This window comes from Novosphingobium sp. ERN07, assembly GCF_012641335.1.
Taxonomy (GTDB): Bacteria; Pseudomonadota; Alphaproteobacteria; order Sphingomonadales; family Sphingomonadaceae; genus Novosphingobium.
Window position 1 is genome coordinate 54099 of sequence record NZ_JABAID010000001.1, and the last position, 113907, is coordinate 168005.

General features: G+C 61.8%; 107 protein-coding genes (1 of these 107 cut by a window edge). 58 read left to right on the forward strand and 49 right to left on the reverse strand.

Annotated elements, in window-relative coordinates:
* A protein-coding gene (locus HGI47_RS00330; RefSeq protein ID WP_168850796.1) for an OmpA family protein crosses the window boundary here: on the forward strand, positions 1 to 776 show its 3' portion. 310 nt of this gene lie to the left of the window's left edge; 776 of the gene's 1086 nt are visible here — the last part of the coding sequence; its start codon lies beyond the left edge, outside the window; its stop codon occupies positions 774 to 776.
* A gap of 93 nt (positions 777 to 869) precedes the next feature.
* Positions 870 to 1409 carry a superoxide dismutase family protein gene (locus HGI47_RS00335; protein WP_168850797.1) on the forward strand — a complete coding sequence of 180 codons (540 nt, stop codon included), beginning with the start codon at positions 870 to 872 and terminating at the stop codon, positions 1407 to 1409.
* A gap of 9 nt (positions 1410 to 1418) precedes the next feature.
* Here HGI47_RS00335 and HGI47_RS00340 read toward each other — a convergent pair whose 3' ends face one another.
* From HGI47_RS00340 to HGI47_RS22985, 7 genes are all read right to left on the reverse strand, one after another.
* Entirely contained in the window at positions 1419 to 3014 is a 1596-nt protein-coding gene (locus tag HGI47_RS00340) for an MFS transporter (RefSeq protein WP_168850798.1), read from the reverse strand.
* Complete coding sequence (gene queC, locus HGI47_RS00345; protein WP_168850799.1) at positions 2986 to 3687, reverse strand: 7-cyano-7-deazaguanine synthase QueC; 702 nt, start codon at positions 3685 to 3687, stop codon at positions 2986 to 2988. The genes HGI47_RS00340 and queC overlap by 29 nt, the downstream gene beginning before the upstream one ends.
* A 67-nt stretch (positions 3688 to 3754) precedes the next feature.
* Positions 3755 to 4228 (reverse strand): hypothetical protein, encoded by a 474-nt coding sequence (locus HGI47_RS00350; RefSeq protein ID WP_240949898.1) that lies wholly within the window; start codon positions 4226 to 4228, stop codon positions 3755 to 3757.
* Positions 4229 to 4327: 99 nt separating this feature from the next.
* Positions 4328 to 5188, reverse strand: coding sequence for an Hsp33 family molecular chaperone HslO (locus tag HGI47_RS00355; RefSeq protein WP_168851296.1), 861 nt, complete (start codon positions 5186 to 5188; stop codon positions 4328 to 4330).
* Between the two features lie 57 nt (positions 5189 to 5245).
* Positions 5246 to 6172 carry an ornithine carbamoyltransferase gene (argF, locus tag HGI47_RS00360; protein WP_168850800.1) on the reverse strand — a complete coding sequence of 309 codons (927 nt, stop codon included), beginning with the start codon at positions 6170 to 6172 and terminating at the stop codon, positions 5246 to 5248.
* A complete protein-coding gene (locus tag HGI47_RS00365; RefSeq protein ID WP_168850801.1) occupies positions 6169 to 7362 on the reverse strand; it encodes an aspartate aminotransferase family protein in 1194 nt (397 codons plus the stop codon). The genes argF and HGI47_RS00365 overlap by 4 nt, the downstream gene beginning before the upstream one ends.
* A 178-nt stretch (positions 7363 to 7540) precedes the next feature.
* Positions 7541 to 8338 (reverse strand): cold-shock protein, encoded by a 798-nt coding sequence (locus HGI47_RS22985; protein WP_168850802.1) that lies wholly within the window; start codon positions 8336 to 8338, stop codon positions 7541 to 7543.
* A 340-nt stretch (positions 8339 to 8678) separates the two neighbouring features.
* On the opposite strand from HGI47_RS22985, the gene HGI47_RS00375 reads away from it, so the two are divergent.
* The 4 genes from HGI47_RS00375 (at position 8679) to HGI47_RS00390 (ending at position 11476) form a co-directional block, all read left to right on the forward strand.
* Complete coding sequence (locus tag HGI47_RS00375) at positions 8679 to 9113, forward strand: TIGR01244 family sulfur transferase (protein ID WP_168850803.1); 435 nt, start codon at positions 8679 to 8681, stop codon at positions 9111 to 9113.
* A 14-nt stretch (positions 9114 to 9127) separates the two neighbouring features.
* Positions 9128 to 9571 (forward strand): hypothetical protein, encoded by a 444-nt coding sequence (locus HGI47_RS00380; RefSeq protein ID WP_168850804.1) that lies wholly within the window; start codon positions 9128 to 9130, stop codon positions 9569 to 9571.
* On the forward strand, positions 9568 to 10467 hold the full coding sequence (locus tag HGI47_RS00385; protein WP_168850805.1) for a sterol desaturase family protein: 900 nt from the start codon (positions 9568 to 9570) through the stop codon (positions 10465 to 10467). Before HGI47_RS00380 ends, HGI47_RS00385 begins: the two co-directional genes overlap by 4 nt.
* Before the next feature lie 106 nt (positions 10468 to 10573).
* Entirely contained in the window at positions 10574 to 11476 is a 903-nt protein-coding gene (locus HGI47_RS00390) for an iron-containing redox enzyme family protein (protein ID WP_168850806.1), read from the forward strand.
* Here HGI47_RS00390 and HGI47_RS00395 read toward each other — a convergent pair.
* Complete coding sequence (locus tag HGI47_RS00395; protein ID WP_168851297.1) at positions 11473 to 12087, reverse strand: TetR/AcrR family transcriptional regulator; 615 nt, start codon at positions 12085 to 12087, stop codon at positions 11473 to 11475. The genes HGI47_RS00390 and HGI47_RS00395 overlap by 4 nt on opposite strands.
* Before the next feature lie 178 nt (positions 12088 to 12265).
* Between HGI47_RS00395 and HGI47_RS00400 the strand changes: the two genes are divergently transcribed.
* Positions 12266 to 14599 (forward strand): TonB-dependent receptor, encoded by a 2334-nt coding sequence (locus tag HGI47_RS00400; protein ID WP_168850807.1) that lies wholly within the window; start codon positions 12266 to 12268, stop codon positions 14597 to 14599.
* Positions 14600 to 14751: 152 nt separating this feature from the next.
* On the forward strand, positions 14752 to 15507 hold the full coding sequence (locus HGI47_RS00405; RefSeq protein WP_168850808.1) for a YkgJ family cysteine cluster protein: 756 nt from the start codon (positions 14752 to 14754) through the stop codon (positions 15505 to 15507).
* Positions 15508 to 15540: 33 nt separating this feature from the next.
* Here HGI47_RS00405 and HGI47_RS00410 read toward each other — a convergent pair whose 3' ends face one another.
* The 3 genes from HGI47_RS00410 to HGI47_RS00420 all read right to left on the reverse strand — a co-directional run bounded on the left by HGI47_RS00410 (position 15541) and on the right by HGI47_RS00420 (position 18561).
* A complete protein-coding gene (locus tag HGI47_RS00410) occupies positions 15541 to 16017 on the reverse strand; it encodes a hypothetical protein (RefSeq protein ID WP_168850809.1) in 477 nt (158 codons plus the stop codon).
* Between the two features lie 54 nt (positions 16018 to 16071).
* Complete coding sequence (locus tag HGI47_RS00415) at positions 16072 to 17070, reverse strand: GDP-mannose 4,6-dehydratase (RefSeq protein WP_168850810.1); 999 nt, start codon at positions 17068 to 17070, stop codon at positions 16072 to 16074.
* Positions 17071 to 17235: 165 nt separating this feature from the next.
* A complete protein-coding gene (locus tag HGI47_RS00420) occupies positions 17236 to 18561 on the reverse strand; it encodes a nucleotide sugar dehydrogenase (protein ID WP_370521580.1) in 1326 nt (441 codons plus the stop codon).
* Positions 18562 to 18668: 107 nt separating this feature from the next.
* Here HGI47_RS00420 and wecB point away from each other — a divergent pair, with 107 nt between their 5' ends.
* Positions 18669 to 19790 carry a non-hydrolyzing UDP-N-acetylglucosamine 2-epimerase gene (gene wecB, locus HGI47_RS00425; RefSeq protein ID WP_168850811.1) on the forward strand — a complete coding sequence of 374 codons (1122 nt, stop codon included), beginning with the start codon at positions 18669 to 18671 and terminating at the stop codon, positions 19788 to 19790.
* Entirely contained in the window at positions 19780 to 21081 is a 1302-nt protein-coding gene (gene wecC / locus HGI47_RS00430; protein WP_168850812.1) for a UDP-N-acetyl-D-mannosamine dehydrogenase, read from the forward strand. The genes wecB and wecC overlap by 11 nt, the downstream gene beginning before the upstream one ends.
* 154 nt (positions 21082 to 21235) lie before the next feature.
* Here the strand turns inward: wecC and HGI47_RS00435 are convergent, their stop codons facing one another.
* Entirely contained in the window at positions 21236 to 22231 is a 996-nt protein-coding gene (locus HGI47_RS00435; RefSeq protein WP_168850813.1) for an agmatine deiminase family protein, read from the reverse strand.
* Positions 22232 to 22246: 15 nt separating this feature from the next.
* On the reverse strand, positions 22247 to 23911 hold the full coding sequence (locus tag HGI47_RS00440) for a M28 family metallopeptidase (RefSeq protein ID WP_168850814.1): 1665 nt from the start codon (positions 23909 to 23911) through the stop codon (positions 22247 to 22249).
* Positions 23912 to 24011: 100 nt separating this feature from the next.
* Between HGI47_RS00440 and HGI47_RS00445 the strand changes: the two genes are divergently transcribed.
* The 8 genes from HGI47_RS00445 (at position 24012) to HGI47_RS00480 (ending at position 33061) form a co-directional block, all read left to right on the forward strand.
* Entirely contained in the window at positions 24012 to 26708 is a 2697-nt protein-coding gene (locus tag HGI47_RS00445; protein WP_168850815.1) for a bifunctional [glutamine synthetase] adenylyltransferase/[glutamine synthetase]-adenylyl-L-tyrosine phosphorylase, read from the forward strand.
* The gene (locus HGI47_RS00450; protein ID WP_168850816.1) at positions 26705 to 27178 is read left to right on the forward strand and encodes a peroxiredoxin; all 474 of its coding nucleotides are present in this window, start codon (positions 26705 to 26707) and stop codon (positions 27176 to 27178) included. Before HGI47_RS00445 ends, HGI47_RS00450 begins: the two co-directional genes overlap by 4 nt.
* Positions 27179 to 27222: 44 nt before the next feature.
* Positions 27223 to 28077 (forward strand): ferritin-like domain-containing protein, encoded by an 855-nt coding sequence (locus tag HGI47_RS00455; protein ID WP_168850817.1) that lies wholly within the window; start codon positions 27223 to 27225, stop codon positions 28075 to 28077.
* Positions 28078 to 28210: 133 nt separating this feature from the next.
* On the forward strand, positions 28211 to 28927 hold the full coding sequence (locus HGI47_RS00460) for a M23 family metallopeptidase (protein WP_168850818.1): 717 nt from the start codon (positions 28211 to 28213) through the stop codon (positions 28925 to 28927).
* A gap of 176 nt (positions 28928 to 29103) precedes the next feature.
* Positions 29104 to 30054, forward strand: a complete 951-nt coding sequence (locus HGI47_RS00465) for a hypothetical protein (protein WP_168850819.1) — start codon at positions 29104 to 29106, stop codon at positions 30052 to 30054.
* 9 nt (positions 30055 to 30063) lie between these two features.
* Positions 30064 to 30747, forward strand: coding sequence for a glutathione S-transferase family protein (locus HGI47_RS00470; protein ID WP_168850820.1), 684 nt, complete (start codon positions 30064 to 30066; stop codon positions 30745 to 30747).
* A gap of 113 nt (positions 30748 to 30860) precedes the next feature.
* Complete coding sequence (locus HGI47_RS00475) at positions 30861 to 32081, forward strand: MFS transporter (RefSeq protein ID WP_206065902.1); 1221 nt, start codon at positions 30861 to 30863, stop codon at positions 32079 to 32081.
* Positions 32081 to 33061, forward strand: a complete 981-nt coding sequence (locus HGI47_RS00480) for a sugar phosphate isomerase/epimerase (RefSeq protein WP_168850821.1) — start codon at positions 32081 to 32083, stop codon at positions 33059 to 33061. The genes HGI47_RS00475 and HGI47_RS00480 overlap by 1 nt, the downstream gene beginning before the upstream one ends.
* Positions 33062 to 33274: 213 nt before the next feature.
* On the opposite strand, the gene HGI47_RS00485 is transcribed toward HGI47_RS00480, so the two are convergent.
* The 3 genes from HGI47_RS00485 to sucC all read right to left on the reverse strand — a co-directional run bounded on the left by HGI47_RS00485 (position 33275) and on the right by sucC (position 36341).
* A complete protein-coding gene (locus HGI47_RS00485; protein WP_168850822.1) occupies positions 33275 to 34207 on the reverse strand; it encodes an electron transfer flavoprotein subunit alpha/FixB family protein in 933 nt (310 codons plus the stop codon).
* Positions 34207 to 34959 carry an electron transfer flavoprotein subunit beta/FixA family protein gene (locus tag HGI47_RS00490; protein ID WP_168850823.1) on the reverse strand — a complete coding sequence of 251 codons (753 nt, stop codon included), beginning with the start codon at positions 34957 to 34959 and terminating at the stop codon, positions 34207 to 34209. The genes HGI47_RS00485 and HGI47_RS00490 overlap by 1 nt, the downstream gene beginning before the upstream one ends.
* Positions 34960 to 35141: 182 nt before the next feature.
* Complete coding sequence (sucC, locus tag HGI47_RS00495) at positions 35142 to 36341, reverse strand: ADP-forming succinate--CoA ligase subunit beta (protein WP_168850824.1); 1200 nt, start codon at positions 36339 to 36341, stop codon at positions 35142 to 35144.
* A gap of 224 nt (positions 36342 to 36565) precedes the next feature.
* On the opposite strand from sucC, the gene HGI47_RS00500 reads away from it, so the two are divergent.
* Positions 36566 to 37342, forward strand: coding sequence for a 3'(2'),5'-bisphosphate nucleotidase CysQ (locus HGI47_RS00500; protein ID WP_168850825.1), 777 nt, complete (start codon positions 36566 to 36568; stop codon positions 37340 to 37342).
* Here the strand turns inward: HGI47_RS00500 and HGI47_RS00505 are convergent.
* Positions 37339 to 38331: an aldo/keto reductase gene (locus HGI47_RS00505; RefSeq protein WP_168850826.1), complete on the reverse strand. Its 993-nt coding sequence runs from the start codon at positions 38329 to 38331 to the stop codon at positions 37339 to 37341. The genes HGI47_RS00500 and HGI47_RS00505 overlap by 4 nt on opposite strands.
* Before the next feature lie 126 nt (positions 38332 to 38457).
* Positions 38458 to 39150 carry an OmpA family protein gene (locus HGI47_RS00510; protein WP_168850827.1) on the reverse strand — a complete coding sequence of 231 codons (693 nt, stop codon included), beginning with the start codon at positions 39148 to 39150 and terminating at the stop codon, positions 38458 to 38460.
* Between the two features lie 188 nt (positions 39151 to 39338).
* On the opposite strand from HGI47_RS00510, the gene HGI47_RS00515 reads away from it, so the two are divergent.
* Positions 39339 to 40667 (forward strand): hemolysin family protein, encoded by a 1329-nt coding sequence (locus tag HGI47_RS00515; protein ID WP_168850828.1) that lies wholly within the window; start codon positions 39339 to 39341, stop codon positions 40665 to 40667.
* 65 nt (positions 40668 to 40732) lie between these two features.
* Here the strand turns inward: HGI47_RS00515 and HGI47_RS00520 are convergent, their stop codons facing one another.
* The 4 genes from HGI47_RS00520 to HGI47_RS00535 all read right to left on the reverse strand — a co-directional run bounded on the left by HGI47_RS00520 (position 40733) and on the right by HGI47_RS00535 (position 50148).
* Positions 40733 to 42166: a glutamate synthase subunit beta gene (locus HGI47_RS00520; protein ID WP_168850829.1), complete on the reverse strand. Its 1434-nt coding sequence runs from the start codon at positions 42164 to 42166 to the stop codon at positions 40733 to 40735.
* 13 nt (positions 42167 to 42179) lie between these two features.
* Positions 42180 to 46820, reverse strand: a complete 4641-nt coding sequence (gltB, locus tag HGI47_RS00525; protein ID WP_168850830.1) for a glutamate synthase large subunit — start codon at positions 46818 to 46820, stop codon at positions 42180 to 42182.
* Positions 46821 to 47088: 268 nt separating this feature from the next.
* Entirely contained in the window at positions 47089 to 48855 is a 1767-nt protein-coding gene (locus HGI47_RS00530) for a hypothetical protein (protein ID WP_168850831.1), read from the reverse strand.
* Positions 48856 to 48921: 66 nt separating this feature from the next.
* Positions 48922 to 50148 carry a TIGR04063 family PEP-CTERM/XrtA system glycosyltransferase gene (locus HGI47_RS00535; protein ID WP_168850832.1) on the reverse strand — a complete coding sequence of 409 codons (1227 nt, stop codon included), beginning with the start codon at positions 50146 to 50148 and terminating at the stop codon, positions 48922 to 48924.
* 66 nt (positions 50149 to 50214) lie between these two features.
* Between HGI47_RS00535 and HGI47_RS00540 the strand changes: the two genes are divergently transcribed.
* From HGI47_RS00540 to HGI47_RS00550, 3 genes are all read left to right on the forward strand, one after another.
* Positions 50215 to 50376 carry a hypothetical protein gene (locus HGI47_RS00540; protein WP_168850833.1) on the forward strand — a complete coding sequence of 54 codons (162 nt, stop codon included), beginning with the start codon at positions 50215 to 50217 and terminating at the stop codon, positions 50374 to 50376.
* Entirely contained in the window at positions 50369 to 51736 is a 1368-nt protein-coding gene (locus HGI47_RS00545; RefSeq protein ID WP_168850834.1) for a putative O-glycosylation ligase, exosortase A system-associated, read from the forward strand. Before HGI47_RS00540 ends, HGI47_RS00545 begins: the two co-directional genes overlap by 8 nt.
* A gap of 82 nt (positions 51737 to 51818) precedes the next feature.
* On the forward strand, positions 51819 to 52280 hold the full coding sequence (locus tag HGI47_RS00550; RefSeq protein WP_168850835.1) for a MaoC family dehydratase: 462 nt from the start codon (positions 51819 to 51821) through the stop codon (positions 52278 to 52280).
* 73 nt (positions 52281 to 52353) lie between these two features.
* Here the strand turns inward: HGI47_RS00550 and HGI47_RS00555 are convergent, their stop codons facing one another.
* Entirely contained in the window at positions 52354 to 53610 is a 1257-nt protein-coding gene (locus tag HGI47_RS00555; protein ID WP_168851300.1) for a polyhydroxyalkanoate depolymerase, read from the reverse strand.
* Between the two features lie 175 nt (positions 53611 to 53785).
* Here HGI47_RS00555 and HGI47_RS00560 point away from each other — a divergent pair, with 175 nt between their 5' ends.
* The 4 genes from HGI47_RS00560 (at position 53786) to HGI47_RS00575 (ending at position 57185) form a co-directional block, all read left to right on the forward strand.
* Positions 53786 to 55600 (forward strand): ABC transporter transmembrane domain-containing protein, encoded by a 1815-nt coding sequence (locus tag HGI47_RS00560; protein ID WP_168850836.1) that lies wholly within the window; start codon positions 53786 to 53788, stop codon positions 55598 to 55600.
* 42 nt (positions 55601 to 55642) lie between these two features.
* Positions 55643 to 56464 (forward strand): undecaprenyl-diphosphate phosphatase, encoded by an 822-nt coding sequence (locus tag HGI47_RS00565; RefSeq protein ID WP_168850837.1) that lies wholly within the window; start codon positions 55643 to 55645, stop codon positions 56462 to 56464.
* A 119-nt stretch (positions 56465 to 56583) separates the two neighbouring features.
* The gene (locus HGI47_RS00570; protein WP_168850838.1) at positions 56584 to 56850 is read left to right on the forward strand and encodes a GlsB/YeaQ/YmgE family stress response membrane protein; all 267 of its coding nucleotides are present in this window, start codon (positions 56584 to 56586) and stop codon (positions 56848 to 56850) included.
* 65 nt (positions 56851 to 56915) lie between these two features.
* Complete coding sequence (locus tag HGI47_RS00575; RefSeq protein ID WP_168850839.1) at positions 56916 to 57185, forward strand: hypothetical protein; 270 nt, start codon at positions 56916 to 56918, stop codon at positions 57183 to 57185.
* Between the two features lie 90 nt (positions 57186 to 57275).
* Here the strand turns inward: HGI47_RS00575 and phhA are convergent, their stop codons facing one another.
* Positions 57276 to 58166: a phenylalanine 4-monooxygenase gene (gene phhA / locus HGI47_RS00580; protein ID WP_168851301.1), complete on the reverse strand. Its 891-nt coding sequence runs from the start codon at positions 58164 to 58166 to the stop codon at positions 57276 to 57278.
* Between the two features lie 237 nt (positions 58167 to 58403).
* Between phhA and rpmG the strand changes: the two genes are divergently transcribed.
* Both rpmG and HGI47_RS00590 read left to right on the forward strand, forming a co-directional pair.
* A complete protein-coding gene (rpmG, locus tag HGI47_RS00585; protein WP_168850840.1) occupies positions 58404 to 58571 on the forward strand; it encodes a 50S ribosomal protein L33 in 168 nt (55 codons plus the stop codon).
* Between the two features lie 98 nt (positions 58572 to 58669).
* Positions 58670 to 59329 (forward strand): outer membrane lipoprotein carrier protein LolA, encoded by a 660-nt coding sequence (locus HGI47_RS00590; protein ID WP_168850841.1) that lies wholly within the window; start codon positions 58670 to 58672, stop codon positions 59327 to 59329.
* Between the two features lie 58 nt (positions 59330 to 59387).
* Here the strand turns inward: HGI47_RS00590 and HGI47_RS00595 are convergent, their stop codons facing one another.
* The gene (locus tag HGI47_RS00595; RefSeq protein WP_168850842.1) at positions 59388 to 60401 is read right to left on the reverse strand and encodes a TerC family protein; all 1014 of its coding nucleotides are present in this window, start codon (positions 60399 to 60401) and stop codon (positions 59388 to 59390) included.
* 60 nt (positions 60402 to 60461) lie between these two features.
* The gene (locus tag HGI47_RS00600) at positions 60462 to 60638 is read right to left on the reverse strand and encodes a DUF465 domain-containing protein (RefSeq protein ID WP_168850843.1); all 177 of its coding nucleotides are present in this window, start codon (positions 60636 to 60638) and stop codon (positions 60462 to 60464) included.
* Between the two features lie 284 nt (positions 60639 to 60922).
* On the opposite strand from HGI47_RS00600, the gene HGI47_RS00605 reads away from it, so the two are divergent.
* From HGI47_RS00605 to HGI47_RS00625, 5 genes are all read left to right on the forward strand, one after another.
* Positions 60923 to 61831: an SPFH domain-containing protein gene (locus HGI47_RS00605; RefSeq protein WP_168850844.1), complete on the forward strand. Its 909-nt coding sequence runs from the start codon at positions 60923 to 60925 to the stop codon at positions 61829 to 61831.
* 9 nt (positions 61832 to 61840) lie between these two features.
* Complete coding sequence (locus HGI47_RS00610; RefSeq protein WP_168850845.1) at positions 61841 to 62038, forward strand: toxin-antitoxin system HicB family antitoxin; 198 nt, start codon at positions 61841 to 61843, stop codon at positions 62036 to 62038.
* Between the two features lie 86 nt (positions 62039 to 62124).
* Complete coding sequence (locus tag HGI47_RS00615; RefSeq protein WP_370521582.1) at positions 62125 to 63111, forward strand: right-handed parallel beta-helix repeat-containing protein; 987 nt, start codon at positions 62125 to 62127, stop codon at positions 63109 to 63111.
* A 40-nt stretch (positions 63112 to 63151) separates the two neighbouring features.
* Entirely contained in the window at positions 63152 to 63490 is a 339-nt protein-coding gene (locus HGI47_RS00620; protein ID WP_168850846.1) for a hypothetical protein, read from the forward strand.
* A 53-nt stretch (positions 63491 to 63543) separates the two neighbouring features.
* On the forward strand, positions 63544 to 63849 hold the full coding sequence (locus tag HGI47_RS00625; RefSeq protein ID WP_168850847.1) for a hypothetical protein: 306 nt from the start codon (positions 63544 to 63546) through the stop codon (positions 63847 to 63849).
* Positions 63850 to 63875: 26 nt separating this feature from the next.
* Here the strand turns inward: HGI47_RS00625 and ribA are convergent, their stop codons facing one another.
* The 7 genes from ribA to HGI47_RS00660 all read right to left on the reverse strand — a co-directional run bounded on the left by ribA (position 63876) and on the right by HGI47_RS00660 (position 70482).
* The gene (gene ribA, locus HGI47_RS00630; protein ID WP_168850848.1) at positions 63876 to 64940 is read right to left on the reverse strand and encodes a GTP cyclohydrolase II; all 1065 of its coding nucleotides are present in this window, start codon (positions 64938 to 64940) and stop codon (positions 63876 to 63878) included.
* On the reverse strand, positions 64937 to 65728 hold the full coding sequence (locus tag HGI47_RS00635; protein ID WP_168850849.1) for an exodeoxyribonuclease III: 792 nt from the start codon (positions 65726 to 65728) through the stop codon (positions 64937 to 64939). Before HGI47_RS00635 ends, ribA begins: the two co-directional genes overlap by 4 nt.
* Before the next feature lie 55 nt (positions 65729 to 65783).
* A complete protein-coding gene (locus HGI47_RS00640) occupies positions 65784 to 65954 on the reverse strand; it encodes a hypothetical protein (RefSeq protein ID WP_168850850.1) in 171 nt (56 codons plus the stop codon).
* Between the two features lie 101 nt (positions 65955 to 66055).
* Positions 66056 to 66355 (reverse strand): HigA family addiction module antitoxin, encoded by a 300-nt coding sequence (locus HGI47_RS00645; RefSeq protein WP_168850851.1) that lies wholly within the window; start codon positions 66353 to 66355, stop codon positions 66056 to 66058.
* Between the two features lie 553 nt (positions 66356 to 66908).
* Positions 66909 to 68711, reverse strand: coding sequence for a DNA helicase RecQ (gene recQ, locus HGI47_RS00650; protein WP_370521583.1), 1803 nt, complete (start codon positions 68709 to 68711; stop codon positions 66909 to 66911).
* Positions 68712 to 68738: 27 nt separating this feature from the next.
* On the reverse strand, positions 68739 to 69200 hold the full coding sequence (locus tag HGI47_RS00655) for a nuclear transport factor 2 family protein (RefSeq protein WP_206065905.1): 462 nt from the start codon (positions 69198 to 69200) through the stop codon (positions 68739 to 68741).
* A gap of 91 nt (positions 69201 to 69291) precedes the next feature.
* Positions 69292 to 70482 (reverse strand): cation:proton antiporter, encoded by a 1191-nt coding sequence (locus HGI47_RS00660; protein ID WP_168851305.1) that lies wholly within the window; start codon positions 70480 to 70482, stop codon positions 69292 to 69294.
* Between the two features lie 185 nt (positions 70483 to 70667).
* On the opposite strand from HGI47_RS00660, the gene HGI47_RS00665 reads away from it, so the two are divergent.
* Positions 70668 to 70940 (forward strand): hypothetical protein, encoded by a 273-nt coding sequence (locus HGI47_RS00665; RefSeq protein WP_168850852.1) that lies wholly within the window; start codon positions 70668 to 70670, stop codon positions 70938 to 70940.
* A 171-nt stretch (positions 70941 to 71111) separates the two neighbouring features.
* Here HGI47_RS00665 and metH read toward each other — a convergent pair whose 3' ends face one another.
* From metH to HGI47_RS00685, 4 genes are read right to left on the reverse strand one after another with little or no spacing between them, the layout of a single operon-like run.
* Complete coding sequence (gene metH / locus HGI47_RS00670) at positions 71112 to 73748, reverse strand: methionine synthase (protein WP_168850853.1); 2637 nt, start codon at positions 73746 to 73748, stop codon at positions 71112 to 71114.
* A gap of 5 nt (positions 73749 to 73753) precedes the next feature.
* Complete coding sequence (locus HGI47_RS00675; protein WP_168850854.1) at positions 73754 to 74815, reverse strand: homocysteine S-methyltransferase family protein; 1062 nt, start codon at positions 74813 to 74815, stop codon at positions 73754 to 73756.
* Positions 74812 to 75753, reverse strand: a complete 942-nt coding sequence (gene metF, locus HGI47_RS00680; protein WP_168850855.1) for a methylenetetrahydrofolate reductase [NAD(P)H] — start codon at positions 75751 to 75753, stop codon at positions 74812 to 74814. Before metF ends, HGI47_RS00675 begins: the two co-directional genes overlap by 4 nt.
* Entirely contained in the window at positions 75750 to 76757 is a 1008-nt protein-coding gene (locus tag HGI47_RS00685; RefSeq protein WP_240949899.1) for a metalloregulator ArsR/SmtB family transcription factor, read from the reverse strand. The genes metF and HGI47_RS00685 overlap by 4 nt, the downstream gene beginning before the upstream one ends.
* Positions 76758 to 77019: 262 nt before the next feature.
* Between HGI47_RS00685 and HGI47_RS00690 the strand changes: the two genes are divergently transcribed.
* A complete protein-coding gene (locus HGI47_RS00690; RefSeq protein WP_168850857.1) occupies positions 77020 to 77322 on the forward strand; it encodes a hypothetical protein in 303 nt (100 codons plus the stop codon).
* Positions 77323 to 77337: 15 nt separating this feature from the next.
* Positions 77338 to 77553 carry a hypothetical protein gene (locus HGI47_RS00695; protein ID WP_168850858.1) on the forward strand — a complete coding sequence of 72 codons (216 nt, stop codon included), beginning with the start codon at positions 77338 to 77340 and terminating at the stop codon, positions 77551 to 77553.
* On the opposite strand, the gene HGI47_RS00700 is transcribed toward HGI47_RS00695, so the two are convergent.
* The 3 genes from HGI47_RS00700 to HGI47_RS00710 all read right to left on the reverse strand — a co-directional run bounded on the left by HGI47_RS00700 (position 77523) and on the right by HGI47_RS00710 (position 79666).
* Positions 77523 to 77792 (reverse strand): ribbon-helix-helix domain-containing protein, encoded by a 270-nt coding sequence (locus HGI47_RS00700; protein WP_168850859.1) that lies wholly within the window; start codon positions 77790 to 77792, stop codon positions 77523 to 77525. The genes HGI47_RS00695 and HGI47_RS00700 overlap by 31 nt on opposite strands.
* 174 nt (positions 77793 to 77966) lie before the next feature.
* Complete coding sequence (gene phbB / locus HGI47_RS00705) at positions 77967 to 78689, reverse strand: acetoacetyl-CoA reductase (protein ID WP_168850860.1); 723 nt, start codon at positions 78687 to 78689, stop codon at positions 77967 to 77969.
* A 197-nt stretch (positions 78690 to 78886) separates the two neighbouring features.
* On the reverse strand, positions 78887 to 79666 hold the full coding sequence (locus HGI47_RS00710) for a hypothetical protein (protein ID WP_240949900.1): 780 nt from the start codon (positions 79664 to 79666) through the stop codon (positions 78887 to 78889).
* 502 nt (positions 79667 to 80168) lie between these two features.
* Here HGI47_RS00710 and HGI47_RS00715 point away from each other — a divergent pair.
* The 5 genes from HGI47_RS00715 (at position 80169) to HGI47_RS22495 (ending at position 86265) form a co-directional block, all read left to right on the forward strand.
* Entirely contained in the window at positions 80169 to 80576 is a 408-nt protein-coding gene (locus HGI47_RS00715) for a DUF3576 domain-containing protein (RefSeq protein ID WP_168851307.1), read from the forward strand.
* A 37-nt stretch (positions 80577 to 80613) separates the two neighbouring features.
* A complete protein-coding gene (gene leuS, locus HGI47_RS00720) occupies positions 80614 to 83148 on the forward strand; it encodes a leucine--tRNA ligase (RefSeq protein WP_168850861.1) in 2535 nt (844 codons plus the stop codon).
* A 55-nt stretch (positions 83149 to 83203) separates the two neighbouring features.
* Positions 83204 to 83635, forward strand: coding sequence for an LPS assembly lipoprotein LptE (lptE, locus tag HGI47_RS00725; protein ID WP_168851308.1), 432 nt, complete (start codon positions 83204 to 83206; stop codon positions 83633 to 83635).
* Between the two features lie 7 nt (positions 83636 to 83642).
* Positions 83643 to 84668: a DNA polymerase III subunit delta gene (gene holA, locus HGI47_RS00730; protein WP_168850862.1), complete on the forward strand. Its 1026-nt coding sequence runs from the start codon at positions 83643 to 83645 to the stop codon at positions 84666 to 84668.
* Between the two features lie 193 nt (positions 84669 to 84861).
* On the forward strand, positions 84862 to 86265 hold the full coding sequence (locus HGI47_RS22495) for a sugar transferase (protein ID WP_240949901.1): 1404 nt from the start codon (positions 84862 to 84864) through the stop codon (positions 86263 to 86265).
* Between the two features lie 42 nt (positions 86266 to 86307).
* Here HGI47_RS22495 and HGI47_RS00740 read toward each other — a convergent pair whose 3' ends face one another.
* Positions 86308 to 87282 (reverse strand): M48 family metalloprotease, encoded by a 975-nt coding sequence (locus tag HGI47_RS00740; protein ID WP_168850863.1) that lies wholly within the window; start codon positions 87280 to 87282, stop codon positions 86308 to 86310.
* Positions 87283 to 87525: 243 nt separating this feature from the next.
* Here HGI47_RS00740 and HGI47_RS00745 point away from each other — a divergent pair, with 243 nt between their 5' ends.
* Complete coding sequence (locus tag HGI47_RS00745; RefSeq protein WP_168850864.1) at positions 87526 to 88791, forward strand: nucleotide sugar dehydrogenase; 1266 nt, start codon at positions 87526 to 87528, stop codon at positions 88789 to 88791.
* Complete coding sequence (locus HGI47_RS00750) at positions 88788 to 90041, forward strand: glycosyltransferase family 4 protein (RefSeq protein ID WP_168850865.1); 1254 nt, start codon at positions 88788 to 88790, stop codon at positions 90039 to 90041. Before HGI47_RS00745 ends, HGI47_RS00750 begins: the two co-directional genes overlap by 4 nt.
* Positions 90042 to 90060: 19 nt before the next feature.
* Here HGI47_RS00750 and HGI47_RS00755 read toward each other — a convergent pair whose 3' ends face one another.
* Positions 90061 to 90624 carry a hypothetical protein gene (locus tag HGI47_RS00755; RefSeq protein ID WP_168850866.1) on the reverse strand — a complete coding sequence of 188 codons (564 nt, stop codon included), beginning with the start codon at positions 90622 to 90624 and terminating at the stop codon, positions 90061 to 90063.
* 230 nt (positions 90625 to 90854) lie between these two features.
* On the opposite strand from HGI47_RS00755, the gene HGI47_RS00760 reads away from it, so the two are divergent.
* From HGI47_RS00760 to HGI47_RS00805, 10 genes are all read left to right on the forward strand, one after another.
* On the forward strand, positions 90855 to 91571 hold the full coding sequence (locus HGI47_RS00760) for a polysaccharide biosynthesis/export family protein (RefSeq protein WP_168850867.1): 717 nt from the start codon (positions 90855 to 90857) through the stop codon (positions 91569 to 91571).
* Positions 91572 to 91626: 55 nt separating this feature from the next.
* Positions 91627 to 93822 carry a polysaccharide biosynthesis tyrosine autokinase gene (locus HGI47_RS00765; RefSeq protein WP_168850868.1) on the forward strand — a complete coding sequence of 732 codons (2196 nt, stop codon included), beginning with the start codon at positions 91627 to 91629 and terminating at the stop codon, positions 93820 to 93822.
* A 149-nt stretch (positions 93823 to 93971) separates the two neighbouring features.
* Complete coding sequence (locus tag HGI47_RS00770; RefSeq protein WP_168850869.1) at positions 93972 to 95210, forward strand: glycosyltransferase; 1239 nt, start codon at positions 93972 to 93974, stop codon at positions 95208 to 95210.
* Positions 95211 to 96110 (forward strand): hypothetical protein, encoded by a 900-nt coding sequence (locus HGI47_RS00775; RefSeq protein ID WP_168850870.1) that lies wholly within the window; start codon positions 95211 to 95213, stop codon positions 96108 to 96110.
* Entirely contained in the window at positions 96107 to 97027 is a 921-nt protein-coding gene (locus tag HGI47_RS00780; protein WP_168850871.1) for a sulfotransferase, read from the forward strand. Before HGI47_RS00775 ends, HGI47_RS00780 begins: the two co-directional genes overlap by 4 nt.
* 145 nt (positions 97028 to 97172) lie before the next feature.
* Positions 97173 to 98018, forward strand: coding sequence for a 2OG-Fe(II) oxygenase (locus HGI47_RS00785; protein WP_168850872.1), 846 nt, complete (start codon positions 97173 to 97175; stop codon positions 98016 to 98018).
* 2 nt (positions 98019 to 98020) lie between these two features.
* Positions 98021 to 99733 carry a GMC family oxidoreductase gene (locus tag HGI47_RS00790; RefSeq protein WP_168850873.1) on the forward strand — a complete coding sequence of 571 codons (1713 nt, stop codon included), beginning with the start codon at positions 98021 to 98023 and terminating at the stop codon, positions 99731 to 99733.
* Between the two features lie 81 nt (positions 99734 to 99814).
* Positions 99815 to 101170 (forward strand): hypothetical protein, encoded by a 1356-nt coding sequence (locus HGI47_RS00795; protein WP_168850874.1) that lies wholly within the window; start codon positions 99815 to 99817, stop codon positions 101168 to 101170.
* Positions 101163 to 102227, forward strand: coding sequence for an acyltransferase (locus tag HGI47_RS00800; protein WP_168850875.1), 1065 nt, complete (start codon positions 101163 to 101165; stop codon positions 102225 to 102227). The genes HGI47_RS00795 and HGI47_RS00800 overlap by 8 nt, the downstream gene beginning before the upstream one ends.
* Positions 102224 to 103171 carry a glycosyltransferase family 2 protein gene (locus HGI47_RS00805; protein ID WP_168850876.1) on the forward strand — a complete coding sequence of 316 codons (948 nt, stop codon included), beginning with the start codon at positions 102224 to 102226 and terminating at the stop codon, positions 103169 to 103171. Before HGI47_RS00800 ends, HGI47_RS00805 begins: the two co-directional genes overlap by 4 nt.
* Before the next feature lie 4 nt (positions 103172 to 103175).
* Here the strand turns inward: HGI47_RS00805 and HGI47_RS00810 are convergent, their stop codons facing one another.
* Positions 103176 to 104450: a lipopolysaccharide biosynthesis protein gene (locus HGI47_RS00810; protein ID WP_168850877.1), complete on the reverse strand. Its 1275-nt coding sequence runs from the start codon at positions 104448 to 104450 to the stop codon at positions 103176 to 103178.
* Positions 104451 to 104492: 42 nt separating this feature from the next.
* Complete coding sequence (locus HGI47_RS00815) at positions 104493 to 105299, reverse strand: bifunctional 2-polyprenyl-6-hydroxyphenol methylase/3-demethylubiquinol 3-O-methyltransferase UbiG (protein ID WP_168850878.1); 807 nt, start codon at positions 105297 to 105299, stop codon at positions 104493 to 104495.
* Between the two features lie 169 nt (positions 105300 to 105468).
* On the opposite strand from HGI47_RS00815, the gene HGI47_RS00820 reads away from it, so the two are divergent.
* The 4 genes from HGI47_RS00820 to HGI47_RS00835 all read left to right on the forward strand — a co-directional run bounded on the left by HGI47_RS00820 (position 105469) and on the right by HGI47_RS00835 (position 109831).
* Positions 105469 to 106650 (forward strand): acyltransferase, encoded by a 1182-nt coding sequence (locus HGI47_RS00820; protein ID WP_168850879.1) that lies wholly within the window; start codon positions 105469 to 105471, stop codon positions 106648 to 106650.
* Positions 106650 to 107411, forward strand: coding sequence for an SDR family oxidoreductase (locus HGI47_RS00825; RefSeq protein ID WP_168850880.1), 762 nt, complete (start codon positions 106650 to 106652; stop codon positions 107409 to 107411). The genes HGI47_RS00820 and HGI47_RS00825 overlap by 1 nt, the downstream gene beginning before the upstream one ends.
* 102 nt (positions 107412 to 107513) lie before the next feature.
* The gene (locus tag HGI47_RS00830) at positions 107514 to 107780 is read left to right on the forward strand and encodes a hypothetical protein (protein ID WP_168850881.1); all 267 of its coding nucleotides are present in this window, start codon (positions 107514 to 107516) and stop codon (positions 107778 to 107780) included.
* Positions 107780 to 109831 carry a hypothetical protein gene (locus HGI47_RS00835; protein WP_168850882.1) on the forward strand — a complete coding sequence of 684 codons (2052 nt, stop codon included), beginning with the start codon at positions 107780 to 107782 and terminating at the stop codon, positions 109829 to 109831. Before HGI47_RS00830 ends, HGI47_RS00835 begins: the two co-directional genes overlap by 1 nt.
* A gap of 51 nt (positions 109832 to 109882) precedes the next feature.
* Here the strand turns inward: HGI47_RS00835 and HGI47_RS00840 are convergent, their stop codons facing one another.
* The 5 genes from HGI47_RS00840 to rfbA are packed head-to-tail and all read right to left on the reverse strand — an operon-like array spanning position 109883 to position 113900.
* The gene (locus HGI47_RS00840) at positions 109883 to 110548 is read right to left on the reverse strand and encodes a class I SAM-dependent methyltransferase (protein WP_168850883.1); all 666 of its coding nucleotides are present in this window, start codon (positions 110546 to 110548) and stop codon (positions 109883 to 109885) included.
* 2 nt (positions 110549 to 110550) lie between these two features.
* On the reverse strand, positions 110551 to 111606 hold the full coding sequence (gene rfbB / locus HGI47_RS00845; RefSeq protein ID WP_168850884.1) for a dTDP-glucose 4,6-dehydratase: 1056 nt from the start codon (positions 111604 to 111606) through the stop codon (positions 110551 to 110553).
* Positions 111599 to 112456: a dTDP-4-dehydrorhamnose reductase gene (gene rfbD / locus HGI47_RS00850; RefSeq protein ID WP_168850885.1), complete on the reverse strand. Its 858-nt coding sequence runs from the start codon at positions 112454 to 112456 to the stop codon at positions 111599 to 111601. The genes rfbB and rfbD overlap by 8 nt, the downstream gene beginning before the upstream one ends.
* On the reverse strand, positions 112453 to 112998 hold the full coding sequence (gene rfbC, locus HGI47_RS00855) for a dTDP-4-dehydrorhamnose 3,5-epimerase (RefSeq protein ID WP_168850886.1): 546 nt from the start codon (positions 112996 to 112998) through the stop codon (positions 112453 to 112455). Before rfbC ends, rfbD begins: the two co-directional genes overlap by 4 nt.
* A complete protein-coding gene (gene rfbA / locus HGI47_RS00860) occupies positions 112995 to 113900 on the reverse strand; it encodes a glucose-1-phosphate thymidylyltransferase RfbA (protein ID WP_168850887.1) in 906 nt (301 codons plus the stop codon). Before rfbA ends, rfbC begins: the two co-directional genes overlap by 4 nt.
* Between the last annotated feature and the right edge of the window lie 7 nt (positions 113901 to 113907).

Below are 113907 nucleotides of genomic sequence, written 5' to 3' on the forward strand. Positions count from 1 at the left end.
CGGAAGCACTGAGCTTCATGGTCAATGGCCTTCTCGATTTCGGTCCCGATGATGGCCTTCAGGGCTTTGTCGGCGGCGGCGTTGGCGTAAGCCGCGCAAAGGTCGCTGTGATTTACAACGACACGCCCCGCAACATCGTCGATTCCGACACCGGCTTCGCATGGCAGGCTCTGGCCGGCATCCGCGCTCCGCTGAGCAAGAGCGTCGACGTTGGCCTGAAGTACCGCTTCTTCAACCAGAACCACATCGATCTGGTGACCAATGCCGGTGCCAATGCTCGTACCAAGCTGCGCTCGCACTCGCTGCTGGGCACGCTGACCTTCAACTTCGGCGGCGCTGAACCGGTTGAGGAAGCGGCTCCCCCGCCGCCCCCGCCGCCCCCGCCGCCCCCGCCGCCCCCCCCGCCCCCGCCGCCGGCTCCGGTCTGCAACAAGGGTCCGTACATTGTGTTCTTCGACTGGGATAAGTCGGACATCACGCCGGAGGCTGCTACCATCCTCGACAACGCGGTCACTGCCTATGGCAACTGCGCCAGTGTTCCGATCATGCTTGCCGGTTACGCTGACCGTTCGGGCACCGCGAAGTACAATCAGGGCCTTTCGGAGCGTCGTAACACGTCGGTCCGCTCGTACCTGAACTCGCACGGTATCCCGGATGGCTCGATCACGACCCAGGCGTTCGGTGAAAACAACCCGCGCGTTCCGACTGCCGATGGCGTTCGCGAACTTCAGAACCGTCGCGTGGAAATCACCTATGGTCCGGGTTCGGGCATGTAATTTTCGGTATTGCCGAAAATAAGAACGAGGGGTCGGAGAAATCCGGCCCCTTTTTCGTTATAGTATCCGTGTACACCCGCTCGGAGATCACCAATGCTGTCAAAACGCGCATCAATTGCAATTTCTGCCCCAATCCTGCTGGCAGCTTGCGCCACAACGGGAACGGAAAGAGCGACGGAAAAATTCGCACAGGCGACTCTCCTTGATGCAGCCGGCAAACGTATCGGTGAAGCAACGCTGATCGCAAACGGTGCAGCTATTCAGCTTGGGGCAGAAGTCGCGGGCCTTTCGCCCGGCGACCACGGCATTCACCTTCATACCACTGGCAAATGCGATGCCCCAGGCTTCACGACCGCGGGCGGCCACCTTAATCCATCGGCCCATAAGCATGGAACGATGAACGCTGCAGGGCCCCATATGGGCGACCTTCCGAACATCACTGTAAAGCCCGATGGCACCGGCACCATCTTGACGGCCCTGACCGGCCAATCAGAGGATCTCAGAGCCGCAATCTTTGATGCGGACGGTAGCGCCATCGTCGTCCATGCAGACCCCGATGATTACAAGACCGATCCCGCCGGTAACAGCGGTGGCCGGATTGCCTGCGGCGTCCTTTCCGTTATCACCCCCTGATACGCCCAACTAGATCGCTTCTCCGGCTGCGCGCGCCCTGCCTTCCAAGCTGGATTGCGCCGCAGGAACCGATTTGATCGCCACCACCAGCAAAAAGACCCCGATCGGCACAGTCACGAGCGTCGACAGCACGCCCGTAGCCAAGTCGTCTCCGTTCGTTGCCGAAACATACCCCGCCATGAATGGTCCAAGAGCCAGTCCCACGAGCGTCGTCGCCAGAAAGAACGTGGCGGTGGCAGTGCCCCGCATCCGGGGCAGCACCAGCAACTGACTGGTAGCGGCAGCGCCGCCCAAAGCACTGCTGGACATGATGTGCGCGATGAATGAATAGATCACGAATGCCGTAAAGGATTCGGTAGTATATGCTCCAATCAACGGCGCAATCGGCGCAAGCAGTCCGAAAAGCGTGACATAGAGCCGCCCGGCTGGCCCGCGCGCAAACAAGGCATCAGCAATACGCCCACCTATGATCACCCCAAGAAAGCCTGCGAGCGCCCCAGTCGCCCCTATCGTCAGCCCAAGATCGGCTTTGGCGATATCAAAGACGCGTTCGGCATAAGGCGCTCCCCAATACGACGACGCATAGGACACGAAGGCGACCATTCCGTAGCCCAGCGTCGTGCATAGAAAAGCAGGCGTTCCCCATATCAGACGGAAAGTGGGCAGATCGTGCGCTCTTAGCGCTGTCGCCCAGCTATAGACCGCGTAGATCCCTACCCCCAGAAAAACCCACTGCTGCAAAGTTGTGCGACCCAAGAGCAGTGAAAGACCATAGGCCGTCGCCGCGATCCCAAAAGCAGCAAGAACGTTGAGCGCAAGCGCTACTGGCCCGCGTCGTGCCGCTCCGATCAAAGTGAACGGGGGGATGACATTCAGAAGTTCGGCAGCAAAGCCTTTGAACGGCTGAGGCGATCCCGACGTGATCAAGCCGTCGATTGCGCCGCGCACAGGCTCGCGCAGGGTCATAACCAAGAGCGCGAGCAAAAGGCCAGGCAGGCCCACGGCCATGAACGCCGCCTGCCAGCCTACCAGCCCCAGCGGGCCACCGTCGGGATAGGCCGCATTCCATGCTTCAAGGATATGCCCACCGATGAATAGCGAAAGGCCACCTCCAAGGAACAGGCCGGACGAATAGATCGCCAGAGCTGTGGCGCGGAGACGCTGCGGAAAATAGTCCGAAATGAGCGAATAGGCCGCAGGACTGGCCGTCGCCTCGCCCACACCGACGCCGATCCGCGCCGCTGTCAACTGTGCGCCCGATTTCGACAGGCCCGAAACCGCGGTCATGACCGACCAAACGGCAAGCCCGAAACTCATCAGCTTGACCCGGTGCCAACTGTCGGCCAAGCGCCCTAACGGAATGCCGAAAAGCGAATAGAAAACCGCAAAGGCAGTGCCATAAAGGAACCCCAGATCGGCATCGGTGAGCGATAGGTCCCGCTTGATATCGTTGGCGAGGATCGAGAGAATCTGGCGGTCGACAAAATTGAGGATATAGACCAGCACCAAGATGCCCAGCACGTACCAACTGTACGCTGAGACCTCTTGCGGGGGCCGCGAGGCTTGTGCGGTGCTGCTATTCTCCGCCGTACCGGGTTCCGTCATTCAGGCCTGCCTCTTCAAATCCTGCGCGCCTCAGACGACAACTGTCGCACACGCCGCAGGCTCTCCCATCCGGCAGGGGATCGTAGCAGGACCAGCTTTGCCCAACATCAAGCCCCAGTCGCGCTGCTTCGCGCGCGATCTCCGATTTTTTCAAATGTTGCAGCGGCGCGTGAACGGTCACTGTTCCGCCCTCGCTCCCGAATTTGGTTGCAATGCGCGCAAGGCTTTGGAAACCTTCGACGAACTCTGGGCGGCAGTCTGGATATCCTGAATAATCGAGCGCATTCACACCGATAAACAGGTCCTTGGATCCCGCCGCCTCGGCCCATGCCAACGCGATCGACAGAAACACAAGATTGCGCGCCGGAACATAAGTCACCGGAATATCGTCCCCCAAACCATCCTTGGGCACCGCAATTTCGTCGGTCAGCGCTGAACCACCAAACTGGCGGAGATCGAGCGGCAGGACGACATGGCGTGCCACTTCGAGTCGTGCAGCAATCGATCGCGCAGCATCGAGTTCTACCCGATGCCGCTGGTTATAATCGATGGTAAGGGCCGCCACGCGAAAGCCCTGCTCTTGCGCCAACGCTGCGCAGACCATTGAATCAAGCCCTCCCGACAGGAGGACGACAGCAAGCGGCTTTTCGAAATCGGGAGAACTTTTAACCATTACCCCCGGGCTAGCCGGGCGGCAGCAGCGATGCAATGGTCTCGTGTGTAACTTAATACGTCAGCGTTCAACGACAAGCCCCGATCCGGCGCGCTTCGGCCACGAAGTTGAATGGCAGACCGTTGTCGATGCCCTGTGTTTCGAGATGAGCGAGCCGCGCATTCTCAAAACGGACACGGGTATGACCATATCCATTGGCTGGGCATGTATAGTGCACAGTGACCAGACCCGGCGTATCATCAACTATAAAGCGTCGGCAGGTTTCGCGCTGATGCCTGATCTGAATCAGCTTGCGACCATTATCGATGCAGATTTGCACGGTGTCTGCCTCATCACGCGCGCGAACTTCCCACAGGCCTGATTCCAGCCGATCAAGCATGGCAAGCGATGGCCCCTGCGCCACGCCGGATGTGGCAGCAAAACCGCACGCCGCGGTCGCTACAAGAACGGCACCACGACCAAAGTGGCGGTAAAGGGGAAAAGCTTTAAACATGGCCCAGACTTGCATCCTAAACCGCCGCATTACTGTGCGCACGATCATTATGGCTGCATGATATCATTGCCGCAGCGGCGTTGAAACGCCCCAAAGGTGCGCCGAGGCGTGAAAATTACTGTCATATTTGCGATAACCTGCCCAATTTCAGGGCAAATCGATGGCGAAAGCTCGTGAGCAGAATGCGCAATCGACCATGATCAGGCCGTTCTCGTCCTTCATTTCGTCGCGCTCAGGCTTGCCGAAGCGTGAAAGTACATCGCGGTAATGCTCGATCGTGCAGCGACATCCACGCGTTATTGGCAACCCGGATTCCACCCGAATCTCACGCTCTTCGTGGAACAGCCGCCACACCATGCCTTCAAGATCAAGGTCGGGATCAACCAGTTCATCGACCTTCAACGAACTACCCAGAGCAACCACATGCTCCCATTCCGGGTGATCGAGTTGCACATGAAGCCGTTCACGTCCTTCTTCGCCTTCGGGAAGGTGTTGCAGCAGCAGCCCGCCTGCCACGCAGCCCGATGGTGTGTTGTGCACCCCGATACGGATCAGTGTCGGCACCTGCTCAGACTGGAAAAAGTAGCTTTCGCAAGCCTCGGCCAGCGAATTGCCCTCCAGCGGCACTACCCCTTGGTAGCGCTGGCCAGTGGCGGCAAGATCGAACGTGATCGCCAGATAGCCCTCACCAAATAGTGAAAACAACGAAGGCGTCGGCCCCAGTTCGTCTAGCCGCGCACGGTCATGACGCACATACCCCCGCAACTCGCCATTGCGATAATCGCACACCAGCAGGTCGATCACGCCATCCTGAGTCTGCGCCTGCAGCGTCAATTGGCCTTCCTGGTCCTTCAGCAACGAACCGAGCAACGCTGTGATGGCCAAGGCCTCGGCCAGCAGGTGCCGGATCGGAGCCGGGTAAGCGTGGGCAGATAATACTGTGTCGAGAACAGGCCCCAGCCGCACGGCGCGGCCGCGCGCATTGCGATCGGGCAGCGTGAAATGCATCACCCTGTCAAAACCGGTGGACGGCTGGACCTGCTCACTCACGATTGGTTCGTTCCTTCAAAGCTGCCCGAACACCCAGCGCAGAACCGATTTCTGCGCATGGATGCGGTTTTCAGCTTCGTCCCACACCACCGAACGCGGACCATCGATCACCGCATCGGTCACTTCCTCGCCGCGATGAGCTGGCAGGCAGTGCAGGAACAGGGCGTCCGAGTTGGCTTGTGCCATCAGTTCTTCGTTGACCTGATATGGTTCCATCGCAGCCAGTTTAGCTTCGGCATGGGCCTGGCCCATCGAAATCCACGTATCGGTCACGACAACATCGGCCCCGCGCACGGCTTCGACCGGATCACGCACCAAGCGCACGTTGGCCCCGCCGAGCTTCGCCGCCTCGATGAAGATCGCATCGCTTTCATAGCCTTCCGGCACGCCGATGCGGACGTTGAACTTCATCAGTCCAGCGGCCTCGACGACGGAATTGAGCACATTGTTGCCATCGCCCAGCCACGCCACTTCCAGCCCCGGCAGTGCCTTGCCGTGTTCGATCAGGGTAAGCAGATCGGCCATGATCTGGCAGGGATGCGAAAGGTCGGTCAGGCCGTTTATCACCGGCACCGTGGCATAGCGCGCCAGTTCCTCGACCTTCGCATGATCATCCGTGCGCAGCATGATCGCATCGGCCATGCGGCTGAGAACGCGCGCCGTGTCGGCAATCGTCTCCCCACGCCCAAGCTGGGTCGTCCCCGCATCAAGGATCAGCGCCGAACCGCCAAGCTGGCGCATGGCCACATCGAACGACACCCGCGTACGCGTGGAGTTCTTCTCGAACACCATCGCCAGCACATGCCCCGCCAGCGGTGCATCGGCATCGACCTTGCCCTTAGGCAAACCGCTGCGCGCCGCCTTGCGATCAATTGCATCGTTCAGCATCGCGGCGACGGCATCGCCGCCCGCGTCGGTCAGGTTGAGGAAATGCCTGGTCATGATGCAACGGCCTCCGGCTCGTAGCTGGCGGCAGCGGCCGAAAGCCGCTCCATGAATTCGTCAATGTGACTGTCGTCGATCACCAGCGGCGGAATCACCCGCACAGTATTGTCTCCGGCAGAAACGGTCAGCAACTGATGCTTGTCGCGCATATGCGCCACGAAGGGACGCGGTTCGACATTCATCATGAGGCCCAACATCAACCCACGCCCGCGCACGCCCTTGAACAGGTTCGGATAGTTGCCGATAAACTGTTCGATCCGCCCGCGCAGGCGCTCACCCTTGGCGCGCACTTCTGCCAGAAACGCCTCGTTTGCTACCACATCAAGCACGGCTTCACCCGCAGCCATTGCCAGCGGATTGCCGCCATACGTGCTGCCGTGCGTGCCCGCGACCATGCCCCGCGCGGCTTTTTCGGTGGCAAGGCACGCCCCCATCGGGAAGCCGCCGCCAATGCCCTTGGCTGTGGCCATCACGTCAGGCTCCACGCCATACTGCTCATAGGCATAGAGCGTGCCGGTGCGCGCCACGCCGCACTGCACTTCGTCAAAGATCAGCACAAGATCATGCTCGTCGCACAGCGCACGCAGACCCCTGATGAATTCGTCCGAACCATCGCGGATGCCGCCTTCGCCCTGAATCGGCTCGACCAGAAAGCCCGCCGTATTCGGCCCCATCGCCGCCTTTGCGCCTTCCAGATCGTCGAAGTCGACGTACTTGAAGCCTTCCAGCAGGGGTAGAAAACCCTTGTGCATCTTTTCCTGATTAGACGCGCTGATCGTGGCCATCGTCCGCCCGTGGAAGGCGTTCTTGAACGTGATCAGTTCGTACTTGTGGTCATTGCCCACAACCGAATGATAGGCGCGCGCCGTTTTCATCGCGCACTCCACCGCCTCCGCACCCGAATTGGTGAAGAACACCGTATCGGCAAAGGTCAGGTCCACCAGACGCTGCGCCAGATGTTCTCCCTGCGGGCTGCCATAGAGGTTCGACACATGCATCAGCGTGGCCGCCTGCCGCTGGATCGCACCGATCAAATGTTCGTGCGAATGGCCCAGCAGGTTCACCGCGATGCCGCTGGCGAAGTCAAGATAGCGCGTCCCATCCTCTGAGATCAGATGGCAATGCTCGCCTCGCACCGGACGCACGCCGCACCGGGGGTACACGGGCATCAGCGGGGTGATCGACATAGTGCTCTCCTGTTCATTCGGAAAATGGCCGGATGGCGGAATACAACAACCTGTCCGCCGGAAAATTCGGAAATAGGGGAATCGCAAACGACAAATGGCGGCCCCAGAAGGACCGCCATCTGTGCGCGTATGTGGTTGCAAGCCGCCGGTCAAATCACCGGAAGCGATGCAATCGGGATCAACCCTGAATCGGCACCAGGTTGACCGCCGAGTGCTTGCCTCGTCGATCGACCTCAAGGTCGAATTCCAGCTTGTCGCCCTCGTTCAGTTCACGCAGGCCCGAACGCTCTACCGCGCTGATGTGCACGAAAGCATCTGGCTGGCCGTCATCGCGTGTGATGAAGCCGAAGCCCTTCATCGCGTTGAAGAACTTGACCGTTCCGGTGGCCTTTTCACCCGTCAGCTCACGCTGCGGGCTTGCAGGCTTTGCCGCAACCGGGATCACATCGCCCACGACTTGAAGGTCGGCTGCGGAGATCTTGCCGCCACGATCAACGAGGTTGAATTCGAGCGTCTGCCCTTCGGCCAGACCTTCGAGGCCCGCACGCTCGACCGCGCTGATGTGGACGAACACGTCCTCACCACCGTCTTCGCGTGAAATGAAGCCGAAGCCCTTCTGGCCGTTGAAGAACTTGACGACGCCCTTGCCGGTGCCAACCACCTGAGCAGGCATACCGCCGCCGCGTGGGCCGCCGAAGCCGCCACCGCCGCCGCCGCGCGGGCCGCCGAAGCCGCCACCACCGCCGCCGCCAAAACCGCCACGGTCACCGCCGCCGAAGCCGCCGCGATCACCGCCGCCAAAGCCGCCGCGATTGCCGCCACCGCCAAAACGGTCACCACCGCCGAAGCCGCCGCGATCACCGAAACCGCCGCCGCCGAAGCCGCCACCGCCGCCGTAGGGATCAAAGCCGCCCTCGTCGCCAAAACCGTCGCGCTTGTCTCTGCCGCGACCGCGCCGCCCTCTGTCAAAACCCATAGAAATCAATAGACCTTCAATCCGCCCCAACCTTCACGGCACCGCAAGCCGGACGCGGGAGCCGGCGGTGCGACGAGGGAATCGATGGCAAACCGGATGGCTGGCACGTTCCTCTGCGGGCAAGACTATAGAGCAAAAAAGCCGGACCGCTAACGGAATCGACAAATCGGGCACATTTCATCCCAAAAACTGTGGCTTTTGTGCCAATTGCCGGATCACAAGGCCGGTTTTTACCCGATAGAGAACCCGCTCGCAGCGGATACCTTGCCCCCGCATCGCGCTTTGGGCACAAGCACATTCTGACGACAGACGATACTACTATCAGCAGAAAGAATACGCGATGTTTCGCAAGATCGATGAAAAGACCTACGCCAGTCCGCAAATCGGCATCGCGGAAGTTGCTTATGCCAAGGCACTCGGCATCGGACTGATCGTCAACAACCGTCCCGAAGGCGAAGCCGACGATCAGACCCCCGGCGCAGACATCGAAAGCGCCGCGCGTGAAGCAGGCATCGATTACATCGCGATTCCCGTGTCGCACGCAGGCTTTTCCATGCCGCAGGTCGAAGCGATGCAGCAGGCGCTCGCCAAGGCCGGCGATACGCCGGTTCTGGCCTATTGCCGTTCGGGCACACGCTCCACCTTGCTTTGGGCGCTGGCGCAAGCCCGGTCTGGCGCAAACCCGGATGAAATCGCGGCCAAGGCGGCAGGTGCCGGATACGATATCGGCCCGATCCGCGCCACGGTCGACATGCTGGCAAGTCACGCGGGTTGAGCGCGAACAGCGCCATGCCCGCGCTTGATATTTTTCTCGCTCTCCCCGGCACCGCCTTTGCGCTTCAGGCGCTGGCATCGCTTGTCGCGATTCTTGCGCTCGGATGGTTGGCCCGCAAACTGCAGCTTGGCGGCGATCCGCGCATCGCATCCGAAGCTCAAGCCCGCGAACTCGCGGACGAAGCCATTTGCGGGTTCGATCCCGAAGCGCTCACCATTGACCGCGCAGGCATTGGCGCCATCGCGCGTGATCGGCTGGGCCGCGTCCTGCTGATCCGCCAGCACGGCAGCCATTTCGCCGCGCGCCAGCTTACCAACCACGATGGCGTGCGATTGGACGGTCGCTTCCTGACACTTTCGACCGACGATGCCCGTTTCGGCAAGATCACGCTCGATCTTGGCGATCAGGCTCAAGTCTGGGCGGCCAGCCTGCGCCGGTTGGGAGCGCCGCAATCATGAAGCCCATCGATATCGTCACATATGCCGTGCCAGCCTTTGTCCTGCTGGTCATTGCCGAAATGCTCTGGGCTGCCCGTCGCGCGCCCGAAAAGTACGAGCCGCGCGATACGCTCACCAGTCTCACGCTCGGCCTTGGCAGCACCATTGCCGGGGCGCTCACCGCAGGGGTGGTGCTGGCTGCGGCCATGTGGCTCTACGAACACCGCCTCACGACCATGCCCAACGTGTGGTGGGCATGGATCGCGTGCTTCGTGCTCGACGATTTCAACTACTACTGGGCGCACCGCACCGGCCACCGCGTGCGCTGGTTCTGGGCGAGCCATGTGAACCACCACACCAGCCAACACTACAACCTGTCCACCGCACTGCGCCAGACATGGACGGGGTTCTTCGCGCTATCGTTCACCTTCCGCATCTGGCCTGCCTTCATCGGCTTTCATCCAGCGATGCTGATCACCGTGGGCGGCGCCAATCTCGTCTATCAGTTCTGGATTCACACCGAAGCGGTTGGCCGCCTGCCCCGCTGGTTCGAAGCGGTGTTCAACACGCCATCACACCACCGCGTTCACCACGCCACCAATCCGCTCTATCTCGACCGCAATTATGCTGGCGCGCTCATCATATGGGACCGCCTGTTCGGCACGTTTCAGCGTGAACGTTATGACATTTCGATCCGCTACGGCGTGGTCAAGCAATTGGGCAGCTTCAATCTGCTTCACGCAGCGTTCCACGAATGGCGCAGCATGTTCGGTGATGTCTGGCGCGCACCGTGGCGACACAAGCTGGCCTATTTGCTCGGCCCACCGGGATGGAGTCACAACGGCAGTCGCGAGTGTTCCGAAGCAATCCGCGCGCGATGGTTGGCCAGACATCAAAACGACCCTACAAATCATTGAAATTTCTATATTTTCATTCCGTCGCGCCAGCGCGTCAGTCTATCGCAGATGATCATGAGCCTTTCCTTTGGCAGGAACTGGCAGACCGACCTTCCGTTCTCAAGTCATGCAAACCCTCAATCGCCATCGCGCTGATCATTTCGCCCTCTTTAGTAACGACCGTATCCAGCAGTCCCTCGCGCACTGGAACCGGCAGCGTCTGGCGCCAGCTTTTCCCGTCGATGACTGGACCAGTCATTTCGAAGAAGAAGCTAGGATGCGCCTGCTCGAAGCAACGTTCCTGGAAGACCTGCGTGAAGAAGTGCAGATCGCTGCAAGAGCCGCGCCGACAGACGCAAAATCATTCATCGATTGGTTTGAAAATCTCAAGCACTATGGCCCTGGTCAAGGTGACCCCTTGTTTCCGTGGCTGGCCGAAGAGGCAAGCCTCGATAAACTCAGATGGTTTTTCGAACAGGAAGCTGCCGGCGAGGCCGGGTTCGACGATCTTGTCGCGCTGACGCAAATCAAGTTACCACAAACCGCGAAACTCGAGCTTGCTCGCAATTATTGGGACGAAATGGGTCGTGGTAATCCTCGCGGAATGCACGGGCCAATGCTGGCAAAGCTGGCCGATGCACTTCGGGTAAAGCCTGCAATTGAAACGACAGTCTGGGAAAGTCTTGCGCTTGCAAACGCAATGACGGGTATGGCTACAAATCGCGCCTTTGCTTGGCATTCAATTGGCGCCCTCGGCGTCATTGAACTTACTGCTCCCGGTAGGTCAGCGCTTGTTGCAAAAGGGCTCAGACGTCTGGGGTTCAGCGATAGCGAACGCCGATATTTTGACCTTCACGCCGTTCTGGACGTTAAGCATAGCGAGGATTGGAATCGAGAAGCTCTTGGCCCGCTGGTTTGCGAAGATCCGTTGCGTGCCAGAGCATTTGCCGAGGGGGCATTGATGCGTCTTACTTGCGGGAAACGCTGCTTCGAGCGCTATCGCCATCAACTCTGGCAGGATAAGTCCTAATCCGGTTGCGCCAAACCATTGCCTAGCAAATCTGCGGCAATCTCAGCTATTTCTCCGACCGGCCTGCTATCGTCCCACACGCCGAAACGTAAGCCCAAGAATACGTTCATGCCCATGATTGCCCAAGCACGCACCTCGTGATCGCCTTCGCGCACGCTGCCGGTCGGAACGCCTTCGGCCAGACGCGCCGCGATGCGTGCGGCGGTGCCTTCGTAATGCGCGCGATAGCTTGCCGGATCGGCGAATTCGGCTTCGTCGATGATCCGGTAGATTTCCTTGTGTTCGCGCGCGAAGTGGAGGAAGCCCACCAGCGCTTCCCGCTCGCGTAGCAGTCCACCTGATCCCTCGCTGACCGCAGCTGCTGCCGTAGTCGCCACGCGGGCGGACATGTCGCGCACCAGCGCGGTGAAGATCGCGTCTTTCGAATCGAAGTAGGTGTAAAAGCTGCCCAGCGCGGTCCCCGCGCGGCGCGTGATCCCGCTGATCGATGCTTCGTGGAACCCGCGTTCGCCAAATTCCGCTGCCGCCGCATCGAGCAGGCGCCGCAGCGTTTCACGCCCGCGCGCCGTGCGCGGCACTTTGCCCGGACTGGCGGCGCTGACCTGTCCCATCTTCATGTCCTCCCCGCAACGGCCCTGCGATTACCTTTCGGCCCGGTGCCTGTTGCCATTTCGCCACGATTCGTAGCGACGAAAGTCGATCACCACAACGAGAAGTTGAAAGGTGGTTCAACTTTCAATATCAGGATGTGGCACGGACACACAAAGTCCGCGAGAGGGAGCCTGATCGATGACCCGAATTTCCACGCGCGCCGCTCTGGCCGCAACAGCAGCACTGTTTGCGCTGCCCGCCATGCCTGCCTTTGCGCAGGAAACGCCCGCCGATGAAGCCAGCGTCAGCGAAGGTTCGGGCGAAATCCTCGTCGTCGCCCGCCGCCGCGAAGAACGCCTGCTCGACGTGCCAATCGCCATTTCGGCGGTAAGCGCCGAGTCGCTCGAAAAGGTCGGTGGCCGCGATCTTTCCGCCGTGCAGGGCGCGATTCCCAACGTAAACATCGTGCAGGGTCGCGGCTCCGCCAGCAGTGCCAACTTCTACATTCGCGGCATCGGTCAGCCCGATGCGCTGCAAACCTTCGATCCGGCGGTCGGCGTCTATGTCGATGGCGTCTACCTCAGCCGCATTCAGGGCGCTCTACTCAACCTGTTCGACGTTCAGCGCGTCGAAGTGCTGCGCGGTCCGCAGGGCACGCTCTATGGCAAGAACACCATCGGCGGCGCGGTAAACGTCGTATCGAAGAAGCCGGATCTCAACACCCTGCGCGGCGAAGCCTCCATCGCATACGGCAAGTATGAGGAAGTGACCGCCAAGGGCTATGTCTCGGCCCCGCTCGTGGCAGACAAGCTCGCGCTCTCGGTCGCTGGCGTCTATGATGACCGCGAAGGCATCGTCACCGATCCCGCCACCGGCAAGCGCTACAACGATCGCAACAACCTTTCGGGCCGCGCTATCCTGCGCGCGCAGCCTTCCGAAACGGTCGAAGTGCTGATTTCGGGCGATTACACCCGCCAGCGCAACGCCCTCACGCTGGGGCAGGCCACCGCGCCACTCGTCGGCTTCAACTACAACGCCACCTTCACCGGGCTCACGCCGTTCACCATCGCCCCCGCCTCGGGTCCGTGGGAATACAAGGCCTCGACCAGCTTCCAGAACAACGAAGGCCAGAAGCTTGATCACTGGGGCGTTTCGGGCACGGTGAACGTCGATCTGTCAGACGCGCTGCAGCTTGTCTCGATCACCGCCTACCGCAAGCTGAAGACCGACTTCTTCGTCGATATCGATGGCACCACTGCCGAAGTGGGCGACGTCTTCGTCGGCACGCGCCAGCACCAGTTCAGCCAGGAACTGCAGCTCAAGCTGGATGCAGACAAGCTGAAGGGCGTGCTGGGCGTCTACTACCTCAACGAACACGTCAAATCGCATCAGGAAGCCTATGCCGACAGCTACCTGCGCTATGTGAACACCCCGCTCAACTTCCTGCGCACCATCGACGACGAGCAGGACACCAAGTCCTACGCCGCCTTCGGCCAGTTGACCTATGACTTCACCGATGCGCTCGCGCTGACGGCGGGCCTGCGCTACACGCGCGAGACGAAGGAATACTTCCGCACCACCACGGCAACCACGTCCAGCCCGGTGTTCCCGGCCATCGTGATCCGCAGCACCTTCACTTTCCCCAACAACCTGCCCGCGCCGTTCAACACGGCTGACAGCGTAACCTATGAAGCGTGGACGCCTTCGGCCACGCTGTCCTACAAGCCTTCGCAGAACACGATGGTCTATGCCTCGGCCAGCCGTGGCTTCAAATCGGGCGGCTTCAACGGTCGCGTCAACGGCATCGGCGACGTGACGCAGGTAGTGAACGGCGCGACCGTCGTCGTCCCCACGTTCAAGCCCGAAACCGTGTGGACTTATGAAGTCGGCGCGAAGGGTTCGTTCCTTGATGGCCGCGTGAACCTTTCGGCTGCCGCATTCTATTCGGATTACGAAAACTTTCAGGCCCGCGTCGGCGGTGGCAACACCGGCATCACCGGCGGCAGCTTCCCCGTGCTCAACGCTGGCAAGCTGCGCATTCAGGGCTTCGAGTTCGACATGAACGTGCGCCCTGCCGATCCCGTCACGCTCTTCGCCTCGGTCGGTTACCTCGATGCCGATTACAAGGAGTTCAACGACGGCCGCCGCGCACCTGCCTTCAGTTGCAACCCCACCGGAACGGCCATCACCTGCCGCCCCGCCTTCGCCCCGCCGCTCACGCTGCGTCTGGGCGGTGAATACCGCATTCCGCTGGGCGAAGCCTCGCTCACGCTGGGTGGCGATGCGCGCTTTGTCGACAAGCACTTCCTCTCGGTCGACAACCGCCCGGGCCTGACCGAGGATGGCTACTGGCTGGGCAACCTCTATGCGCAGGTCGATTTCGACAAGTTCTACCTGCGCGGCACGCTGCGCAACGTCGGCAACACGCTCTACAAGACCGACGGGCAGGAATTCAGCTCGGTCGGCAACATCCAGACCGCCTATTACGGCGATCCGCGCACGTGGAACGTCACGCTGGGCGTGCGCTTCTGATCTGAAACACCGACAAGGGCAGTCGGCGCTCCCTCTCCCTCAAAGCCGATTGCCCCACCGGGAAGCCCCGACCTGCAAAGGCCGGGGCTTTTCCATCCAGAACGGCGGGGACTGCGCTGTCTCCCGCGCTCGCTCTCCGCTTAACTGTCGGAATGGAAATCACATTCGACTGCACGCGATGCGGGCGCTGCTGCCATGACCTGCGCCTCACCCTGTCGGTCGACGAAGCACGGGCCTGGGCCGGCAACGGCCATCAGGTCGATCTTCTGGCCGAAGGCTGGGCATGGCCCGACGATGCCGATGAAACAGCCCCCGAAACACATTGGCGCAAGGCTACCACGATCCCTGTGATGGTGGGCGACGTCCCGTTTCGGATCAATCTGCGCCTCGTCGCCCGGCACGAAGGCCCCTGCCCTCACCTCCTGCCCGATATGCGCTGCGGCAACTACGAAGCCCGCCCCCGCATCTGCCGCATCTACCCGCTGGAAAGCCGCCCATTCGAAGCGATGATCCCCGAAAAGCGCCACTGCCCGCCTGAGGCATGGGCACCAGATCTGCCCGTTCTCGAACGCGACGGCAAACCCGCCACGTCACAAACCGCTGCGATCCTGAACGATCACCGGCAGGCAACGGTAAATGACCTGCCCCTGAAAGCCCGCCTCGCCGCCGCGCTCGATTTCACCGAAGCCGCCCTTGCCGGAGAAGGCCTCGCCAGTTGCGAACCTGCCCCCGCCAAGTTCCTCGCCGCGCTGAATACCGCAGAACGAACCGAAGAATCGCCCCCCGCCTACTGGTCCATCGTAACCAACCGCGAAACCACCCGCGCCATGCTGGCCGACTTGGATTGCCCGGTGCGGCTTGTGGCTACGGGCTACGGTTTTTTGTCGGCCTTTGCGGATGAGCTGTAGGGACGGCGCTAATAACCACCGTTAAAAATGGAGCTAATCCTCATTCCATAGTAGCGCTCTAATCTCGTCATCAAGAATCAAAAGCGTCTCGACTACTTGGCCAAAATCTCCCGGCAATGCGAAGTTTTCTGGCCGTTCATAACGAAACCAGTGCTGCTTGAACGGTTCGTTTAATACTTCAAGTAGGTTACGGAGATTCGGAGCTTCTGAGTTAAAGCCAGCTGCTTCGGCAGCATCAAGGGCGTTGACCAGATCGTGTCCGATATTCCTCAAAGCCCGCTCATCTGCTTCCCCGCCCCACGCTACAATTGCAGACTTAAGCATAAGCTCCAATCCTAGACCGAGCAGATAATGAGTAGAAAGTGAGTAACTGCCATTGAATGCGAAGAGCGTTGGATCGGCATGGCCAAGATCGACAGCTTCTTGATAAGCTGCTCTGTAAAGCAAGTCCGACGAAAGTGCATGAGATCGACCACTCTCAAACAACATGCGAGCGAATTCGATTGTCATTTCGGGACCTTAGCTTCTGACCATACTTCATCAATAGCCTTTTTTAGAACCCCCTCAAATCCCATGAAAGTCCTTATACCACCGCACAAAGTTCGGCACGCCCACATCGATACTGGTTGTCGGCTTATACCCCAGATCGCCTGAAATCGCGTCGATATCGGCAAACGACTGGCGCACGTCGCCCGGTTGCATCGGGAGCATTTCCATCTCCGCCTTGCGGCCCAGTTCGCTCTCCAGAATGCCGATCACTTTCATCAGGTGTTCGGATTTGTGGTTGCCGATGTTGTAGAGCCGGTGCGGCTTTTCGCTGCCGCCGGCCTTCACCGCGCCATCATCGGGCGGCGGATTGTCGAGGCAGGCCATCACGCCGCTCACGATATCATCCACGTAAGTGAAATCACGGTACATATCGCCGTGGTTGAACACCTTGATCGGCTCGCCCGCCAGAATCGCCTTGGTGAACAGCCACATCATCATGTCGGGCCGCCCCCACGGGCCATAGACGGTGAAGAACCGCAGCCCCGTCAACGGCAGGCGATAGAGATGCGCGTAAGTCTCGCTCATCAGTTCGTCCGCCTTCTTGGTGGCGGCATAGAGCGACATCGGGTGATCCACCCGGTCCTCCACCGAGAACGGCATCTTGGTATTCCCGCCATAGACCGACGATGACGAGGCATAGACCATATGCTCCGCCCCACGATGCCGCGCCACTTCCAGCAGGTTCAGATGGCCGACAAGGTTCGCCTGCACATAGGCATGGGGATTCTCGATCGAATAGCGCACCCCCGCCTGCGCGCCGAGGTGCACGATGCGCTCAAAGCTCTTGTACGCAAGCGCGGCGGTCAGCGCCGCATAGTCGGCAAAGTCTGTGCGGCAGAAGGTGAAGCGGCTGCCCCCCTGCTCTACCAGTCGCGCCAGCCGCGCTTCCTTCAGCGCGGGATCGTAGTAGTCGTTGACGATGTCGACGCCGACAACCTCATCCCCGCGCGCCAGCAGGCGCGTGATAAGCGAATAGCCGATGAAGCCTGCGGCTCCGGTGACGAGGACTTTCATGCTGGCAAACTACCTTCTTCGTTCTGCAAACCATGTGCCCCCGCGAAGGCGGGAGCCTCAGGCCTTTTATACAACCCTTGCGTAACACCGGGCGCTTTCAAATACCGTTCCGTGACACGACTGAGACCCCCGCCTTCGCGGGGGCGCAGGGCATGTCGTAAACGCTCAAAGCCGCCAGTCGGCCCGCTCGCCCAGCACACCTTTAAGGTCAGCCAGCGTGCCGCCCGGTGCCACCAGCGCCGCAATGCGCTCCGCCCCGGCGGCAAGGTAGTATTTATGCGGCACGGCCAGAAACACCATGTCATAGGTCTGCTCAAAGGCATCGCCCGCCAGATGCAGCCCGTATTCCAGCAGCGCTTCGGCCCCATCGGCGTGCGGATCGTGCACCGCCACGGTATGCCCCAGCGCCTGCAATTCGGCGATCACATCGGCCACCTTGGAATTGCGCAGATCGGGCACGTTTTCCTTGAAGGTCAGCCCCAGCACCAGCACCGAGCCTGCCTTGCCGCTGCGCTGCGCGTGCAATTCGCCCGCCAGCCATTTGGCCATGCCATCGTTCACCCCGCGCCCGGCAAGGATCACCTGTGGATCATGCCCCAGCGCCTCGGCCCGCGCCGAAAGGTAGTATGGGTCCACCCCGATACAGTGCCCGCCGACAAGCCCGGGGGTAAAGGGCAGGAAGTTCCACTTCGTCCCCGCCGCCGCCAGCACGTCCCAGACAGACAGGTCCATCTTCGAAAAGATCTGCGTGATTTCGTTCATGAAGGCGATGTTGATATCGCGCTGCGCGTTTTCGATCACCTTGGCCGCCTCTGCCGCCTTGATCGACGCCGCACGGAACACGCCGCCGCTGGTGATCGCGCCGTAAAGATCGGCCACGCGCTCCAGCACGTCGGGCGTCTGGCCAGAAACAACCTTGGTAATCTTGTCGATGGTATGTTCGCGGTCGCCCGGATTGATGCGTTCGGGGCTGTAGCCAAGGAAGAAATCCACCCCGCATTTCAGGCCCGAAACCTGCTCAAGGATCGGCCCGCAGATATCCTCGGTTACGCCCGGATAGACCGTGCTTTCGTAAACGACGACAGGCGCGCGCCCTTCGGCCACGGCAGCAGGCAACATCTTGCCCACGGTGCGCGAAGCCGCTTCCACCAACCGCAGATCCGGTCGGTTCTGACCATCGATCGGCGTGGGCACGGTGACGATATAGAAATCGCTCGGCGGGCAGACATTGGCATCACTCACCAGCCCCAGCGCCGATTTCGCCAGCCGCTCCGCATCGATCTCGCGTGTGCGGTCATGCCCTTCGGACAGTTCACCGATTCGCTGCTGGTCGATGTCGAACCCGGTCACGAAGAATTGCTTTGCCAGCGCCACGGCCAGCGGCAGGCCGACATAGCCCAGCCCCAGCACAACCACGCGGGTGTTCGCCGAAACCAGCGGATCGAGGCCCTGTGCGGATGCAGGGGCAAGTGGCGGAAACTGTACGGTCACAGGGCAACAAGCCTTTCATGGTTGACGCGCATGGGCGTCCATTCCCGCCAAGGCTTAAATCGAGGCTCTTATTTCACGGTTAACACTCAACGATTATTGGACCCGATATGGCCAAGACGATACTCGTGGTGTTCGGCACCCGCCCCGAAGCGATAAAGATGTTCCCCGTGGTCCACGCCCTGCGTGACGACCCGCGCTTTCGCGTTGTCACCTGCGTTTCGGCGCAGCATCGCGGCATTCTCGATCAGGTGCTCGAAATCTCAGGCATCGTGCCCGATCACGATCTCGATCTGATGCGCCCTGACCAGACGCTCGACAGTCTCACCGCCGCGCTGCTCACCGGCCTTGGCAAAGTGATGGACGAAGTGCAGCCCGATTGGGTCGTGGTTCAGGGCGATACCGCCACCGCTATGTCCGGCGCGCTCGCCGCTTATTACCGCAAACTGCCCGTCGCCCATGTCGAAGCGGGCCTGCGCAGCCACAACATCTATCACCCCTGGCCCGAAGAAGTGAACCGCAAGATCATCGGCACTATAGCCAAACTGCACTTCGCGCCGACGGACGTTTCCGCCGCCGCCCTGCTGGCCGAAAACGTAGATCCCGCAACCGTCCACGTCACCGGCAACACCGTGATCGACGCGCTCCACTGGGTCACGGCAAAGATCGCAGCCGAACCCGCGCTCGCCTCAGGCCTTGCCGAGATTGAAGCGCGCTTTGCAGGAAAACGCATCATCGGCGTTACCAGCCACCGCCGCGAAAACTTTGGCGGAGGCCTCGAAAACATCGCCGAAGCCATTCGCCGTATCGCCGCGCGCGATGATGTGGCGCTGGTCTTCCCCGTCCACCCCAACCCCAACGTGCGCAAGGTGATGGACGCCGCGCTTTCGGGCCTTGCCAACGTGGCGATGATCGAACCGCTCGATTACCCGCACTTCGCGCGCCTGCTGTCCTTGGCAGAGATCATGCTGACCGATTCGGGCGGCGTGCAGGAAGAAGCCCCTGCCCTTGGCAAACCCGTCCTCGTGATGCGCGAGACGACAGAGCGCCCCGAAGGCGTCACTGCAGGCACCGCAAAGCTCGTTGGCACCGATGTGGACACCATCGTTTCCGAAATCTTCACCCTGCTCGACGATAAGGCTGCCTATTCGGCAATGGCGCGCGCGCACAACCCGTTCGGGGATGGGCAGACTTCGCGCCGAATCGTGGAGTTGCTGGCGAATGATGGGTGATGTGAAGCCGGACGTCTGTGTTGTCGGCCTCGGCTATATCGGACTTCCAACCGCTGCCATCATAGCGCGCGCGGGTTGCAAGGTGCTCGGCCTCGATGTGTCGCAACACGTGGTCGACACGATCAACCGCGGCGAGATTCATATCGAGGAAGTCGATCTCGACGGCCTCGTCCACGGTGTCGTCCAGCGCGGCCTGCTGCGCGCTTCCACCCAGATCGAACCGGCAGACGTTTTCGTGATCGCGGTGCCCACGCCTTTCGCCAAGGACGGTCACCACACGCCCGACATTTCCTACGTCCTGTCCGCCGCCACGCAAGTCGCCGCCGTGCTGAAAGCAGGCGATACGGTCATTCTCGAATCGACCTCACCCGTCGGCACCACCGACCAGATGCGCGACCTGATGGTCGGCCTGCGCCCCGACCTCAAGTTCCCCGGCAAGACCAAGGAAACGCCCGACGTCTCCATCGCCTATTGCCCGGAACGCGTCCTTCCGGGCCGCATCCTTGAGGAACTGACCAACAACGATCGCTCCATCGGCGGCATCACGCCTCGCTGCGCGCGCAAGGCGCTGGCGTTCTACAAGCGCTTCGTGCGCGGCACATGCGTCACCACCGATGCCCGCAGCGCGGAAATGACCAAGCTGGTCGAAAACGCCTATCGCGACGTCAACATCGCCTTCGCCAACGAGCTGTCGATGGTGGCCGACAAGATGGGCCTCGATGTCTGGGAAGTCATCCGCCTCGCCAACCGCCACCCGCGCGTGAATATCCTGCAGCCCGGCCCCGGCGTCGGCGGCCACTGCATCGCGGTGGACCCGTGGTTCATCGTGGCGGGCGCGCCGGATGAAACCCCGCTGATCCGCACCGCCCGCAACGTCAACGACGGCAAGATGCACCACGTGGTGAAGAAAGCGGCGGAACTCGTCGAAGCCAACCCCCACGCAAAGGTCGCCTGCCTCGGCCTCGCCTTCAAAGCCAACATCGACGATTTCCGCGAAAGCCCGGCCCGCTACGTCGCCGCCAGCCTCGCCCGCCAGTTCGGCAGCCGCATCCACGTGGTCGAACCCTATGGCGCCTTGCCGCGCGAGTTCGACGGCACCGGCGCGGTCCAGATCGATGTCGATACCGCGCTGGAGGAATGCGACGTGCTGATCGTGCTGGTGGACCACGACGTGTTCAAGGTCATCCCGCTGGCTGAACGCCAAGGCAAGGTCGTCTACGACACCCGCGGTATCTGGCCCGATCAGCCGGGCGCGGAAAGCGTAAGCACAGGTTTGCGGCTAGCCAGCTAACCCCAAAATCCTCCTCGTTTTCACGAAGTGAAAACGGGGAGGGGGACCGCCCGCAAAGCGGGTGGTGGAGGGGAAAGAACCCCTCCGTCATCGGCTACGCCGATGCCACCTCCCCGTTTGTGCATTCGCAAAAACAGGGAGGATCAGGTGGCCCTTACGCCAAAACCTTCGGCATCTGCTGGCTCGCACAGTGGAACCCACCCCCACCCGCCAGCACCGCATCGCCCATCAGGCCCACGGTCGCGCGGTCCGGGAACAGTTCTGCAATCGCCGCCACGCCATCGGCGTCATGCGGTGCCCCAAACACCGGCACCACCAACAGATTGCTGGTGATGACAAAGTTCATGTAGCTCGCCGGCTGCACCACGCCTGCCCACTCGATCAACCCCGGCGAAGGCACTTCCACCACCTCCACCCCGGCATCCAGTGCCCGTGCCTTCGCATCGGCATAGATCGCCGCGTTCGGATCATCCGGCCCGGTGGCACGCGGCAGCGCAAGCCGGTTCGGCCCGACGAACCGCGCCAGATTATCGACATGCCCGTCGGTATGATCGTTGATCAGCCCGTCGCCCAGCCACAACACCCGATCATAGCCCAGATCGCGCCGCAACCGCGCCTCAAGATCAGCGCGCGACAAATGCGGATTGCGGTTCGGGTTCAGCAGGCACTGCTCGGTCGTCGCCACAAGGCCCGTGCCATCGCCATCCAGCGCGCCGCCTTCCAGAATCCAGTCCGCCTTCGCGCCCGCTTCAAGCCCGGCAGAAGCCACCAGTTCCGCACCAATCTCCTGATCCCCCGGCATCAGGTACTTCTCACCCCAGCCGTTGAACCCGAAAAGTCGCGCCGCGCGACTGCCCTGCCCGTCCAGCACCACCAACGGCCCCGTATCACGCAGCCACACGTCGCCATAGGTCCGCCGCTCCAGCGTCACCGCAGCGGAAACCAGCGACCGCGCCCGCATCTCGTTGGCCGCATCGCGCACCACCAGCCGCACCTGCTGCCCGCTGTCCGCCACCGCGCTGGCAAAGGCCGCAATCTGCTCCTGCGCCTGATCGATCAGGCCAGACCATTCCTCCGCCAGATGCGGAAAGCCCACCCATAGCCAGTCCTGCGGGTGCCATTCGGGCGGCATAAGGAAAGTCGAAGTCATTTGGCCGGTCCTGCCTCAGAAAGCCTGCGTCACCACTGCCCGGCTCTTGTCCCGGATCGCGCGGAATTCGTCGCCCGCATTCCAGTTCGGCCAGTCAGAGCCTTCTGCCAGCGGACGGCCGAGCCGGTAGTAGAGGTCCACTTCCTGCACAATCCCGCGCATGTCCCAACTATCGGAATATTCGTCGCTCGGTTGGTGATAGCGGTTGACCACATAGTCCTCGGCCAGCGCCTTGCCCGCTGCCACGCCGCCATCCACCAGATCGGTGCCGCGCTTCACATAGAACATCGGCACCCCGCGCTTGGCCAAGCTGAAATGGTCGGAGCGATAGTAATAGCCCTTCTCGGCGTTGTCCTCAGGCCCGGTCTTAAGCTGCAATTCGCGCGCCACTCTGGCCAGCAGCACGGAAAGTTCGGACTTGTCACCCCCGGTCACCGCCACATCGCGCGCCACACCACCGGGATAAAGCGCATCGATGTTCACCCCGCCCACTGTCTTGGCCAGCGGAAACACCGGATTGCGCGCATAGTATTCCGATCCCAGCAGCCCCGATTCCTCCAGCGTCCACGCCAGATAGACTTGGCTGCGCCGCGCAGGCCCCGCCGCCTTGTTCATCTCCGCCAGCGCAACCAGCGCCGCGATACCCGTGGCGTTGTCCACCGCACCGTTGCAGATGTCGTCGCCGGCCTTGTCAGCCTTGCACCGCCCCAGATGGTCCCAGTGCGCGGAATAGAGTACATATTCATCCGGTGCAGCCGTACCCGGCTGAATCCCCACCACATTGCGTGATTTAGACCGCGTGATGGATGACTTGAACGAAAGGTTCGCCTTCAAGCCCAGCCGCACTGGCTTGAAGCCCTTCTGCCCCGCCGCCGCTGTCAGCGTCGCCAGATCCTTGCCCGCAGCCTTGAAAACGCTCTCCGCTGTGCTTTTCTGAATCCAGCTATTGAACGCCGTCTGGTCCGCCGCATCGTTGGGCGTCGCCACATAGTGCTGATCGCCAGACCAGCTCGATTCCACCACGTTCCAGCCATAGGCCGCAGGGAACGTGTCATGCACGATGATCGCGCCCGTCGCCCCCTGCCGCGCCGCTTCCTCGAACTTGTAGGTCCACCGCCCGTAATAGGTCATGCGCCGCCCCTTGAACGGCCCGTCCTCGCTCTCCATCGCATAGTCGGGATCGTTGACGAGGATCACCGCCACCTTCCCCTTCATGTCGATCCCGGCATAGTCGTTCCAGCCCAGTTCCGGCGCATTCACGCCATAACCTACGAAGACCAGTTCAGCGTCCTTCACATGGGTTTCGGGCACCACGCGATAGCTGCCCGCCACAAAGTCCGTGCCGTGCGCAAAGTTAAGCACTTTGCTTCCGCCCGAAATCGTGAGCGGCGAAAACTCCGAAGCCGTCATCGAAACTGTCGGCACATCCTGAAACCAGCTTCCGTTGTTCCCCGGCTGCAACCCCGCCGCCTTGAATCGTGCCACGATGGCATCCAGCGTCGGCTGCTCCTCCGCGCTCGCAGGCCCGCGCCCCGCCAGTTCGTCCGCCGAAAGCGTCTTCACCACGTCGCGCAGGAGCGCCTCATTCACCGGCGGGACCGGCGCGGCCACCCCCGCGCTGGCAAAGCCCAGCGCGACAAACGAAGCGGCAACAAGTTTCAGACGATGGCGACGCATCATGGGTCTTCTCCGAAAAATCCGTTGCCCCTTGCTGGCAGACCACCCCCACCATCGCAAGGCGGCTTGATACGCAGCTTAGTTGAGGGCATCGCCTGTGGTGATGTTTGATTTCGGCTCTGCCCTCTCCCGTGCCCACACCCATGCTCCGTTTCTTTCGCGTGCGCTGGATCGGTTGCCCGATCTGCAAGCGCTGCTGGCTGCTGGCGATGTTGAACAAGCCTTAGCGCAGGCCCGCAGCGCTGGTGATGGCATTGATGATGCCGCCGTGGCCTTGCGGCGTGAACGGGCAGCGCTGGCGCTCGTCATCGCAATTGGCGATTTGGCCGGAGCCTTTCCGCTATCCCGCGTCGTTACCGAACTGTCCGACTTTGCCGACCGTTCGCTCGATTCCGCCATCGCCGCCGCCATCCGCCGCCGCACGCCCGATGCTGAACCTGCGGGATTTTCCGCCATCGTTCTGGGCAAACACGGCGCGCAGGAACTGAACTATTCGTCCGATATCGACCCGATCCTGCTCTACGATCCTGAAGTCCTCCCCCGGCGGGATCGCGATGATCCTGCCGAAGCCGCGCAGCGTGTGGCGCGCGCGCTGATGGAAATCATGTCAGCGGTCACGTCCGAAGGCTATGTCTTCCGCGTTGATCTTCGCTTGCGCCCCGCGTCTGAAGTCAGCCCGCTCGCGCTGCCGTTCGAAGCGGCGATCACCCACTATGAATCCAGCGCGCTGGCGTGGGAACGCGCTGCCTATATCCGCGCACGCGCATCATCGGGCGATGTGGCGCGCGGGCAGGCTTTCCTCGATACGATCCGCCCTTTCGTGTGGCGGCGCAGCCTTGATTTCGGCGCGATTGCAGAGATCGGACGGCTGACCACGCGCATCCGCGATCACTATTCCGCCGGGCAGGCCATCGGCCCCGGTTATGATCTGAAGCGCGGGCGCGGCGGCATTCGCGAGGTTGAATTTTTCGCGCAGACTCATCAGCTTATCCACGGCGGGCGCAACCCCGCGCTGCGCCTGCGCGGCACACGCGCCAGTCTCGATGCGCTGGCCGATGCAGGTATCATCGGTGCCGAAGATGCCGCCGTCATGGGCCAAAGCTATGACCGGCTGCGTACGCTTGAACACCGCTTGCAAATGGTGGCGGATCAGCAGACGCATTCGCTACCGACAGACGCACAAGCACTTGATTCGGTTGCCAAACTCGATGGCCTTGCCAGTGGTGCGGAACTGGTGGCCGAACTTTCGGCCATTTCCGAAACCGTCGGCGCGCGTTTCGATACGCTGATCGCCACTTATGCCCCCACAGGCGCGGTCGTGGTCGAATCCACCCCGCTCGCGCTCGAACTCGGCGCGCTGGGCTTCGCTCAGGCCGATAGTCTGGCAGAGCGGATCGCGGCATGGGAGGGCGGGCAATACCGCTGCCTGCGCTCTGCCGAAGCGCGCGAAGCCTTTGCCCGCATCCGCCCGCAACTGCTGCGTGCGCTGGCCGAAGCGCCTGATCCTGATCGCGCGCTGCTGCGTTGGGAGCAATTGCTGGCGGGATTGCCTAGTGCAATCAATGTGTTCCGCCTGCTCGATGCGCGCCCCGGCTTGCTCGCTGTGGTCATGCGCCTGCTCGCCCATGCGCCGGTGCTGGCCGATGAACTGGCCCGCCGTTCCGACCTCCTCGACACCCTGATTGATCGCTCCGCCTTCGATCTTCCCGGCAGCGTCAATGAAATCGCCGCCGAACTTTCGCGCGGAGAAGCGGGCGACGATTACCAGCGCCTGCTCGATAATGTGCGCCTGCGTGTGGGCGAAATGCGCTTTGCCTTGGGCGTGCAACTCATTGAAAGCGAACGCGACCCTCTCGATGTCGCAGCAGCGCTCAGCCGCGTTGCCGAAGCCGCGATAGAAGTGCTGGGCCGCGCCGCCATTGACGAATTTACGCTAAACCACGGGGTTGTTGCGGAAAGCGATCTGGCCATTCTCGGCCTTGGCCGCCTTGGCGGTGCGGCGCTTACGCACGCTTCGGACCTCGATCTGGTGTTCCTGTTCAGCGGCGATCATGCCGCCGAATCCGATGGCCGCCGCCCTCTGGGCGCTACGCTCTACTTCAACCGCCTCGCCCAACGCGTCATCGCGGCGCTTTCAGTGCCGACGGCGGCGGGGGCATTGTTCGAGGTTGATACGCGGTTGCGGCCTTCGGGCGCGCAGGGGCCGATCTCGGTCAGCCTTGAAAGCTTTGAACGATATCAATGCGAAGATGCGTGGACATGGGAACACATGGCGCTCTGCCGCGCCCGCCCTTTGTTCGGAACAGTGGCAGATCGCGCCGCCCTTTCCGCCATCATTGCCCGTGTGCAGGACCGGGATCGCGACGTCGCCAAGTTGCGTAGCGAAGTGCTTGAAATGCGGGCAACAATGGCGGAACACAAGCCGCCCAAGGGGCCGCTGGACGTGAAGCTGGCGCGTGGCGGACTGGTGGATCTTGAGTTCATCGTCCACTTCCTGCAACTGCGCGATCATGTTGCGCAGTTGCCAGACCTTGGACAGGCCGTGCAACTTCTTGAAGAAAAAGGCCTTCTTCCCACCGGCGCACGCGCCGCGCACGATCTGATGACGCAGCTTTTGGTCGTCGTGCGGCTGGTTGCCCCTGATGGCATGTATCCGCCTGAGGCAAGCCGGGGCATTGTGGGGCGGTCCTGCGGGCTGGAAAGCTGGGACGCCTTGCTTGAAGCGCTGCATCAGGCACGGCTTTGCGTGGCTTTGGCCTGGAGCCAAGTGTTTGATATTGAACTGGAGATTGAGGCATGAGCGAGCGGATCGGCGTGGGCGAGGCATTTCCCGATATCGCGATGACGACGCCGGATGGCGGCAGCGTCAAGGCTTCGGACTTTGTCGGGCAAAAGTTGGTCGTATTCTTCTATCCAAAGGACGATACGCCCGGCTGCACCACTGAGAACAAAGACTTTTCAAGCCTTTATGCCGATTTTCAGGCGGCTGGCGTGGCAGTTCTGGGCGTGAGCAAAGACCCGCCGAAGAAGCACGTGAAATTTACCGAAAAGCACGGCCTCACCGCGCCACTCGCGTCGGACGCGGAAGAGGGCGGCGTTTCGGATGCGCTGGGCGTCTGGACCGAAAAATCGATGTATGGCCGCACCTACATGGGCATGGAGCGCACGACCTATCTGATTGGTCCAGATGGAAAAATCGCGCGCATCTGGAACAAGGTGAAGGTCAAGGGCCACGCCGAAGAGGTGCTCGTCGCGGCGAAAGCATTATGATTTCCGAAGTGCACCTAGATGCACCTAGCAGCACCTAAGCGCGTATGAACGCCACTTCGCTGGGGGCAGCGATCCGCGAAACCATGCTTACCGCAGACCCGTTCGCCAAGGTCATGATGACCCGCGATCTGTTCCGGCGGTGGCGTGCCGGAACCCTCGCGTTCACGTTCGACGCCTCCCTCCCTGATGTGCCCGCTCGCCCCGAAAAGCCCGAACTCCTCCCGCCCAACGCAATGCCCAAACGCGGGCGCGGCGGATCGGAGCGCGGGCGGCTGGCGTTGCTGCACGCGCTGGCGCACATCGAATTCGTGGCAATCGATCTCGCGCTCGATGCGGCGGGGCGTTTCGGCGCGGACATGGGCCGCAATTTCGTGGATGACTGGCTGTCCGTCGCCGCGGATGAAGCCATGCATTTCAGCCTCCTGGAGCGGCGGCTGCGGACTTTGGGCAGTTTCTATGGCGCCATGCCCGCGCACGACGGGTTGTGGGACGCCGCGCGCGAAACCGCGCACGATGTGGCGGCGCGGCTCGCCGTGGTGCCGATGGTGCTGGAAGCCCGCGCGCTGGATGTCACGCCGATGACGGTGGAGCGGTTTCTGGCGGCGGGAGACGAACGCTCCGCGCGCATCCTGCAAAGAATCGTTGACGACGAAATTCGCCATGTGCGGTTCGGCACAAAACATTTCGCCGCACTGTGCGAAAGCCGTGGCGAATCCCCGGCGAATCTTTGGAAATGCTTGGTCCAGCGCCACTTTCGCGGCCTCGTTAAGCCGCCGTTCAACGACTCGGCGCGCCGATCAGCCGGTTTGTCGCGCGAAATGATGGCAGGGGTTGCCACCCCGCCAAGCCCTCCTCATACCCCAATGCACGAGATGGCGGGGGGTTCCGACCAGCTCTGAAACATCCCAAGGCAGCCGGTTTAATCCTGCTGACTGCCATAAAACGGGTTCGCTCTGGGGGTTTAGAGCGGACCGATCGACAAGGCCGAATGGCCAGAGATCGGGACGCAAAGAAAAGGTCGTACGGGTCGTAATGTTGTTCAACACCAAAACCTTCAAGACAGCCTTCAGCGCCGTAGTGGCAGTTGTCGCATTCTCTTCCGCTCCGGCTTTCGCCAACAGCGCTGCCTCGGCAGACATCGCCGCACCGCTTCGCGCCGCCGAAGCGGCAAAGGCAGGTGTCTCGGCAGATCGCGGTGACGATGAATTCCGCCGCCTGTTCGCAAGCTGGCAGCAGCTCGACAACGGCATCCTGCCTTCGGCCAAGCCCGTCACCGCAAAGCGCACGGGCGTTTCGATCCCCTCGCTGGTGCCGGTTGCGATGACGCGCCTTTCCAGCGGTTACGGGATGCGCAATCACCCGGTTCTGGGCGGTCGCCGCGCGCACAAGGGCATCGATCTTTCCGCGCCCACCGGCACCCCGATCCGCGCAACTGCCGATGGCACCGTGGAAATGGCTGACTGGTTCGGCGGTTATGGCCTTTACGTTCAGCTCGATCACGGCGCAGCGATGGAAACGCGCTATGGCCACATGTCGCGCATCGCGGTTGCCGCTGGCCAGCAGGTCCGCAAGGGCGACATCATTGGTTATGTCGGCTCGACGGGCCGTTCCACCGGCCCCCACCTTCATTATGAAGTCCGCGTTTCGGGCGAAGCGGTCAACCCGCTGCCCTACATGCAGGGCAAGAGCGAACAGCTCTATGCCAGCAACGCGACCGATCACGCAGGCATCGGCGGCCCCGAAGAATAAGCCGAGCCTTCGCACCGAGTGCATCTTGGAGAGGATGCGGAAAAGGGCGCCGGTGACGGTGCCCTTTTCTTATGTGCCATAACGGCCCTCACCCAAGTTGTGCCTCGATTTCAATGCGGCAGCGCGATATGTGCGGGTGCAACTGATGGGCGATCGGCCCAACTCGTGGAAGCCGCATGAACCACCCCACTCTGCCTTTGACTGCCACCCTGGCGCTTTCGATCATGGCCACGCAGCTTGGTGGTTGCGCCGCCGCAGCGCTGGTCCCGCTGATGGCTGGCGGCACGTTGACCGGCAAGGAAATCATCGAAAACGGCAAGCGTGGCGATAGCGAAGGGCCCGCCAAGCCCGTGGTAATTGTCGGCAAGGGCGTGAGCACGGTGCCGCCAGCGATCAACACAACGCCGACGCAACCGATTGCTTCTGCACCGGGCAGCGCCGAGGCCCTTGCGCCGCCCGCAGCGTCCGAAACTGCGCCCCTTCGCGTGGCAGAGGCTGCAACGGCTGCACCGTTTCCACCTTCGGCGACGGACGTTGAAAGCATCAGCCCCGCTGCCGCGCCTGATGATGATGGCTATGCCGCGATGACCGCGTTCGTGCTGGCCGCCGCAAAGGACGTGAAGCCCGCGCCGGGCCGCAAATCCGCGCTGCTGGACCAGCGAACGCTGGCGTCGCTGCCCTCCACACGCCCCTGCGGCGAGCAACGCGGCGCATTGCTGATTGATCTGGACCCTGGCGACAAGGCGTTCGACCTGGATGATCCGCCCTCCCCTGCGCCGGGATTGGCCGACCGACTGCGCGCGATTCGTGGCACCGGCACGGCAGTGGTGTGGATCGCCAGCCTGCCCGAAACCGCCGAAAAGCCGATTGGCACGATCCTGAAAGCGACCGGACTGGACCCGCTGGGCATTGATCCGGTGCTGCTGCTGCGCCGCACCGAAACGCGCAAGCAGCAGATCCTGCAGCGCGCCGATTCGGATTGGTGCGTGCTGGCCATCGCCGGGGACCGCAAGGCGGACTTCGACGAAGTGTTCGATTACTTGCGCAATCCCAACGGCCCGGTTGCGGTTGCGCTGGACGCGAACATCGGAGACGGGTGGTTTCTGGTGCCGCCGCCGGTGAAGTGAGATGCAATGATGTCCTACGTTCTGATCACCGCGAACCGAAACTATTCAAGCTGGTCGCTGCGTCCGTGGGTGCTGATGAAGGCGCTGGGCATCGATTTCGAGGATCGGATCGAGCCGTTTACCAAGCCCACGAACTATGACGAGTTCCGCGCCTTCTCGCCCACGGGCCAAGTGCCGGTGCTGCTCCACGATGGCCGGACGGTGTGGGATTCGCTGGGGATCGCGCTCTATCTGGCCGAGCGGCACGAAGGCATATGGCCAGCGGATGAAGCCGCCCGCGCCTTTGCGATCTGTGCGGTGGCCGAAATGCACGGCGGGTTTTCCGCGCTGCGCAACGATTGCACGATGAACGTGGGCGTGCGGATGCGCCCCCGCCCGATGCGTGAAGCGCTGCTGCGCGATGTGGCCCGTGTGCGTGAGATTTTCGAGCAGAGTCTTGCGCAGTTCGGCGGCCCCTGGCTGGCGGGCGAGGCATTTACCGCGTTGGATGCATTCTTTGCGCCAGTGGGTTTCCGCATTCGCACCTATGGCCTTGATGTGGGCAAGGGGCAGGCGTGGGTTCAGCACATTCTGGCCCATCCGGCGATGCTGCAATGGGAAGCCGAGGCGCTGGCCGAGACATGGCGCGAAGAAGGCCATGAAGCGGAACTGGCGGCCTGTGGTGAGATCGTGGAAGATCATCGGACGGGGTAATCGAAACGCCCTGAATGCATCGACCTTCAGTTACGCAATGCAATTCGTGGTTGCTTCCTGAGCCACTTCCGGCAAGATCGCGCGCAACGAAAACCGGGATCGAGGGGCCTGAATTGTCAACGCTGTCACTAAAAATCCGCCTGTTCGCCATGATGGCGTTGCAATTGGCGATCTGGGGCGCATGGGCGCCAAAGCTGTTTCCCTACATGGGAATGCTGGGATTCAGCGCGGGCCAGCAAGGGCTGGTCGGTACATGCTGGGGCATTGCATCGGTGGTGGGGATCTTTTTCTCCAACCAGTTCGCTGACCGCACGTTCTCGGCTGAGAAGTTTCTGGCGGGCAGCCATGTGATCGGCGGCCTCGCGCTGCTGGGCGTGGCCTTCAGCAGCAGCTTCGTGCCGTTCTTCGTGTGCTACATGATTTATAGCCTCGTCTATGTGCCGACGCTTTCGGTGACGAACACCGTTGCCTTCACCCATCTGCCCAATCCGGCCGAGTTCGGATCGGTCCGTTCGGGCGGCACTGTCGGCTGGATCATGGCTAGCTGGCCCTTCGTGTTTATCCTTGGCGCACAGGCTGACGCATCGCAGGTGCGTTCGATCTTCATCGTCGCTGCGGTAATCTCGTTCGCGATGGCGGCGTTCTCGCTCACCTTGCCGCACACCCCGCCAAAGCAGGGCGGCGATGTGGACAAGCTGGCATGGCGGCGCGCACTGGGCCTGCTGAAAAAGCCGGTGGTGGCCGTGCTGTTCCTCGTCACCTTCATCGATTCGGTCGTTCACAACGGCTACTTCGTGCTGTCGGACGCCTTCCTGACCAATCGCGTCGGCATTGCCGGCAACCTTTCGATGGTGGTGTTGAGCCTTGGACAGGTGGCCGAAATCCTGACCATGCTGGTGCTCGCCAAAGTGCTGGTGCGGCTGGGCTGGCGCTGGACGATGATCGTGGGCATTCTGGGCCACGCGGCCCGGTTCCTCGCCTTCTCGTTCATGGCTGACAGCATTCCGGCGATCATCGCAGTGCAACTTCTGCACGGCATCTGCTATGCCTTCTTCTTCGCCACGGTCTATATCTTCGTCGACGAAGCCTTCCCCAAAGACGTGCGCTCTTCGGCGCAGGGGCTGTTCAACCTGCTCATTCTGGGCCTGGGCAACATGGTGGCCAGCTTCGCCTTCCCGGCGCTGGTCGCCGGGCTGACCGATGCGCAGGGCGTGGTCGATTACACCACCGTGTTCCTCGTTCCGGCGGGCCTTGCCGCGATTGGCGCGATGCTGCTGCTCGTCGCCTTTCGTCCAGCCACGCACGGTCCCGCCAATCCGCAGGAGATCCATTGATGTCGCAAGTTATGATGAATCGCCGCGCGCTGCTGGCCGCGCTGGGCGCAACCGCAGCGCTGGCATTAAGCGAAACACCTGCAATGGCCGCTCTGCGGCGGAGCAAGCCGTTCTTCCAGCGCATCGGCAAGCCGATTGGCCTGCAGCTTTACACGCTGGGCGATATGCCGGTTAAGGATCTCGATGGCACGCTGGCAAAGCTGGCGGCGGTGGGCTTTACCGATATTGAACTGCCGAACTTCTATAACCGCACGCCTGCAGACCTGCGCGCGGCGGCGGACAAGGCGGGCGTGCGCTATAGCTCGATCCACATGAACATGCCGGGGCCGTTTACCGGCGGCACGCTTTCGCTGATGAGTTCGCCGCAGGAAATTGCCGATGGGCTGAACACGCTGGGCATCTATCAGGTGTTCATGCCGCTGTGCCCGCTGCCCGAAGGCTTTTCGATTCCGGAAGGCAAGAACCCGCAAGTGGCCATCGGTGATGCCCTGCGCGAAGCCGGGGCGGACCACTGGAAGCGCACGGCAACGCTGCTGAACGAACGCGCGGCGGCGCTGAAGCCGTTCGGGATTTCGCTGGGATATCACAACCACAACATGGAATTCGCGCCGCTGCCCGATGGCACCACGGGTTGGGAAATCCTGATGAAAGAAACCGATCCTTCATTGGTGAATTTCGAGCTGGACCTTGGCTGGACTTCGGCTGCCGGGCTTGATCCTGCAGTGGAGCTGGGCAAGCTCAAAGGCCGGGTGAAGGCGGTTCACGTAAAGGACGTGAAGGCGACCACGAAGACCAACTATGTGATGAGCCAGGACCCGACCGAGGTTGGTTCAGGCCGTTTGCAATGGGCGAAGATCCTGCCTGCGGCACAGGCGGCAGGCGTACAGCACTTCTATGTGGAGCAGGAACCGCCCTTTGCGATGGACCGGCTGGCCGCAGTGACCAAGAGCCACGGCTTCCTGTCACGCTTCGTCGCCTGACGTTCTATCCCTGCGAAATGACGGAAAGGGAGGCCACCGTGCCTCCCTTTTTCGTATGTGCTGCACACGAGTGAGTTGCGCAAAAAGAAAGGCCGGTCCGAAGACCAGCCTTGGAAAGTTTGGGAGAGGATGCCTGAAAGGCCTGCTCTATGTGCGGTTTTCAGCGCGTTACGGCAAGTGCGAAGGACGGCAAAGCAGTTGTGTTTTACGCAATTATAGTTTTCCGGTGAGTTCCGGTACGATGGTGAAGAGGTCGCCGACGAGGCCGATGTCGGCGACTTGGAAGATCGGGGCGTCTTCATCCTTGTTGATGGCGATGATGGTCTTGGAGTCCTTCATGCCGGCAAGGTGCTGGATCGCGCCCGAGATGCCGACCGCGATGTAGACTTCAGGCGCCACGATCTTGCCGGTCTGGCCGACCTGGTAGTCGTTGGGCACGTAGCCTGCGTCGACCGCGGCGCGCGATGCGCCGATGCCTGCGTTCAGCTTGTCGGCCAGCGGGGTGATGACCTGCTCGAAAGTGGCGGCGTCCTTCAGCGCGCGGCCGCCCGATACGATGATCTTGGCGCTGGTCAGTTCCGGGCGTTCGCTCTTGGCGATTTCGGCACTGACGAAGGTGCTGAGGCCGCTGTCGGCGGTTGCCGATACGGCTTCGACGCTGGCTGATCCGCCGGTGGGGGCCGCCTTGGCGAAGCCGGTGCCGCGCACGGTGATCACCAGCTTGGCGTCGCTGGATTCGACCGTGGCGATGGCATTGCCGGCATAGATCGGGCGGGTGAACGTCTTCGGCCCTTCGACCGAGAGGATGTCCGACACCTGCATCACGTCGAGCAGCGCGGCCACGCGCGGGGCGACGTTCTTGCCGGTGGTGGTGGCGGGCGCGACGAAGGCGTCGTAATCGGCCATCAGCCCTGCAACCAGCGGGGCGACGTTTTCAGCGAGCGCGTTGTCGAGGCTGGCGTCGTCGGCCTTGAGCACCTTGGCCACGCCAGCGATCTGCGCTGCGGCACTTGCGGCACCATCGCAGTTCGATCCTGCGACCAGCGCGGTCACTTCGCCCAGTTGCGATGCTGCGGTGACGGCGGCCAAGGTGGCATCCTTGACCGAGGTGTTGTCGTGTTCGACCAGAACGAGAACCTTGGACATCAGGCGACTCCCATTTCCTTGAGCTTGGCGACTAGCGTATCGACATCGGGCACCTTGATGCCCGCGCTGCGCACCGGCGGTTCGCTGACCTTGAGCGTCTTGAGGCGCGGGGCGATGTCCACGCCGTAATCGGCGGGGGTCTTGTTCGCCAAGGGCTTGCTCTTCGCCTTCATGATGTTGGGCAGCGAGGCATAGCGCGGCTCGTTCAGGCGAAGGTCGGTGGTGACCACGGCGGGCAGCGCCAGACGCACGGTCTGCAAGCCGCCATCGATCTCGCGCTTCACGACGACCGCATCGCCCTCGACCGAAACCTCGTTGGCGAACGTCCCCTGCGGACGGCCCAGCAGCGCGGCGACCATCTGGCCGACCTGGTTGCTGTCATCGTCAATCGCCTGCTTGCCGGTCACGATCAGGCCCGGCGCTTCTTCATCGGCAATGCCCTTGATGATCTTGGCCACCGCCAGCGGTTCGACCTCGGTGCCGTCATCCACCTGCACCAGAACCGCACGGTCCGCGCCCATCGCCAGCGCCGTGCGCAGCGTTTCCTGTGCCTTCGCCGGACCAACCGAAACCGCCACGATCTCGGTCACAACGCCCTTCTCCTTCAGGCGTATCGCTTCCTCAACCGCAATCTCGTCAAACGGGTTCATGCTCATCTTCACGTTCGCAAGATCGACGCCACTCCCATCCGCCTTCACCCGAGGCTTCACGTTGTAGTCAATCACGCGCTTTACGCACACCAGGGCTTTCATGGCCAAGCGTCCTTTCCCTTAAAATCAGTAGCAAGGGCATAATTTGCGCTTACGTAAACGTCAACCACAGGTGCAGCCGTGTCCTGCTCTATCGGCGATACGCCGCCGTTAGGCCACTGGCACAAGCAAAAGGGGCGCCGGTTGCCCGACGCCCCCTGCAATCACATTGCAGTGCTTTGCGATCAGGCGACCGCGCGCACTTCGGCGACGATCTTCTTGGCGGCATCGCCCAGATCGTTGGCAGGGACGATCGGCAGGCCGGAGTTGGCCAGAATGTCCTTGCCCTGCTGGACGTTGGTGCCTTCGAGGCGGACGACGAGCGGAACCGAAAGGTTCACTTCCTTTGCCGCCGCGACGATACCATCAGCGATGATATCGCACTTCATGATCCCGCCGAAGATGTTGACGAGAATGCCCTTAACCGCCGGGTCCTTCAGGATGATCTTGAACGCTGCGGTGACCTTTTCCTTGTTTGCGCCACCGCCCACGTCGAGGAAGTTGGCCGGGAATTCGCCGTTCAGCTTGATGATGTCCATCGTGGCCATAGCAAGGCCAGCGCCGTTAACCATGCAGCCGATGTTGCCATCGAGCTTGATGTAGGCGAGGTCATACTTGCTGGCTTCGATTTCCGCCGGATCTTCCTCAGTCTCATCGCGCAGCGCGAAGACATCGGGGTGGCGATAGAGCGAGTTCGAATCGAAGCTCATCTTGGTGTCGAGGACCAAGAGGTTACCGTCCTTGGTTTCCACCAGCGGGTTGATCTCGAGCATGTCGCAATCGAGCGCGACGAAAGCGTTGTAAAGCTGCTCGGCAATCTTGCCGGCCTGCTTGTTCAGGTCACCCGAAAGCTGGAGCGCATAGCCAACGGCGCGGCCGTGGTGCGGCATGAAGCCTTCTGCCGGATCGATGGTGATCGTGGCGATCTTTTCGGGCGTAGCGTGAGCGACTTCTTCGATGTCCATGCCGCCTTCGGTCGACACGATCATGGCGACGCGGCTGGTGGCGCGGTCCACCACCATCGAGAGATAGTATTCCTTGGCGATATCAACGCCATCGGTCACGTAAAGACGATTCACCTGCTTGCCAGCTTCGCCGGTCTGCACGGTCACGAGGGTGTTGCCGAGCATTTCCTTGGCGAACGCTTCGACTTCCTCAATGCTCTTGGCCAGGCGCACGCCGCCCTTGGCATCGGCAGGCAGTTCCTTGAACTTGCCCTTGCCGCGGCCACCGGCGTGGATCTGCGCCTTCACGACATAAAGCGGCCCGGGCAACTGCTTGGCAGCGGCAACGGCTTCTTCAACGGTAAGCGCGGCGATGCCAGCCGGAATGCCGACGCCAAACTTCGCGAGCAGTTCCTTGGCCTGATATTCATGGACGTTCATGCGTGATCCCCGACTTGAATGGCGTTCCGGCATGGGCCGAAAAACCGACAGGCGCGCCACCATCGGCGCAAAGGTATGCGCCCCCGATGGCGCTTTGAGTCGCTATGCCTTAAGCACAGCACGCAGAGCTTGAAAAGGGGCGTAAATGCGAGGTCTCGACCTATCTTTGATAACAACTCGCAATTGCACCGACATACAAGAGCCGACACGATCAGGGACGCACGATGATCGACTATGACCGCTTTCACGCTATCATCCGCAGTGCGGGGGAAATGGCGCTCGCGCTTTGGCCCGGCCACGGCCATGCCCCGCAAGTGTGGGAAAAGACGCCGGGCAGCCCGGTATGCGATGCAGATATCGCAGTCGATGCCTTTCTAAAGCGCGAACTGGCTGCCCTGTTGCCATCGGCTGGCTGGCTATCTGAAGAAACAGTGGACCATCCTGATCGACTGGAGCGCGGGCTTTGCTGGCTGGTCGATCCGGTGGACGGCACCCGCGATTTCGTGCGTGGCCGCCCCGGTTGGTCCGTTTCAGTTGCGTTGGTAAGCGAGGGTCGCCCGCTGATCGGCGCATTGAGCGCACCGGCGCGCCGCGAATACTGGGCTGCGATTGCGGGACAAGGCGCGACGCGTAATGGGTTGCCCCTCCAAGCCAGCAAGCGCGGCGTACTGGCCGGTTCGCGCGTCCCGGCAGACAGCCTACCCAAAGCGGACGCCGATCTAGTCACCGTCGATAAGCCCAACTCCATCGCGCTGCGCATCGCGATGGTCGGCGCGAACGAGGCTGACCTGCTGGCAACACTGCGATGGGGGTTTGAATGGGACATCGCCGCCGCCAGCCTGATCGCACGCGAGGCAGGTGCGGCTGTGAGCGATGCTTTCGGTCAACCGCTTGCCTACAACAAGCGCGATCCGCGGGCGTTTGGACTGCTGGTGACAGCCCCGGCGATCCATGCGGCAGCGGTCGACCGACTGGCCGACCGCGCGGCGAAGATGGTTTAGAAATCCTCGGTGTCGATCGTGGGGAGGATCGCCCCCGCATAGCGATGGCCGGAAACGGTCTGCTGGTTAATCAGCGCATCGACTTCTGCGGCGACGGCTGCGGGAATTTCCCAGTCCCAGCGCGCGATGTTTTCTTCAAGATGGGCGATCTTGCCGGTGCCGGGGATGGTCACGATGTGATCCCCGCGCGAATGCACCCAGGCAAGGCTGAGTTGCGCCGGGGTGACGCCTTCGCGGGCCGCAATCGCATTGAACTGATCAATCAGTGCAAGATTTTTGGGCCAGTTTTCCGCATTCATGCGCGGCATCGCCTTGCGGATATCGCCATCGGGTAGCGCGGCAGGATCGCGCAAGCCATTGGCAAGAACTCCGCGCCCCACGGGCGAAAATGCCACGAAAGCGGTGCCAAGTTCGCGACAAGCATCAAGCACGGCAATTTCCGCCTGCCTTGTCCACGGCGAATATTCGGTCTGCATGGCCGCAATCGGGTGGACCGCGGAAGCGCGGCGCAGCGTATCAGCCGACATTTCCGACAGGCCGATGCCGCCAATTTTTCCCTCCTTCACAAGGTCAGCCATCGCGCCGACCGATTCCTCGATGGGGACGTTCCGGTCACGCCGGTGCATGTAGTAAAGGTCGATGTGATCAGTCTGCAGCAGCTTGAGCGACACTTCGAGTTCGCTACGGATCGTATCGGGATGACAATCGACCCCGCGCTTTTCTCCGCTGGCAAAGATGCCCATCTTCGACGCGAGATAGACCTGATCACGCCGCCCTTTGAGCGCGATACCCACCTGCGTTTCGTTATGGCCAAGGCCATAGAGGCGCGCGGTATCGAAATGATCGTAGCCGATGTCTATCGCGCGGTGGAACAGGCGGATGCCGTCTTCCTCACTCGGCCGCCCGGAATAGGCCCAGCTCAACGACATGCAGCCAAGGCCAACGGGGTTCACCATACGTCCGTTAAGGGGGCGGCGTTCGATCGGCATTGGCAGTCTCCTTTGCGCGAGCCCGATGCCAGCCCATGCCGACGGGGGTCAACCGCGAAACGCATGGGACAAACAAAAACGGCGCCGCCCGGGTGGGGCAGCGCCGCTTGTCTGGGTGGAGGGCGCTTACTGGCCGCTGCGCGCGGCGTTCACGTCATCCTGGCTGATCGGCACGATCTTGATCTCGACACGACGGTTGGCAGAGCGGCCCTGTTCAGTGTCATTCGAGGCAATCGGCTGCGATTCGCCAAAGCCCTGGCTGCGAATACGGGCATAACCCACCCCGCGCGAGGTCAGGTAATCGGCAACCGCGCGGGCGCGGCGTTCGGAAAGCGACTGATTGTAGGCGTCCGAACCGGTAGAATCGGTGTGGCCGTAGACGTCGATAAGCGAGTTGGGATATTGCACCAGCGACTGCGCAACACGATCAAGCGTTGCGCCAAAAGCAGGCTTTACGGTCGAGCTATCGACATCGAAGGTAACGCCGTTTGGCAGGTTCACCAAAATAGCGTTGCCACCATCGGTTTCGGTCACGTCAATGCCGGTCCCTGCGGTCTGTTCGCGCAGTTCGCGGATCTGCTTGTCCTTCTGGTAGCCGATCACGCCACCGGCGACACCACCGATGCCCGCGCCAACGATGCGCCCGGTCTTGCCGCCGATCAAGCCGCCCAAAAGGGCGCCACCCAGCGCGCCGCCGATGCCACCGATAGCGGTTCGGGAAACCTTCTTTTCACCCGTGTTAGGGTCGGTGACGCAGGCAGAGAGGCTGACCAGCGAAACTGCACACAAGCTCGACATCATGATGCGGCGAATTTTCATTTCCTGTCCCCTTTGAACGGCATCCTGTTTCAAATGTAGCGACAGGACGTCGTAATGACAGGATGAAATACGCCCAGTTCGGCTGAACGGTTCCCGAACGTAAAATGTCATTGCCGTGACAGGAGACATGATAGGGAACTATTGCGTCGCTATTCGCCTTTTGCGGGAAATCTGTTAGGGGCCGCTGTGTGACACCTTATCCTTGGTCTGATGTCCTGGTCATTCTTGGCCTCGTTGTGCTCAACGGCTTGTTTTCCATGTCGGAACTGGCGATCGTCTCCGCGCGTCCGGCACGTTTGAAAGTGGCCGCGGAGGAGGGCAGCAAAGGCGCAAAAACCGCGCTGGCGCTCGCTTCCGATCCCGGAAAATTTTTATCGACGGTGCAGATCGGCATCACGCTGGTCGGCATCATCGCCGGCGCCTATTCGGGCGCAAGCCTTGGCGGGCCAACGGCGGAACGACTCGTCGCTTGGGGTGTGCCCGCACGCTATGCCGACGATGCGGGCTTCGCCATCGTCATCGCGATAACCACCTACCTCAGCCTTGTGGTAGGCGAACTGGTGCCCAAGCAACTGGCATTGCGGGCTGCCGAACCGATTGCCAAGATCGCTGCGCCAGCGATGGCGCTGATGTCGAAGGTCACGGCGCCGTTCGTCTGGCTGCTCGACAATTCATCCAGCCTCATCATCCGCCTGCTTGGCCTGAAGCAGGGTGGCGAACAGGAAGTTACCGCCGAAGAACTGCACATGATCTTTGCTGAGGCCACGCGATCCGGCGTGATCGAGGAGGAAGAGCGTGCACTGATGACCGGCATCATGCGCCTGGCTGAACGCCCCGTGCGTGAAGTGATGACACCGCGCACCGAACTCCACTGGATCGAGCGCAAGGCCCCCGAAATCGAATTGCGGGCGGCCATCGAGGACAGCCCCCATTCGCTGCTGCTGGTGGCGGACGGTTCGGTAGACAAGATCGTGGGCGTCGTGAAAGTGCGCGATGTGCTTTCCACCCTGCTGCGTGGGCGCAAGGTGCAACTGGGCCGGTTGATGAAGAAGCCTGCCATCGTGCCCGATCAACTCGATACGATGGACGCATTGGGCATGATCCAGCAGGCCGAAGTGGCGCTGGCGCTGGTGCACGACGAATACGGCCATCTCGAAGGTATCGTCACTCCGGCAGACCTGCTGGCCGCTATCGCGGGCAATTTCGTCGGCCATGCAGATGCGGGCGATGAACCGATGGTGATTGAGCGCGAGGACGGTTCGCTGCTCATCGCAGGCGCGCTTCCCGCCGACGCGCTGGCCGACCGGCTGGGCATAGACATGCCCGATGACCGCGAATTTGCCACGACGGCAGGCTACTGCCTTTCCGTCCTCAAGCGGCTGCCCAACGAAGGCGAACATTTCACCGATCAGGGCTGGCGCTTTGAAGTGGTCGATATGGATGGGCGCAAGATCGACAAGCTGCTGGTCTGCCGCAAGAAAGCGGCGCCGATGGCCGAGCCGGAAGGCGACGCCTGAGAACAACGAAAAAGGGGGCATCCGAACCCGGACACCCCTTTTCTGATCGAGCTTTGATCTGACGATCAGCGCGGCAGTTCGGTCACGCCCATCAGCGCTTCGTCCACGGCGCGAGCGCATTGGCGGCCTTCGCGGATTGCCCAGACAACAAGGCTCTGGCCACGGCGCATGTCGCCGCAGGAGAACACGTTCTCGACGCTGGTCTTGTAGTCGACGACATTGCCCTTCACATTGCCGCGTGGGTCAAGCTCTACGCCCGACTGTTCGAGCAGGCCCTGCTTGCGCGGGCCGACAAAGCCCATCGCCAGCAGGATAAGGTCTGCCTTGAGCACGAATTCGCTGCCCGCGACTTCCTGCATCTGGCCGTTCACCCATTCGACGCGGACGCATTCGAGGCCGGTAACGTCATTTTCGCCCACCACGCGCTTGGTCAGCACAGCAAACTCACGTTCGCAGCCTTCCTCGTGGCTGGAAGATGTCCGCAGCTTTAGCGGCCAGTTCGGCCACGACAGCGCCTTGTCTTCCTTTTCAGGGGGCTTGGGCATGATTTCTAGCTGGGTGACCGAAGCCGCGCCCTGACGGTTCGAGGTGCCAACGCAGTCAGATCCGGTATCGCCGCCGCCGATGACCACTACGTGCTTGCCGGTGGCCGTGAGTGAGCCGCGCGGCGCGGCGCGCAGTTCATCGTCGCCTGCGTTGCGCTTGTTCTGCTGTGTCAGGAATTCCATCGCCATGCGGACACCGGGCAGCTCCGCGCCGGGGATGTTCAAGCCACGCGGATCTTCGGCGCCACCTGCCAGCACCACGGCATCGAAGTTTTCTTGCAGCGACGCGAAAGAGACGGTTACGCCCACCTCAACGCCGGTGCGGAACTGGACGCCTTCGGCTTCCATCTGCATCGCGCGGCGATTGATGTGGGTCTTTTCCATCTTGAAGTCGGGAATGCCGTAACGCAGCAACCCGCCAACGCGATCATTCTTTTCGAACACCGTCACCGAATGGCCAGCACGCGCAAGCTGCTGTGCAGCAGCCATGCCCGCGGGGCCGGAACCGACGATGGCGACCGACTTGCCGGTCTTCTTCGCCGGAACCTGCGGTTCGATCCAGCCTTCTTTCCACCCGCGATCAACGATAGCGCATTCGATCGACTTTATGGTGACCGGTTGATCCACGATGTTCAGCGTGCACGCAGCCTCGCACGGAGCGGGGCAGATGCGGCCAGTGAATTCAGGGAAATTGTTGGTCGAATGCAGGTTGATCAGCGCATCGCGCCAATCGCCTTCATAGACCAGATGGTTCCAGTCGGGGATCTGGTTGTTCACCGGACAGCCGTTGTGGCAGTACGGAATACCGCAGTTCATGCAGCGCGATGCCTGCCCTTTGAGGCCGGAATCATTGTGCGGGATCACGAATTCGCGGTAGTGCTTCAGACGTTCCGCAGGCGCATCATAGGTGCGATCCTTGCGGTCGATTTCGAGAAAGCCGGTTGCCTTGCCCATTGTAATCTAACCCTTACTCAGCCGCGACCGAGGCGGCTTCGAGGCGCTCGGCCTCCATCTGGCGGAGCGCACGCGCATAATCGCGCGGCATCACCTTGACGAATTTGCCCAGCGCTGCGTCCCAGTTATCGAGAATCTCACGCGCCCGGCTGCTGCCGGTGTAGAGGTGGTGGCGTTCCACCAGCACACGCAGGCGCTCCGCGTCATGACGCAGCATGTCACCCATGCCGTAGTCGTAAACGTCAACCCCGCGCTGCTGCGGACGGCCTGCACCGTCATCTTCGTCACGCTCTGCCGAAACCGGTACGACATCGACCATCGCGCCATTGACGAGCTTGGCGAAATTGCCATCCACATCATAGACGTAGGCCACGCCACCCGACATGCCCGCCGCGAAGTTGCGCCCGGTGCGCCCGAGCACGACGACGACGCCGCCAGTCATATATTCGCAGCCATGATCGCCGGTGCCTTCGACCACTGCGACAGCGCCCGAATTGCGCACCGCAAAGCGTTCGCCGCCCACGCCGTTGAAGAAGGCCTCACCGGCAATCGCGCCGTAAAGCACGGTGTTGCCGACAATGATGTTCTCGGTCGGATCACGTTCGACATGCGAAGGCTGGCGCACGATCACCCGGCCGCCCGAAAGCCCCTTGCCCACATAGTCGTTGGCATCGCCAACGAGATCGAGCGTCACGCCATGTGCGAGAAAAGCGCCGAACGACTGGCCCGCCACACCCTTGAACGAGATGTGGATGGTGTTGTCGGGCAAGCCCTTGTGACCATACTTCTTCGCCACTTCCCCCGAAAGCATCGCGCCGACCGTGCGGTTGACGTTGATGACCTTACGTTCGAGCCGAACCGGTTCACCCTTGTCCAGCGCAGGCGCGCTGGCAGCGATCAGATCCTGATCGAGTGCGGCTTCAAGGCCGTGATCCTGCGTTTCGCTCCAGTTCAAGGTCGTGCCCGCAACTGGATCGACCTTGTGCAGCAGCTTCGACAGATCGATCCCCTGAGCCTTCCAGTGCGAAACCGCCTTGTTGGCATCGAGACGATCCACGCGGCCGACCATTTCTGCGACCGTGCGGAAGCCCATTTCGGCCATGATCGCCCGCAGTTCTTCGGCAACGAAGAAGAAGTAGTTGATCACATGCTCAGGCTGACCGGTGAAGCGCGCGCGCAGCACCGGATCCTGCGTGGCAACGCCGACCGGGCACGTGTTCAGGTGGCACTTGCGCATCATGATGCAGCCTGCGGCGATCAGCGGCGCGGTGGCAAAGCCGAATTCGTCTGCGCCCAGAAGCGCGGCCACGGCCACGTCACGGCCTGTGCGCAGGCCACCGTCTGCCTGCACGCAGATGCGGCTGCGCAGGTTGTTGAGCAGCAGGGTCTGCTGGGTTTCGGCAAGGCCGATTTCCCACGGAGAACCGGCGTGCGTCAGCGAGGTGAGCGGCGATGCGCCAGTGCCGCCTTCGTAGCCGGAGATCGTGACGTGATCGGCGCGCGCCTTGGAAACGCCCGCAGCCACGGTGCCCACGCCCACTTCGGACACCAGCTTGACCGAAATGCGCGCGCCGGTGTTCACGTTCTTGAGATCGTGAATGAGCTGCGCAAGGTCTTCGATCGAGTAGATATCGTGGTGCGGCGGCGGCGAGATCAGGCCGACGCCGGGCGTCGAGTGGCGGGTCTTGCCGATGGTCTTGTCAACCTTGTCGCCCGGCAACTGCCCGCCTTCACCGGGCTTTGCGCCTTGCGCCATCTTGATCTGCACGTCGTCGGCATTGACGAGGTATTCCGCCGTCACGCCGAAGCGGCCCGATGCCACCTGCTTGATCGCGGAGCGCATCGAATCGCCATTCGCCATCGGCGTGAAGCGCGCGGGGTCTTCGCCGCCTTCGCCGGTGTTCGACTTGCCGCCGATGCGGTTCATCGCCACGGCCAGCGTGGTGTGCGCTTCCCACGAGATCGAGCCATAGCTCATCGCGCCGGTGGCGAAGCGCTTGACGATTTCGCTGGCAGGTTCGACTTCGGAAATGTCGATAGCCTGATCGGCCTTCTTCAGTTCCATCAGCCCGCGAATGGTCAGCATCCGTTCGGACTGGTCGTTGATCGACTGGGCAAATTCGCGATACTTTTCGGGCGTGTTGCCGCGAACTGCGTGCTGCAGGCTGGCGATGTTCGATGCGGTCCACGCATGTTCCTCGCCCCGCAGACGGAGCTGGTACATGCCGCCCACGTCGAGCATCTTGCGGTAGATCGGGTTGTCACCATAGGCCGTGGCGTGACGGCGCACGGCTTCTTCCGCGATTTCCTTGAGGCCCACGCCTTCGATGGTGGTGGCCGTGCCGGTGAAATAGGCGTTCACGAACTCGGTCGAAAGACCCACGGCATCGAAGATCTGCGCGCCGCAATAGGACTGGTAGGTCGAAATGCCCATCTTGGACATGACCTTGAGAATGCCCTTGCCGATCGCCTTGATGTAGTTCTTCTTTACATCCTTGGGTTCGAGCGGAAGCTCCTTCGACACGCGGATCTGCTCCAGCGTTTCGAACGCCAGATAGGGGTTGATCGCTTCCGCACCATAGCCCGCCAGCACGCAGAAGTGGTGCACTTCGCGCGCTTCGCCGGTTTCCACGACAAGGCCGGTCTGCATACGCAGACCCTGACGCACAAGGTGCTGGTGCACCGCTGCCGTTGCCAGCGCCGCCGGCATCGGGATGCGAGTTTCGCACTGCGCGCGGTCCGACAGGATCAGGATGTTCTTGTCAGCCAGCACAGCTTCGGTGGCCGCCCAGCACATTTCCTTGATCGCCATTTCAAGGCCATCAGCGCCGGTTGCGGCATCCCACGTCGCATCGACGGTGGCGGTGCGGAAAGCACCATCCAGCGCGGCTTCGACCGAACGGATCTTGGCGACTTCCTCGTTCGTCAGGATTGGCTGATCGACTTCGAGACGCTTGTGGCTGCCAGCATCGTGGCCCAACAGGTTCGGGCGCGGCCCGATCATGCTGACCAGCGACATCACCAGTTCTTCGCGGATCGGATCGATCGGCGGGTTGGTAACCTGCGCGAAGTTCTGCTTGAAGTAATCGTAGAGCAGGCGCGAACGGTTTGACAGCACGGCAATCGGCGTGTCGGTGCCCATGGAACCCAGAGGATCGTCGCCGGCCACGGCCATCGGCTCCAGGAACCGGGAAATATCTTCCTGCGTGTAGCCAAAGGCCTGCTGGCGATCGAGCAGCGAGGTGGTTTCCACCGGCAGCGCGGCCAGTTCAGGCTCAATCACGTCGAGCTTTTTCAGGTTATACTGCGCGGAATCCAGCCATTCCTCGTAAGGCTCAGCGCCTGCGAGTTCGGCCTTGATTTCCTCGTCCTCAATGATCTTGCCCTGCTCCATGTCGATCAGGAGCATCTTGCCGGGCTGAAGACGCCACTTGCGAACGACATCTTCCTCACGGAAGGGCAGGACGCCGCTTTCGGACGCCATGCAGATCAGATCGTCGCGCGTGATCGAGAAGCGCGCAGGGCGCAGACCGTTGCGATCCAGCGTCGCGCCGATCTGGCGGCCATCGGTGAACGCCACGGCGGCGGGGCCGTCCCACGGCTCCATCAGCGCGGCGTGGTATTCGTAGAACGCACGACGCTTGGCATCCATCAGCGGATTGCCGGCCCATGCTTCCGGGATCAGCATCATCACTGCGTGGGCAAGGCTGTAGCCACCGGCCAGCAGCAGTTCGAGCGCGTTGTCGAGACTGGCGGTATCCGACTGACCGTGCGGGATCAGCGGCCACATCTTGTCGAGATCGGGGCCTAGCAGCTCCGATTCCATCGTGCGGCGGCGCGCGTTCATCCAGTTCACGTTGCCGCGCACGGTGTTGATTTCACCGTTGTGGGCAATGAAGCGGAACGGGTGCGCCAGCTTCCAGCTTGGGAAAGTGTTGGTCGAAAAGCGCTGGTGAACGAGGCCGAGCGCCGAAACGCAATCGGGATCGCGCAGATCGTCGTAGAACGAACCGACCTGGTTGGCGAGCAGCAGGCCTTTATACACGATCGTTCGGGTCGAGAAGCTGGGCATATAAAGCTGCGTCACGCCCGGAAGACCGTGCTTATCAGCCATCGCCGCCAGCGGGTTCTGCGTCTGCTTGCGGATGGCCAGCAGCTTGCGTTCGAATGCATTCTGATCAGGCGTGTTCGGCCCGCGCTTGATGAAGCACTGGCGGATGACCGGCATCTGTTCGATCACGGTCTTGCCAAGGCCTTCGAGCGTGGTCGGCACATCGCGCCAGCCGATCAGTTCCTGGCCTTCCTTGGCGATGAACTTCTCGAAAAACTCGGTCACGAACAGGCGCGCAGCTTCGTCCTGCGGCAGGAAGCACATGGCAACGGCATAGTCGCCCGGCTGCGGCAGTTCACGGCCTTCGGAAGCGGCCCACTTGCGGAACAACTGGTCGGGAATCTGGATCAGCAGGCCCGCGCCGTCACCCAGCAACGGATCAGCACCCACCGCGCCGCGATGGTCGAGATTGCGCAGAATCTCCAGCGCCTGATCCACGATGGCATGACTTTTCTGGCCTTTAATATGGGCAATGAAGCCCACGCCACAGGCATCATGTTCGTTACGCGGATCGTACAGGCCCTGAACCGGCGGAAATCCCATCTCGATGATCGTCCTACATCCAAAAAGAGGCAACACGCGCGAATCACCCTCGCGGAAAAGCGACGAAAATTGCGCGAAGTGCCCCCATGACTGCAGGAAAGTTATTTTGCAACTGCGCAGGAAGCTCAACCGAGCGCTTAATGCCGGAAATACGGTTGCGACATGGCAGAATGTGCGGTTTGCCAAGGCTCAGCAGCACAAAAGCGTGGCACATAGGCCACGCTTGGGCAGCAGACCACCCTTACGGACAGCCATTTGGCGCGGAGGGTTACCCCTGCGCAGTCATCCGCTGCAAAGTGGCAAGGGCAGCGCGAAGGGCGCGGTCGGCCTCTTCCGCATCAGCCACCACACCGGCGGTTGCCGATGCCGTATCCGCCAGAGGATCAACCGGGCTTGAAGGTGCCGCACGCCCCGGCGCAGCAAGGGGTGACCCGGCCACCGCGATGATCGACGACGGCGCGGATACGGCAGGCGCCGTAACGGAGGCAGCGCTCGCCGCAGGACCATCGAACGGACGGGGGGCACTTTGAAGCGGCGAAGACTGGCCGGGGAACACGACAACCGGCTCCAGGTCATCGATCTCAACGTCGCTGTCGTCATCATCGTCGTGTGAAAGGCGCAGCGCCTGGGCACGGTGGCTGCCAGAACCCATATCGAGAAGCGACGGATAGCGCTCTTCGATCACTTCGGTCGTGTCTTCACCCTCGTCCCAGACGGCAACCTCGTCGTCCAGTGCATCGGTATCCAGTGCGTCGCTGCTTTCGGGATCAACAGCAGGCTCGAATGCCTGCACCGAAGCGGGCACGCGCAGGAAACGGTCAAGGCCGGGCACATCGTCTTCATCGAAGGCATCGGCTTCGGGCTCGAAAGGCTGCAGCGCTGCGGGGCGCAGTTGCACGACGCGCTCTGTGGAAAGCTCCGACGCCTGCAACGGAGCCTCGACTTCAGTCTGGGCTGAATGGAAACGGGCAATAGCCGGAGCGGGGGTCGGCGCGGCGATGGCAAAGGACGGGGCCTCTTCCGGCGCATCCACAGGTGCGATTTCGCTGGCAGCGGACGACGACACGAAAGGTTCGGCAGCAGGAACCGCATAAGGCGCGACCGGTGCCTGCGGCGCAGCAGCGGCGCGTGCGCTGCGGCGGCTAATGGCCAGCGCGAGGCGCTCGGTCAACTGGACCAGCCCCAGATCGTCCAGCGGCGTGCGCGCCAGCGGCAGGGCTGCGGCAGCAGGAGCCTGCAGCAGCGGAGTCTTGACCAGCGGGGCGGACGGTGCAGGCGCTTCTTCGCAAGCAGACTGTTCGGTTGCCGGTGCGTCGTCCGCGACAGCTTCGACAGCGGCGGTTCCGGCGGGAGCGGCGAATTGCTGATAGGCATAGCCCTCCTGCTCATCGGCCACGCTCTCGTGCGCGACCACTTCGGCATCACCGAACAGCAGGTCGAGCGCCAGTGGGTCTTCGGCCCCTTTCTCGCCATGTGCCGGATCTTGGTCAGCAGCGGGCTGGTCGAAGTCAAAATCGTCATCCCACGGCAGGTGCGCAGTTTCGACGATTGCGGGGGTCGGTTCGGCAAAGGGCGCAGCACCATCAGCGGGAAGCTCGTCGGTCAACGTGAACTCGCCCACGACCGATGGTTCGCCCAGATCTTCGATGGGATTGAGCGGGCGGCGGTGATTTGCAGACTTGACGTTTGACGGCTGCACCACGGGGGCGTTGGCGGCCTCGGCACGACCGAAAGCGCGGGCGCGAACCGGCACCTCCTGCTTGGCGCTCGCAAGGCGACGACCGATCACATAGCCGATCAACCCGCCCACGCCCATCATCACGATGGCCACCAGCGCCCGAACGGTGAAGCCGAGCGGCGGCTGCGCAGCAGGCAGAATTTCTGGAATACCGAGTGCGACGACCGGCCCTTCGAGCAAGGCAGGTGCAACCGCAAAACTGCCAAGGCTGAGGAATGCCGCGAACCACAAGGCTGTCACAACCGGGAACATCGGGTGCGCGGTGATGGGCTTTGGCTTGCGCTTGGTCACGGTCACTGGCGTTACGTCCTGCTCTCTTCCCGGTTGATTCCCGGCTCCGTCATGGTCCGCAAGCAGCGCCGTTCAGGCTGCCACTGCGGGCACTTTGACGGTGGGTAACAGGACTTGGTAAACGGGATGATAACGCATCACGTTGATTGCCCAGTCATGGCTTTCGCGCACGAAACACTTCGCCACCTCGCGCCGGGCATCCCAGCCTGCGCGATTCTGCAACAAATCCACCATTGCAGCCGCCAGCGCGGCAGGATCATCGGGCGCAAAGAGCGTACCGGTGGCACCATTCTGGATCAATTCCCGGTGCCCACCCACGTCCGATGCGGCAACCAGCTTGCCTTGCGCCATCGCTTCCAGCGGCTTGAGCGGGGTAACCAGTTCGGTCAGACGCATGGCCTTGCGCGGATAGCAGACGACGTCGACCAGCGAGTAATAGCGGTCTACCTGATGGTGCGGCACGCGCCCGACGAAACGGATCGCGTCCGCCGCCGAAGAGGCCGCTGCCTGCACGCGCAGTTCGGCCTCAGCCGGACCGCCGCCCACCAGCAGCAGTCGCGCATCGGGCACTTGCGCCACAATTTCGGGCATGGCCGCGATCATGTCGTCCAGCCCCTCATAGGGATAGAAGCTGCCGAGGAACCCGATCACCGGGCCATCGCCCAAGGCCAATTCACTTGCCAGTGCAGCATCGCGCGGCAAGGGATCGCCAAACATCTCCAGATCGACCCCGTTGGGCATGATCGATATTTTTTCGGGCGCAAAGCCCCGCGCGATCAGATCCTGCCGCAACCCATCACAAATCGTCACAACCCGGTCCGCACCGCTGACGACCTCGTTTTCCAGCACGCGCGTGAGCCAGTATTTGGCGGAACCTTCGCGCCCGGTGCCGTTGCCGACCGCCGCATCTTCCCAGAAAGCGCGGATTTCATAGACCACCGGAATACCCAGCTTGCGCCCGGCCTTCACCGCCGCAAAGCCACACAGCGAGGGCGAATGGGCGTGAAGCACATCGGGGCGCCATTCCTGCGCCAACGCCACGATCCGTTCGGCCAGCGCAGAGACCTCGCCCCATTCGCGCACCAGCGGCAAGCCCTGTGCTATGCCGGGCGTGCGGTAGAACAGCAGGCCATCCACTTCTTCCGGATCGCCGTAGAGTGCAGCACTGTGCCGTTGCCCGGTCACGCCGCGCACTTCCAACCCCATCGCCTGCTGCGCCTTCAGGATCGCGCGCGTGCGGAAGGTATAGCCGCTGTGCAGCGGCAGCGAATGGTCAAGGACATGAAGCACGCGGGTCATCGCCCGCTTCCTGCCAGACAAGCCTTAACGCCGCGTCAACCCCGATGGTCTAACCGCGTCTGCACCATGATCGACAAGTTCACCGTCTTCCTCCCGCATTTCCTGATGGCGCTTGCCGTCTGGCGGCTGCTGAAGCGCGATGATCTTGATGACGATCCATCACTGCCCAGCCGCCGTGCGCCGTTCCGCAACCGACGACAACAAACGTCTGGCGACGCCGATGCTTGACCTGTTCCTGCTCAGCTTCGTGCTGGCCTTCATCGGCGCGGGCTTCCGCCGCCCGTTCATCTTCGTGCTGGCCTATACTTATATCGACGTGGTTTCGCCGCAGAAGGTCAGTTGGGGGATTCTCAGCCACATCCCGGTTTCGCTGATCGCCTTCATCTGTGCGTTCGGCGCATGGTTTGTGGCAGAAGACAAGAACGGCACCCGCTTTTCGCTGCGCCAGTTCGTGATGCTGATGTTGCTGATCTATTGCGGAATGACCACGCAGCAGGCCGATTTTCCGCTCGAAGCGGCTGAGAAATGGTCATGGGTGTGGAAAGCACTGATCTTCGCGATGTTCCTGCCGCTCACCTTGCGCACGCGCCTGCGGATTGAAGCGCTGACGTTGGTCATGGTGCTGTCGATCGGCGTGATCGTGATCGGCGGCGGGATCAAGACGATCACCGGCGGCGGCGGCTATGGCACGCTGCGCCTGCTGGTGGACAACAACACCGGGCTTTATGAAAGCTCGATCATCTCGGCCGTATCCATCGCGGTGATCCCGCTGGCGCTGTGGCTTGCGCGCTTCGGCACCATTTTCCCGCCCGACTGGCGGGTAAAGGCCTTTGCCTGGGCACTATGCTTTTCCTGCGCGCTGATGCCCATCGGCACCGGCGCGCGCACGGGGCTGGTCTGCGTAGTGGTGCTCGCCGCTCTAATCCTGCGCACGGCCAAGCGGCGTGTGCTGATCCTGTCGCTGATGGGCGCAGGCGCGCTTATTGCCCTGCCCTTGCTGCCGGCAGAGTTCGTCGCCCGGATGAACACCATCGGCAATCACCAATCCGATGAATCCGCCTCCACCCGCGTGGCGGTGTGGATGTGGACGCTCGATTTCGTGAAGGATCGCCCGTTCGGCGGCGGTTTCGATGCTTATCGCCAGAACAAGCTCGAATACAACGCCGTCACCGCCGAAAACGCGGGCGACAACAACACCGCGCTCGAATACCGCCCGGTCGTGGATCAGGCCCGCGCCTATCACTCCAGCTATTTCGAGATGCTGGGCGAACAGGGGTGGCCCGGCCTTGCCATGTGGCTGGCGCTGCACCTCTTGGGCCTGTGGCAGATGGAAGTGCTCAGACGGCGCTTCCGCAAGGAAGAAAGCGAGGCGTTCCGCTGGGTTTCGCCACTGGCCGAAGCCTTGCAGCAGGCGCAGGTGATCTACCTTGTCGGCTCCACCTTCGTCGGCATCGCCTTCCAGCCGTTCTGCTACATGCTGGTGGGCCTGCAATGCGGGCTGTGGGCCTATATCCAGCGCGTGAAGGCAGCTAAGCCCGAACCATTTCGCAAGGCGCGTGGCATGAAGAACGCACCCGCCGCCGCTTAACCGCCTGCTTAAACCGGCTTGCACATCGTTCGGCTTGCCGCCATCCTGCCTTGCAATAGAGCAAACAGGAGAGCATCGCGCCATGACCCGGTTCATCCCCGCCAACGCAATCAAGGAAATGGTCGGCCAGGTCGTCGGCACGTCTTCATGGGTGGAAATCACGCAGGAGCGGGTGAACAAGTTTGCCGAGGCGACCGGCGATTTCCAGTTCATCCACGTCGATCCCGAAAAGGCAAAGCTCACGCCCTTTGGCGGCACCATCGCGCACGGCTTCCTCACCCTCTCGCTGATCCCCCTGCTGACGATGGAAAGCGATTGCCCGCGCCCTGAAGGCATCAAGATGGGCGTCAACTACGGCGGCAACCGCACCCGCTTCCTTGCCCCTGTCCGCGTGGGCAAGCGCGTGCGCGGCCATTTCAAACTGCTGGAAATGGACGAAAAGCGCCCCGGCCAATGGCAACAGACAATGGAAATCACCATCGAGATCGAAGGCGAGGACAAACCTGCGCTGCTGTGCGAATGGGTCAGCCAGTTCTTCGTTTGACTTTTTGGGTATGAAAAAAGGCTGGTCGAGCCATGCCAGACCAGCCCTTTTCGTGTCCGATGCTCGGTGGTTTTCAGGCCACCACGCTCAGCTTCCGACCATTGGCCTTCTTCTCGAACGTCGCAATCCATTGCTCTACAACCGGGGCAATGGACGACCGCCAGCGCGAACCGTTGAAAATGCCATAGTGGCCGACTTCGGGGGCCAGCAGGTATTGCTTCATTTCATCGGGCAGGTTCGGCGTCACCTTGAGCGCGGCCTTGGTCTGGCCGATGCCGGAAATGTCGTCACGTTCGCCCTCGATGCACAGGATCGCGGTGTCGGTGATTTCGCCAAGGTCCACTGCCTGCCCGCGATGCACCAGTTCCCCCTTGGGCAGGGCATGGCGCTGGAACACCACGTCCACGGTCTGAAGATAGAACTCGGCAGGAAGATCGCAGACAGCGCGATATTCATCATAGAACGCCTTGGTCGCATCGGCGTTTTCGTCTGCGCCGGCATTCATATGCTGGAACAGCTTGTAATGGCTCATCATATGGCTGGCCATGTTCATCGACATGAAGCTGGCAAGCTGCACGAAGCCGGGATAAACGCGCCGCCCCTCGCCCGGATAGTTGGCGGGCACGGTGGTGATCACGTTGTGCTTGAACCAGACGTGCGGCTTGGTGATCGCGTGATCGTTCACCGCAGTGGGGCTTTCGCGCGTATCGATCGGGCCGCCCATCATGGTCAGCGTGACCGGACGACAGGGGTGCTTGTTCGCCCCCATGATCGCGGTTGCCGCAAGCGATGGCACCGAAGGCTGGCACACCGCCAGCATATGCGCACCTTCCCCAATATGTTCGAGGAAGCCGGTAAGGTAATCGATGTAATCATCAAGATCGAACACGCCCTCAGCCAGCGGCACGTATTTCGCATCGGCCCAGTCGGTGATGTAAACGACGCAGCGTTCCAGCATCCGCTCCACCGTGCCGCGCAGCAGCGTGGCATAGTGCCCGCTCATCGGCGCAACGATCAGCAGACGCGGCGCATTCTTGGGCAGGCCATCGTGCGTGAACATCTTGAGGTCACCGAAAGGCCGCGTGACCACCGTGGTCTCTTTCACCGCATGAACGTGGCCATCGACATGGATAACCTTGATCCCGAAGGCGGGCTTGCCACGCGGCGCTGCGGCATGGGCGAACACGTCAAGCGCGTTGGCGATGGTCTGCGACGGGCCGACGCCCGCCCAAGGATTGCGAGGATCGGTGAGAGCGTCGGCCATCATCGAGGCCCAGGCGCTGCCCGCATTCATCAGCGAACGCTGGATTTCATAAGCCTTGTAAAGCACTGCGAACACCTTTTTGCTTGTTGCCCCGCCAGTGGCAAATGCCGCCGTACAGGGAGTCGTTGCAGGCAGATTGCCGCGATTCGATTGTTTGTGCAATGCAACAAACATCCAGTCAGGTTGTGGCCACCCAACGCTCCCCCTTTCGGCAGGGCGTTGCTTAGGCTAGGCGAGGCGCATGGACGAGCAGACCCAGCAGCCCGAACCGCTAACATACACGCCTGCCGAACCGGCCGCCAAGGCCCGGAACCTCGGCCCGCTACGCATGATCTGGGCTGAAGCCGCGCGCTACCCGGGACACCTTGCCGCCGCTGCTGTCGCTTTGGTGGTCACGTCCGCCGCCACGCTGGCGATCCCGTCCGGCTTTCGGCTGATCATCGACAAGGGCTTTGCCGCCGGGGCTGACGTCGACCAGCTTGGGCGCTGGTTCCAGTATCTGCTGCTGATCGTCCTCATCCTTGCCATCGGCACGGCCGGGCGCTTTTATTTTGTGTCATGGCTGGGCGAGCGTGTCGTCGCTGACGTGCGCCTGAAAGTGCAGGCCAACCTGCTGCGCCTGCCCCCGTCATTCTTCGAAACCAACAGCCCGAAGGAAATCGCCTCGCGCATGACCTCGGACACGGCGGTGATCGAACAGGTCGTTGGCACCACAGTCTCGGTCGCCTTGCGCAACACGATCACCGCCATCGGCGGCGTGGGTTACCTGCTCTACCTCGCGCCAAAGCTAACTGCGATCCTGCTGATTGGCATCCCGCTCGTCGTCGGCCCCATCGTGCTCATCGGTCGGCGTTTGCGCAACGTATCGCGCTCAAGCCAGGACCGCGTTGCCGGGATCGGCGTGATCGTTTCCGAAGTGCTGGGCGCGATGAAGATTGTGCAGGCCTTCGGGCAGGAGAGCCGCGAACTTGCCCGCTTTGGCGGAAAGGTCGAAGCCACTTTCCAGACCGCGCTCCGCCGTATCTCGATCCGCGCAGGTATGACCGCCGTGGTGATCCTGCTGATCTTCGGCGGCATCACCATGCTCGTCTGGGAAGGTGCGATTGGCGTTGCCAATGGCACCATAAGCGGCGGAACGATCTTTGCCATCGTCCTTACCGCCGGCCTTGTCGCAGGCGCATTGGGTGCGCTGTCCGAAGTCTATGGCGATCTTCTGCGCGGCGCGGGTGCGGCCAGCCGCCTCAACGAACTGCTGCGCGAAGAGCCGGAAATCGCCCCTCCTGCCCGCCCCACTGCGCTGCCGGTGCCGCCACGGGGACAGCTTGCGTTCCAGAACGTCGCCTTCCGTTATCCGTCGCGCCCCGAAGTGCTCGCGCTCGACGATTTCTCGCTCACCGTCGAACCGGGCGAAACGGTCGCTATCGTCGGCCCATCGGGCGCCGGCAAGTCCACGCTGTTTCTCCTCGCCCAGCGGTTCTACGATCCGCACGGCGGCACCATCCGCATCGATGGCGTGCCGCTGACCAGCGCCGACCCGGCAGAAATCCGCGCCCGCACGGCGCTCGTCCCGCAGGACGCCACGCTGTTCGCCGCCTCCGCACGCGATAACCTGCGTTATGGCAACTGGGGCGCAACCGATGAAGCGATCTGGGAAGCGGCCCGCGCTGCCAATGCCGAACAGTTCCTGCGTGATCTGCCACAGGGCCTCGACACGTTCCTTGGCGAAGACGGCGCACGCCTTTCGGGCGGCCAGCGCCAGCGCATCGCCATCGCCCGTGCAGTGCTGCGCAATGCGCCGATCCTGTTGCTCGATGAAGCCACGTCCGCACTCGATGCCGAAAGCGAACGCCTCGTTCAGGACGCGCTCGACCGGCTGATGAAGGAACGCACGACCTTGGTCATCGCCCACCGCCTCGCCACGATCCGCGCGGCAGACCGCATCGTGGTAATGGATGACGGCCGCATCGTCGAGCAGGGCACGCACGCTAGTCTGACCGCTGCGGACGGTCTCTATGCCCGGCTCGCGCGCCTGCAATTCGATGGGATGGCTGCTTAACCCTTGACTTGATGCTGCACTGCGGCGAACCCACGAGGCATCATGGATTCCATCATCACTGCCATCCTGCTCGGCATCGTCGAGGGTCTTACCGAGTTTCTCCCGGTATCCTCCACCGGCCACCTGATCCTCGCGACAGAACTGTTCGGCTTCGATCCGCACCAGTGGGCGATGTTCAACGTGGTGATCCAGTTGGGCGCGATTCTGGCTGTGGTCGTGCAATACTGGCGCACGTTCTGGGCGGTCGGCATGGGCCTGCTCCGGCTTGAACCGATGAGCTTGCGCTTCTTGCGCAACCTGCTTGCCGCGTTCATTCCCTCTGCCATCCTCGGCCTTACGCTCAAAGACTATATCGACGTTCTGCTCGGCAGCCCCTCGGTTGTCGGGTGGGCGCTGGTGATCGGTGGTATCGCCATTCTGGTGATCGAAAAGGTCGCCAAGCCCGGCGAACTCACCGGCATCGGGCAACTTCCGCTCAGCCAGGCGCTTGGCGTCGGCTTCGTGCAATGTCTGTCGATGGTTCCCGGTGTCAGCCGTTCGGGCGCAACGATCATGGGCGCGCTGGCGATGGGCATAGAACGGCGCACGGCGGCTGAATTCAGCTTCTTCCTCGCCATCCCCACCATGCTTGGCGCAACCACGCTTGAACTGCTCGACAATCGCGAAGCGATCATGAGCGGCACCTTGGGTGCTGGTGGCGTTGGCTGGACCGAGATTGCGGTCGGCTTCATCGTCTCGTTCATCGTGGCACTGGCAGTGATCCGTCTTTTCGTGGCCTATGTCAGCCGCGCAGGCTTCAAGCCCTTTGCATGGTATCGCATCGTTGCCGGTGCCGCCGCGATCATCTGGCTGGCAATGCGCTGATTTTTCAAGACTGAACACAAGTCCCGTCAACACCCCACCGCAAATGCGGAACGAATTGCGCTGTCCTGAATTTACCGGACACACAGCCACTTACGGCAACAGTTCAAGGGGTACTTACAATGGGCCTGATCGTTCTTCTCATCGTCGGCGGCATTCTTGGCTGGCTGGCCAGCATCGTCATGCGCACCGACGCACAGCAGGGCATTTTCCTCAACATCGTGGTCGGCATCGTCGGCGCTTTGCTTGGCGGCTTCCTGCTCGCTCCGCTGATCGGTGGGGGCAGCATCACGCAGGGCATTTCGGCCGGCACGCTGATCGTTTCGTTCCTTGGCGCGCTGATCCTGCTCGCGATCGTCAACCTCGTCCGTCGCGGTTCGGTTCGCTAATCGCGCTGATCAAACACCCAGAGGGCGGTTCGCAAGAGCCGCCCTTCTTAACGAAAGGGATGCACATGAAAGGTTTCCTCAAAGGCGCGCTGATGGTGCCCGTTCTCGCGATGGGCCTCGGCCTCGCCGCTTGCGACAGCAAGCAGGAAAACGCCGCCGAAGATCAGGCTGACGCCGTTCGCGATGCGGCAGACGCCACCGCCGATGCGATTGATGCTCAAGCCGATACAATGTCCGGCGCGTCGGAAGACGCGATGGAGAACAAAGCCGATGCGGTTCGCAAGTCGGGCGAAGCCAAAGCCGACGCAATGGAAGACAAGGCCGACAAGATGTAAGCTCCGGTTTACCCGGAACACTGCCTTGATGGCCAAGGAAGCCCGGCACTACCCTGGAGGTGCCGGGCTTTTTCTATGCCGACGGGACATCTACGTGGGCACCGCCCCCGACCCGTGCCCGCCGCGCAGGTGATACTCCAGCGTCCCCCGCTGCAACACGTCGTCCACGTCGATCACAGCCGTATTGGCATAGGTGAACCCCGGTCCCAGCCCGCGATAGAGGCGGTCGAAATCGCGCTCCACGGTCTGGTGATAGAGATCAGCAAAGCTCTCGATCACGAAATACGTCGGCTGCAGATCGTCGATCACGTAATCGGTGCGCATTACCCGGTCGACGTTCAGCATGATCCGGTTGGGCGATGCCCCTTCCAGCGCAAACACGGCCTCGCGCGGGCCGGAAAGAATGCCTGCGCCATAAACCTTCGGCGCGCCGCCCTCGATCACCAGCCCGAATTCCACCGTGTACCAGTAGAGCGCGCCAAGCGCCTTCAGCCGGTTGTGCCGCATCGCCTTCCACCCGGCGCGGCCATACTCCTGCATATAGTCGGCATAAGTCGGATCAGTCAGCATCGGCACATGCCCGAACACATCGTGGAACACGTCCGGCTCTTCGATATAGTCGAACGTTTCGCGCGTGCGGATGAAATTGCCCGCAGGAAAGCGCCGATTGGCCAGATGCCAGAAGAATACGTGATCGGGGATCAGCATGGGCACGGGCACCACGCTCCACCCGGTCAGCGCATCCAGTTCGCCCGATAGTCGCGCAAAATCGGGCACCCCGCCTCGCCCAAGGTCCAGTCGCTCAAGCCCCTGCAAAAAGGCGCTGCACGCCCGCCCCGGCAGCACATCCATCTGCCGCGCATAAAGCGCGTCCCAAATATCATGCTCGTCGCTGGCATAGCGCCGCTGTGCAGGCTCAACCCAATCTTCTCCCACCCGCTCCGGGCGCTTGAGCGGCGCGGTATAGACGCCTTCGGGCATCTCAGGCAGGCGCATGTAATCAAAGGCGGAAGTATCAGCAGCGGTCATCGATTTATCAATCTGGTTACGTATGCAACCAATATCACGCCCGCTGCGTTCCGGCAAATCGCAAGACCTGTCTCTCCGTGCTTGACTTCACGGTGATTCTACCCCAACGGCCCACCCCTGTGACGGCGGCGTGGAAACGCGCCGCCACATTCGTTTTCAGATTCGCGCGCGAAATATCAGGATAGAGTCATGGCAAAGCCCACCACCGTCAAGATCCGTCTGGTCTCGACCGCAGAAACCGGCTTCTTCTACGTAACCAAGAAGAACCCGCGCAACACGACCGAGAAGATGACCTTCCGCAAGTACGATCCCGTCGTGCGCAAGCATGTCGAGTTCAAGGAAGCGAAGATCAAGTAATAAGGCGCTTTTGCGCTTTACAACCGCCTGAACCGCCGGTCTCCTCGGAACCAAGGCGGTTCACGGCGAGTTCAACGCCGACACTGCAAGGAACGGCGATGAACACGATCAACACCTCACTTCGCAAGATAGGCCGCCTTGGCGCGGCCTTTTCCCTTGCCTTGGCGGCGGGTGCGCCCGCCATGCTTGCCGCGCCCACCGTGGCGCAGGCACAGGCTTCCGACGTCGAACGCGCTGTCTCGGCCCTTCGCGGCATCAGCACGCTGCGCGCCAATTTCGTGCAGACGGATCGCTCCGGCCAGTCGATTTCGGGCGTGCTCACCATGAAGCAGCCCGGCCGCATCCGCTTCCAGTATCAAAAGGGCGTGCCCCTGCTGATCGTGGGCGATGGTAAAGCGCTGACCATGATCGACTATGAAGTGCGCCAGGTGCAGCGCTGGCCCATCGGCAACAGCCCTCTGGGCGCGCTGCTCGATCCCAAAAAGGACGTGGCGCGCTTCGCCAAGCAGCTTCCCACTGGCGATGCTGGCGTGATCAGCCTGCAAGTGCGCGATCCAAAGCATCCTGAATATGGCACGATCACCATGATCTTCGTGCGCAATGGCGCCGCGCCCGGCGGTCTCCAACTTGATTCGTGGGTTGCGCTGGATTCACAGAACAAGCGCACCACGGTCCGCCTTTCAGGCCATCAGTATGGCGTGGCGGTAGATGACCAGACGTTCAAATGGAAAGACCCGCGCCCCACCACCCGGCGCTGATCGAAGCCAGACATAGCGAAACAGAATCCCCCTCCGCGCAAACGGAGGGGGATTTTTATCAGTTCACGGTGCCCGGTGCGATGGGCTGCTCTGGATCGTGCAGCGGCATCCCCCGCGTCTTCCACAGCGAATAGGCCACGCCACCCGCTATCAAGGCAAACGTCACGCCAAGGCTCAACGCGGGCGGAAACTTGTCGCCGCCCAGCAGGAAATCCGAAACGAAAATCTTGCTGCCGATGAACACCAGCACCGCCGCCAGCGCATACTTCAGGTAGGCGAAGCGTTCGATCATCGCAGCCAGTGCAAAGTACAGCGCGCGCAGGCCAAGGATCGCCATGATGTTCGACGTGTAGACGATGAAGGTGTCGGTCGTGATCGCAAAGATCGCGGGCACCGAATCGACCGCGAACACAAGATCGGCCAGATTGATCACCACCAGCGCCAGGAACAGCGGCGTGGCGGCGTTGACCATCTTTCCGGTCTTCGCGTCCGGCACTTTCACGAAGAAGTGCTGATCGTGCAGTTCCTTGGTCACGCGCATGTGGCGGCTGATCCAGCGAACAGCCGGGTTGTTGCCGATGTCGGGATCATGATCGTTCGCAAAGAACATCTTGATGCCGGTGAACACCAGAAACGCGGCAAAGATATAAAGTACCCAATAGGCCTGTTCGACCAGCGCAGCACCACCTGCGATCATCGCGCCGCGCAGGATGATGACAGCCACGATACCCCAAAGCAGGGCGCGGTACTGGTATTTCGGCGGGATGGCGAAGAAGGTGAATATCAGGCTGATCACGAACACGTTGTCGATAGACAGCGCCTTTTCAATGAAGAACCCGGTGTAATATTTCATTCCCAGATCCGCGCCCTTTTCGGCCCAGACCCATGCGCCGAAAAGCAGTGCGATGGTGATGTAGAAGGCGGTCAGCTTCAGCGATTCACCGATGCCCATCGCCTTGTCCTCCTTGTGGAGGACGCCAAGGTCAAACGCGGTGAGCGCAACCACAAGGCCGAGGAAAGCCAGCCAGAACCACGCGGGCGTTCCCAGCCAGTCTGCGAAAAGAAATTCCATCTATCGTCTCCGCACCCCGCCGTGCCCGCAATGCGCAGGGAACAGCGGGGTTCCTCTATTTCAGACTGTTGCCAGAACAGCCGCTTCGGGGCGGCGCAGGAACAGGCGGGCGAGACGGCTTTTCACCGTGGCCTTCAACTGGCGCAGGCGCATGGCTTCCAGCGGATCGCGCGCTATGCGCAGCGCCGCGTCCAACTTCTGGTGGCGTTCGAGCAAGTGGAAGTAACGGTCGGACATCAAAGTAACCCTTCGAAAGCATTGCGTTCGATCGGGGATGACGTGCGTTGGACCCGTCAGGTCAGGAACTGGGATAAGACCCGGACCCAAAGCATCGGCATCACCCGATGCGGTCCGACATCACGAGGCGCTTCCCATATTGGCGAAAGCACCGCGCCAGAGGGGCCCGGTCCGCTCACATAAATTGGAGCGATTCGATCTTGATTGCAAGTGAAATCGGAATCGCTTGCGGGCAGCGCCGCATATGATATTAAAGTGATATCAGATTTAGAGGGATGAATTCGATGGCTGATTCGAAGACGCATTCGGCAAGCACGGAAACCTCGGCATGGTCGACCAATGGGTACGCCATGCTGATCCTGATGATCGTGCTGGTGGTGCTGACCGCCGCGCGCGTGCTCGGCTTTGCTTCCAGCGAACCGGGCGAATCCGACGTGCTCTCTTTCCTCTCCACGATTTTCCTTGGCCCGGTAGTCATCGTCCTGATCGCGTCGGGCTTTTACATGATCCAGCCCAATCAGGCGGCGGCGATCATGCTGTTCGGCTCCTATCGCGGGACGGATCGCAACCACGGGCTGCGCTGGGTCTGGCCGTGGATGAGCAAGACCAAGATTTCGGTCCGCGCGAACAATGTCGTGTCGGAAAAGCTGAAAGTGAACGACCTGCGCGGCAACCCGATAGAGATCGCCGCCAACGTAGTCTGGCGCGTGTCAGACACCGCGCAGGCGCTGTTCGACGTGGACGATTACAAGGCCTTCGTCTTCGTCCAGATCGAAAGCGCGGTGCGCTCCATAGGGTCGCGCTATCCTTATGACGATATCGAACATCACGAAGTGACGCTGCGTGGCCACCACGATCAGATCAACGCCGAACTGCGCGCCGAACTGAACGCGCGGTTGGTGCTGGCCGGGATCACCGTGGACGAATGCGGGCTGACCCACCTTGCCTATGCCCCCGAAATCGCCGGCGCCATGCTCCGCCGCCAACAGGCCGAGGCGGTGATTTCCGCGCGCAAGAAGCTGGTCGAAGGCGCGGTGTCGATGGTCGAACTCGCGCTCGATCAGCTATCGGCCAAGAACGTGGTCGAACTCGACGACGAACGCCGCGCGGCGATGGTATCGAACCTGATGGTCGTGCTGTGTGGTGAGCGCGATACGCAGCCGGTCGTCAATACCGGCACGCTCTACCAGTAAGCCGATCGCGTGGCAGCCGCCCCCAAGAAAGCCTTCCCGCTGCGCATCGATCCGGCGCTCTTCGCCGCGATCGAGCGCACGGCGGCGGCTGACCTGCGCTCTGCCAATGCCCAGATCGAAGTCCTGCTGCGCGAGGCACTGGCCAAGCGCGGCGTCAAGCTGGCCGATGCAGAACCTGTGCGCCGGGGAAGACCACCCAAAGCCTAACCCTTAGACCAGCCCTTGGAACGCAAGGGCCTGTCAATCATTTCGCGCTATCCCGGCACCGAGAACGCCGGGACAGGATGCGTATGATGAACCCTTTTGCCCTTCGTGAGCGCCGCCATCATGGCCAGCGCCTTGCCGTGATGCTGCTGGGCGTCGCGGTGGTGGCGGCCATTCCGGCAACAGCGCTGTTCGCGCAGGGCCAGCGCACGCCCTATACCGTCGTCGAAACCGGGCGCACCTTCGCCGCCCTGCAGGATGCCGTGAACGCCATTGGCGAAGGCTCCGGCACCATCCAGATCGAACCCGGCGTCTATCGCGATTGCGCGGTGCAAGGCGCGGGCGATGTCGGCTTCGTGGCGCAAGTGCCGGGGCAGACCGTGTTCGATGGCGCAGCGTGTGAAGGCAAGGCCACGCTGGTCGTGCGCGGGCGCTCCACCCGCGTCGAAGGGCTGATCTTCCAGAACGTGCGCGTGCCCGATGCCAATGGCGCAGGCATCCGGCTTGAGCGCGGCAATCTGACCGTGCGCCAATCATGGTTCCGCGATAGCGAACAGGGCATCCTCTCTGCCGACGATCCCACCGGCGCGGTGCTGATCGAACAGTCCACTTTCAGCCGCCTTGGCCGCTGCGACCGTGGCCTGTCCTGCGCGCATTCGGTCTACTTCGGGGAATACGGCAGCGTCACGATCCGCCGCACCCGCTTTGAAGCCGGACGTGGTGGCCACTACGTGAAAACCCGCTCAGCCCGCGTCGACGTTTCGCAATCCAGCTTTGACGATACCGGCGGCAAGACCACCAACTACATGATCGACCTCTCCGCCGGAGCCACCGGGCGGATCGCCGACAACATGTTCGTGCAGGGACCGGACAAGGAAAACCACAGCGCCTTCATCGCCGTGGCCGCAGAAGGCCGCGCGCACAGTTCCGCAGGCCTGCTGGTCAGCGGCAACGACGCGCGCTTTGCGCCGGGCGTGCGCTGGGGATCGGTCTTCGTGGCAGACTGGTCGGGCGATGCGATATCCATCGGTCCCAACACGCTGGGTAGCGGCCTGACCAAGTTCGAAAAGCGCTGAACTTGCCCTTGGCGGCCCCTGCCCCTACCTTAAAGGCGTGTTGAGCCGCCTTTCCCTGAACCTTGCCGGACGGATCTGGGCGCTTGTTCTTGCCCTGACCGTGCTGGCACACGCCACGGTGCCGTTCGAGGCACCGTTGCAGGCGCGTACCGGATCGGCGTTCAGCGCGGCCACGGTGGATCTGGCCGTCGCGCCCGAACGCAAGGTTCAGGTGCAGCGTGCGATGGTGCCCGTCACCCCGCCAAGGCCCGTGACAACGCTGGTTCCCCCTGCCCCCGCCGTAGAGCACGCTGAACACTTCTGGCCGCCCCAAACCGCGCCACCCGCGCCTGCGCCGCTGCTGCTGCGCCCTGCGCCAAGGGCACCGCCCCTCTCCTGAACTGCCGCTGCGCCCCACCGGGCGCCGATCAAACGCATTTCAGGAATACAACAATGGCAAACAGTTCAACCATCGCGGCTGCGGTGGACGCGCGCCGCGCGCATGTCGAAGCCCTGCTCACCGCCTATCCCGATGTCACCCCCGAAGAACACGCCCTGCTGATCAACTGGTTCAAACGCGAAGCCAGCGCGCTCGACGTGGCGCTCGTGGCCAGCAATCCGGCGGCGCAGCGTGGATACCGCAAATTCCGCGCGGAACATGTCGACCGCTTTACCGCGAAAGATATGGTTCGTGCGCTGCTGTTCGTGGCGGTGGTCGCCGGGCTGGTGCTGGTCACCGTGGCAGGCGCGCCAGTCTGAACCGGCAAGGACGGGGCCTTTGCTCTCTAGCGGAGCAGATGCCCCGTCCGGTCGCGCTTGGTTTCCAGATAGCGCTGGTTGTGCGGGTTGGCCGGAAGCTGGTGCGCCACCCGTTCAACCACTTCCAGCCCCAACCCCTCCAGCGTCGCCACCTTCTGCGGATTGTTGGTTAGCAGGCGCAAGGAGCGCACGCCCAGCAGATCGAGCATCCGCGCCGCCACCGGAAAATCGCGCGCCTCGCTCGGCAGGCCAAGCCGCTCGTTGGCGTCCACCGTGTCGAAACCCTGATCCTGCAATTCATAGGCGCGCAGCTTGTTGATCAGCCCGATCCCGCGCCCCTCCTGCCGCAGATAGAGCAGCACGCCCCAGCCGCCCGCATTGGCCTCTTCGGCCATGCGTGCCAGCGCGGCATCAAGCTGCGGGCCGCAATCGCATTTCAGGCTGCCCAGCACATCGCCTGTCAGGCATTCGCTGTGCAGCCGCACCAGCGGCGCACGCTCGCTGGTCTGCTTGCCCAGCACCAGCGCCACATGCTCGCGCAAGTCATCCCGCGCCCGGAAGGCAATGATTTCGGCATGTTCACAAGCGTGCACCGGCAACCGCGCGCGTGCCTGAATGCTGATGTTCAGCGGGTCTTTGAACGCGGCCAGATCGGCGGTGGAAACCTCCGCCGCAATGTCCACGCCGGTAGAGATCATGAACGCCGGCAGGATACCCGCCAGCCGCGCCATCTCCATTGCGGCGGTGGCGGCATCGTGCGCCACGATGGGATCGGCCTTGAACGGCCCGCGCAAGGGGCTGCGCAAGTCTTCGGCAGGATCAGCCAGATTGCGCGCGGCAGAAAGGCTGAACGGTTCCGCCCCGTGGATCATCACCGGCGCTTCGGGCACAGCGGCATCGCGCTGGTTGGCCAGCTTCAGCGTGGCGGCGCGCGCGGCAGAGATCAGCAGCCGCGCGGCATAGATGCCTGGCTGCACGAACGCCGTCTCCGCAGGCAGCAGATCGAGAGCGCCCTCCGCCCCGGTCACGCGGATCGCCCAACCGTGGCGCAGCGCGTCGAGCGCCCTTGCTACATTCCTGGATTCGCTCACAAATCCAGCTCGGTAATCAGCGGAATGTGGTCGGAAGGCTGGTCCCACTTGCGGGTTTCTTCCACAAAACGGTGCCCGCGCGTCTGCGCCGCCGCTTCCGGCGATGCCCACATATGGTCAAGCCTGCGGCCCTGATCCTTGGCCCGCCAATAGGAACGGTAGGACCACCACGAATAGTTGCGCTCCGGCGCGGGGATATGCTTGCGCCCCAGATCCACCCAGCCATGCGCATCGGCAAAGCGCTGCAACGTCTCCACCTCGATGGGCGTGTGGCTCACAACCTTGAGCAGCGCCTTGTGATTGTAAACGTCGCACTCCAGCGGCGCGATGTTGAAATCCCCGACGATCAGCGTGGGCCGTTCGATCTTCTCCGCCCAGCGCGTCATCCGGCCCAGAAAATCGAGCTTCTGCCCGAACTTCGGGTTCACCTCACGATCAGCCACATCGCCGCCCGCCGGGATATAGACGTTCTCGATGATCAGCCCGTTGCCCGGCCCCAGCAGCTCCACGCCAATGTGCCGCGCCTCGCCATTGTCCTGCCAGTCATGCTTGCTGAAATCACGGAACGGAATGCGGCTGACGGTGGCAACGCCATGATACCCCTTCTGCCCATGCACCGCGCGGTGGGTATAGCCGAGCCTCTCGAACACCTCGTGCGGAAACAGATTCTCCGGCGTCTTTATCTCCTGCAGGCACAAGACATCGGGCGCCTCCTGCGTAAGAAAGCGTTCAACCTGATCGGCGCGCAAGCGGACCGAATTGATGTTCCATGTGGCAACCGAGATCATGGCGCTGCTTTAGGGTTGCGGGGGGGCGATTGCTAGATGGGATGTGGGGGTGCCGTCAAAGCTGCCGCAAAGCAACGATAGCAAAGACAACTGCGAATATACCGTGAACCGCCGCACTCCAGACAGCGAAGCCGCGCTTGAAGCTGCCTTTTTCCGATTTGTGCGTGATGATAGCGGCGGCAACTGTAATAGGCACCGCGATAAACAATCCAATCAGGGCAAACACGCTAGGAGCCGGGAAACTGAGACCCGCTTGCGCAATTGCATAAGGGACGGCCGCAAGGATCATTGCAGCATGTCCACCCGAATTCCAGCGCCTCTCCTGTTTTAGCATAACAGCACTTCTTCGGCCTCCTGCAACCGCCGCACAACAGGCTGTGGGTGCTGCCGCGCCCGCCACAGATCATAGTTTGCCTGCATCGCCAGCCACGCCCGCGCCGAGCTTGCCCCTACCTGCTCCAGCCGCAGCGCCAGATCGGGGCTGATCCCGGCCTTGCCATTCAGCACGCACGAAAGGGTTAGGCGCGACATCGCAAGGCGACTCGCCGCCTCGGCCACCGACAGGCCCAGCGCTTCAATCACCTCTTCACGAAGCAGTTCGCCGGGATGGGGAGGGTTGTGCATCATGGCCATGACCTCAACACACTATACCGTTAGGCGCGTGATACCACCCCTCCACCACCAGCTTCGCTGGCGGTTCCCCTCCCCATTTGCGCTTCGCAAAAACAGGGAGGATTGGCATCACAATTTTTTCGTTCGAGCTTTGGCCTCTGCGTGAGCGAGGATGGTGGTCTTCGAGAACCGGCGCCCAGCGACCTTCATGGTCGTGAGCACCGGAAGCGCAAGAAGGCTGCCGTCCGCAGCCGCGCAGGGGGCAAAGATCGAATGAAAAAACAAAACCCTCGGACCGGGGGCATTGGTCCGAGGGTTCCATTCGCGTTCGTCACGCTTGACGGGGGGCCACTAGGAGACCGGGCAACAGGGGGGAAACCCGCCTCGACCGCCTCGTCGAAAACCGTTCTAGGCCCCGTTCGCTTGCGCCCCGATGAACGGCTCTGACAGGCTTGTCGCAACTTGTCGCAAGGGGCGAACGGCTGGCGGTTCAGATGGTTCGGAGTGTCGATAAGCCGAGGCAGCACTTGGTCAAGCGCGAATCTGCGCTTCCGTCACCGCCCTAGCTTCACCATTGCCGCAGCACTTCCAGAAACCGGTCGCCATAGGCCTCCAGCTTGCGCGCGCCCACGCCGCCGATCTGGCCGAGTTCGGCAAGGGTCGCCGGACGCGCGGCCGCCATCTCACGCAGCACCGAATCGTGGAAGATCACATAGGGCGGCACGCCAGCCTCGCGCGCCAGATCGCGGCGCAGCGCGCGCAGCGCATCGAACACCGGATCGCCCACGGGATTGAGCGCGGCCCCGCTGCCGCCACGCGCGCGCCTGCCCGAACGCGGCTCTTTCTTCGGCGCCAACACCAGCGGCACTTCCGCTTCGCCTTTCAGGATCGCCCGCGCCTCGCCGCCCAGCGCCAGCCCGCCATGCTCGGTCGCCACCAGCGCGCCGCGCGCCTGCAGTGCCCGCGCCAGTGGCCGCAACAGTTGCGCTTCGTCCGCGCCCACGATGCCGAACACCGAAAGCTGATCGTGCCCGCGCTGCATCACCCGCTCGTCGGCCACGCCGGTCAGCACCTTCTCCACATAGCCGAAGCCGAACGATTGCCCGGTGCGGTAGACGGCAGACAGCAGCTTGCGCGCGACCTCGGTCGCATCGGTCACCCCCGGCGCGTTCAGGCAATTGTCGCAGTTGCCGCAACTTGGCGGCGGGTTTTCGCCAAAGTGCCGCAGCAGCAGCGCGCGGCGGCAGTGCGGCGTTTCGACCAGACCCGCCAGCGCATCAATCCGCGTCCGCTCTCCGGCGCGGCGGTGTTCTTCCACTTCGGCCACGCGCTGCCGCGCCCGCACGAAATCTTCCGCGCCCCACAGCATCACCGCCACCGAGGGATCGCCATCGCGCCCGGCACGGCCCGTTTCCTGATAATAGCCCTCGATGCTTTTCGGGCAGGCGGCATGGGCCACAAAGCGCACGTCGGGCTTGTCGATCCCCATGCCGAAGGCAACCGTCGCCACCATCACCATGTCTTCGGATTCCACGAACGCCGCCTGATTGGCCGCACGCACCTGCGGATCAAGCCCCGCGTGATAGGGCCGCACCGGCCTCCCGCTCGCCCCCAGCTGGTTCGCCAGTTTCTCCACCTGCGCGCGGGTCGGCGCATAGACGATGCCGGGGCCGGGATTTTCGGCAATCACGGTCATCAACTGCCGCAGCGGATTGTCGCGCGGGGTGATGGCATAGCGGATGTTGGGCCGGTCAAACCCCGCGACGATCAGCCCTTCTTCTGGAATGCCCAACTGGCTGAGGATATCGGCGCGCGTGTGCCGGTCCGCCGTGGCCGTCAACGCAAGGCGCGGCACATCGGGAAAGGCATCCATCAGCGGACGCAACAGTCTGTAATCGGGGCGGAAATCGTGGCCCCATTCGGAAACGCAATGCGCCTCGTCAATGGCGAACATCGCCACCCGGCCCCGGCTCAACATCTCAAGGAAATGCGGCTGGCTAGCGCGTTCGGGCGCGACATAGAGCAGATCGAGATCGTCCGACAGGAACCGGTCGATGGTCTGCCCCCGGTCCATGTCCACGCTGGTTAAGGTCGCGGCGCGGATGCCGTTGGCGGTGGCGCTGCGCAACTGGTCGTGCATCAGCGCGATCAGCGGCGATACCACCACGCAGCACCCCGGCAGCATCACCGCAGGCAACTGATATGTCAGCGATTTTCCCGCACCGGTCGGCATGACCGCCAGCGTGGACCGCCCCGCCAGCACCCGCTCAACCACATCGCTCTGCACACCACGAAACGCGGTGAATCCAAACACCGCATGAAGACGGTCAAGCACATCGGACGGCGAAAAATCGAGCGTGGAAAGGGTCACGCCCCCGCTATGGCAGATCGCGCGAGGTCAATCCACGCCGACGATCACATGAAGGCGGCTGATGCGGCTGGTCACGATCTTCCAGCCATCGGATTCCTTGCGGTAGGTTTCGTGGTAGTGGCCCATGCCGTGCAGGAAGAGCTTGCCGGCCGCGTCCCAGATCTGGTCCTCCATCGCAATCACCCCGCGCGCTTCGGTTTCCGAAACGATTTCAACCTCATGGCAGTGCCCGTGGTGGACGGTCCGCAGCGCGGCGACCGCATTTTCGACGAAAGCGGCGATATTGTCCCCGCCTGCATGAATCCAGTTTTCGGCGTCAGCGGCAGGTTCGATGGAGAGCGAGCACGAAGCGTCGAACACAGCATCGTCGGCAAAGACCTTGCGCAATCCAACGAAATCTTTCGTGTCCATGCAGCGGAAATAGCGGGCCTTAAGTTGCTTGATCTCCTCGATGGCGATCAGGCGCGTGATGGGGTCGATTGCAGTCATGTTGGCCGCTCTCCGGTGCGCTTTGGTGCATTTAGGTGCATCTAGGTGCACTTTGGAAACACACTGTCCAAGCGCGCCAGAAACGCCACTCTCACTTGTGCGAGAGGGCCAGTTTCTTCAGTCCCGGCGTAACGATCGGCACGGTCAGCATGGTGCTGAGTACCGCCATCAGCAACAGCGCGGTGAAGGTTTCGTTGGTGACGATGCCCTTGTCCAACAGCACGTTGACGAAGATGATCATGATCAGCGCCTTGGTCTGCAACAGCCAGCCGATCACCGATGCCTCCCCCTTTGCCCAGCCCAGAATGCGGCCTGCGATGCGCACGCCAATCAGCTTTCCGGCGACCGAGGCGGCAAGGAACAGAAACGCCGCGCCAAACACCGCCACGCCGCCCACGTCCCACTTGGTGCGCAGGCCGGTGGAGAGGAAGAACACCGGCATCACGGCAAGCAGAAGGAACTGGCGGAAGCCGTCCAACCGCTCCCGCGAAAACCATTGCGCATCCAGCACCGCGCCAGCCAGAAACGCGCCGACCATGAAATGCAGGCCCGACCAGTCCGCCGCAAAGCCGACAGCGGCGAGCCAGACCAGCGAGACATACCAGCGGTCGTTCTCTCCCAGCCGCCGGAACAGCGCGCGCACCGCCCACGATGCGAGCGCGAAGGCGACAAGGAAGATCGCCTGCCGTCCCACCCGCTCCCAATCGACGAGGATCAGCGCCAGCACGCCCCAGATCGCCACGTCATCAAGGCTGGCATAGCGCAGGATGCGCTGGCCCAGCGGTTCGCGGAAAATGCCGAGCTTTTCCATCAGCAGCACGAGGATCGGCAGAGCGGTAACCGCGCAGGCCATGCCGATTCCCAGCACCGCCTGCGGATAGGTGCCGTTCGGCCCGATCCAGCCGGGCGAACGCAACAGCAGCGCAGCGGCAGCAGCCCCGGCCAGCAACGGTGTGAGCAGCGCGCCCGCCGCCGAAATCGCGGTTTCGCGGCGGTTAGCCCAAGCGTCCGATATATCGAGTTCAAGGCCCGCCACGAAAACGAACATCATCACTGCCCACCACGCGATGCCGTTCAGCGATCCTATGACCTGCGAGTTGAACACAAAAGCGTAGTAATCGGGGAAGGCAGCCCCCAACACGCCGGGGCCGAGCAGAATGCCCCCCACGATCTGCACCACGACCAGCGGCGCCCAATAGTCGGTGCGCAGAAGCCGCCACACCAGATAGGGCACGGCAAGGATGATCGTCAGCGCGATCAGGAAGATTTCCGAGGTGCCCATCGCCTGCGTCATGCGCACCTGTTTGCCGCGTAGCCGTTGCAGAGGCAAGCGACGGTAAAAAATGGGTTACCGCTTAACCATTCGCACGCTCCGGCATGGTGCGCGGCAAGGGGTTAAGCGTGGATTCCGTTTCTCCTGACAGCTTGGCTGCATGGCGGATGGTTCGCCGGATACGGAGATCTGCGATGGGCTTTGAGATGCGTGACAGCTTCGTGCGCCGTGAAGAATGCAAGGCGGCGTGGGAAAGCGAAGTGGAGTTTGCCGAAATGGCGCGGGTGCTGAAAGCGCTGGCTGCAGAGCTGGGGCAGGATACCGACGCGGCGCTGGGCGAACTGGCGCATCACGGGCTTGGCGCAGCGCTGGGCGTGCTTGCGGGGCAAGCTGACGTTACGGACGTGGAGGCCGATTATCTTCAGCGGCGCGCGCAATCACGCCTGGCGGCCAGCCGGTTGCAATAGGGCCGGTTGGAGTAAGTCTGCCGCCCGACCTTCGTCATTCCCGCGCAGGCGGGAATCCGGATTGATGTTGCGCTTTGTCGCTCTGGATCCCCGCCTGCGCGGGGATGACGAATGGTTTGGGAAGCCACTACCCCCAACCCCCTCCTCTGAAAAGGAAGGGGCTTTTGTCCGTCAATCGAGATTCGGCCGCAGCCAGCGTTCCATGACCGGCAGGTCGAAGCCGCGACGGCCCGCATAGTCTTCCAACTGATCGCGGCCGATGGTGGCGACGCCGAAGTACTGGCTTTCGGGGTGGGCGAAGTAGAAGCCTGAAACAGCCGACGTGGGCAGCATGGCCTGCGATTCGGTCAGCGTGATGCCCGCTGTGTTGGTGGCATCGAGCAGATCGAACAGGATTGGCTTCAACGTGTGGTCCGGGCAGGCCGGATAGCCCGGTGCGGGGCGGATGCCGCGATACTGTTCGCGGATCAAGGCTTCGTTGGTCAGCTGTTCGCCGGGCGCATAGGCCCAGAGCGTCGTGCGGACGTGCTGGTGCAGACGTTCGGCAAAGGCTTCGGCAAAGCGGTCTGCCAAGGCTTTCAGCAGGATGTCCGAATAGTCGTCGTTATCGGCCTTGAAGCGCGCGAGGTGCGGTTCGATGCCGTGGATGCCGACCGCGAATCCGCCGATCCAGTCGCCCGCCGGATCGATGAAATCCGCAAGGCAGAAATTGGCGCGGCCACGGCTCTTGATGAACTGCTGGCGCAGGAACGGCAGGCGCACCGACAGTTCATCGTCGTTCGGATGCAGGATCACGTCATCGCCGTGACGGGCACACGGCCAGAACTGGGCGACGCCCTTGGCTGTCAGCCACTTTTCGCTGATGATCTTTTCAAGCATCGCGCGGGCATCGGCATAGAGATTGCGTGCCGATTCGCCGATCACTTCGTCTTCGAGGATCGAAGGCCACGTTCCAGCAAGTTCCCAGGAACGGAAGAACGGGGTCCAGTCGAAGCACTCCACCAGATCGTTGAGATCCCAGTCTTCAAACACATGGCGACCGGGCTGTTCGGGCGGGGGGGCCTTTTCCGAAAGGTCGGGCGCGAAGGCATTCAGGCGCGCGTCTTCAAGGCTGAGCAGCTTTGATGCGCCCTTGCCCGCACGCGCATCACGCACGTGCTGATAATCGGCGGCAGTCGCCTTGATGAAGCCCTGCGCCTGCGTATCGGACAGAAGCTGCGAGGCCACGCCGACCGCACGCGAAGCGTCGAGCACATGGACGACGGGGCCATCATAGGCCTGATCGATGCGCAGCGCGGTGTGAACCTTGCTGGTGGTAGCCCCGCCGATAAGCAGCGGGATGGACATGCCTGCACGCTGCATTTCTTCGGCCACGGTTACCATCTCGTCCAACGAGGGTGTGATCAGGCCGGACAGACCGATGATATCGACCTGTTCCTTCTGCGCGGTGTCGAGAATCGTGGACCACGGCACCATCACGCCAAGGTCGATCACTTCATAGCCGTTGCACTGAAGCACCACGCCGACGATGTTCTTGCCGATGTCGTGAACGTCGCCCTTGACGGTGGCCATGATGATCCGGCCCTTGGCCTTGGCACCTTCGGCCTTCTCCGCTTCGATGAACGGGATCAGGTGGGCCACGGCCTTCTTCATCACGCGGGCGGATTTGACCACCTGCGGCAGGAACATCTTGCCCGATCCGAACAGGTCACCGACCGTGTTCATGCCTTCCATCAACGGGCCTTCGATCACTTCGATCGGACGGCCACCGCGGGCGGCAATTTCCGCGCGGGCTTCTTCGGTATCATCGACGACATAGGCGTCGATGCCCTTGACGAGCGCGTGTTCAAGGCGGCGCACCACGTCCCAGCCGCGCCATTCCTCGGCTTCCTTCTCGGCAACCTTGTCCTTGCCCTTGAAGCTTTCGGCCAGTTCGATCAGGCGTTCGGTGGCGGTCTTTCCGTCGTCGGCCGCCGGTTTGCGATTGAGCACCACATCCTCGCAGGCCTCGCGCAGGACCGGGTCGATCTGGTCATAGATGTCGAGCTGGCCTGCGTTGACGATGGCCATGTCCATGCCCGCAGGGATCGCGTGGTAGAGGAACACCGAGTGCATCGCGCGGCGCACGATCTCGTTGCCACGGAACGAGAACGACAGGTTGGACAAGCCGCCCGAAATATGGACGTGCGGGCAGCGCGCCTTGATCTCGCGCGTGGCTTCGATGAAGTCTAGCCCGTAGTTGTCATGCTCCTCGATGCCGGTGGCGACGGCGAAGACATTGGGATCGAAGATGATATCTTCGGGCGGGAAGCCGATGCCGGTCAGCAGCTTGTAGGCACGCTCGCAGATTTCGACCTTGCGGTCCTTCGTATCGGCCTGGCCCTTTTCGTCAAAGGCCATGACGACCACGGCAGCACCATAGTCCATGCACAGGCGGGCGTGGTGCAGGAAGGCTTCCTCGCCTTCCTTCATGCTGATCGAATTGACGATGGGTTTGCCCGAAACGCATTTCAGGCCTGCTTCGATCACGTCCCACTTCGAACTGTCGATCATCACCGGCACGCGGGCGATGTCTGGCTCGGCCGCGATCAGTTTGAGGAACGTGGTCATCGCCTCAAGCGCGTCGAGCAGGCCCTCGTCCATGTTGACGTCGATGACCTGCGCGCCGTTTTCCACCTGCTGACGCGCAACTTCGACGGCCTTAGGGTAGTCGCCCGCAAGGATCAGCTTCTTGAACGCGGCAGAGCCGGTGACGTTGGTGCGTTCGCCAACGTTGACGAAACGGGAGCCGGTAAATGTATCGGTCATGGAAATCAGGCAGCCATTATAAAAGGTTCGAGACCAGCGAGCCGGGTAACGGTTTCGGGCACGGCCATCCTGCGCGGAGGCAAGGCGGCCACCGCCTGCGCCATCGCGGCGATGTGCGCAGGCGTGGAGCCGCAGCAGCCGCCCAGCACATTTACCTGCCCGTGGTCGGCCCATTCCTTGACGAGACCTGCGGTGGTCTTTGGCATTTCGTCATATTCGCCGAGTTCATTGGGCAAGCCGGCGTTGGGATAGACCATGATCAGCGTGTCGGCGATTTCGGACAGCGCCTTTACGTGCGGGCGCAACTGGGTGGCACCGAACGAACAGTTGAGGCCAACGGTAAGCGGCTTGGCATGGCGGATCGCGTACCAGAACGCCTCGACCGTGTGGCCCGAGAGATTGCGGCCAGACAGGTCGGTCAGCGTCATCGACATCATGATCGGGATTTCGCGCCCCAGCGCCTTCTCGACCTTCCGGACCGACATGACGCCGGCCTTGGCGTTCAGGGTATCGAACACCGTCTCGATCAGGATGAAGTCGGCGCCGCCTTCGACCAGCGCATGAACCTGCTCGGCATAGACATCGACGAGGTGGTCCCAGTCGATCTCGCGGAAGCCGGGATCGTTGACGTCCGGCGAAAGCGAGAGGGTCTTGTTGGTCGGGCCGATCGCGCCTGCCACGAAGCGGGGGCGGCCATCCTTGGCGGTGAATTCATCCGCCACGCGGCGGGCGAGCTTTGCCGATTCCACGTTGATTTCGCGCACCAGATGCTCGGCGGCGTAATCGGCCTGGCTGATACGGTTGGCGCTGAAGGTGTTGGTTTCGGCGATATCGGCACCGGCGGTGAAGTAGGCGCGGTGGATCGATTCAGGCACTTCCGGCTTGGTCAGCGCGAGGATGTCGTTGTTGCCCTTCTGGTCCTTGGCCAGACCCAGCGTCCCGGCATAGTCCGCTTCGGAAAGCTTGAAGTTCTGGATCTCGGTTCCGAATGCGCCATCGGTGATGAGAATGCGCTGCCTGGCCTGTTCAAGGAAGGCGATGCGGGCAGTGGAAGGGGTAAGGCTCACGCGGCTTTCTCCAGCGCCGGAGCCTTGGGGCGAAGGCCAAGCAGGTGGCAGATCGCATAGGAGAGTTCGGCGCGGTTGAGGGTGTAGAAGTGGAAATCGCGCACGCCGCCAGCGTAGAGGCGGCGGCAGAATTCGGCGGCGATGGTAGCGGCGACCAACTGGCGCGAGGCGGGATGCGTATCCAGCCCTTCGAACAGGCCGTCCATCCATGCCGGGATCGCGGCACCGCAGGCGGCAGCGAACTTGCGGGTTTGGGCAACGTTCGAGACGGGCAGGATGCCGGGGAGGACCGGCGCATCGATGCCCGCAGCGGCCAGCTTGTCGCGGAAGCGGAAGAAGGTTTCGGGTTCGAAGAAGAACTGGCTGATGGCGCGGGTGGCCCCGGCATCAAGCTTGCGCTTCAGGTTGTCGATATCGGCGGTGACGCTGGGCGAATCGGGGTGCGATTCAGGGTAGGCGGCGACCGAGATTTCGAAGGGGGCGATTTCCTTTAGGCCTGCGACCAGTTCAGCAGCGTTGGCGTAGCCTTCAGGATGTGGGGTGAAGGGAACGCCGGGTGCGCCCATGTCTCCGCGTAGCGCGACGATGTGGCGCACGCCCGCTTCCCAGTAGCTTTCAGCCACTTCGCGAATTTCGGCCTTGGTGGCATCGACGCAGGTCAGGTGTGCGGCGGCGGGAAGCTTGGCGTCCTTGATGATGCGCGCGACGGTGCCGTGGGTGCGATCGCGGGTGGAGCCGCCCGCGCCATAGGTGACCGAGACGAACTTGGGCTGCAGCGGAGCCAGCGTTTCCACCACGTCCCACAGTTGCGCCATCAGCGCGTCTGTTTTGGGCGGGAAGAATTCGAACGACACAGCGATGTCGCCCGGCAGCCCTGCGAAGAGCGGGGTGTCGAGCGCGGTGCGGGCTTCGCGGAGTTGGTCGTAGCTGGCGTTCATGGGGCTTTCCGGCTTTGCCGTGGTTCGAGTTGCGTAACGCTGTCTTCCCGGCGGGTGCCGGTCCACAGCTTGACGACGAGTTCGTGGCCCGCCAGCGCACGCGTTTCGTGCGGGGCGAAACCGGCATCGCCCAGCATCGCCTCGATCTGGGCATCGGAAAAGCCGAGGCGGGCGTGGGCGTGGCTCTGGCGCAGGTCTTCCCGATCGTGCGCGGCAAAATCGACGATGGCGATGCGGCCACCCGGCGCGGTGACGCGCGCGGCGCCTGCGAGCACGGCTTCGGGCGCCTGCGCGTAGTGCAGAACCTGGTGGAACAGCACGGTATCGAAGCTGCGCGCGGAAAACGGCAGTTGGGCGAAATCGCCCTGCACCAGTTCTACGCTGTCGGCCCGCAAGTGCTGCAGGCGGGCGCGGGCAATGCGTAGCATGTCGGGACTTTTGTCGAACGCGACGACATGCCCGGCGTGGGGTGCCAGCAGTTCGGCAATGCGGCCCGTGCCGGTGCCGACATCGAGAAGGCGACCAAGCCCGGCATCGCCAGCAAGGCGAAGCAGCATATCGGTAAGCGCGGATTCGACCGGACCATCGGCAATGTGCAGCGAGCGCAACTCGTCCCACTCTTCGGCGTGGCGCGCGAACCATTCGAGCGCGTGGGATTCGCGCGAGGACCGGATTGCATCGAGGTGCTGACGATCTTCGGCGCAGCGGCGGGCGAAAGCGGCGTCCTGCTGCTCTGCCACATCAAGCAGGCGTGCGATGGCGGCGATCAGCGGGCTTTCGGCGTTTTCGGCAAGGCCGCTGCGCAGGAACACCCACGCCCCTTCCTTGCGCCGTTCCGCAAGGCCCGAATCGCACAGGATCTTGATATGGCGCGAGACGCGCGGCTGACTTTGCCCCAGCACTTGCGCGACTTCACCCACCGCCAGTTCCATGCTGGCGAGCAAGCGCAGAATGCGCAGGCGCGTGGGATCATCAAGCGCGCGAATGGCGTCGTGGATGGCCATGAGGAAAGGCATATAAAGAAACCTTTATACGTGTCAACGGATATAAGGATGTCTTTATATCAACTGTTAGCAACACATACTATATGCAGGGTACAATCGCCTTGGGCGGCAGGTTGCAATTGCCTTGGGCCAAGCGCCCCGATAGAACGACCGCCACTGACCGGCAATGCGTGCTTTGCGCCATGATGTGTCCGGTTTGCCTGCCAGTGTCGCAGGTCTACGCCTGATCAGCCCTTAACCGGGCTTCATGAGAGGTAATACGATGAAGAAGTACCCAAGCCTCGCGATCGTCGCAGCCGCTGCCCTTGCGCTTTCGGCCTGCGGCAAATCGGACGATGCTTCCGAAGCTGCCGAGGAAGATACCGTGGAAATGCCGGCCGACGAACTGCCCGCGATGGAGCCTTCAGCGGCTGCCCCTGCACCGGCACCTGAAGTCGATGCTTCTGCCGCAGCAGACACCGAAGCCGATGCCGCCCGCGATGCGGCCAACAATGCCGCCGCCGTTGCTGCCGCAGCACAGGCCGCCGCCGCTGAGGGCGACGAAGCCCCGACCCCGGCCCAGTAAGCCAGAGCAACGCCCATGCCCGCCGGAACAGCTTTACGCACCGCGCTTGTCGCCGCGCTGCTGGCCGTTCTGGCGGGTTGCGGTTCTGCGGAAGAAAAGCCCGGCGGGGTTACCCGCGACGAGGCTGAGGCGCTGGATGCCGCCGCCGAAATGCTCGACAAGCGCGAATTGCCAGACCTGCCCGAAGCGACGGTTCCGGCTCAGGATGCGCCAGCGCCTGCGGCCTCCTGATCTGGTTCGGCCAAGAGCCGAGTTACCAGCCAGATTCGCACTGCGCCAGCCAGCCCCGGCGGCGTCTTGCTGACGATGCGGTCCGCATCGATCTGCGCCACCAGCGCATTGACCGGAACGCCTTCTGCCACCGCCGCGTCCCGCAACATATCCCAGAACAATGGTTCGAGGCTGATCGAAGTCTTGTGCCCGGCGATCTCTACCGAGCGCTTGACCGGAGGGTGATAAGGCGGGGTCATTCCGGCAGGTTAGCACGAATTGCTGACTTTAGGCTTAGCGATGCAAACAGTGTGTAAGCCCTCTGGCGAGGGCAAAGCCGCCGCCTCTACGTCAGACGAGGCGGCCGTGCCTGCGGCACCGGTCGATAACTTGGCGTCCGCTGCGCGAACACCTACGCTATCGACCTCGGCCCGTCAGTACATATGCTGGCCGCCGTTGAGCGACATGGTGGAGCCGGTGACGAAAGCGCCTTCGTCAGCGGTGAGAAACGCCACGCCCCGCGCGATTTCTTCAGCATGGCCAAGGCGACCAACCGGGATCTTGGCGACGATCTTTTCCAGCACTGGCGCGGGCACGGCGGCAACCATATCGGTATCGATGTAGCCCGGCGCGATAGCGTTCACGGTCACACCATATTTTGCGCCTTCTTGCGCCAACGCCTTGGTAAAGCCGTGGATGCCCGATTTGGCAGCGGCATAGTTGACCTGACCGTACTGGCCCGACTGGCCGTTGACCGAGCCGATGTTGACGATGCGGCCCCAGCCGCGTTCGCGCATACCGGGGAACGTGGCCTTGGCCATGTTGAAGCACCCGCCAAGGTTGATGCGCATCACTTCGTTCCAGTCATCGAAGCTCATCTTGTGCAGCACGCCATCGCGCGTGATGCCCGCATTGTTCACGACGATATCGATATCGCCCACTTCCGCCGCGATGCGCGCGCAGCCATCCAGCGTTGCCTGATGATCGCCCACATCGAAGCGATAGGCGGGGATGCCCGTTTCTGCGGTAAAGGCCCGCGCCTTATCATCATTTCCGGCATAGTTGGCGACCACGGAGCGCCCCTGCGCCTTGAGCGCCAGACAGATTGCCTGACCGATTCCGCGCGTACCACCCGTAACCACTGCAACTCGCGACATTAGTAACCTCCCAATATCCCTCTCGGACCTACGGTAGGTGCATGACGGAGATGCGACAAGTTGCCAAATACGTAATTGCTGCAGGTGCAGCATCGAATTGCTGCAAAGCAACCAACAGCAACAAAGTGTAATATTGATAATAGTTGCGCAGACAAAAGTAACTGACGAAACCAGTTCTTCGTCAGTTCAGTGGCACATCAGAAGCGGAACTGGGTTCCGACGTAGACGGCCTGATTGTCCTGCTTGCCATCTGTGAGCGGCAGCAGGCGATCACGTTCCGGCGAATAGCGCACGCCGGCAGTTACGTTGAGATTGCGCGTCAGGCGGTAGCTGCCGCCAAGATCGACCTGATAATCCCCCTGTCCTTCAAGCGTGCGCGGCGCGCGGCCTGCCTGATCGCGACCTTCTGCCTCGATCCGGGGCGCAAAGCGGCTGGGCTTTGATGCAGGGGTGGAAGATTTGAACTTTGCCAGATCAGGCATTTCGATCCGCTGCACATCGCTAAGCGGCGAAAGCGCAGCGACATTCCCTGGTGCGGCGAAGCTGGCGTAACCGCGCGCAAGGCCAAGATTGAACGCGACCGGTGCGATGCGGACAGCCGAGGCGCCCGCAGGAGCGGCGCCATCGGCCAAAGTCTTGCGAACGGAGAAAGCCTGCGCACTCAACGAATCGACACGCACGGCGACGGTGACCGAACGATTCGGACGGCCATCGGTGCCAGCAGGCGTGAAGCGGAACAACTTACCGCTCTTCAAAGCGCGGACTGTGATCTGCGAAGCGAGGCGCTCATCCACCGACGCCGGTGTGAACGAACCGATGCCACCGCGCGCTGCGAGACTCACCGGAGCGGCATCGAAACCACTGGAAAAAGCAGAAGTTACGGTCGGTGCGACGAACATGGCGGCACCAACGGCACCGCCGAGAATCAGCGACGTGCGCACGCCAGACGAGCGCAGGCGGCGGCGCAGTGCGCCCATTCCCGCTGATTTGCTGCCCCATCCGAACATTGCAAAAACGCCTTATCCCCACTTCGGGCGGTTCATGCAGAACCTGCTGCCGCCCTGTCCTCCGTTATAACGCCTGCAAGATTGCCTTTGAGCGAATCCGGTGCAAGCGCTTTTCCGACACCCTTCAATACGGATGAAGCCCGAAAGTTTCCAGTAGCCTAGGGGCAATTGTCATCGCTGACAGACTCAATCCTTCGAAGGTGTGGCGCAATGTCCACAGGTGGGAGCAAAGTTCAGCGAACGTTCACCCGTTGGTCAGCCATTAAGCCGCCATGTTCATCCCGCTTGCCGCATGGCGCGCGGCGGTGATAGAGGCTCAAATCGAAGACGCGCGCTGACACGGCGCGTTCACATGCGCGCAAACCTGCGGCGCTGCCCAAAACAGGGTGGACCGCAAGCCAAGGATCGTTTCGTAGTGATCAAGACCGCCAACGCCCGTAGCAATACCCGCAAGCTTATCGTTCGCGGCATCATGATCGGGACTATGGCCGTCCTCGTAACGGCCTGCGGCAAGAAGGAGCGCCCCAAGGCCGACCTCGCCGCCAGCCAGGTGACGACGATCGGCGTCAATTCCTATCTCTGGCGCGCCAGCCTTGATGCGCTGTCGTTCATGCCCCTGCTCCAGACCGACAGCAACGGCGGCGTGATCGTGACCGATTGGTACGCGAACCCCAAGAACCCCGGCGAACGCGTGAAAGTGACGGTTTCGATCGTCGATCAGGATCTGCGCGCCGATGCGCTGCGCGTTGCCGCAAGCCGTCAGGTTTCGCAGGGTGGGCAGTGGGTGGATGCGCCGGTGCAAGCCGCCACCGTGCAGAAGCTCGAAGATATCATCCTGACCAAGGCGCGCGATCTGCGCCGTGCCGCTATCGCAGGCTGAACTTGCGCGAGCCATGCGCGCTGCCTAGAGAGCGCGCATGACCGCCAATACCACTCCTGAACGCTTCGATCCCGCCATTGCCGACACCCGCTGGCAGCAGGTGTGGGACGAAAAGCAATCCTTCCGCGCCGACGATTCGAGCGTGAAGCCCCGCAGCTATGTGCTGGAGATGTTCCCCTATCCATCGGGGCGCATCCACATCGGCCACGTGCGCAACTATACGATGGGCGACGTGCTGGCCCGCTACAAGCGGATGCGCGGGTTCGAAGTGCTGCACCCGATGGGCTGGGACGCCTTCGGGATGCCGGCCGAAAACGCGGCGATGGAAAAGGGCGTCCACCCCGGCGGCTGGACGCGCGACAATATCGCCAACATGAAAGCGCAGTTGAAGCGGCTGGGCTTCGCGCTCGACTGGAGCCGCGAGATCGCGACGTGCGAGCCGGAGTATTACGGCCACGAACAGGCGCTGTTCCTCGATCTGTACGCTGCGGGACTTGTCTATCGCAAGGAATCGACGGTCAACTGGGATCCGGTGGATCACACCGTGCTGGCCAACGAACAGGTGATCGACGGGCGCGGCTGGCGGTCTGGCGCGCTGGTGGAAAAGCGCAAGCTGAACCAGTGGTTCCTGAAGATCACCGACTTTGCCGACGAACTGCTCGAAGGGCTTTCCACGCTCGACAAGTGGCCCGAAAAGGTCCGCACGATGCAGGAAAACTGGATCGGCAAGAGCCAGGGACTGCAGTTCGGCTTCACGCTTTCGAATGGCGAGCGCGTTGAGGTTTATACCACCCGGCCCGACACGATCTTTGGCGCGAGCTTTGTGGCCGTGGCGGCGGACCATCCGATTGCGCAGGGCGTGGCGGCTGGATCAGCTGAGGCGCAGGACTTCATTGCGCTGTGCAAACAGGGCGGGACGACCGCAGCCGAACTGGAAACGGCGGAGAAGCTGGGCTTCGACACCGGGATCACCGCAAAGCATCCGTTCACGGGCGCGGACCTGCCGGTCTACATCGCCAACTTCGTGCTGATGGAATACGGCACCGGCGCGATCATGGCCGTGCCGGGGCATGACCAGCGCGACTTTGATTTTGCGACCAAATACGGGTTGCCGATCCTGCGTGTAGTCGCCGCCGATCCCACCGACGCGGACAAGCCCTTTGCGGGTGAAGCCGAGGCGGGCGATGGCGTGCTGGTGAACTCCGGCTTCCTTGATGGCATGAGCGTGGCTGACGCCAAGGCTGCGGTGATTGCCCGCGCCGAGGGCGAAGGCTGGGGCGAAGGCAAGACGGTGTGGCGCCTGCGCGACTGGGGCGTTTCGCGCCAGCGCTATTGGGGCACGCCGATCCCGTTCATCCATTGCGAGGTTTGCGGGGTGGTGCCGGTGCCCAAGAAGCACCTGCCGGTAACGCTGCCTGAGGACGTGACGTTTGACGTGCCGGGCAATCCGCTGGATCGCCACCCGACGTGGAAGCATGTGGACTGCCCACAGTGCGGCCATGCCGCGCGGCGCGAGACGGATACGCTGGATACCTTCGTCGATTCGTCGTGGTATTTCCTGCGCTTTGCCAGCCAGCCCGAGGATCGTCCGTTCGATCCAGAGGAAATCAAGCGCTGGCTGCCGGTGGAGCAGTATATCGGCGGGATCGAACACGCGATTTTGCACCTGCTCTATGCCCGGTTCTGGACGCGCGCGCTGGCGCGGATTGGCAAGATCGAGGTGACCGAGCCGTTCGGCAGCCTGTTCACGCAGGGGATGGTCACGCACGAGACGTATGAGCGTCGCAATCCCGACAACGGCCAGCCGGTGTTCTTTTCGCCTGCCGAAGTCGACCGCACGGGCGATGGCGCAACTCTGAAAGCCGATGGCGCGCCGGTGGACGTTGGCCGCGTGATCAAGATGTCCAAGTCCAAGAAGAATGTAGTGGACCCGGACGAGATCGTTGCGAAGTATGGCGCGGATGCGATCCGCTGGTTCATGCTTTCGGATTCGCCGCCAGAGCGCGACCTGCCGTGGTCCGAAGCCGGGATCGAAGGTTGCGCGCGCTTCGTGCAGCGGTTGTGGCGTCTGTTCGGACAGTTCGATGCGGCTGCGGCTGGCGAGGATAAGGCGCTGGACCGCAAGACGCATCAGACCGTCGATCTTGTGGCAGCCGATATCGAAGCGCTGGGCTTCAACAAGGCCGTGGCGCGCATCTATGAACTGACCGGCGCGATCGAAAAGGCCGCGCCATCGGCCAGCCGCTCTGCCGCGATTGCCAAGCTGTTGCTGCTGGTTGCGCCGATGATGCCGCACTTGGCCGAGGAAGCCCACGCGCGCTTTGGCAGCGGTCTTGTGGCTGACGAAGCATGGCCCGAAGTCGATCCCGCGCTGCTCGTCGATGATGAAGTGACCGTGGCAGTGCAGGTCAAGGGCAAGCTGCGCGATACGCTGACTGTGGCCAAGGGCACGCCGAAAGAAGAGCTTGAGCGCCTTGCCCTTGCGTCCGAGAAAGTGCAGCGTGCGCTGGAAGGGGCGGAAGTGAAGAAGGTGATTGTCGTGCCTGACCGTTTGGTGAACCTTGTCGCCTAAGCGTCTGCTTTTGCTGAGCGCACCGCTGGCGCTGTCGGCCTGCGGGTTGCAGCCGATGTATGCGGGCGGTGGCAACGGCACGGTGGCGCGCGCGCTTTCGGACATCGCGATTGCGCCCATCGAAGGGCAATCGGGCTGGCTGGTGCGCAATGCACTGGCCGACCGGCTGGGCGCTGGCGCGAAAAGCGATGGCTCGCGCTATCGGTTGGACATCCGGCTGGATGACAAAGTTGAAGGCCTTGGCCAGCTTTCCAACGACACGATCACGCGCGAACGTCGCACCTTGCGCGCGCGCTACCAACTGGTGGACCAGCAGAGCGGCGAAGTGCTGCTGGATGCCACCGCCGGGTCCGACGCCGGGTTCGACGTGGTGAACAGCGAATATGCGGTGATCGCGGCAGAGCAGACCGCGTTGGAAAACCTGTCGCAGGAAGTGGCCGACCAGATCGTCACCCGCGTTTCGGTGCGCTTGCGCCAGAGCCGTTGAGGCGGCGGTGAAAGTCACCCAGAAGAACTTCGCATCCAGCGCCGCCCGCGCAGTAAAGGATTGCCGCATCTTCTATTTCTGCGGCCCTGACGAATCGGGGGCTAGCGATGCCGCCGCCCGGATCGCCGCACTTCTGACCGAATCGCTGGGCGCGGCGGAGAAGGTCGAACTGGGCGGAGCGGACTTGCGCCGCGACCCGGTGAAGTTGGCGGATGAAGCGCGCTCCGTCTCACTCTTCGGTGACAGGCGGATCATCCATGTCCGCGCCACAGGCGACGATGCGCACGATGCGGTAGAGAATCTGCTGGAAAGCCCGGTCGATGGCTGGCCGGTGATCATAGTTGCCACATCCGCCACCGACAAATCGCGCATCGCGAAGCTGCTGGACAACCGCGACGACGCGATGGTCGGCATGTTCTACTTGCCCGACCTGCGATCCGTGGCCGGGACAGTGCGCAGCATGGCCGATGCAATGGGCGTGCGATTGACCGACGATCTGGCCGAACGAATCGCCCGATCAACCGCGCTCGACACGCGCATGGCGCGCAGCGAGATCGAGAAGCTGGCGCTGTTCCTCGATGCGAGTCCGCAGGCCCCCCGCCCTGCGGATGCTGCAGCGCTGGACGAGATCTGCGCGGTGAGCGAAGACGATGGCATGATGCCGCTGGTCAACGCCGTGCTGGGCGGCAAGGCGCGGCGAATTCCCGCCGAACTTGCACGGATGCGCGAACAGGGCATCAACCCTGTGGGTCTGGTTCTTGCGCTCCAGCGCCGCACTGCACAACTGGTTCAGCTTACCGCCCGGATGGGCGAACGCAGCGATGTGGACAGCTTCGTCCAGCAGGAAAAAAGTGTCTTTTTTCGGGACCGGCAAGACATCTCGCAGCAGTTGAAGCGCTGGCGCGGTGCGCGCCTCACGCGGTTGTGCGAGCGCCTGATGATGCTGCACCGCACACTGATCGAGGACAATCGCAACGGGGAACTGGCTGTTGCACAAGGCCTTGCCGAGATTGCACGCGCTGCTGCGCGATAAACTGTGGCGGTTTTCCGTTAGCTCGTGTGGTAAATCTCACTAAGGGACAGGAACCTGCTTGCTATCGCAGCAGCACTAGGTATTTTTGCGCAGTGCAATAAGAACAGGTCGGTCGTCACAAGCACAAGTTCGAACCTGGGTTAACCTGTCAGACTTTGGCAGGCTATCCAGGGATGAGGGGCAAGCAGAAGCGATGACGAAGCACATCCCGGCAAGCGAAATGCGCGCGTCGCAGGAACGCAGGCGGGTTACCTTACCTTTGGCTCCATCACTGGAGCAGCGGCGGTTGCAGCTTTACGCTGTATTCCTGCTGCTGGATGCGCTGGCCATCTTCGGCGGGCTTGGCACAGCCTCGTGGTTGTACCTGGGCGATTTCTTCGAAGCTGATTCGCTGCTGCACACCCAAGTGATGATCCCGCTGTACTGGACCATCGCGCTCAGCCTTCAGGTCTATTCGCTTACCGCCCTCCGCCGCATCAACTTTGCACGCGGACGTGCGATGGTGTCGCTCGTCGGAGCAGAGGCTGTCCTGCTGTTCGTCGGCTTTGCAACCAAGAGCACGGACGATTTCTCGCGCGTTTCCGCCATGCTTGGCCTCGCGCTCAGCATGGTATTGCTGGTCTGGCTGCGGTCGTTGGTATGCCCACTGATCCGCGCACGGTGCGGCGAAGCGGCAACCAACACGCTGCTGATCGACGATGGCGGCGCGGCACTGCGCGTGGCACACGCCTTTCACATCGATGCGCGCGAACATCATCTTGCGCCGGATCTGGGTGATCCGCACATGATGGACCGCCTCGGTCTCTACATGCTCAATATGGACAGGGTTCTGGTAAGCTGCCCACCGGAACGCCGTGCGGCATGGGCGCTGGTATTCAAGAGCGCGAACGTTTCGGGCGAGATCGTCGATCCTGATGTGCGCACGCTGGGCGTGATCGGTGCGCGGCGGGAACGCGATTACGGCGCGCTGATCGTGGCCAGCGGACCGCTGGGCCTGCGCGCGCGCGTGATCAAGCGCGCGCTCGACGTGACACTGGCGGGTGGTGCCGTGCTGGCCTTTGCCCCTCTGCTGTTGCTGGTGGCGCTTTTGGTCAAGCTGGAAGACGGTGGCCCGGTGTTTTTCGTGCAAAAGCGCACGGGGCGCGGCAACCGCTTCTTCCCGATCTTCAAGTTTCGTTCGATGCGCGTGGAAAAGCTGGATGCCAGCGGCAACCGCTCCGCCAGCAAGGACGATGATCGCATCACGCGCATCGGCCGCTTCATCCGCCGCACGAGCATTGATGAACTGCCACAGCTTTTCAACGTCTTGCGTGGGGAAATGTCGGTCGTTGGCCCGCGTCCGCACGCCATCGGCTCACTCGCCGGTGACAAGCTTTTCTGGGAAGTCGACCACCGCTACTGGCTTCGCCACTCGCTCAAGCCCGGCCTGACTGGGCTTGCACAAGTGCGCGGCCTGCGTGGCGCAACGGATACCGAAAACGATCTGGCGCACCGTCTTCAGGCCGACCTCGAATATCTCGATGGCTGGACGATCTGGCGCGATCTGAAGATCATCGTCAACACCGCGCGCGTCCTGATTCACGACCGCGCATTCTGATCCGACCCGTTCGAGCCGAAAGGTTTTTCCGTGTCTGTAGCATCAGACGGCCGGATGGGGCGTAGCTGGACAGGTGAGTCCGGGTATCTCGCCCTGCAACCGCTCCACGCGCTTGGCGAACGAGCGGTGCGTGGGCGCGCGCAGAAAGCCCAGCCAGTCACGCTTGCGCAAACGGTCGAACAGCATGACGCCTGCAGAGGCGTGATACCCCGCGCAGTGCAGCAGTTGCAGCCCCAGCGAATCGGCAGCGTCTTCCATGCGCCTGCGCTTGCCAATGCCGCCGCCCCGGCGATCACGGTGGATGATGTGCGCCATTTCGTGCCCCGCCACCATCGCCAGTTCATCGTCGTTGGCCGAGAGCGTGACGAGGCCGGTAGAGATCGACACGTTGCGCGCATCGCTGTGCGCATCGATGCTGCGGTCTGCTTCAAGCACCAGCCGAACGGCGCAATGGCGTGCCGGCATAACGCTGACTGTTCTGCTCTGCGCGCCACGACGCACCACCAGATCGATAGCTTGGCCCTGCGGTGTGGCCGCAATATCGCCCAGCACCGCTTCGGCAACCAAAGGTCCGGCCTTGTGGCGTTCGATTATCGAATCGACCGTCTGTCCGTTGACCGCTTCGATCTCGTCCCCCACCATCAGCCCCGCCTGAGCAGCCGGACCGTCTGGAATCAGCGCCGCGACGACCGGCCACTCGCCCATGCCGAGCGTCCGGGCGAGCAAAGGCCAATCTGCCTTGCGGTAGGCCCGGCGATCATCAAGGACAGCGCCAATGTCGGACGCCATCGTCGGGCACAGATCGCCGGAGACCTGCCGCAAACGCCATTCGACCTGCGCCACGCGCGCCATGTCAAAGCGCAATCGCACCGGCCAGGCAGCATCGGTATCAACGGAATCCGCAGCATCGGAAGGATGGGCCGCGAAAAGCGCCATCGTGCCAAACATTGCCATGCAGCAGCGCATCCAGACTTTGCTGCGCGGTCGCGCGCTAGATGCGATCTTATCTGCGATCATACCGACGTCATTCCTTTGGGCCCCTTTGACTTTGGCAAAGGACAGCCGCGCCTTGGCCCAGAAAGGGATATGCATTTATGCTTATGCCGCATTGCACCATTTCGACATGCTTGCTAGGTCCAAAATGGAACCATCCAGAAGACCGTTCGAGCGCAGGTTCGAACATCTTCTTTGCGCAAGCCATCTGCAACCGATGACTCGCGCAAAACGCGCGGAATTATTGCCAGCCGACAGGAGTATACATTGAAGATCGCCATTCTCGGCCTTGGCTATGTGGGTTGCACTGCAGCAGGATGTATTGCCAGCCAAGGGCACCATGTCCTCGGCATCGATGTGAGCGCGGGCAAGGTTGATACGCTCAACGCCGGACGTTCGCCGGTCTATGAGCCGGGACTGGACGATCTGATCGGCAAGGCGCGCGCCGAAGGCCGTCTGGACGCCGTGACCGAGATCGGTAACAAGTTGGACGATGCCGATATCGCTATCGTCTGCGTCGGCACGCCAAGCGGCGTCGATGGCGCACACAACATGAGCTTCATCGTGCAGGTCACGCGCGCCATCGCGGCGTCGATCAAGCCCGACCGCGCGCAGCCGCTGACCGTGGTCTACCGGTCCACCATGCGCCCCGGCACGACCGAGCAGATGATCCTGCCGATCTTCCGCACCGCGTTGGGCGACGCCTGCGACCGGCTGGTGGAACTGGTCTACAACCCTGAATTCCTGCGCGAAGCGACCGCGATTGAGGATTATTTCCACCCGCCCAAGATCGTGCTGGGCACGATCGACGGCACACCTTCGGAAAAGATGGTTGCGCTGCACGACGGCATCGAAGCGCCGATCTTCCACGTGGGCATCCGCGAAGCCGAGATCACCAAGTTCGTCGACAACACGTGGCACGCGGTAAAGGTGGCCTTCGCCAACGAAGTGGGCCGCGTGTGCCAGAACCTCGATATCTCGGCACGCCAGGTGCACCAGATCTTCGTATCTGACACCAAGCTCAACATTTCGCCCTACTACACCCGTCCCGGCGGGCCGTTCGGCGGATCATGCCTGCCCAAGGACGTGCGCGCGCTGCAGCATATCGCAGCCGATACCGGGGCGCAGACCCACCTTGTCGATTCCCTGCTGCGCAGCAACGATGCACACAAGCACCACCAATTCCTGCAAGTGACACAGGGGCTTGAACCGGGTGCGCGCGTGCTGCTGGTGGGCCTTTCGTTCAAGGCCGATACCGACGACTTGCGCGAAAGCCCGGCGGTGGACATGGCGCGCAAGCTGCTCGACGCGGGCTATGCGCTTGATGTCTATGATCCGCAGTTGAAGCCCGAAAGTCTTGTTGGCCAGAACCTTGGCTATGCCTATGCGATCCTGCCAACCATCGACGGGCTGCTGGTAGACAAGGCCACTGCCGAAAGCGGTGATTATGCAGTGGTTATCGCCACCAACCGGCTGATCAAGGATTTGTCCTTGGGCAACAAGCGTGTCGTCGATGTGAGCGCGATTGCATGAACGCGCCCGTCGCCGCCTCTGACTTCGAGTTTCCCACGGAGATTCCAGGCCTTCCGCTAAAAGGCAAGAAGGTGCTGATCGTGGTTGAAAACCTGCCGCTGCCATTCGACCGGCGCGTTTGGCAGGAAGCGCGGACGCTCAAGGCGGCGGGCGCGCTGGTTTCGATCATTTGCCCCACCGGCAAGGGATACGAAAAGCGGTTCGAGGTGATCGACGGCATCGATATCCACCGCCACCCGCTGCCGATTGAGGCGAGCGGCGCGCTGGGCTTTTTGCTGGAATATGGTGCAGCGCTGTTCTGGGAAACGGTGCTGACGTGGAAGATCTTGTTCAAGCGCGGGATCGACGTGATTCAGGGCTGCAATCCGCCAGATCTGATCTTTCTTGTCGCGCTGCCGCTGAAGCTCTTCGGCGTGAAGTACATCTTCGATCACCACGACATCAACCCAGAGCTTTACGAAGCCAAGTTCGACAAGCGCGGCTTCTTCTGGAAACTGATGGTGCTGTTCGAAAAGCTGACCTTCAAGGCCGCCGACGTTTCGATGGCGACCAACCAGTCCTATCGCCAGATCGCCATCGAACGCGGCGGGATGGACCCGGACAAGGTTTTCGTGGTCCGTTCAGGCCCCGATCTCAGCCGTTTGAAGCGCGTGCCCCCGGTGGATAGCTGGAAGAACGGGCGCAAGTACCTGGTCGGCTATGTCGGCGTGATGGGCGATCAGGAAGGCATCGATCTGCTGATCGATGCCGTTGAACACATCGTGCGCGTGAAGCAACGCGATGATATCCAGTTCTGCCTGGTGGGCGGCGGGCCAAGCCTTGCCAAGCTGAAGACGCTGGTGGCGGACAAGGGGCTTGCGGACTTCATCCACTTCACCGGTCGCGCGCCCGATCAGGATCTGTTCGAAGTGCTTTCGACGATGGACGTGGGCGTGAACCCTGACCGGGTAAACGCGATGAACGACAAGTCGACCATGAACAAGATCATGGAATACATGAGCCTTGAAAAGGCGATGGTACAGTTCGACGTTACCGAGGGCCGTTTCTCGGCGCAGGAAGCCTCGCTTTACGCCAAGGCAAACGATCCGGTCGACATGGCCGACAAGATCATCGAACTGATCGAAGATCCGGCCCGCCGTGCCGAAATGGGCAAGTTCGGGCGCAAGCGCGTGGAAACCGAACTGAACTGGGGCCACCAGATCGCACCGCTGATCGCGGCCTATCGCAAGGCGCTGCGGCTGGATGCCTGAAGCGGCCCGTCATAAACCTTCAGCGGCGACGCTGGTGTCCGGTACGGGCGGCGTAGAGCCATGCCAGCGCGCCGGTCATTGCGGTCGCGCCTATATCCACGATCCAGTTGAGGCGCGGCCCGCGATAGAGCAGCACGTCGAGAGCGTGCAGGGAAACCACGCGGACAACGATGAGGATTACCATCGCCGCGCAGGCCAGCCCTGCCATCAGGGCAATGCGCGAAAGTCCGCTGGACCGCAGCACCCCGCTGCTGATGACCTTTGCGGCACCGATCATGCTGGCAATACTGCCTGCAATGATGATGCCACTGGCGACCATAGCCTGATATTCGCGGCGCTCGGCGTAAAGGCGCTCGTCGCGCAATTCGCCGCGCAGCAACTGACGCAAGCCCTCTTCGACGCCGAACAGGCGCGAAGCGGCGCAGCATACGAACAATACCACGGCAACGATCCACACCGTGCGGTGCCAGTGCGGCGTGCCGCGCGCGGCTTGCACGGAACGTGCCGCTGGCACGGCAAGAATCGCAGTGACGATATAGAACGCTGCCGCCACAAGACTCAGCAGTTCGGTAGACTTGTGCATTGCGAAGCGAAACTCCCGTTCCGTAAACAGGCGATCAGCCGGTTTGCTGCTTCGCAGCATAAGCCATCGCGTGTTTCCTGCCAAAGTGTCACAGGCCTGTCCAGAACTGGCAGAACATGGCAGTTTTCCCAACCTAGGCCAGACTTGCGCCAAAGGTGTGCGGGGGGTATGCTGTTAATACTTAATATGCCGAATAGTTTTTCAGGCAGTTTTTCAGGGTGAAAGCCAGCATGGACAATACAGTGGCTCGCTGCGCTGCAAGAACGGCATTCCTTTTCGGAGCCGCCGTCACCATCGCAGGATGCAGCACAGGTCCGACTGCGCGCATCGGCATGGCCGCAAACACGCCGGTAGCTGAACTGGGTCAGACCAACTTCTCGGCAGACGAGGCCGAGATTTACACTCTGCGCCCATCAGACGTCGTTTCGGTCACCGTGTTCCGCGAACCCGACCTTTCGGTGCAGAACATTCCGGTCGGAGCCGACGGCATGCTGTCGCTACCGCTCATCGGACCGATCAAGGTCGAAGGTCTTACCACCGGCGATCTTGAACGGACCGTGACCGAACGCTTGGCCAAGAGCCAGCTCATTGATCCGCGCGTCTCGGTCAACGTCATGCAGTTCGGCTCGCACCTCGTCACGGTCGAAGGTTCGGTTGAAAAGCCCGGCATGTTTCCGTTCAAGCCGGGCACCCGTCTGACCGGGGCAATCGCGCTGGCCGAAGGCCTGAAGCGCGAAGGCAAGCTCAGCGAAGTGGCGATCTTCCGCCAGACCAAAGACGGCATTGCGGTGGCCAAGTTCGATTACGGCGCAGTGCGCGCAGGCACAATGATGGACCCTGTGTTGCTGCCGAGCGATCGCGTGATTGTTGGCACTTCTGGCCTGTCGCTGTTCTGGCAGGATCTGATCAAGGCATTGCCCGCTTTCGCGCTCTTCACACGCTTCTGATAGTCCGCTCCCTCGGAGCCGATCGCGCAAAGAATTCCAGAAGGTTTTGACCCGAATGACGAACGCCAGCCTGACCCGATCGCCTTCCGAGCAGTACCTGCTCGATGATGGAGATGCCGCCGGTGGAGCCCCCAGCCTGATCAGCCTTTCGATGATCCGGGGCATTCTCTACCGCCAGCGCTACATGCTGGCCGGGATCATTGGCCTGGCGCTGGTCGCGGCCCTGGTCATCACGCTGCTGACACGCCCGATGTACAGCGCTGCAGCCACGGTGCGGATCGAACCGTTCATATCCTACATCGTCAACGGTCAGAACATCTCGCCCGAAATCCCGGTCAACGAAGTCGACCGGTATATGCAAACGCAGTCGACGGTCATCACCAGCCGTCGCATCGCCTATCAGGTGGTCGATGCACGCAAGCTGGCTGATCGCGAAGACTTCATCGGTGAACTTGCCAAGGTGCGCCCCGAAGGCATGGACGATGCCGGCTGGAAGAGCGCGCGACGCGAAGCCGCCGCCGATATTGTCGAGGGTGGCACGCGCGTGGTCATCCCGACTGAAAACCGGATCATGACAATCGCCTTCGACTCGCCCAGCCCGACCATTGCGGCCGAAATGGCGAATGCGATCACCGATGCCTTCGTGCAGGAAGATGTCCGCCGTAGCGTCGAAACCAATACCTACGCCCGCAACTATCTGCGCGACGAGATCGGCAAGTTGCAGCAAAAGGTGCAGGAAGCCGAAGTGGCGACCAACGCCTATGCCAGGATCAACGGCATCGTTGCGCAGGCTCCGGTAATTTCTACGGCCACCGATGGTCAGGCTAGCCCGGCCCAAACGGTGAAGGTGGCCACACTGGCCAGCGTCAACCAGACCTATACCGAAGCGCGGGCCAAGCGTATCGCTGCAGAACAGCGCTGGAATGCTATCGCCAACGTGCCTGCCACGCAACTGCCCGAAGTTCAGCAGAACACCGCCATTCAGGCGATGATCACCGAACGCTCCAAGGCGATCACCGAACTTTCGCAACTGCGCCAGCGCTATGGCGAAGGCTATCCGCGCCTGCGCGAACTCAACGCGCAAGTCACCTCGCTGACCACGCAGATCAACAACGCCACGGCGGCGGTTAAGAACAGCATTCGTGACGAATACCAGATCGCGCAGCGTCAGGAATCAGCACTGGAAGGCGAACTGACCAAGGTTTCGGGCGATACGCTTGTCGAACAGGACAAGCGCGTGCGCTACAATATGCTTGATCGTGAAGCGACCGCTCTGCGCACGCAGCTTGCATCGCTGCTCACCCGCTACAACGAAATCTCCGCCGCCGCGAACCTCAACTCCGGGGTCAGTACCAAGCTTGACGCCGCGCGGGTTCCGGGTGGTCCGGTTTCGCCCAGCCTGCCCAAGAACATGCTGATCGGCCTGCTGTTGGGCACCGCGCTCGCCGTGGGCATCGCCATCCTGCGCGAAATCTTCGACGACCGCATCCGCAGCACCGACGAGGTGGAGCGCAAGCTTGGCCTGCCGCTGCTGGGCTATACCCCGGATGTGGGCGACCGCGATCTGGCCGAGGAAGTTTCCGACCCGTTCAGCGTGCTGATGGAAGCCTACTCCTCGATCCGCAGTTCGGTGGACTTCGTGGTCCCCGGCAAGCATCGCGTGCTGCAGATCACCAGTTCCGAACCTTCCGAAGGCAAGTCGCTCACCGCGGCCACCATCGCCCGCAAGTATGCTCAGCTTGGCCGCCGCACGCTGCTGATCGACGCCGACTTGCGCAAGCCGTCGCTCTTCGCGTTGTTCGGGACCAAGCGCCCCGACACCGGCTTTGTCGAAGTGCTGCTGGGTGACGTGAAATTCGAAGATGCGCTGATCAAGGGCACGCCCGAAAATCTCGACGTGCTTCCGGTCGCCCGGTCGAAGATCAACCCGGTTGAACTGCTGTCTTCGCAAGTGCTGATCGATTTCGTGGAGCACTACCGCGAACAGTATTCGCTGATCATCTTTGACTCGGTGCCAGTCATGGGCCTTGCCGACGCGCCGTTGCTGTCGCGCATTGCCGATGCCACGATCTTCATCGTCGAAGCCAACCGTGCGCATTACGGCCAGGCAAAGACCGCGATCCGCCGTCTGGCAAGCGCAGGCGCAAAGCTCGCGGGCGTCGTCCTGACCAAGTACCGCGCAGGCGAAGCCGGCATGGCTTACGATTACCACTACCAGTACTACGCCTACGGAGATCGGGCGAAGGACTAAGAGGGAACCTGGAAAGCAAGCGGGGCAGGCACATCACCTCCCCGCAACGACTGTAGAACGCCAGTCGGCAGGGACGGCACCCACCGCTCCTGCCCTTTCGGCGGAAGTCTTTGCGCATCCTTCGGGATGGTTTCTTGAGGAGCAGTTGCGTGAACCTCGACGAGCTGAAACCCGAAGGAGGGCGCAAGCCGCTGATCCTTCATGTTTCAGCGGATTTCCCCGATCCGATCGAGGCTGCAAAAACCAAGGTCATCCGCACCCTGCTCGATCTGACGGCGGACAGGTTCCGCCACCGGGTCATCTCGATCAACCGCCAATCCCCCCCGCCCGCAGCCTTGCTGGGGTCCGTGGTGCGCGGACTGGGCACGCCGAAACTGGAAACGCAAACCCAGCCGTTCGAATGGGGCGAGGCGCTGATCTATCGCGCGCCGGGGCGCGGGCTTTATCACAAGGCCATGCTGGTCCAGTTGGGTGACCGGATTGCAGAGAGCATCGCGGCGGGCGAAAAGCCCGATCTGATCGTGGCGCACAAGCTGACGGTTGAAGGCATTGCGGTGATGCAGGCGGCACGCACAACCGGTGTGCCCTACGCCGTTACGATACAGGGCGATACTGACACCAAGATCCTGTCTGCACGCCCTGATCTGCGGTCTGTGTGCCGCCAGGTGCATCTAGGTGCAGTTCAGACGACCACATTTGCGCCCTGGGCGCTTGACGCCGTGGAGGCGAAACTGGGCACGCGCACCGGCCCGGTTTCCGTGGTGCCCTGCCCGACCGAAATCGACATGCCGCGCGCACCGGTGACGGGTGGGAACGGGTTGCTCAGCGTGTTTCACCTGAAAAGCCACGCCCGCAAGAACCTGTCCGCGATGGCCCAAGCATTGCGGTTGCTGGCAGCAGATGGGCGAACGCCGCATCTGGCGATCTGCGGCGGCGGCAGCGATGCCGATATGGCCGCCGCGCGCGCAGCGGCAGGCGATGCGCCGGGGCTGACTCTGGAAGGGGCGCTTGACCGCACAGCGGTGGCGGCGCGGATGAACGCCGCAACCGGCTTCGTCCTACCATCGCGCCGCGAGACATTCGGCCTTGTGTTCATTGAAGCGCTGTTTGCGGGGCTACCGGTGATCTATCCGGCAGGGCAGGCGGTTTCGGGCTATTTCGACGATTGCCCCTTTGCCATCGCAGTGCCCCCCGACGATCCGCGCGCGCTGGCCGATGCGATGGCGCGCCTGATCGACGAGGAAGCAGCGCTCAAGGCCGCGCTGCAATTGTGGCAGCAATCGCCCGCCGCGCAGCGTTTCACCCGCGCGGCCATCGCGCAGGACTATGCCGCAGCGTTGGACAAAGCTCTCGCGCCATCCCCCACTCTTGTTGCCGGAGCGGCCTGAATGCCCATTTCCCGTGCCCCGCTGACCACCACCCATCCGCACGGCCACGTTCTGGTGCGGGCCGACCGCAAACTTGGGCTGCTGCGCATTTCCAAGAACGCCTCGACTGAATCCAAAGTCCGGCTCGATTGCCGCGACTGGATCGCGTTCGACCAGTTCGATGGCCCCAGCGTGGCCTTCCTGCGCGATCCCTATGGCCGCTTCCTCAGCTCGATTCCCGAAACGATGCTGCGCGTCACCCATTTCCAGATCGAAGACCCCAGCCGCAAGGACCGGGTGACCGCGCCGGAAGATGTCTACCGCGAACTCTGCGCCATCGCGCATCTGCCGATCGAACAGTTCGCCGAAGGATTCTTCGAACTCGTCCGCTACAGCTTCTTCGATGCGCATCACGAACCGCAGGTCAGCTTTCTGGCCGACCGGCACGGCGCGCTGCGCATCGATCCCTATCTCTATCGCACATCCGCCTTCGATCAGGCGCTGGACCAGATCGAGGCGCGGTTTGGCGTAAAGGCCGTGCCGGTGGCGCAGCAGAGCAACAAGGGCGGTGCCAAACCGCTCGCCGGGCGCAGCAAGCCCATCGACATGGCGCGCAAGCTGACGGGCACCGGGGTTTACAAGCGGGTGGAGCATGGCGGGCCGCTGATGGTGCGCCACGGCGGCGGCATTGATGGTCCCGCCACGATCCGCGAGATCAACGCATGGTGCAACCAGTTCACCGCCGATCTTAAACGCGCGGCCCTGCCAGCCAGCCTGCGCGCCGGGATCGAAGAGCTTTATGCCGACGATATGGCGCTGTGGCAGCGGATCCAGACCGTCGGCGGCGATGTGCCCGCCAGCACGATCTGGAACGCCGCAGACACGCCCGCGCAAGCAGCCGCACAAGGGGCCGCGGCATGAGCGCAGTCTGGACTCCCAACCTGATCATGCCCGGCGTGGCCAAGTGCGGCACCACTACGCTTTACGATCTGCTAGTCAGCCACCCCCGCGTAACCGGCGGCATCGAAAAGGAAGTGCGCTTCCTGATGGACGCGGGCGACGAACTGGCCACCGCGCAGAATGTGCGCGATCTGGGCGTAGCAGGCTGGGCCGATCAGTTTGCCGATAAAGGACAGGGCGATTTCGACGTTTGGCTCGATGCCTCGCCCCAGTACCAGTATCAGCAGGTCGCGCTCAGCACGATTGCCACGCTCGATCCGCAGCCCAAAGTGCTGTTCGTGGTGCGCAAGCCATCGGCGCGGCTGTTCTCGCTCTATCAATACGCGCGTTATCATCACAAGCGCCTGCCGCATGTAACCTCGTTCGCGCAGTTCATTGATGAGATCCGCCCCCCGGTGGACAGCCGGCTGAATGACCAGAAGATGATGGTCAACGCATGGGCCGACAGCCACTATGACCAGATGCTTGAGCGCTGGAGCGCGGTGGTGCCGCCCGAACGGCTCTATGTCACATCGGTAGAGGAACTGGGTGCCGACCGCGATGGCGTTCTGGCCGACATCGCACACTGGCTGGGCATCGACCCCGACCCGCTGCTGACGTGTGAGGTTGACCGGTCAAACCCCACCGTAAAGACCCGCAGCCGTCTGATCCGCATGGTCGGCGGGCGCGCGGCAAAGCTACTGCCTGAAACGCCGCTGGTGCGCCGCCTGAAAACCTTCGTGCGCGAGATGAACTCCGCCCCGCTGGACCGCGACGAAGTGAAACAGAACGCAGACCTCCTCGCCCAGTTGGACGCCGAATTCGCCCCTTCAATGGCAAATTTTGCCGCCCTGCGCGCCAAGCTCGGCCTTGCGCGAAATCGGTCCGAATTGGTATGAAACCGGAATATATCGACGAATCCGACGCAACGGGGGGCCGCACCAACACCCTGTCGGGCAATCTGCGAGTTACGGCCGAGAGTTCCGGGGAGAATTTTCTGGCAACCCAAGGACCATTTGGTCCCGATCACGGATTTTAAGACAGATGAGCATTCTTGAACTTGAAGAGACCGCGGTCGGCCTGCCCTTTTTCAATGAAGAGCAGGCTCGTGAGGCAGGTCGCGCGCGAGCGGACGAATATCAGAACGCGGAACCCTTTCCGCATATCGTTATAGACGATTTCGTGGATTCGACCTTTCTTCGGAAAGTGATTGCCGAGTTTCCTTCCAATTCAGGAAGAACGTTCGCGCGTGCGCAGGAACTGAAGAAAACGCAGTTCCATCCGGCGGAGTGCAGCCCTTTCATCCGCCACCTGCTGAACGAACTCAACAGTCAGGCATTTCTCGCATTCCTGCGCGAAATGACCGGGATGAAAGGTCTGGTCGCTGACCCCTATTACACTGGCGGCGGTCTGCATGAAACAAAGCAGGGTGGCCTGCTGGGCGTCCATGCCGATTTCAACATGCACCCCAAGATGAAGCTGCAGCGTCGCATCAATCTGCTGATCTACCTGAACGAGGATTGGGACGAGTCTTTTGGCGGCAACCTTGAGCTTTGGGATCGCGGTATGACCGCTTGCCAGAAGAGCGTTGCACCCGTGCTGGGACGCGCGGTGATGTTCAACACCGACCTTGACAGCTATCACGGGCACCCAGATCCCTTGACCTGCCCGCCGGAAGTATCGCGTCGTTCTATCGCGACGTATTATTATACGGCTTTCGAAGGCAGTGAGCGGTTGGCACCGAAGCGGACAACAGCATTTCAGGCACGTCCCGGCACAAGCGACAAGTTCGATTTCAAACTGCACATGCGCCATTTCCTGCGCGATTGGGTGCCGCCGATCATCCAGCGCAAATTGAATGCACGCAAGCCGAACGACATCGACACCTGATCGTGAGCGGAAGTTCCGCAACGCACCCTGATGCCGCAACGCAGGCGTCCGGGGCAGGGTCAGAGCATCTTTGGGACGTTGTTGTCATCGGCAGCGGCATGGGCGGTGCAATGGCTGCTGCCGTTCTTTCGCAAGCCGGCCATTCGACGCTGGTTCTTGAAAGCGCACGGCCACCGCGTGAGGGCAAGGTAAAGCTGTCGTTCAAGGCAAAGCTCAAAGCAAAGATTTCGAGCAAGCCTACTGCCGATCCGGGTGGAGAGCGATGGCCCGACCCTCTTCTGCTCCGCTCACATGCAGATGCTTCCTATCGCGAAGTTCCTTCGGTGGTTGCGCGCATTCCCGGCGGTTCATCGCAGGTATATGGCGCGGCGTTGGCGCGTGCGCGACGCACCGATTTTGAGCAAGACTGGCAGCCGGATGCGTGGTTGCCCGGCGCACAGCAAGCCCTTCCCAATGCCTGGCCTGTGACCTTTGACGAAATGCGCGGCTATTACGAACGGGCGGAACAATTGTTTCGCGTGGCCGGGACACGCGATCCACTGGATACCGACGATGACGCAGACCTTCTGCCGCCGCCACCGGTATCTGCCACTATCGCAAAGCTGGCAGAAAGGTTGGAGGCCAATGGCCGCCATCCGTTCAGAATGCACGTCGGGATCGATTATGTGCCCGGCTGCAAGGAGTGCCAAGGCGAACGCTGCCTGCGGCTATGCAAGTCCGACAGCTTTACGCGAGCCTTGCGTGAAGAACTGACTTCACAACGTGCCAGACTTCGCACTGACGCGAGCGTCGAGTGCATCACACCGCGCCGGGCGGGTGGTTACAATCTCGTCGTCCGATCTGCGGCAGGAGAAACGGACGTCGTTTCTGCACGACGGGTGGTGTTGGCGGCTGGCGCCCTCAACACGCCGCTGATCCTCCAGCGGTCGCCTGAACTCTGGCCGGAAGGGCGCGTGCCTGCACTGGTCGGCGGCGGGCTGATGTTTCACTTTGGCGATATCTTTGCGATACTTAACGCGGGAGATCGCTCTCCCGCTCATGGCCCGATGAAGGTTCTTGGCTTTCGGGATCACTACATCGATGGCGTAATGCCGCTTGCCGAATGCCAGTCCCTTGGCATGGCTGGGTCGCCGTGGATGGTCAGCAAGTATCTGGAAGGCGAAGCGATGGAAATGGGCATTGGCAAGTTGCCCATGCTGCGCCTGATCACCGATGTGATCGGCACGTTCGCTTCTGCAATGTTCAAGCGGTCGGTTCTGTTCACTTCAAACCTTGAAGACCTGCCCTATGCCTCCAACCGGGTAGATGCAGCGGGTGATAGCGTGGTTCCCGGTCTTGGCCGGGTTGCGGTGACCTATCATGCACCGGATGAATTGCTGATGCGCGCCAAACGCTTTCGCAAGCTGATGCGCGAAGCGTTTGCACCATTTTCCGTGCGCTTTCTCAAAAGGTTGGGCGCGCCCAACCTTGGCCATCCGATGGGAACTTGCCGGATGGGCACATCGCCCGAAACATCGGTTACGGCGCCGGATGGTTCCGTGTGGGGACACGAAGGGCTGTATGTGGTCGATGCTTCGGTGTTTCCATCGTCGTTAGGCATCAATCCGGCCCTGACGGTGGCGGCCAACGCCATGCGCGTGGCAGAAGGAATTGCTGCGATTGCAGCAGGAGCGCGGCCCTGCGCAAAGGGCACAGGAGAACCCTGTGTTGATTGACACCCTATCAGCGTTAATACATAGCTTGCGCAGCAGTTCTGCTGCACTTGCGAAGGGGAAGCGGTACTTTTGATGGCGCCAATGCCCGCCTTGAATGCTGCGCGCCCTCCCCGGCCCGCAAACGCCCGCCCCGCGAACCCCCGGTTGACACGGGAAGAGCTGAAGCGGCTAACCATGCCGCTGGTGCTGTTCTGGGCGCTGCTGCTGCCTGCTGGCCTGTCGCTGGACTTGGGCGGTGTGGTCATTCCGCCCTATCGCCTTGTCGCGATGGTTCTGATGCCGTTTGCGGTGGTGGAAATCGTGCAGCGGCGGTTGCGAATGACCATGCCCGACTGGCTGATCATCGGCGGCGCTGCCTATGGCTTTGTCGCGGCATTCGGTGCGCTGGGCCTTGATCGCGGTTTGCAGTTTGGCGGCAGCTTCGTGATCGATTCGCTCGGCACTTATCTGGTGGGGCGCGCCTATCTGGTCGATGCCCGAAGGCTGCGCGAATTCCTGCGAAGGGCATTGCCGGGGGCGCTGATCATCGCAGGCATTCTGGTTTTCGAATCGATTTCGCACCAGTTGCTGATCGCGCCGCTGTTCCCACAGCGTGGCACGATGGAAAACCTCTACGAAATCCGCATGGGCCTGCTGCGCGCGCGCGCCACGTTCCCGCATTCCATTGCGGCGGGCATGTTCATGATGTCGCTGCTGTCGCTCTATTTCCTTTCGGGGCTGCCGCAACAGACACGGTTGCTGGGCGTGCTGGCCTCGCTTGCCGCGATTTTCACGGTCAGCAGCACGGCCTTTCTGGCACTGGCGCTTACGGCATTCCTGCTGAGCTATCGTGGTTTCTTCAACGTGGTTCTGCGGATGCGCGAGCGGATGATCTATCTCGTCTATGCGTTCATCGCGCTTTATGTTGCGCTGGAAGCGTTCACCGGGCGCGGCGCCATCCGCACCCTGATCCAGTACGCCACGCTGAACCCTCGATCGGGGTATTACCGCATCCAGATCTGGACCTACGGCACGGCATCGGTCGAACGCAATCTGTGGTTCGGCATCGGTGACAAGGCGATGGGGCGCGCGCACTGGATGGTCATGGAAACCATCGACAATCACTGGCTGATGCTGGCTGTGCGCTATGGCCTGCCCACCGCTGTGCTGTTTGGCCTTGGCGTGATCTGGGCCTTGTGGCGGTGCGGCGCAAAGAACCGCCGCCTGAACACACTCGATTACGGCACCACCATCGGCGCGATGATCGCGCTGGCAGTTTCGGCCACGGTGGCGTGGGCTGGCGCGCTGTGGGCAAACAACATCGCGTGGTTCATGATGACCGCAGGCTTCGTCGTTGCGCTTTCCGAACAAGTGCGGCTGAACACCGGAACCCGCAAGATTGTGCAGCGCAGGCAGGCTTCTCCGCTCAGCATGGCGAACACGCCGCGCCATGCCTGAAACATCGCCAGCACTTGCAAAGCGCTATGCCGCGCTTGATGGAATGCGTGGCCTCGCTGCACTGGCGGTTGCGCTGTATCACTGGGGGCTTGCCACCACGCCGATCGTGCCTGCGGGCTATCTGGCTGTCGATTTCTTCTTTGTGTTGAGTGGGTTCGTCATCGCGCTCACATATTCTGAACGATTGGCGGGAACGCTCTCGGCGCGCGAATTCATGATCATGCGCGTGATCCGGTTCTATCCGATCTATCTGGTCGGGCATGTGCTGGGTTTCCTGCGCAGCATGGCAATGCTGGTGGCAGGCAATCCGAACGTGCGAGGCGGGACGGAACTGGCGCTGGCCACTGTCTTCGGCACCTTTATGCTGCCGGTGCCTCTGGATGCCCGCAATCTGTTTCCGCTTAACGTGCCTTCGTGGACGCTGTTTCTGGAACTGCTGATCAACGTGGCGTTCGCGCTGGGCATGTTCCAACTGTCAAATCGCGCGCTCGCGGGCATCATGGCGGTAAGCGCGGTAGTGTTGATCGGGTTTACCGGCCCGCCGCACTTCATGGACGTGGGATATTCCGCAGCCACGCTGCCGCTTGGCATTGCGCGCGTCTGCTACTCGTTCCCGTTCGGCATCATCCTGTTTCGGATGCTTGGAACGCAGCCCCGGCGTTCGTCGTGGCTTTCCTTCATTCCGTTGGGGGTGCTGGTCACAGTTCTTGCCTGGACGCCGGGCGAAGCGCAGCGCGGGGCATGGGAACTGGCCTGCGTGTTCGGGCTGTTCCCTGCCCTCGTCGCTGCAGGCATTCGTCTGGAATTGCCAGCCGCGCTGGCCCGTCCTTTCGAGTTTCTCGGCGCAATCTCCTTTGCAGTGTACGCCATCCACGGGCCGCTGATCATCTTCGTGAACAAGTTGACGGAGAAACTGTCGCTTGATGGATGGGCTGCGGTCGCGGTCTATCTCTTCATCCTGATGGCGGCGGCGCAGGCTGTAGCGAGCCTGTTCGATGCGCCGGTTCGGGCCATGATCGGCAAATGGCGGCGGCAAAGGCGTGTGGTGGCCGGATGATCAGTCTTGAAGGGCGGGTCGGGCAGCCTGACGTCAGCATTCTGATCGTTGCCTACAATTCGCGCGACTTTATCAGTGATTGCATCGGTTCGGTCATCGCGCATACCAGTTGCAGCCATGAAATTCTGCTGATCGACAATGGCTGCGATGGGACGGCGGATCTGGTCGCCCGCGAATTTCCATCGGTGCGGATCGTGCCCAGCCGGGGGAATATAGGCTTTGGCAAGGGCAATAATGCACTGGCAAGCGAGGCGCGGGGGCAATACCTGCTGCTGCTCAACCCCGATACCCGGCTGTACGATGCGGCAATCGACCGGCTGCTGGACTTTGCCAGGCACCAGCCGGCCGGGGCGTGGGGCGGGGTGACGACGCTGCCCGATGGCACGTTTGACACGGGCAATTTCCTTTCGATCCCCACGGTGCCCGGCCTGCTGCGCAATGCCTTTGTTGGCAGCAATGTGGGCGTGCGGCGAGCCGAGCTTGAAGCGCTGAGCGAACCGGAGCGGGTGGACGTGCTGTGCGGCGGGCTGATGATGCTCTCGCGCCAGACGTGGGACAGGCTTGGCGGCTTTGATGAAAGCTTCCTGCTCTACTCCGAAGAGATCGACCTGTTCGCACGCCTTGCCCGGATGGGTGAGCAGGCGTGGATCACGCCGCATTGCAAGATCATTCACAATGTCGGCAGCGGCACGCCGCATTCCGCCACGCGGCTGATGTTCGCGACGACTGGGGCGATGCACTATGCCCGGCGGCACTGGCAGGCCCCGCTGGCACAGATTGCCGGGCTGGCGCTGTGGCTTGAAGCGGCGCGGCGTTGGGGGACGAGCACGGTTCTCGGCCTTGCTTCGCGCGGACACCGGGCGCGGCGCAAGGCCTATGACCGGGTGGTGCTGCGTCCGTGGCTGTGGTGGAACGGGTATCGCGGGCGCACTTCGCTCGACTGAGAGGTCAGCCGAAGAAACTGATCCCGACGACCTTGCGCACGACGATCGAAGCCGTGATGCGGCGCACCAGAATACCCGCTGAAACGGCCCAAGCGGCACCCATGACGCCATAAAGCGGCACGAGAACGTAGCTGAGCACACCTGCGACAAGGCAGCCAACGATGCCGAAGGTCAGCGACCATTTCTCTTGCCGGGCCATCAGCAGAATCGATGAAACCGGGCCGGTGGCAATGTTGGCCATCTGCCCAAGCGCGATCAGGCGCAGCGCATTCGCCCCACTGCGGAACTCTTCACCGAACAAGCCGAGCAGGAATTCGGGCGCAACGAGGATCACGATCATCAACGGCGCACCGGCAGCGATCATGGCCAGCGAGACGCTACGCGCCAGACGGGCGACTCCTGCCTTGTCCCCCTGCGCGAGCTTGCGCGCAAAGTGTGGTGCCATGATCGATTCGGACGCCATCATGATCAGGCCGAACAACGCGCCGATCTGAAAGCAGACGCGGAAAATTCCGGCGTCTGCAGTCGTCGCGGTGTTGGTCAGCATCAGCGTGGCGAACCACTCCACAAGGAACACGGTGACCTGTGAACCCAGCACCATCAGGCCGGAGGTGAGCATGGGCGAGTGTTCGCCCACGGGCCACTTGCTGATCAGGCGGTAGACGGCGATGAGCGAAACGACGAGACAGACGACGTTTCCGAACAGATAGAAACCGGCAGCGTAGATCGTCGGAAACCCGCTGCCTGCAAGGGCGAAACCGGCCAAAAGGGCAAGCGCGAGGCCAGTGCCCAGCGGCCCCTGCACGGCTTGCGACAAGGCAATCTTGCCCAGCGCGCGCAAAGTTGATCCCAGCAGCCGCATCGCGGCCATGACCGGGATCAGCAGGCCGGTGACCAGAATGAACGGTGCGGCTTCCCCGCCCTTTACCCAAAGCTCTGAAATCGGGCGATTGCCGAACACGAAAATCGCACCGACGAGCAGCGAGGCGATGAGCGTGACGCCGAGGCCGTGGTGGATCGCCTTGCGCGCGACGCCAAAGTTGTTTTCGACCTTTGCCACCGAGATCGTGCGAACGATCACGATGTCCAGCCCAAGCGCCGTCAGCGTGGAGAACAGCACGCCAGTGGTCATCACGATCGCATAAAGGCCTGAGCCGTGCGGCCCGAACTGCCGCGCCACCAGCCAGTTCAGCGCGAAGCTGATGCCAGCGGTAAGAAACCGCATGGCAAATGCGATCAGCATTTCGCCGCGAACGCCGCCAAGCTTCGCCTTCAGCATCTGCACGTCATTTCACCCGCAAAAGGGCTGCGTTGCCGCAGTTCAGGCTGGATCGCGGATCAGCAGCAGGGTTTCGAAGGGATCAAGCTCCCACTGCGTGGCCAGCGCCGCATCATCGGCAAAGGCGTTGAACGGCTCTACCGCGAAGCCTGCGCTTTTGAGCGACTGCTCATAGGATTCAGGCGTAAACAGGCGCACGTGATCGTCTTGGCCAAACACGTCGATCCGCTCTTGCGGTCCCATGTTCTGGCCACCATCGCGATGTTCGCCCATCTTGAGCGCAATCGGCACCTGCATAATCGCAAGGCCGCTGCCCGGCTTGAGCACGCGTCGCACTTCAGACAGCGCCTTGGGCAGATCGTAAACATGTTCCATGATGTGATTGGCCACGACCAGATCGACCGAATTGTCGGCCAGTGTCAGCCCTTCGAGATTCTGCGGCTGGACATCGTTCATGTGACGATAGCGATGCGGCGCAAGATCATAGGCAGTATAGCCCGATCCAAAGCGGGACCGCAGTTCGATGGACAGACCCTTTTCCGGTGCGAAATGGGCAACTGTCATGGCCGCACCGGTGCCACGGAATGCCGTGTGATGCCGCGTCAGGTAAAACCAGATCAGCCGTTCGCGCGAACCGGAGTGACAAACCGGGCAAAGATCCTTGCGGCGTTTCAACCCGCCAACGACCTGAAGTTCTTCAAGGACGGGAAAGCCGTATCCGCTATCAATCCGCCCACGTGTTGCAGTGCCGCACACTTCGCAGCGGTTGGGTCCGAAATGGACGACCTTTCGACCGATCGCGATGGCCGGATAAGGGATCATCGATCCGATACGCTTTTTCAGGCTCAAAAGCTTATGCTCCGGTGAAGAGGTATTTTCCCGCTGCACAAAGTGCTGCGCGCGCGACATTATCGAATTGCCCGCCGCTGACAATGATTTTTGCTGCAATGCGGAATGGCTTTTGCCAACAAACGTGATTATGCCGTTTTGGATCAGTTCTGCGGGAAGGCGTTTGAAGGTGACGGAAAAGTCCGGGGATGCCGATAATGCAGCGGGTCAGGCAACGAGCCAGCAAGGGACACCCGTTTCGCAAAGCGATGCTGCCACGATCGGTGCAGCATTTGCTCGCCTTGGCAATCGGGGGCCGGGCTTTGATACGGTGCGAATCTGCGCAGCGAGCGCGGTGGTCTTTCATCACAGTCTTGCCATCAAATACGATATCGTGGCCGTAGACTGGATAAACGCTTTCAGCCGGGGCTATACCAACCTTGGCTTCCTTTCCGTCGCGATCTTCTTCGTTCTCAGCGGGTTTCTGGTTACGCCCGGCCTGCTGCGCAATGGTGATGTGCTGGAATATCTGTCACGGCGCTTCATGCGGATCATGCCGCTACTGTTCGTAGTGGTGGCGACAACCGCGCTTGTGATCGGCCCGATCGTTTCCGACCTTGCTCCGGCAGAATACTTCACCCGCCCGGCACCGTGGCTCTATTTCCGCAATCTCCTGACATGGTTGAGCCTGCATCTGCCGGGCGTGACCGATTATGACGGGGGACGCACGATCAACGGGCCAATGTGGACGCTGCACTACGAATGGCTGTGCTACATCACGCTGGGCGTGCTGCAATTGCTGGCTGTCACGCGCAATCGCCAGCTATTTCTGGCTCTTTGGTGCATGATAATCGTTGCAGGCGCGCTGATCTACTTTCGCGTGGTGCCGACCGGCCCGTTCAAACCGCTGCGCCTGTTCGAACTGTTCGGCTATTTCGGTGCCGGATCGCTGATCTATCTCTATCGCGACAAGATCCCCTATTCACGCAGCCTGATGGCGCTGGCTTTTTCGCTCCTGCTTGGCTCGCTATGGCTGAGCATGGGCGTGATCACGGCACCGATGCTGGTTGCTTATCTTGTCGCTGGCCTTGGCATGATCCGGTTTCCGTGGGGGCCGCTGCTGGCCAAGGCTGACCTGTCCTACGGAATCTATCTGACGCACAGCGTGGCTTTTGTGGTGATCATGCGGTTCTGGCCTGTGGAAGCGCCACTGGTGCTGTTTGTGCTGGGATGGGGCATGGCCTGCCTGATCGCGCTGATGACCTGGACGTTCATCGAAAAGCCTGCCTTGCGCTACAAGGACGTACCGGCACGGCTGGTGCGTTCGCTAATCGGCCCGCGTCTGGCGGGCAAGTTCGGAGCCGTAGCCTGATGAGTTCTTCTGTAGCGCGCGTGATCGAACCGCGCGATTTGCGCAACGTGGTGATTACGGGGGCAGGGTCAGGCATTGGCCGGGCATTGGCGCGCGCTTTTGCAGCCAAAGGTTTTACCGTTGCCGCGCTGGGCCGGACGCAGGCCGCGCTGGAGCAGACTGCCGATGGCAATCCGGCGATCCGCCCCTACACCATCGATGTGTGCGATGCGCACCAGTGTCTGAGCGTGTTTGCACGCATCGCGCAGGAGATCGGCCCTGTTGACGTGCTCGTCGCCAACGCCGCGATCTATGACAAGGTTCATTTCCTGGACCAGACGCCTGAATCATTCTCGGCCATGATGCGCACCAATATCGAAGGGGTGGCCAATGCGGTGCGCCCGGTGCTGCCGGGAATGCTCGAACGCAATTGCGGGCGGATCATCGTCATGGGATCGCTGGCCGATGTAAATCCGTTCCCCGGATCGATGGCCTATGCCACCACGAAAGGCGCGCTTCACCCGCTGACACGCGGCATCGCGCTGGAGATCGACCGCGATCGCTATCCCAATGTGCTGGTCAACGAATTCAGCCCCGGTGCAACACGCACGTCGATGAGCGATCATGGCAATGCGCCCGAAGATATCTTCCCCATGCTTTTCCGAATCGTGGAGTTTCCATCGGGCGGGCCACATGGGAAATTCTTTTCGGAATGGCGGCAGGTCCATGTGGGCGAAAGCTGGAAGGGCGCGCTGAAACGCATTGTTCTTCGGAAGAAATGAGCCTGATCGGGTTGCGGAAATTCCATCGAGAAAACATTTTCCTACAGGCATTGGGCAGTGATAGTTGAATGTTCGCCTTTTGTTCAAGCAAGGAGAACATTCATGGAAGACCCATTCCTCAACACCGTCGACAGCCCGATGACGCCCGCCGGAACGTGCTTTTCGATCACACCGCATGATACGGTGGAGTTCGAACGTGCGACCAAGGCCATTTACATCGGCACTGGCGGCGATCTTGTGCTGCGGCCGGTCAACGGCACCGCAGATGTGACCTTTCGCAACCTGCCAGCCGGGTTCATTCTCGACGTTCGGGTGCGCGCGATCCGTGTGACCGGCACCACGGCTGCTGATCTCGTAGGGCTTGCCTGATGGCGGGTTTCGGCTTTGGCTATGGTCCGTCACTGGCCAGCCGTGTGCGGCCAGCGACGACCAGACTGGCCGGGATCGTTCCCGGTGCGGGATGGACCGGAATTGCCGGGAGCGGATTCCAGTCCGTTCCCGTCGATCCTGTCAGGACGGTCGGCAAGCCCGCCATGCGGATGCTGGTCCCGCCCAATCAGGTCTATACGGACCGGATGCTGGTGGGGGTATATGCGGGCGCCAACAATGGCGGCACGCTGATCGACAACATGGGGCTTGAGAAGGTTGTGGTCCATTACGAGGGCCACACAATCGACATTGCCGAACCATCGCTGCAATCCTTCAATGATGCCAACGGCAACCCGGTTACATATTTCGGCTGGTGGATCGAACTGCGCCGCGATGGCCGCGATGGAGCAGCCAACCTTTATTTCGAGGCGGTACCGAAAGACCCTGAGCTTCAACGGCGGGTCATGGGGCCTTACGCATTCTTCCCGAAAGCTGTGCCCCACGATTACGCCGTGGCAGTAGCGCCATCACAGCCGGTGGTGGCAGGTGCCCGCTATCAGTCCGTCACCGCAGCGCTAACTTATATGCGAAGCGTGGAGGCGCATCATCCGCTGATCACGATAACAGAGCCGGGACTTTACGACATTCTCAACACCGGCTCCCCCGCCTATCTGGGCGCGGGATACTGCACGATCGCGGCCGATGTTCCCGTAACGATTGGCAAGGCCGCCTATACGAACGATTCCAATGCGATCATGCGGATCAACTATGAAGGTCTGCGTTTCCGTGGCGAGAACATCACCTTCGACCTGAAAAACGTGTCGTATATGCGCAACGAAGGCTTGCGCGATCTGTGGTTCGACGGGGTAAAGTTCATCAATTCCGATGGGCGATACCATCTTTGGCGCAAGGGCAAGCGTCCGATCCCGCAATTCGGGGATGGTTCGCCGTGGTATACAGAGTGCGACTTCTTCAACGTTTCCTATGCGGCGTGCCGTTCGTCGCTGCTGCGCGGATCCAAGATGCGCGAAGGGTTCAACGACGTAGCCACCGATGGCGCATGTGTTATCGGCAATCGGGTTGACGACTGGGATTCCACGCCAGACTGGCACAAGGACGTGGATGCTATGACCGTGCGCTACGTGGGGCCAGAAGCCACGGCAACGCTGGCGCTTGCAGGCGGCAACGATGTGAGTAGCGTCCGCACCTTCACGGCGCGATGGGGGGCAAACAGCGCGACTTTCCAAGTGAGCGCATCGGAAGCCTATTACCTTGCCGGGACGAATTACGATGTCTCGGATGTCGTCGCCTGGCTCAACGGCCTTGGCGTCGGCTTTGAGGCTACGCTGATCGATGATTCGCGCCGTGCATCGGCCCTGTCATTGCCGGGATTGAAGGGCATCGGCTTTGGCCAAGTGAGCGTAAAGAACACCACGCTACTGCTGGTCACCGAATTCGATGTTCATGCCGATTTCTGGCAACAGAACAGCATTGCCGGTGGCGGGATAGTGGAAAACGTCATCATTGCCGAGAACACCGTCGTGGGAATGGTCGGGCAGGACATTTTCATCAAAGGTGGCGATGGGGCGAAGGACTTCCTCGTGCTCAACAACGCATTCTGGAACAAGATTGGGGAATCGGTTTACGCCACCAACTCCGGCACCGCCAGCCAAGTGCAACAGAACCACAGCCACGTCGTTATTGCGCACAATACTTGGGCTTCGCAGCAGTTCAACCTTCGCACGCAGGACACCTATAACCCCGACAGGTTCTGCCTTTTTGCCAATAATGTTCTACGCCGGATCAATTGGCTCGGCCCTGCCGATGCAGACCTCAAGATCGCAGACAACCATATCTTCGACGGCTGGACCGCCCCTGCACTGGGAGCCGGCACAACCATTGCCGGCAATTACGATACGTTGTTCGTCGATCCTGCAAATGGCGATTTCACGCCTACCGCTTTGCTGCAAGGCATGACGCGTGCACCCAAGGTCGGGCATGATCGCAAGCGGAAGAAGCGCGCGGAAAGTTGCCCGCCTGGCGCTGATTGAATCAGACATCCCGGCTCTGCCGCACAATAGGGCCGGGATGCCCAAACTTGGTCAGGAAGGTGATATCACCAGATAGCTTTTCGGCAGGCCCAGCATGTGTTCAGTCTGGATTTGCGATCCTGGGAAGAATTTTCGCAGTTCTGCTTTCCCCAACAATTGCGTTTGGTCGAAGTATTCTGCAGCGTTGGCATCGCTCAACAAACCAAACGGCGATACCCGAACCAATATCCGTCCCAGTGAACGCGGCAGCCAGTGCACCAGCGGCAGGCCGAAATGGAGTTCGACCGGGAACGCCGGCGAGGGAGTCTGCACCACAAACCGCTTTGCAATGCGGCGTAACTCTGCTGCGAATCCCGCACGCGCTGCGACAGGCACATGTTCGATGACGGAATTGCAAATCACAATATCTGCCGAACCGTCTTCTTCTGGAATATGGGTGCCATCGTAAATGCGGATTTCGATGCCGTTTTCGTCGGACAGCGCCATTGTCGCGCGCCCCATATCTATATTGTAGATGATCACCCGCCGGGGTCGCAGAATATCTGACACCCCGCGCCAGAAGGCGATAGAGCCACCGATATCGACAACACGCGCTCCGACGATTTCGGGAAAGGCTTCAAGAATGCGTTCGGCGCGGCTGCGCCGCAGCTTGCGCTGTATCGGGCGGATGATCCTGCCCCAGAGACGGATCTTTGCCTGCGAACTGCCTTCAACCATGATCAACGCTCCTGAAGCGGTCGCCACCATGCCTCGTTTTCGAGATACCAGCGCAGCGTGCTGCGAAGGCCATTCTCGAAATCATGCTGCGGTACATAGCCGAGTTGTGCCCGCGCCTTGGTCTCATCAATCGCATAGCGACGATCATGACCCTTGCGGTCTTCGACAAATGTCTTGAGTTCGCTGGTAGGACGGCCCTCGGCCGCCGGTGCATCGGGGAAACGCGCGGCCAAGCCGTCGATTTCGCTAAAGGCGCGGTCGACCTCGGCGCAAATGCGATCAATCACTGCCATGTTGGGCAGTTCCTCACCACCGCCGATGTTGTACGTCTCACCTGGCTTGCCGTTCTTGAGCGCAGCTTCGATGCCACGACAGTGGTCCTCGACGTAGAGCCAGTCGCGCACGTTCATGCCATCGCCATAGATCGGCAACGGCTTACCGGCGAGCGCGTTGAGCACGAACAGCGGAATCAGCTTTTCGGGATAATGATACGGCCCGTAATTGTTCGAACAATTCGTCGTCGTCGTGTTCAGGCCATAAGTGTGCTGATAGGCGCGGACCAGGTGGTCGGATGCAGCCTTTGACGCGGAATAGGGCGAGTTCGGCTGATACTGTGTTGTTTCGGAAAACGCCGGGTCATGCGGACCAAGCGAGCCATAGACCTCGTCCGTCGATATATGGTGGAAACGATGTTCGCGCCCGCTGCCTTCATCGAGCCAGACCTTGCGCGCAGCCTTGAGCAGGCTGTTCGTGCCCAGAATATTGGTTTCAATGAACGCATCCGGCCCGGTGATCGAGCGGTCCACATGACTTTCGGCAGCGAAGTGGACCAAGGTCTGCACATCCCGTTCGCGCAGCAGCGTTTCCACGAGATCGGTATCGCGGATATCGCCCACCACCAGTTCGGCCTGTTCAACGTCTGCGATGGTCGAACGGTTACCCGCATAGGTCAGGCAATCGAGCACGATGATGGCATCAGCAGGATTTTGCTTGGCCCAATAGTGGACGAAGTTGCCGCCGATAAAACCGGCACCACCGGTGACGAGCAGGTTAGCCAAGGGCTTTTTCCTCTTTGAGCATTGTTTTCAGGTTCGTGCGCCAATGAACATGGGCATCGCCCAAGAGCTTACGCGTGCCCGATACGTCGAGCACGGAAAAAGCCGGACGCTTTGCCGGTGTCGGATAATCAGCGGTTGCAATCGGAGTTATCGACGGGATACGCGACAGCAGCCCGATTGCCTCGGCCTCCTCGGCAATCGCAACCGCAAAATCGTACCAACTGGCAACGCCTGCATCACGGTGATGGTAGATGCCCGGCTGATCCTTGGCCGCCAGCCTCCACAACGTATCGGCCAGGCAGGTGGCCCATGTCGGCGTGCCGATCTGGTCGGCCACCACGTTCAGGCTTTCGCGTTCGCGCATGAGGCGCAGCATCGTCCGCACGAAGTTTGCGCCGCCCGCAGCATAGACCCAGCTGGTCCGCACAATGATCGCTTCGGAACCCGCCGCATCTTCGCCCGCAGCCTTGCTTGCACCATAGACCGACTGCGGGTTACGCGCATCATCGGGCCGGTAGCCGCGGCCACTGGAGCCATCGAACACGAAGTCGGTCGAAACCTGCACAAGCCGCTTACCGGAATTTTCCAATGCACGAGCGAATGCGTCTGGTGCGCCCGCATTGATCGTGTGCGCCAGATCAGGTTCGCTTTCGGCACGGTCTACTGCGGTATAAGCGGCCGCATTCAGCACAAGGTCGGGCTGTTCGGCATCCACCACGCGGGCGATTGCATCGGAATCAGACAGATCGAGTGTTTTGCGATCCAGCGCCACGCAATCCCAGCCTTCAGGCCGTGTGGCAAGAAGAGCCTTGCCCAATTGGCCGTTCACGCCTGTGACCAGCGCTTTCATGCAAAGGCCTTCACATCTGCCAGCGGAACGCCATCAGCATCTTTCGCTGAAAGCTTTGGCTCGATGCCATCAAGTGGCCATTCGATGCCGACCGTAGGATCATCCCAGGCAAGGCTGGCTTCGTTCTGGGGCAAATAGGGCGCGGTGCACTTATACAGGAAATCGGTATCGTTTTCGAGCGTGAGAAAGCCGTGGGCAAAGCCTTCGGGCACCCAGAACATACGCTTGTTTTCTGCCGAAAGCGTCACACCGGTCCATTTGCCGAATGTGGGCGAAGACCGGCGAAGATCGACAATCGCGTCAAACACTGCGCCGCGCACTACACGCACCAGCTTTCCCTGCGGTGCCGGATTTTGGAAATGCATACCACGCAGCACGCCCTTTTGCGAACGGCTGTGATTGTCCTGCACGAAGGTCATGTCCAGCCCGGCTGCGGCAAAGCCTTGCGAGTTCCAGCTTTCCAGAAAGAAGCCGCGATCATCACCGAACACGCGCGGTTCGATGATCAGTGGCCCGGCGATATCGCACTCGATGATGTTCACAGCGTGCCCTTTTGCAAAAGCAGTTGCATCAGGTACTCACCGTAGCCGGACTTGCGCAATGGCTGGGCGATGTTCTCAAGCTCTGCATCGCTGATAAAGCCCTGACGCCAGGCGATTTCTTCAGGACAGCAAATCTTCAAACCCTGACGCTCTTCGGTGATGCGCACGTAAGTTGCAGCATCCAGCAGCGAGCCGTGCGTGCCAGTATCGAGCCAAGCATAGCCGCGCCCCATGATCTCGACCGAGAGCTGGCCTTCATCCATATAAAGCCGGTTAAGGTCGGTGATTTCCAGTTCGCCGCGTGGCGAAGGTTTCAGATCACGGGCACGATCCACCACCGTCTCATCATAGAAGTAGAGACCGGTGACCGCGTAGTTCGATTTGGGTTGGACAGGCTTTTCTTCGATCGAGTTGGCAATACCATCCCCATTGAATGCCACCACACCATAGGCTTCGGGGTTATTGACCCGGTAAGCAAATACGCTTGCTCCCGATGCTCGTTGGCTGGCATTCCGCAGAAGCTCCGGCAGGCCATGACCATAGAAGATGTTGTCACCCAAAACCAATGCGCTTGGTCCACCCGCGACGAAATCAGCCCCGATATGAAAGGCTTGAGCCAGCCCGTCAGGGCTTGGCTGAATAGCATAGCTGAGAGCGACTCCGAAGGCCGATCCATCGCCAAGGACGCGTTGAAACTGGCCTGCATCTTCAGGTGTTGTGATGATCAGGACATCACGAATCCCCGCCAGCATCAGTGTGCTGAGAGGATAATAGATCATCGGCTTGTCAAAAACGGGCATGAGCTGCTTCGAAACGCCACGCGTCAACGGATAGAGCCGCGTTCCCGATCCGCCAGCAAGTATGATGCCTTTGCGAGACTTGCCAACCGTCGGTACAGTCACGAGTCGT

What these genes read in the sequence shown, in the direction of transcription:
- HGI47_RS00335 (WP_168850797.1), top strand. Translation starts at nt 870, where the DNA reads ATGCTGTCAAAACGCGCATCAATTGCAATTTCTGCCCCAATCCTGCTG.
- HGI47_RS00340 (WP_168850798.1), bottom strand. Translation starts at nt 3,014, where the DNA reads ATGACGGAACCCGGTACGGCGGAGAATAGCAGCACCGCACAAGCCTCG.
- queC (WP_168850799.1), bottom strand. Translation starts at nt 3,687, where the DNA reads ATGGTTAAAAGTTCTCCCGATTTCGAAAAGCCGCTTGCTGTCGTCCTC.
- HGI47_RS00350 (WP_240949898.1), bottom strand. Translation starts at nt 4,228, where the DNA reads ATGATCGTGCGCACAGTAATGCGGCGGTTTAGGATGCAAGTCTGGGCC.
- HGI47_RS00355 (WP_168851296.1), bottom strand. Translation starts at nt 5,188, where the DNA reads ATGCATTTCACGCTGCCCGATCGCAATGCGCGCGGCCGCGCCGTGCGG.
- argF (WP_168850800.1), bottom strand. Translation starts at nt 6,172, where the DNA reads ATGACCAGGCATTTCCTCAACCTGACCGACGCGGGCGGCGATGCCGTC.
- HGI47_RS00365 (WP_168850801.1), bottom strand. Translation starts at nt 7,362, where the DNA reads ATGTCGATCACCCCGCTGATGCCCGTGTACCCCCGGTGCGGCGTGCGT.
- HGI47_RS22985 (WP_168850802.1), bottom strand. Translation starts at nt 8,338, where the DNA reads ATGGGTTTTGACAGAGGGCGGCGCGGTCGCGGCAGAGACAAGCGCGAC.
- HGI47_RS00375 (WP_168850803.1), top strand. Translation starts at nt 8,679, where the DNA reads ATGTTTCGCAAGATCGATGAAAAGACCTACGCCAGTCCGCAAATCGGC.
- HGI47_RS00380 (WP_168850804.1), top strand. Translation starts at nt 9,128, where the DNA reads ATGCCCGCGCTTGATATTTTTCTCGCTCTCCCCGGCACCGCCTTTGCG.
- HGI47_RS00385 (WP_168850805.1), top strand. Translation starts at nt 9,568, where the DNA reads ATGAAGCCCATCGATATCGTCACATATGCCGTGCCAGCCTTTGTCCTG.
- HGI47_RS00390 (WP_168850806.1), top strand. Translation starts at nt 10,574, where the DNA reads ATGCAAACCCTCAATCGCCATCGCGCTGATCATTTCGCCCTCTTTAGT.
- HGI47_RS00395 (WP_168851297.1), bottom strand. Translation starts at nt 12,087, where the DNA reads ATGGGACAGGTCAGCGCCGCCAGTCCGGGCAAAGTGCCGCGCACGGCG.
- HGI47_RS00400 (WP_168850807.1), top strand. Translation starts at nt 12,266, where the DNA reads ATGACCCGAATTTCCACGCGCGCCGCTCTGGCCGCAACAGCAGCACTG.
- HGI47_RS00405 (WP_168850808.1), top strand. Translation starts at nt 14,752, where the DNA reads ATGGAAATCACATTCGACTGCACGCGATGCGGGCGCTGCTGCCATGAC.
- HGI47_RS00410 (WP_168850809.1), bottom strand. Translation starts at nt 16,017, where the DNA reads ATGACAATCGAATTCGCTCGCATGTTGTTTGAGAGTGGTCGATCTCAT.
- HGI47_RS00415 (WP_168850810.1), bottom strand. Translation starts at nt 17,070, where the DNA reads ATGAAAGTCCTCGTCACCGGAGCCGCAGGCTTCATCGGCTATTCGCTT.
- wecB (WP_168850811.1), top strand. Translation starts at nt 18,669, where the DNA reads ATGGCCAAGACGATACTCGTGGTGTTCGGCACCCGCCCCGAAGCGATA.
- wecC (WP_168850812.1), top strand. Translation starts at nt 19,780, where the DNA reads ATGATGGGTGATGTGAAGCCGGACGTCTGTGTTGTCGGCCTCGGCTAT.
- HGI47_RS00435 (WP_168850813.1), bottom strand. Translation starts at nt 22,231, where the DNA reads ATGACTTCGACTTTCCTTATGCCGCCCGAATGGCACCCGCAGGACTGG.
- HGI47_RS00440 (WP_168850814.1), bottom strand. Translation starts at nt 23,911, where the DNA reads ATGATGCGTCGCCATCGTCTGAAACTTGTTGCCGCTTCGTTTGTCGCG.
- HGI47_RS00445 (WP_168850815.1), top strand. Translation starts at nt 24,012, where the DNA reads ATGTTTGATTTCGGCTCTGCCCTCTCCCGTGCCCACACCCATGCTCCG.
- HGI47_RS00450 (WP_168850816.1), top strand. Translation starts at nt 26,705, where the DNA reads ATGAGCGAGCGGATCGGCGTGGGCGAGGCATTTCCCGATATCGCGATG.
- HGI47_RS00455 (WP_168850817.1), top strand. Translation starts at nt 27,223, where the DNA reads ATGAACGCCACTTCGCTGGGGGCAGCGATCCGCGAAACCATGCTTACC.
- HGI47_RS00460 (WP_168850818.1), top strand. Translation starts at nt 28,211, where the DNA reads ATGTTGTTCAACACCAAAACCTTCAAGACAGCCTTCAGCGCCGTAGTG.
- HGI47_RS00465 (WP_168850819.1), top strand. Translation starts at nt 29,104, where the DNA reads ATGAACCACCCCACTCTGCCTTTGACTGCCACCCTGGCGCTTTCGATC.
- HGI47_RS00470 (WP_168850820.1), top strand. Translation starts at nt 30,064, where the DNA reads ATGTCCTACGTTCTGATCACCGCGAACCGAAACTATTCAAGCTGGTCG.
- HGI47_RS00480 (WP_168850821.1), top strand. Translation starts at nt 32,081, where the DNA reads ATGTCGCAAGTTATGATGAATCGCCGCGCGCTGCTGGCCGCGCTGGGC.
- HGI47_RS00485 (WP_168850822.1), bottom strand. Translation starts at nt 34,207, where the DNA reads ATGTCCAAGGTTCTCGTTCTGGTCGAACACGACAACACCTCGGTCAAG.
- HGI47_RS00490 (WP_168850823.1), bottom strand. Translation starts at nt 34,959, where the DNA reads ATGAAAGCCCTGGTGTGCGTAAAGCGCGTGATTGACTACAACGTGAAG.
- sucC (WP_168850824.1), bottom strand. Translation starts at nt 36,341, where the DNA reads ATGAACGTCCATGAATATCAGGCCAAGGAACTGCTCGCGAAGTTTGGC.
- HGI47_RS00500 (WP_168850825.1), top strand. Translation starts at nt 36,566, where the DNA reads ATGATCGACTATGACCGCTTTCACGCTATCATCCGCAGTGCGGGGGAA.
- HGI47_RS00505 (WP_168850826.1), bottom strand. Translation starts at nt 38,331, where the DNA reads ATGCCGATCGAACGCCGCCCCCTTAACGGACGTATGGTGAACCCCGTT.
- HGI47_RS00510 (WP_168850827.1), bottom strand. Translation starts at nt 39,150, where the DNA reads ATGAAAATTCGCCGCATCATGATGTCGAGCTTGTGTGCAGTTTCGCTG.
- HGI47_RS00520 (WP_168850829.1), bottom strand. Translation starts at nt 42,166, where the DNA reads ATGGGCAAGGCAACCGGCTTTCTCGAAATCGACCGCAAGGATCGCACC.
- gltB (WP_168850830.1), bottom strand. Translation starts at nt 46,820, where the DNA reads ATGGGATTTCCGCCGGTTCAGGGCCTGTACGATCCGCGTAACGAACAT.
- HGI47_RS00535 (WP_168850832.1), bottom strand. Translation starts at nt 50,148, where the DNA reads ATGACCCGCGTGCTTCATGTCCTTGACCATTCGCTGCCGCTGCACAGC.
- HGI47_RS00540 (WP_168850833.1), top strand. Translation starts at nt 50,215, where the DNA reads ATGATCGACAAGTTCACCGTCTTCCTCCCGCATTTCCTGATGGCGCTT.
- HGI47_RS00545 (WP_168850834.1), top strand. Translation starts at nt 50,369, where the DNA reads ATGCTTGACCTGTTCCTGCTCAGCTTCGTGCTGGCCTTCATCGGCGCG.
- HGI47_RS00550 (WP_168850835.1), top strand. Translation starts at nt 51,819, where the DNA reads ATGACCCGGTTCATCCCCGCCAACGCAATCAAGGAAATGGTCGGCCAG.
- HGI47_RS00560 (WP_168850836.1), top strand. Translation starts at nt 53,786, where the DNA reads ATGGACGAGCAGACCCAGCAGCCCGAACCGCTAACATACACGCCTGCC.
- HGI47_RS00565 (WP_168850837.1), top strand. Translation starts at nt 55,643, where the DNA reads ATGGATTCCATCATCACTGCCATCCTGCTCGGCATCGTCGAGGGTCTT.
- HGI47_RS00570 (WP_168850838.1), top strand. Translation starts at nt 56,584, where the DNA reads ATGGGCCTGATCGTTCTTCTCATCGTCGGCGGCATTCTTGGCTGGCTG.
- HGI47_RS00575 (WP_168850839.1), top strand. Translation starts at nt 56,916, where the DNA reads ATGAAAGGTTTCCTCAAAGGCGCGCTGATGGTGCCCGTTCTCGCGATG.
- phhA (WP_168851301.1), bottom strand. Translation starts at nt 58,166, where the DNA reads ATGCCCGAAGGCGTCTATACCGCGCCGCTCAAGCGCCCGGAGCGGGTG.
- rpmG (WP_168850840.1), top strand. Translation starts at nt 58,404, where the DNA reads ATGGCAAAGCCCACCACCGTCAAGATCCGTCTGGTCTCGACCGCAGAA.
- HGI47_RS00590 (WP_168850841.1), top strand. Translation starts at nt 58,670, where the DNA reads ATGAACACGATCAACACCTCACTTCGCAAGATAGGCCGCCTTGGCGCG.
- HGI47_RS00595 (WP_168850842.1), bottom strand. Translation starts at nt 60,401, where the DNA reads ATGGAATTTCTTTTCGCAGACTGGCTGGGAACGCCCGCGTGGTTCTGG.
- HGI47_RS00600 (WP_168850843.1), bottom strand. Translation starts at nt 60,638, where the DNA reads ATGTCCGACCGTTACTTCCACTTGCTCGAACGCCACCAGAAGTTGGAC.
- HGI47_RS00605 (WP_168850844.1), top strand. Translation starts at nt 60,923, where the DNA reads ATGGCTGATTCGAAGACGCATTCGGCAAGCACGGAAACCTCGGCATGG.
- HGI47_RS00615 (WP_370521582.1), top strand. Translation starts at nt 62,125, where the DNA reads ATGAACCCTTTTGCCCTTCGTGAGCGCCGCCATCATGGCCAGCGCCTT.
- HGI47_RS00625 (WP_168850847.1), top strand. Translation starts at nt 63,544, where the DNA reads ATGGCAAACAGTTCAACCATCGCGGCTGCGGTGGACGCGCGCCGCGCG.
- HGI47_RS00635 (WP_168850849.1), bottom strand. Translation starts at nt 65,728, where the DNA reads ATGATCTCGGTTGCCACATGGAACATCAATTCGGTCCGCTTGCGCGCC.
- HGI47_RS00645 (WP_168850851.1), bottom strand. Translation starts at nt 66,355, where the DNA reads ATGATGCACAACCCTCCCCATCCCGGCGAACTGCTTCGTGAAGAGGTG.
- HGI47_RS00655 (WP_206065905.1), bottom strand. Translation starts at nt 69,200, where the DNA reads ATGACTGCAATCGACCCCATCACGCGCCTGATCGCCATCGAGGAGATC.
- HGI47_RS00660 (WP_168851305.1), bottom strand. Translation starts at nt 70,482, where the DNA reads ATGGGCACCTCGGAAATCTTCCTGATCGCGCTGACGATCATCCTTGCC.
- HGI47_RS00665 (WP_168850852.1), top strand. Translation starts at nt 70,668, where the DNA reads ATGGGCTTTGAGATGCGTGACAGCTTCGTGCGCCGTGAAGAATGCAAG.
- metH (WP_168850853.1), bottom strand. Translation starts at nt 73,748, where the DNA reads ATGACCGATACATTTACCGGCTCCCGTTTCGTCAACGTTGGCGAACGC.
- metF (WP_168850855.1), bottom strand. Translation starts at nt 75,753, where the DNA reads ATGAACGCCAGCTACGACCAACTCCGCGAAGCCCGCACCGCGCTCGAC.
- HGI47_RS00685 (WP_240949899.1), bottom strand. Translation starts at nt 76,757, where the DNA reads ATGGCCATCCACGACGCCATTCGCGCGCTTGATGATCCCACGCGCCTG.
- HGI47_RS00690 (WP_168850857.1), top strand. Translation starts at nt 77,020, where the DNA reads ATGAAGAAGTACCCAAGCCTCGCGATCGTCGCAGCCGCTGCCCTTGCG.
- HGI47_RS00695 (WP_168850858.1), top strand. Translation starts at nt 77,338, where the DNA reads ATGCCCGCCGGAACAGCTTTACGCACCGCGCTTGTCGCCGCGCTGCTG.
- HGI47_RS00700 (WP_168850859.1), bottom strand. Translation starts at nt 77,792, where the DNA reads ATGACCCCGCCTTATCACCCTCCGGTCAAGCGCTCGGTAGAGATCGCC.
- phbB (WP_168850860.1), bottom strand. Translation starts at nt 78,689, where the DNA reads ATGTCGCGAGTTGCAGTGGTTACGGGTGGTACGCGCGGAATCGGTCAG.
- HGI47_RS00710 (WP_240949900.1), bottom strand. Translation starts at nt 79,666, where the DNA reads ATGGGCGCACTGCGCCGCCGCCTGCGCTCGTCTGGCGTGCGCACGTCG.
- HGI47_RS00715 (WP_168851307.1), top strand. Translation starts at nt 80,169, where the DNA reads ATGATCGGGACTATGGCCGTCCTCGTAACGGCCTGCGGCAAGAAGGAG.
- leuS (WP_168850861.1), top strand. Translation starts at nt 80,614, where the DNA reads ATGACCGCCAATACCACTCCTGAACGCTTCGATCCCGCCATTGCCGAC.
- lptE (WP_168851308.1), top strand. Translation starts at nt 83,204, where the DNA reads ATGTATGCGGGCGGTGGCAACGGCACGGTGGCGCGCGCGCTTTCGGAC.
- HGI47_RS22495 (WP_240949901.1), top strand. Translation starts at nt 84,862, where the DNA reads ATGACGAAGCACATCCCGGCAAGCGAAATGCGCGCGTCGCAGGAACGC.
- HGI47_RS00740 (WP_168850863.1), bottom strand. Translation starts at nt 87,282, where the DNA reads ATGATCGCAGATAAGATCGCATCTAGCGCGCGACCGCGCAGCAAAGTC.
- HGI47_RS00750 (WP_168850865.1), top strand. Translation starts at nt 88,788, where the DNA reads ATGAACGCGCCCGTCGCCGCCTCTGACTTCGAGTTTCCCACGGAGATT.
- HGI47_RS00755 (WP_168850866.1), bottom strand. Translation starts at nt 90,624, where the DNA reads ATGCACAAGTCTACCGAACTGCTGAGTCTTGTGGCGGCAGCGTTCTAT.
- HGI47_RS00760 (WP_168850867.1), top strand. Translation starts at nt 90,855, where the DNA reads ATGGACAATACAGTGGCTCGCTGCGCTGCAAGAACGGCATTCCTTTTC.
- HGI47_RS00765 (WP_168850868.1), top strand. Translation starts at nt 91,627, where the DNA reads ATGACGAACGCCAGCCTGACCCGATCGCCTTCCGAGCAGTACCTGCTC.
- HGI47_RS00775 (WP_168850870.1), top strand. Translation starts at nt 95,211, where the DNA reads ATGCCCATTTCCCGTGCCCCGCTGACCACCACCCATCCGCACGGCCAC.
- HGI47_RS00780 (WP_168850871.1), top strand. Translation starts at nt 96,107, where the DNA reads ATGAGCGCAGTCTGGACTCCCAACCTGATCATGCCCGGCGTGGCCAAG.
- HGI47_RS00785 (WP_168850872.1), top strand. Translation starts at nt 97,173, where the DNA reads ATGAGCATTCTTGAACTTGAAGAGACCGCGGTCGGCCTGCCCTTTTTC.
- HGI47_RS00795 (WP_168850874.1), top strand. Translation starts at nt 99,815, where the DNA reads ATGCCCGCCTTGAATGCTGCGCGCCCTCCCCGGCCCGCAAACGCCCGC.
- HGI47_RS00800 (WP_168850875.1), top strand. Translation starts at nt 101,163, where the DNA reads ATGCCTGAAACATCGCCAGCACTTGCAAAGCGCTATGCCGCGCTTGAT.
- HGI47_RS00805 (WP_168850876.1), top strand. Translation starts at nt 102,224, where the DNA reads ATGATCAGTCTTGAAGGGCGGGTCGGGCAGCCTGACGTCAGCATTCTG.
- HGI47_RS00810 (WP_168850877.1), bottom strand. Translation starts at nt 104,450, where the DNA reads ATGCTGAAGGCGAAGCTTGGCGGCGTTCGCGGCGAAATGCTGATCGCA.
- HGI47_RS00825 (WP_168850880.1), top strand. Translation starts at nt 106,650, where the DNA reads ATGAGTTCTTCTGTAGCGCGCGTGATCGAACCGCGCGATTTGCGCAAC.
- HGI47_RS00830 (WP_168850881.1), top strand. Translation starts at nt 107,514, where the DNA reads ATGGAAGACCCATTCCTCAACACCGTCGACAGCCCGATGACGCCCGCC.
- HGI47_RS00835 (WP_168850882.1), top strand. Translation starts at nt 107,780, where the DNA reads ATGGCGGGTTTCGGCTTTGGCTATGGTCCGTCACTGGCCAGCCGTGTG.
- HGI47_RS00840 (WP_168850883.1), bottom strand. Translation starts at nt 110,548, where the DNA reads ATGGTTGAAGGCAGTTCGCAGGCAAAGATCCGTCTCTGGGGCAGGATC.
- rfbD (WP_168850885.1), bottom strand. Translation starts at nt 112,456, where the DNA reads ATGAAAGCGCTGGTCACAGGCGTGAACGGCCAATTGGGCAAGGCTCTT.